The sequence below is a fragment of the Arcticibacterium sp. genome, assembly GCF_055134445.1.
On sequence record NZ_JBSRVI010000166.1, the window covers coordinates 57672 to 141699 of the forward strand.

Below are 84028 nucleotides of genomic sequence, written 5' to 3' on the forward strand. Positions count from 1 at the left end.
ACCGTAAGAAATATGATGTCTCTTTTGACGTTCCTATGAAAGAAATGGTTATTTCTAACGACGTTGAGTTAGACATCAACTTGGTAGTGGCTAAGTAATTTAGGCACATCCTTCTAAGAAATATAAAAAAGCCACTTCCAAAAGGAGGTGGCTTTTGGTTTTATTAGGGTCTTAAAAACTATCCCGTTATTTTTGAACAAATAATTCTGAATGTACAAAATCATAATAGCGATAGACGGCTATTCCAGCTGTGGAAAATCATCAACTGCAAAAGGTGCAGCCGCCCATTTAGGCTATGCCTATATAGACACGGGAGCCATGTATAGAGCCGTAACACTCTATTTCCACGAAAAACACATCTCTCTGTCGGATAGCAAACAAATCAATAAAGCTTTAGACGAAATCTCTATAGAGTTTAGAAGGAATAAGTTTGGAGAAAACCAGACCTACCTCAACGGCCTAAACGTGGAGAATGAAATTAGAAAGCTCTATGTGGCCAATAAAGTAAGTGAAGTAAGTGCCATAGCCGAAGTAAGACATGCTTTAGTGGCTCAACAACGTAAAATCGGAGAAAAGAAAGGAGTGGTTATGGATGGAAGAGACATTTCCTCTGTTGTTTTTCCAGATGCAGAACTAAAAATTTTCATGACCGCAGATCCATTGATAAGAGCCCAAAGGAGGCAAATTGAATTAATGGAGAAAAAAGAAATTCAAAGCATAGAGGATATACTTTCTAACATTGAAAAAAGAGATCAAATAGACACGACCAGGAAAGAAAGTCCACTAACCCAAGTACCTGATGCCCAAGTAATAGACACTTCTTATATGACACTTGACGAGCAAATTGAAATGGTGTGTATTATGGCAGACGAAGCTCTTTCAATAAAAATAAGAAACGATGAAGGCTGAGTTCCTAATTATAGGTCAAGGTATAGCTGGAACATGCCTGGCACATCAACTTCTTGCAAAAGGAAAGACGGTCAAAATACTTCATAACAGCAATTTAGCCAGTAGCTCTAAAGTAGCTGGAGGAATGTTTAATCCAGTTACTGGAAAAAGACTGGCGAAAACATGGATGCAGGAGGAAATATTTGCTTTCATGGATCAGTTTTATTCCAATCTGGAAGTGTTAATGGAGGAAACATTCCTTCATAAAATGCAAATATATAGGCCCTTTAAAAACGAGAATCAGAAGTCACAATTCCTCAGAGCTATTGAGCACAAAGAGCTTGGAAACCTTATAGAATATGTAGCTCACAATGAGTCCTTAAAAGGCATTATAAATGAACCATTAGGAGGAATAAGTACCTCAGAAAGTGGCAGGTTAGATGTACCCTTATTTTTGGAAAAGTCGGCTCAATACTTTCATTCAAAACAAATTCTGGAAGAAGGGGATTTTAATATTGATGGTCTAATTAGACATACGGAACACATTGAATATAAGGGAGAACAGTATAAATATATTATTTTCTGCGAGGGCGTGCATGTTAAAAGCAACCCTTATTTCAATTGGCTTCCATTTAATCCCGTAAAAGGAGAAACACTGGATATAACATTAGAAGGCTCACAATTTGATTTTATTGTAAACCAAGGCTCTTGGATAATGCCCATTGGCCAAGGGAAATATAAAATGGGTTCTACCTATGATTGGGATAATTTGGATTTTGAAACAACGGCCGACGCAAGAGCATCCATCTTAGAAAAATCTAAAAGCTTTCTGATTCCAGAAATCAAAGTAATAGCTCAGCACGCTGGGATAAGACCTGCTGTAGAAGACCGAAGACCCATCCTAGGAGACCATCCTATTCACAAAAATATTCTCATTTTTAATGGTCTAGGTACAAAGGGCGTTTCGTTGGCTCCTTTCTTTGCAAACCAACTTGTAGAATACATTATTGAAGGAAAAGAAATTGACCGGGAATCAACTATTGAGCGTTATTATCCGTTATATTCGTAAGCATTATTTTTAAGTCTGTACTATGAAAAAAGTTTTTACGCTACTTCTTATTTTAGGGAGTATGACGGCATTCTCGCAAGGGTATTACTCCGTTTCACAAGAAACCTTTGGTAGAAATAGAATTCAGCTTCGGAAGCTAGATTGGAAAACTATAAATAGTAACAACTTTGAATTCAACTATTATAGAGGTGGGCAAGAGATTGCCATGAAAGCCGCCAAAATAGCTGAAGGTGAATACAGGAAAATAACCGAGATACTTGGTTATACCCCTTTCACTTCCATGAAAATATTCCTTTATAATACTCCTAAGCAAATGGAGCAGAGTAATATTGGGCTTACCACCCCTATAGAATATGATGGCGGAATATTAAACCTTTCAAGGGCTAGAATAGAAATTCCGTATACTGGAAACGACAGTATTTTTAAGACAGAATTAGTTAATCAAATTTCTGGACTTTTTGTTTACGACATGCTTTTTGGTGGCTCTTTAAAGGAAGTTCTCCAGAGTTCTTTATTACTTACTGTACCAGAATGGTATATGAGCGGTATATCATCTTACATCTCTAAAGACGGTATGTCTGAGCAAGATCTGGCTGAGATAAAAGAGGCTTTGCTTAGGAATGACAACAAAAAACTTAACAATCTTAGCTCCGCAGATGCCAAAATCCTCGGTAGATCTATTTGGCATTATATAGCCGAAAAATATGGAAGGGATAACATTTCAAACATTCTCAACCTCACTAGAATAATTAGAGCCGAGCAGAGTAGCATCACCAGTACTTTAGGAATTTCCTTTGGAAGATTTATCCAAGAATGGAAAGCCTACTACCTATCAAATGGCTCTGTGATCTCTAAAAAAGATATTCCAATTGAGGAGAAACGTCCTAACTTTAGCAGTACAGGAAATCAAATCCCCAAACTCATCAACTTAAAGGATGATGAGATAGATACAGAATACTACGAGTTTGAAGAGGTTAACGTTCTTAAAGCTACGGAGCTTGTCAGTCAAGTTCTTCCTGAACAAACCAGTACTTTTAATAGAAATAGATTAATAAGAGGCAACGAAGAGTTTAAAATATCAACGCCAAAAGCATATCAAAATCTACTCCTCACGCAAGACCTTAAAACAGACTTTTATAATGACCCTGTTAGAAAGCTAGGAATGAATAATTCCTTATCTCTAAACGACTTACTGGAGAATCATGTTATAAAATTCGACTTATTCATTACACCAACTGTCAAAAATCATGACATTAAGGCGAGCTACACCAATTACAAAAAAAGAGTAGATTGGGGAATTGCTTTTGAAAGAAGATCTATTATTGTGGATCCTAGAACAGAAAAACAGTTCTATATTCTGAACCCTTTGAATATTGCACTGAGAAGAGAAACCCTTAATAGAAGAATATACCTCCACAATATTATAGGAACCATTTCTTATCCGCTTAGTCCTAACCTTAAGGTGAATGTAATGCCTTCTTTGTTTTTCAATAATGATATAGATTATTATGAAGTAGCCAGAGACGTGCAAAAAAATTCCTACGGTGGAGTAAAAACGGAAATCGTTTACGACAACACAAAGAAACTACTAGGAGATGGCTTTTTGTCTGGTACAAGAGCCAAAATCTCTTATCAAAAGAACCTGGCTTTTGGAGATCCTAATGAAAGCTTTAATGGCCTTTATATTGACGCCAGGCATTATCAGAATATCACTTCTGGACTTCAATTTGCCGCCAGGTTTAACTACGGTAGCTCGACAGGGAATAGTCCCAAATACACCTTCTTAGGAGGAATGGAGAATACATTAAATAGAGATATTTACAGTACTAACAACCAAATAGGAGGAACACCAGGTAATTTAAAAGATATTGTTTTTTATAATTATGCAGGGAATTTAAGAGGCTTTGATTTTGCCAAACTTTACGGTACCAAACACATCTTGGTTAACCTTGAATTAAGATTATCTCTTGCGGGGTATTTTTCTAAAAATACTGTTACTTCTAGCATGATTAGAAACCTACAGCTGGTAGTATTTAATGATATAGGTACGGCATGGATGGGAGATAAAGGCCCGTGGAGTCGCGAAAATAGCCTTAATACCCAAGTCATAGGAGGTTCTAAAATTGAGGGCATCAACAACCCCTTTTATGCCGTGGTTACTAATTTCAAGAACCCTTTCTTATCTGGATACGGAGGTGGTATAAGAACCACCATTTTAGGCTTTTTCGTAAAGGCTGACTATGCCTTTGGGCTTGAAAATAAGGAGTTCAGCAAGGGTAAATTCTACTTATCATTGGGTCATGAATTCTAGAAAATTCACCAATTAATCATACTTAATATTTACTTATTCAAAGTAATAAAGAACCTCAATAAATCTGTAAATCAAGATCATAGATTCTTTTTGGCACAATTTTAGTGCAAGCCATATATAGTGATTCCAAGCTAAATTTGGTAAATTCATGCAATATTCCGTGTTAATTCAAGCACAGGAGTGGTATGTATTAATTCACTAGCAATCAGGAGCTTAAATTATTATTCATCGTAAGAAACATGAAAAGACCAGGACAATCGCCCTTTGGCATAATTTTCGTTTCAATTAATGTGATTCAAGAAAGATCTGTGCCGACTATTGACCAAAATCAATTTTCACATTATTTTCTTGACGAAAAATCTGACATCAGATGCTTACAATGTTTACTTTAAAAACTAACCAAAAGAACGAAAGTTCCTCGTTGTTATCAACGAACACCAAGATCGGTGGCCCTATAGCTACGCCAGACCTTGGCTATAATAGTTTTAAGGCATACAAAGTCTCCACTTTTGACCATTCTTTTCTAACCAACAGAAAAGAAGATAATTACCTAACCAAATCTTGGACAGATAATTCAAATCTAGCATCGATTATAGCTTCACCTGCTTTAAAAAACTTAAGGACTATTGTTCCATCGTGCAAAAGCCTAAAAAATATGATATCAAATTTTACAATCGTCAATCGTCATTTAAGCTTTATCACCACTTTGGTCATGTTGCTAACAATATCCGCGATGAACCTGTATGGTCAAGACACAGATCTAGCTTTGAGGCATGCTATTAATAAGTCAACGCCCAATGTTGGTGAAGATATCATATACACGCTTTATGTAAAAAATGAAGGTGCTAACCCAGCCACAGGTGTGGTGGTCAATGACCAAACCCCTTATGGAGGGATTACCAATGTCGTCCTGAACGCTCAGGAAGGTACTGCCTCATATAATGCGGCAAATGGTCTGGTGATTTGGAATATAGCAAACATTGCTGCTGGAGATTCTGCTACATTAGAAATCTCTGCGAAAACGAGTCAACAAGGCATTTACTTCAGTATCGCTGAAATAATGGCTCTTGACCAAAACGATACGGATTCAAGCCCTGGTAATAATTCGCTATCAGAAGATGACATGAAAAATTCTTGCTTCAGTATACCAGTTACTTGGTATCCAGGAGATGAATACGAGCTTAGCATTCCCCAACCATTTAATAATGGCTTAGGAATTAAATGGTTTAAGAATGGGACAGAAATTAATAATAATACAGCTGGAACTACTTTAAACCCGAACGGGACTTTGGCTGTTTCCAGTGTTGGATCTTATACTTTTGAAGCCTCTAACAGTGTTTGCCCTTCTGGTGGATGCTGTCCTTTTGTATTGTTTGAAGGACCATATGGCTCTATTGGAGACTTTGTTTGGACCGATACAAATTCTAATGGTATTCAGGATGTAGGAGAAACGGGTTTAAATAACGTTACGGTTTATTTGCTAAATGAATTAAATGTTAAAATTGATAGTACCATATCTGGTCCGAACGGAAGTTATCTTTTCGATAGCCTGATCACTGGCACTTACCAAGTTCAATTCAAAAATGCTCCAGAATATGTTTTCTCTCCTAAAGATGTTGTAAACGACGCTGTTGATAATGACGTTGATCCTGCCACAGGAAAAACAGGCTCCATAAGTATTGATACCTCTTTACCTATTGGTAATAAAGGAAGAAATAATAATGATGTGGATGCTGGTTTACACCTGCAAACCGAATGTCCAGAAATTGTAACTATATCTGTAGTGGCTGATAACCTTTGTGTAGGAGATTCCACTTATTTGGAAGCTAGTTCTACAAATACGGGGGATATTTCTTGGTACTATAGCTCGGCAGGCGGTACACCAATATTTGTTACCCAAAGTGGTCAAAAACATTTAATTTTCCCTACTACCACCACTACCTATTACGCACAATTAGCATCTGCCCCATTGGCATGTGTTAATCCAAGAGTCCCTGTGGCGGTAATTTTAAACGCAAGACCCTCTAATCCGTCTTGCTTCAATATCATAGAAGTTTGCCTAGGCGAAACCACCAACCTCAACGAATTAATCATTAACGCCATTACCACTCCCGGTGGTAAATTTGAGTGGCATACAGGCCCGCTATCCAGCTCTGCTAAAGTTTCAAATACGGCTTCGGCAACGCCTGGGAAATATTATCTATTTGAAAAATCTGGTGCAGGATGTTACAGTAATCCGGCAGTGGCTGAGATTGTGGAAAAATCTTGTGACATGTTCGTTGATCTGGATTTAATTAAATTTGCAGATTCTAGAGTGGTAGCTCAAAATGATATCGTAAACTATACCATCAGAGTTTCCAATAGCGGACCTAATGCGGCAACCAATGTTAAAGTAAGAGACGTATTACCCGCTGGCCTTGTGTTTGTTTCAAGTTCAGACTTGAGCAATACATCTGGAACGTTAGAAGCTAGTATTGCTTCTATTGCTGTAAACCAAACCATTACGCTTAGATATACAGCCCGTGTAATTGGCTCAGGAAATATAATTAACATTGCTGAAGTTATGAGTGCAGATCAAGTGGATCTGGATTCTACTCCAGGAAATGCCATAACATTAAATGAGGACGATGACGATGACGAAATTATTACGGTAATTTCTAATGACCCTGAAGCTGATTTAAGTCTACAAAAATTAGTAAGTAGTAATTCTCCTTCTTCAGGTGATGTTATCAACTATACCATTAGAGTTAATAATGCCGGCCCAGATGCCGCAACTAATGTAGAAGTTACGGATGTTTTACCAGCTGGATTAAGTTACGTTTCCTCGGTTGGAGCAAGCGGAATCACCGTAACAGACAACCTTATCAAAGCACGCTTTGACGCAATTGCTAGTGGACAAACACTACAATTCTCTATTAAAGCAAAAGTTACTGCAACAGAAGGACTTGTTACCAACAGGGCCGAAATTACTGCTGCCGACCAAAATGACCCAGATTCTAAACCGGCAAGTGGTGTAAACGAAGATGATGAGGATACTGCAGATATTACGGTAATTCCAGCTTGTAATCCATTAACGCCTATTATATCTAGCAATAAGTTAGAAATATGCCAAGGTCAAAGTACTACTTTAGTAGCCGTTGGATGTACTGGAACTGTGGAATGGTCTAATGGTTCTGTGGGAGCCTCTATTTCAGTTAGCCCGGCTGCCATCACTAATTATACTGCCGTTTGTAGAGTAAATACATGCGTTAGCCAAGAGTCTAATTTATTAACCATCATTGTAGGCTCTCCATCTGTTCCTACCGTAAAAGCAAATAACACCAATATTTGTTCTGGCGAAGTCGTAACATTAACCGCCACTTCATGCAATGGTTCCGTTAAATGGAGCAACGGCATGACTGGCACATCTATTAATGTAACACCAACCGCTACCACGACCTACTCTGCTACTTGTTCTGTAGGTACTTGTATTAGTGGAGCCTCAGGTAACATAACCATAGAAGTAGGTTCTGGTCAATCACCGATAATAACTGCCACTTCAAACAACATTTGTTCTGGAGATACAGTAACCTTAACAGTTACAAACTGCTCTGGAGCCTTTACCTGGAACACGAATGCAACCTCAGCTAGCATTAAAGTAAATCCGACAGTAACCACTACCTACTCTGTAACATGTGGCTCTAGCTCTTGTTCAGGAACTGCTTTTGAAACCGTTACCGTTGGTAGCGGAGTTAAACCAACTGTTACGGCCTCCAATAATGAGATTTGCGTGGGCGGTAGTACTACATTGACTGCTTCGAACTGTTCATCTAACTTACTATGGAGTACGGGTGCTAGTACAACTTCTATTTCTGTAAGCCCTGCAGCTACTACGACATACACAGTAACATGTGGTTCTGGAAATTGTACTGGAACAGCCTCTGTGAGTATAAAAGTAACCAACGGAACCCCTCCAGTTATTGCTGCTTCGTCTAATCAATTATGTGAAGCCGGTGATGTAACACTTACTGCCACGGGTTGTAATGGAACAGTAAAATGGTCAAATGGTAAAACGGGAGCATCAATTACAGCCAATATCGCAGCAAACACTTCTTTCACGGCAACATGTTCTAACGCCTCGTGTACAAGTGGAAACTCAAATACAGTGAATATCACTATAGGCACTTTGGAATCTCCAAATGTGACTACAAGCGGAAATACAGTTTGTTCAAGTTCAAAAGTGACATTAACCGCCACGGGTTGCTCAGGAACAGTGCTTTGGTCTGGAGGTCAAACCGGAAATATAATCGAGGTCTCTCCATCTTTTAAAACCACTTATACTGCAAATTGTAAAATTGGAACATGTACTTCTGGAGCATCTAACCCTGTAGTTATAAATGTTATTACAGCTCCTACTTCTCCAGTAATCAGCTGTAGTGCATCAAGAATATGTCCTGGTGAGTCTATCACCTTAAATGGTCTTGGTTGTGAAGGAACAGTGAGCTGGAGTAATGGTTCTGTAGGAAATTCTATAACGGTATCTCCTACCCAAACCACAGTTTATACGGCATCTTGTTGGATAGGAACTTGTGAAAGTCAAGTTTCTGCACCTGCTACCATCAATGTAGGCAACCCGTTCCCGCCACAAGTCAAATGTCAAAATACACAGATTTGTTTGGGAGCATCTACCACTTTAGAAGCTGCAGGATGTGTAGGGACTATTGTATGGAACACTGGTGAAACAGGACCAGTTATAAATGTATCTCCTACCACCATGACTAGCTACTCCGCTATATGCAAGGGTTCCACTTGTCAAAGTGAAGAATCTAACACCGTTACGGTAGGTGTTACCAATAACAGTATTGTAGCTCCAACGGTAAGCACACTGACAAATGATTGTCCAGTGGAAACCGTAAATCTTAATAATGCGGTTACAAGTTCCGTCAAAACTGTAGGTGGAAGTTTTGTATTCCGCACCGCAAACTCTCCTAATTCTCCTGCTGTATCGAATATTACGAGCATAGCCACTTCTGGTACATTCTATGTATTTGAAGACGGAGGAAATGGATGTTATAGTACAGGCTCTAAAATTGAAGTCGGAATAATAGCCTGTGAATCTCCCGTTGATTGTATCATAAATCCTGCTACCGCTTCGGCTGGGAAGGACTCCACAGTATGTTTAGCTGGAGATACTTTCCCACTAAATGGTAAAATTGGAGGCTCCGCCCAAACGGGAACATGGACTACTTCTGGTACGGGTACTTTTGCAAATGCACTAAACCCAATTACGACTTATAAGTATAGCTTGGCAGATGTTACAAATGGTTCGGTAACATTAACACTAACCACCAACGACCCAGATAACGAAGGTTCTTGTGTGGCTGCTAAAGCTTCTCTGGTATTAACAATAAATGGAGTTAAGACGAAACCAACCATAACAAGTAGCAAATCACCTGTTATTTGTTTAGGAGATTCTGTAACTCTTGAAGCCAACGAAACCGCTGCATCATACCTTTGGAGCAACGGCCAAACGACAAAGAGCATTAAAGTAGGTCTTGCAGGAGAGTTTTCTGTTAAACTTATCAATGCAAATGGCTGTGCCTCTATAAGCTCAGAGAAAATAGAAGTAACCAATATGTCCGGTATTGCTGGACCATCAGTCAACTCTCAAGCTAAAAACGTTTGTCCAGCGACTACGGTTAACTTAAATGCTAATGTAACAAGCACTCCAGCGTCTGAAAACGGTACATTTGAATTCCATACGGGCTCTACCCCTACATCTCCAATGCTAGGAAATGTGTCGGCCATGCCATCCGGTGATTACTATGTATTTGAAAGAAGTGAGTTAGGTTGCTATAGCAACGCCTCTAAGATATCAGTGGTCATCGATGATTGTAATATTAACGCATCCGATGCTGAGGTAGGAATATTGATAGTTGGAAACAAAACTTCAGTTTCGCTTGGAGACCAAGTGGTTTACACCATTACAGTAAAAAACAACGGACCTGATACTGCAACAAATATTGATATCGAAAATATACTTCCTGCCGGATTAGAAATAGTTAGCTCTACACCAGGCCTAACCAATCTTAATGGAAAGTTGACAACCACCATTCCAGAATTAGCCAAAGGTGCTTCAAGAACATTCATCTATACGGCTAAAATCAATAAGTCGGGTATCGTGTCTAATGTGGTTAAAATAACAGACCTTGACCAGACAGACCCAATTAAGAGTAACAACTCGAGCAAGTTTGACCTAGAGTGTGCTACTTGTCAGGAGTCTTGTATTGCTACGGCACTAAAAGCTGATTCCACGAGACAAGGAGATGGTACCTACAACATCAAGTTCACTGCTCTAATTCAGAACTGTGGAAACGCAAATCTGACGGGACTTAGTCTTGTAGCTAATATGAAAAGCATGTTTGGTAACACAGCTACCTATGCACTCATTCAGCAGCCAACTGCCAATTCTGGTAGCTCTTTAGTTCCAAATGAAAATTACGATGGAAACGGCGTCACTGAATTGCTTAAGATTACGACAAGTTCTTTAGGAACAGGAATAACGGATACGGTAACATGGGTTGTAAACCTAGTACCGAACGGAACCGAAGGCCCATATAGTGTTAACGCCGTGGCCTCTGGTGTTGCTCAGACCATATTCAATATCCCTCAAGATATATCAGATGTCTCTAATGATGGAATATTTATCGACGCTCCTAGCGGAACTCCAACGGTGGTTAAACTTTACAAAACACCAAGTATTGGCTTATCGCTTGCCATCATAGATACCTTGACAGAAGTGGACGGTTCACTAAACGTAACATTCCAAGCTTTGGTTAAAAACAACGGTTCGTTGGCACTATCCAATGTAATTGTAAGTGATACTTTGAGTAATACATTTAAGTTACCATCCACATATTCAATACTAGGTTTGCCAATTATTAATGCAGGAAGTGGCTTAGTAGTGAACACAAACTTTGATGGAAAAGCAAATCCTGAATTAACACTTCCAAGCAGTACTTTAGCTTTAGGCGTTACAGATACTATAATTTTCAAAGTAAACGTGAACGCCAACGAGGTTAAGAAATTCTTAAACCAAGCCATAGCCCAGGGTACTGGCACATTGACTGGAGGTGGAAGCTCTACCGTAGTAGATGTATCAAATACAGGATACAATCCTGACGAACCAGGTGCTAAGCCTACGGAGCTTAACCTAGAGAAAGAAGAAGATTCTAACTCTATTCAGGACGTTTGTTTAGGTGTAGCTCTTTATGTCTCAGATTCAACGAAGTTGGTAGATGGTTCATTTGACATTACTTACACAGCCTTGATATCAAACTGTGGCAATGCCAACTTGACAGACATAAGCTTATGCGATACACTTTCTAGCTCTTTTGGTGCCCCAGCAGTGGTAACTCTTAAGGATGCTCCAAGCCTTGGTCTTAACAGTACTTTGGCTCTGAATACTACTTATGATGGAATCACCAACTTCTGCATGTTAAATACCAGCAGTAGCTCAATTGCTCCAAATAAGGTGGATACGGTGAGATGGACCATTAATCTTACATTGAATAGTAATAATGGACCGTTCAGAAAGAATATAACTGTAACAGCGGTTACGCCAAACGACAGTACCATCTCTGATAAGTCTAATGACGGAACTAACCCATCACCAGTAGGCGAAAATCCAACTGTTCTTAACTTTAATAATCTGGCTCCAGACTTAATTGGTCTGTCTAAAGAGATGGTGAGTATAGCGATGGTGAGTGAAAATATTTATGACGTTGTATTTAAGTTCAATGTTAAAAACTATGGTATTATTGATTTCACCGGTGTTCAGGTTCAAGATAACTTGGCCGAGACCTTTGGACCTAATGTAATCATAGACAGTGTCAGGATATTTGATGTGTCTGCGGGCTTAACAGTTAATCCTAACTTCACAGGAAAAGGAATATTGATAGACATGCTAGTAGATAGTACCAGTACGCTACCTGTTAAAACTACCCGAAGCCTTTCCATGCTGACAAGGTTAGACCTATCACAGTCTGATACCTCTAAGTATGAAAACATGGCCTTAGCAATAGGATATCAAAATGGAAGCTCTACAGATGATTTATCTACGGTAGGTTCTAATCCAGACCCTGATGCAGACGGTACTCCAGAAAATAACAGTAATCCTACTCCAATTGACTTTGGCGGTATGATTCAGCCAGGCGGCAATGTAACACCGCTAGGAATAGCCAAGTCTATGACAGACACCGTGGCTATAGTAGATGGTAGTTACCAAATCACTTATAAAGTCGTCGTTAAAAACTATGGTGATGTTAAATTGACCAATATCCAACTCACTGATTCACTTTCAAAGGTATTTAATGACAGTACAGACTTTGCTATGATTGGAAGCCCGTCATTGACGGCTAACAGCACTTTAATATTGAATCCAGACTTTGATGGTGTTGTCGACTTGGATTTCTTATTGTCTCAAAACAGTAGCTTGGCAGCCGGAGCCTCTGACACACTTACTTTCAAAGTAAAAGTTAGAAACAACAGAGGAAGCAATGCCACTTATAATAACACCATATACGGAACGGCAATTTCGGGTTCTGGAACGGTGACAGATAAGTCTACAGAAGGTGTTAACCCAGATACAGATGGTGATAACAACCCAGGTAATAACAATACGCCGACGGCGGTAACACTGAAAAGTGGAAAGGATAATAACCCAACCAATTTGGCAGTGTCTATACCCGGTGGTATATCTCCAAACGACGATGGACTTAACGACAAATTGGTAATATCTGGAATTACAGAAAATGACCAAGTGACCTTAAGAGTCTATAACAGATGGGGTGAATTAGTTTTTGAATCTTTAAACTACAAAAAACAATTCCCTGGAAGCAGCGACGGCTGGAACGGTACTGCTAATACAGGAATTAGACCTAGCAAAATAGAAACTAAGTTGCCTGATGGTACTTACTTCTTCAGTGCTGAAAGTAGCAATAGCGAAGTATTTAAGGGTAAAATATATTATAACTTCATAACCATAGCGGGAGGAAGTAAAAAATAAAAAATCTATCAAAGGAGGTGTATAGCCTCTTTTGACGATTTAATAAGCAAGCGAATTTAATTTTACAAAATATTGAAATTCAGAACATTGAACACTTCTGAAGAGCGAAAGTTGAATCTATAGAATAATACAAAATGAGAGGTTTAAAATTGTTAATTGGAAAAATGGCTTTACTTCTAGTTGGTGCATTATCAGCTTTACAGTCAAATGCCCAGCAGGAGGTCATGTATTCACAATACATGTTTAATACTCTGGCTATCAACCCATCTTACGCAGGTAGTAGAGATGTCTTAAGTCTAACCGCCCTTGGTAGATACCAATGGATCGGCGTGAATGGCTCCCCTACCACCTATTCATTTACACTGGATATGCCCTTTAAAAATGAAAAAATGGGGCTGGGACTTACAGCATATACCGATGCTATTGGTGTAAGTAGAACCACGGGAATAAATATACCTTATGCATACCGGGTAAAAGTAGGTGCTAAATCTACCTTGGCTTTAGGTGTGCAGCTAGGCTTAGACTATGTCAGTAACAACCTCTCTAGCGTTGCTAATGTAGGCCTTGGCGACAACGTGTTTGACGGCTCCAATGATGTCAACAAAATGTTCCCAAATGCTGGACTAGGTCTCTTCTTTAGTACAGATAGAGGTTATATCGGCCTCTCTGTGCCAAAAATCATTGAGAATCAACTTTCTTCTTATGTCTCCAATGGAGAAACTTACGAAAGTAAACAAAGAAGACACTATTTTGCTATGCTGGGCTTTGTAGTAGGTAAAGGAAATGTAAAAATCAAGCCTTCCACAATGCTGAGATATACTAAAGGTGCCCCATTAGGAATAGATGGAAATATAAATGTATGGTTTAGAGATAAAATTGCCGTTGGGTTCTCTGCTAGAAAATCTCAAGCAACATTATCTGGTCAAGATGTAATGGATGCCTTAATAGGAATTTTTGAACTTCAGTTAACACCTCAACTAAGACTAGGTTATTCTTATGATTATAATATGACTTCTTTAAATTCTGAGAATTCCAATTCAAAAGTAACCACTAGGTTAACCGGAACACCAACACATGAAGGTCTTTTACGTTATGAGTTTGGTTATACCAAAAACAAAATCCTTACACCGCGTTACTTCTAATTTAACTATTGCAAGAAAAACTGTCCATTAATTTGGGTCTATAAATTGAACAAAACATGTTAGCCATAATCAAAAAAAATATTCTTTTGGTGATGCTAGGTTTTATAGTCACATTAAGTGCCTCAGCCCAGCAGTCCTTGCTTAAAATGGCAGAACACCATTACGACAACCTATCCTATGTTAGAGCGATTGAGGCATACGAGCAAGCTTTAACAAAAAAGAACATAGAGCCTGATGATGCTAGATCGGCTAGAATCAAACTGGCAGACAGTTATACCAAACTTAAAGACAATGGTAATGCAGAAAGAGTTTTTGCAGAACTGTTCTCTTCTGGAGCAGAGCTTCCAGATACAGAATCAATGGTTTATCTGAAATATGCTCAGGTGCTTGCTAGTAATGGCAAATACCAAGAGTCTCAGACGATGTATGATACCTATACTCAGAAAGCTCAAAATGACCCAAGAGGTCAAGGTTTCTCAAAGCTCTATAATGACGTTTCCGTTTTGTCTAAAAACGCAAGCTGTTATAATGTAGATTATCTTTCTATAAATACCACTGCATCAGACTTCAGCCCTTCTTATTTCAGAAACGGTTTAGTTTTCGTTTCCAACAGAAAAAATACTTCCGGCGTAAGTAGAGTGTTTCAATGGAGTGAGACACCATTTTTAGATTTATTTTTCCTTGAAGATTTGGCCGAACTAGGAAGTAATTCCTCTGCTGGCTTGGGTGGAAGTAGTTCTGCAAATAATTCTTCAAAAAATAGTAAGAAAAAAAGAACAGGCGTGGTTGGTGATGATGAATACACCTCCCCTACCGCTAACGACTCTAAAACCATTGGTTCATTCGGTGGTACCAGTATTTCTGCTGGTCACGGATACGGAGACAGTCCAGAAACAGAATCTGAAAGATTAAGTGGTTCTATAAACTCAAAATATCATGAAGGACCTTCTGCATTCTTTAAAGATGGTCAAAGGGTCATTTTCACAAGAAATAATTTTGTTAAAGGAAAAGCGGAAAAAAGCTCTGATGGCATCAATAAACTAAAACTATATATTGCCAACGCCGACAAAAAAGGATGGGCAGATATCGCTGAATTACCATTTAACAGTGACGAATACTCCACGGGTCACCCTACATTATCTCCGAACGAAGATTATCTATTCTTTGCTTCTGACATGCCTGGTGGTTATGGAGGAACGGATATTTATGCAGCCAAAATAGACAACGGAAACTGGTCGCAGCCAATTAACTTGGGTCCAGAAATTAACACAAAAGGAAATGAAATGTTTCCATATGTAGACGAGAATGGAAACCTTTACTTTTCTTCCGAAGGTCTTCCAGGTCTTGGAGGATTGGACATTTTCTTTGTGCAATTAAACGCCACTAAAGTTCAGGGTGCTCCTATAAATTTAGGAACTCCAATTAACTCTAGCAATGACGACTTTGGTATGCTTACGGATGGTTTGAGAAAAAGTGGCTACTTCAGCTCCAATAGAAAAAGAGGAGGAGACGATGACGACATCTACAAATTTGAAAGAGAATGTGAAATTCAGGAAGGTTGCGATTTGATTTTAGCGGTGTATGATGCTGAAACAAAAATGCCCCTTGATAACGTAACCATTAAATATACGGATGCTTCCGGAAATATTCAAGAAGCAATGACAGATGAAGACGGAAGTTTAACGCTGAAGAACCTTAGTCAAAATACGGAATACACTTTCTCTGCCAGTAGAGATGGCTATAACGCAAATATCGTAAGTTTAACCACAGAAAACTGCGACAACGAACCGTCAAGACTTGAAATACCAATGACTCCTCCTGTTCCGGCTAATCAGCAAGACGGCATTGCCAAAAACAACAATGGAAAAGGCGTACAAGGCCCTACCAGTGGTCTTTCGGAAAGTGGTTTCTCCAACAATAAAACCTGTATTATAAAAGGTAGAGTGTTAATGCAAAACACGGATAAGCCTATGGCTGGTGTATTGGTTTCTTTAAAAAATGAGTGTGATGCGAGCACACAAACTGCCTACACCGACGAATCTGGCTATTACGAATTTACAGTGGCTGAAGGTTGTGATTACACATTAACGGGTGCTAAAAGCAACTTAGCCTCACAAGATAAAACCGTCAGTAAATTAAGCTGTGCTGATGGTGGAGTTACCGCAAATGTTTTCATGTTTGGTTCAGGAGATATCGTTGAAATTGAAAATATTTATTTCGACTATGGAAAACATAACATTAGAGCCGATGCTCGAGAAGGCATTGATAAGCTTGTGAAAGTAATGAGAGAACACCCAGGTATGAAGATTGCCTTGGCTTCACATACAGATAGCCGTAGCCCGAAAGACTTCAATCAGAAACTTTCAGAAGGTAGAGCTAGTGAATCTGCTGAATACCTTTTCAAAAGAGGGATTAGCAGAAGTAGAGTAACCTTTGCAGGATATGGAGAATCAAAAATACTCAATGGTTGCGTGGATGGTGTTAAATGTACCGAAGCTCAGCATCAAAAAAATAGAAGAACGGAGTTTGAAATAGTTCAAATGAACTAAGGACACAAATAGATGAATTAGAAAACCGCTTGCCACAACAAGCGGTTTTTTTTGTACCTAAAATGATTTCTTGACACATTTTTGAGTAGGTTCGCAGGAGTTATTTGAATAAACCTTTATGAAGAAAACAATCCTTCTTTTCTTATTAATCGGACACACGGCATTTAGTCAATTTGGTCTTTCAGACCAATACCAGTTTAACCTTCTAGCGGTAAATCCTGCATTTGCAGGAGAAAGAGGAAACCTAGGGGTGACCGCTATGCTCGGAAACCAATTTAGTGGCAACTTTAAACCCAACTTGATTTCTCAGATAGTTTCACTAGAAGGTAAACTGGGTACCAGTAACAGCTCTCTTGGATTTCAAGGGTTCAGAAATACTTTAACAGGCAATACAAGTAATGGATTAAACCTTTCGTACTCCTATGCTATAAAAAGAGAAGCAGTGAGAATTAATCTCGGTCTCAACGGTGGTTTTGTGGTAACTCCAAACCTCATTGGCTCTCAGAATTTCACCCAGCAGCTATCTCCTATTTTCGGATTAGGTATTTCTGCCATTACCGATGATGCTTTTTTGAGTATCTCCGCCCCTACGCTTATTTCTGAAAGTAACTTCTATACACTCGTCTATAAACCCATCTATTTAATGGCAGGCTATAGACTACCTATAGCGGAGAACATTGCCCTCAATTTGAGTGCATTAGCGGGTTTAGACATAGAATATGACAATACCAATCATCTTCATTTGAATCCTAAATTATGGTTGGCAGATAGACTCGGAATTGGAGCTAGTTTTAGATTGAGACAAAATACCGAAATGAGTATTATTACCACAGCCGAGCTGAAAATTTCAGAATCATCAAAAGTTGGCATCTCTTATGACCCTCATCCTTTGAGACTATTAACCACTTCTGGATTAATAAACCCAAACGGTTTATTTCAGCTTATGTTTAGATATGATGTTTTTGGAGTACATGAAAAAAGTCCACTTTTAAATTCATTCTAACAAAAGATAGACTTAGAAAAATCCAATAAAATCTTGTAAATCAATACTCTTCCCCATTAATAATGATTTCTTGACTTTAAATTTAAATAAAAAGACATATTTCATTGAGAAAATAGGTTTATTGTTACTTCGTTTTAAAAGCAAATTTTAACTTTGCCTTTCCTATCTTATCAGAGCATTAAGCATTATTAAAAAATCAATGGACCAGTACTCTTACTTGGCAAATGCAGACGTCTCAGCTATAGAATCAATCTATGAGCAGTTCAAAGAAAATCCAGAATCAGTAGATGAAAGCTGGCAAAACTTTTTCAAGGGTTTCGAATTTTCGGAACAATGGAAGAGTAATGGCACGGCTACTACCGCATCAGGCGATAAGTCTAATGAGCACGTACGCAAAGAAATTGAGGTAGTTCACCTCATTCGTGGTATTCGTGCCCGTGGGCACATGGCAGCCAAAATCAACCCGCTGTGGCCAGAAAGAAAACACGACCCTAGTTTAAATCTCGAAGACTTCAAATTATCAGAGGCTGATCTTGACACGGTTTTTGAAGCCGGAATTGAAGTCCTTGGTAGACCAGGCACCCTAAGAGAAATCAATGATACCCTTAGAAAGGTATATCTAGGGCCTATAGGTTTTGAATATCAATATATTAGGGACCGTAAAATCAAAGGTTGGTTTAGAAGGAAAATTGAAGGTGAATATCTTAAATTCAAACCCTCTGTAGAACAACAGAAAAGGATCCTGAAGAAGTTAAATCAAGCTGCGGCTTTTGAAAACTTTTTACATACCAAATACTTAGGAAAAAAACGTTTCTCTATAGAAGGAGGTGAATCCACAATTCCAGCTCTAGATGCAGCCATTTTGAAAGGTGCAGAACTAGGTGTGGAAGAAGTGGTCATTGGAATGGCACATAGAGGTAGGCTAAATGTTTTAACAAACATTATGCAAAAACCTTACGAGCAAATTTTCAATGAATTTGAAGAAAACATAGAAGAAGAAGAGTATAGCGATGGTGATGTAAAATATCACATGGGATATACTTCCCAGGTTTTAACACCTGCTGGCAAAAGAGTGAGTTTAAAACTAATGGCTAATCCATCTCACTTAGAGGCGGTAGACCCTGTGGTTTTAGGTTATGCCCGAGCTAGAGCAGATGCTCACTATGAGAGTAGTGGTAGAAAAATAAATGATTTCGACGACATATATGACCGTATTCTTCCTATCATTATTCATGGAGATGCTTCTCTAGCTGGTCAGGGTATCGTTTACGAAATCACCCAAATGTCTAACCTACCTGGATATTATGTAGGTGGTTCTATTCATTTTATCATTAATAATCAGGTTGGTTTTACTACTGATAATGATGACGCAAGATCTAGCTTATACTGCTCCGATGTTGCCAAAATTCTAGATACACCTATTTTCCACGTCAATGGAGACGATCCGGAAGCGGTAGTTTATGCTATGCAGCTGGCGATTGAGTTTAGACAAGAATTTAATAGAGACGTATTTATTGATATGATTTGCTATCGTAAATATGGTCATAATGAAGCTGATGAGCCAAGGTTCACGCAGCCATCTATGTATAAATTTATAAACGACCATCAAAACCCTCGTGACGTTTATTTACAAAAGTTAAAAGAACAGGGCGAAGACAATATTGGTCTAGCCAAGCAATTGAAAGCTTCTTTTGATAGTAATTTACAAGAGCTACTTTCTAAGGTTAAGCAAAGACAACTTCCTTATGAGCTTCCTAAACTGGAGCAAGAATGGCAGCTGTTAAGAAAATCAAAAAAAGAAGACTTCCTTTTCTCTCCAAAAACTGGAATTGACAAAGAAGCTATTGCCTTAATTGGAGCAGCATTATCTAACATTCCAAAAGGTTTTAATGCCATCAAACAGATAAGCAAAGTTCTTGAAGAGAGAAGTAGCATTTTTGCTGGTGAGAAAGAATTTAACTGGGCTGCGGCAGAACTAATGGCCTTCGGGTCTATTCTGAACGACGGAAAATGGTTAAGAATGACGGGACAGGATGTTCAAAGAGGGACTTTCTCTCATAGACATGCGGTTCTTCATGACATAGAGACCAATGCCAATTATAATAACTTAGAGCATATTAGAGAAGGACAAGGTAAAATTGAGCTTTATAACTCTCTTTTATCTGAATATGCCGTTATGGGTTATGAATATGGTTATGCTATGGCGAATCCAAATGCCTTAGTGATTTGGGAAGCTCAGTTTGGAGATTTTGCAAATGGTGCCCAGACCATGATTGACCAATTTATCTCCGCTGCGGAGTCTAAATGGAAAACTCAAAATGGTTTGGTATTGTTATTACCTCATGGATATGAAGGACAAGGACCAGAGCATTCTAACGCAAGACCTGAGCGATTTTTGCAACTGTCGGCAGAGTATAACATGTATGTATGTGCATGTACCACACCTGCAAACATATTCCATATGTTAAGAAGACAGCTGGCACTTCCTTTCAGAAAGCCTTGTGTGCATATGTCTCCAAAATCTATGCTACGTCATCCTGGAGCTATTTCAAAAATGGAAGAGTTCCTACCTGGCACTAGCTTTAGAGAGACCATTGGTGATGATTATGCCGATGCCAAAAAAGTAAAAAGAGTGTTGCTTTGTTCTGGAAAGGTTTTTTATGACTTACTAGAGAAACAACAAAAAGACGAGATAAAAGATATCGCAATTATTCGTGTAGAACAATTGCACCCGTTCCCAAAAGATCAAATTCAAGAACTTTTAGGTCAGTATCCTGCCAAAGCAGAAACTATTTGGGTACAGGAAGAACCTCAGAATATGGGAGCTTGGTCTTTCATATTAAGAGAATTCCCTGAGATTGGCATTTCTGATGTAATTGCGAGAAAGAAGAGTGCCTCTCCGGCCACTGGTTACACCAAATACCATCAGCAAGGCCAAACTGAAATTATTAATAAAGCATTTGATTTGACTAAAAAAGACAATAAATAGATCATGGCAGTTGAAATGAAAGTACCCTCGGTAGGTGAGTCTGTAACGGAAGTTACAATAGCCTCTTGGGTAAAGAAAGATGGTGATTTTGTAAACATGGATGAAATCATCTGTGAACTAGAGTCTGATAAGGCTACTTTTGAACTTCCAGCTGAAGCTTCAGGAATTTTAAGAATAGTGGCTCAAGAAGATGAAACTCTTGAAATAGGTGCATTAGTTTGTAGAATTGAAGAATCTGCAAAATCAACGCCTGAAGCATCAGCTCCAGCTCCAGCTACACCTGCTACTGAAGCAGCAGCTCCTGTAGCAAATACTTCTACTGGGGAAGTAATTAACGTAACCATCCCTACCGTAGGTGAATCTATTACTGAAGTTACTTTAAGCTCATGGATTAAGAAAGATGGAGACTTCGTGGAAATGGATGAAATCATCTGCGAACTAGAATCCGATAAAGCCACTTTTGAACTCCCATCTCCAAGTGCCGGAATTATCAGTATCATTGCTGAAGAAGGTGCCGTAATACCTGTAGGTGATATTGTAGCCAAGATTGCCGTAGGGGCGTCTTCTGCTCCTGCAGCCACAGCTCCTCAAGCTGCCGCTGCCCCTGTAGCAGCCGCCGCAGGAAATGACACCTATGCTTCTGGACATCCTTCTCCATCTGCCGCTAAATTACTTTCTGAAAAAGGAATAGATGCTGCATCCGTAAAAGGAACTGGTGTAGATGGAAGAGTAACGAAAGAAGATGCTCAAAATGCACAAAAATCTGCTCCAGCAAAACCTAGCCCTGCTCCTACTCCAACCAAATCTGCAGAAATACCTGAAGGAGATAGAGGCCAAAGAAGAGAGAAGATGACTTCTCTTAGAAAAACTATAGCCAAAAGATTGGTGTCGGTTAAAAATGAAACCGCCATGCTTACTACTTTTAACGAAGTAGACATGAAGCCAATTATGGACTTAAGAAAAAGCTATAAAGATAAATTTAAGGAGATTCACGGCGTAGGTCTTGGTTTCATGTCTTTCTTTACTAAGGCATGTTCTATTGCTCTTCAAGAATTCCCGACTATCAATGCATATATTGACGGTGAGGAAATTGTATTTAATGATTTCGCTGATATTTCAATTGCAGTTTCTGCCCCTAAAGGATTAGTAGTTCCCGTTATTAGAAATGCTGAGAAATTGTCTTTTGCAGGTATTGAATCTGAAGTAGTGCGTTTAGCCATAAAAGCTAGAGATGGCAAGTTAACCATCCCTGAAATGACTGGTGGAACTTTCACGATAACCAATGGTGGTATTTTTGGTTCTATGCTTTCTACACCAATTATTAATGCTCCGCAATCTGCTATTCTAGGAATGCATAATATTGTAGAAAGACCTGTAGCTATAAATGGTCAAGTAGAAATTAGACCTATCATGTATTTGGCTCTTTCTTATGACCATAGAACTATTGACGGAAAACAATCTGTTAGTTTCTTAGTAAGACTGAAACAGCTATTGGAGGATCCAATGAGAATGATGCTGGAAGTTTAAGCTTCGAGTGCATGAGCTTACAGTGAACCGAGAGCCGCAACTTACAGTAAGTCGAGTGCCTCAGCTTACATTGAGCCGAGTGTCTCAGTTAGCTTATATTTTGAAAGAAGGGGATAATATTTTAATTAAAAATTATGGGCACTGAGCCTGTAACAAATGAAAGAATTATGGATTTTGACATTATAGTTATTGGTTCTGGACCTGGCGGTTATGTTGCGGCTATTCGCTCGGCACAGCTGGGAAAAAAGGTGGCAATTGTAGAGAAATACAATGTTCTAGGAGGTACTTGCCTTAACGTTGGATGTATACCTTCAAAAGCTCTTTTAGACTCTTCAGAACATTTTCATAACGCTACACATCATTTTGCAGAACATGGAATTAAAATCAGTGCTCCAAAGGTGGATCTGAAAACCATGATAGGCAGGAAAAACGACGTGGTGACCAAAATGAATAATGGTGTTGAGTTTTTGATGAAAAAAAACAAAATTACCGTATTTAATGGATTCGGTTCTTTTGTAGACAAAAACACGGTCAAAGTAACCAAGACAGACGGGACAGAAGAGCAAATAAAAGGAACCAATGTTATCATAGCCACTGGTTCTAAACCTACTATTCTTCCGTTCATGAACTTTGACGGGAAAAGAATTATCACTTCTACAGAAGCTTTAAATCTTACAGAAGTACCTAAGAACCTGTTAGTTATTGGTGCTGGAGTAATTGGTGCAGAATTAGGTTCTGTTTATGCACGATTAGGAGCTAAAGTGACCTTTATTGAGTTTGCAGGAGGTATGATACCAACAATGGATGGTACACTTGGAAAAGAACTTCAAAAAGTGCTTAAAAAGCAGCATGATGCAGAATTCAACTTCAATACCAAAGTGACCAATATCACTAACACTGGGAAAGAAGTAGAAGTAACTGCGGAAAACAGTAAAGGTGAAACAGTAACGTTTAAAGGTGACTACTGTTTAGTGGCCATAGGTAGAAAAGCTTATACTGATAAACTTAATTTAGAAGCCATAGGAATTACGCCAGATAAGAGAGGGATGATTGAGGTCAACGATCATACTTTAGAAACATCAGTTTCTGGTATTTATGCTATTGGCGATGTCATTAAAGGAGCCATGCTGGCTCATAAAGCAGAAGAAGAAGGCGTATTAGTGGCAGAAACTATCCTTGGTCAAAAGCCCCATATTCATTACAACTTAATTCCGGGTGTAGTTTATACATGGCCAGAGGTCGCATCTGTAGGAGCCACTGAAGAAGAACTAAAGGCTTCGGGTAGAGCATACAAAAAAGGGCAATTCCCTTTCAAAGCATTAGGACGTGCCACAGCAAGTGGAGATACCGATGGTCTCGTGAAAGTATTGGCAGATAAAGATACCGATGAGGTTTTAGGAATACATATCATTGGAGCTAGAGCGGCAGATATGATAGCCGAGGGTGTAACCGCAATGGAATTTAGAGCCAGTGCAGAAGACCTTGGAAGAATATCTCATGCCCATCCTACATACATGGAGGCCATAAAAGAAGCAGCCCTAGCAGCTACAGATAATAGGTCTCTTCATTCGTAAAAAAACAATATTTACGCATAGAAAAAGGTCGGTTTTCACCGACCTTTTTCTATTTCAACGCTACAACCTTTTCGACCGTTACTTTTTGATTAACTTTTGAGTCAAAACCGTCTCATTGGCTTTATTGAAAAATAACAACACATAGTTTCCTTCCGCCACGCCATTTAAATCAATCTGGCCTTCATTACGCCTTAAAACAAATTCTCTAAGAAGTTGACCATGGATAGTATACAACTCAACCCTGTGGACATCCTGCTTTGATAAGGAATAATTTAAATTATTTAAAGTTGGGTTCGGATATATGACAGACTTATATTCTTCTTTTTGACCAAGAGTTATATCAAAAGCACTTACCCATAATGAATTCGATACTAAGCTATTACATCCATGTTTATCCCCTATAAACACAGCATACTCTGCTGAATCTCTTACGATATATAGATTATCTAATGTGGTTTCACTATAATGCCCATTGACGACCCAATGATAGGCTTTGGCAGGTATAGATGAAGAAACAAGGTTTCCGTCTTCTACTAGGAGCTCAGGTCTATCAGGGTTTATTTGGAGTAAACAATTGTCTTCTTCATCAGGTACTAAGTCTCCATCAGAATCAGGATCACAGACATCCCCAATCCCATCATTATCAAAATCGGACTGCATTAAATTTTTCCTATTTATACAATTGTCCCACGCATCAGGAATACCGTCTTGGTCGGTATCCAATATCTTCTTACCACTTAAATCAAAAGCCACAGCTTCAGACTCGGAGAGTAAACTTGTATATTTTAAAACAAGGATATCAGAGTTTGTTAAACTTTTAAACTCAATCTTCAATTTGTCATTAGCAAAAGTTTTCAAAAACACTAGACCATTATCTGTCAAATGATAAATCTCAAGTTCACAACTCCCGCACTCCTTTGCCCTAGATTCATTCATAAATAAGTTAAATGAACTTGAACTAAAAGACGAGCTATCAACAATTGGCCTTAACAGCTCTTTCTGAATCTCTACATCGTAAAACGTAAGGGCAGGAACTTCATCCTTATTTTTAATAAAAGGTCCTCCAAAAGGCTTCCCCTGAGGATCATTAAAAAAGCCTGGTAGGTAAGTGAGTTTATTTGATGGCAGTTGATCATAATTTAGGAATAGGTTTTTACCCTCCCTTTCTATAGATTTTATAAATCCGGAAATTCTATCAGCGAAGAATTGGTCCTTTATATAGCTAAAGTAATAGCCGAAATTTAGACTATCTTTTACAACAACCTCTTGATTAAAAACCAATTTGAGTCTTTTTTGTTCTTTCTGATCTATTAGTTTTTGTAGATCAGGGGTTTCATAGTTCTTTTCCCCTTTTTCAAAGGCCCAAAAACTTCTAAAAAGCCAATCCGCAAGAATACCATAACCTTCCAGACTATAATGAAGTCCATCAAAATACCAATAACTTATCCCAGTAGCAGGTACTACAGAAACGTCAGGATATATTCTGGTTAGCTGTCGTTTAAACTCTCTAAGTTTTCCTGCTTCCCAAAGAGCATGCGTATTCATCACGCCTAACTGATAAACATAAAATCTTTCTATTGCGGGCATGTCTAGTCCCAAATTTATTTTGAACTCATCAAATAAACCTGGATAGCTATTAACATCATCAAGACTGGTATTTGACTCTGATTCTCCCTGAAGAAAAACAAAACCCTTGATAGTCTTCACTTTGCTATCCAAAACTCTTTTTAACATTAAGCCATAAGGGGTGTGAACATCATATAGAAGTTCTGGATTTCTTTTGATAAGATATTTAAGGTCTACACCACCCAATGACGCATTAATCATCAAAATAGGCACTTCCATTTTCTCCGTATAGTTTTTAATAAACCATTTACCAAGACTTCCAACCTCAGGAAAAGTAGCATCATGCCAACCATCATCCTTATGACTCTTCAAAAAATAATGCGTATAATTTCTAGTATATTTCTTAGATATACTGTCATTCAAAACCCAATAGTTTGCATAAGAAACGGCGTTAGATTGACCATAAATAATAAAGGCATCTCCACATAATACCTTTTTCGCAGATTTTACCAACAAGGAGTCTTTTGCATTTTTAAGCCAAAACTCAAAGGAATACTCTGATAATTGAGCTTTTATAGGAATCTTAATCTGTATGTTAGAACCTGCCTTTAATTCCCCAACAACGGTACTTGAAGAAAAAACATTATCAATAAATAACTTCACTTCGGCTCTTTGATAATCTGTACTCAACATTTTACCAGAAATCTCTACGAGTGCCATATCTTTTTCATCGCGGGAATAGAGCTGCATGTTTTCGGGAAACGCTGTAAAGCTTACTTGTGCGAAGAGCAGACTACTTTCAAAAAACAAAAATAAAGTAGCGATTGTCCGGATAGATTTCATGGTTATGCGAATAGTTAAATTCAAAACTAATCAATCCATTATACATTAAAATCAACACCGCCTGTCCTGTAAAGAAATATTATTATACGGTAACAACAAGACGAAATTCCTTTATAGAAAACTATCCGTTAAAACACCTTTAGAAAGGTTCCATTATTCAAACAATTGTTCAATTAAGTGTTGAATTATCCCTAAAACGATAGAATCAAGCAATTTGTAAACCGTTAAAGAACTATCTCAGAATCTCTTGGGTTGGTCTTTAATTATATGCTTATATTCATCCTTTCAACCCTAGACTTAATGATAAATGAGGCTTAAAATTCCGCCGCTTTTACAAAAATTATGTGTAGTCGTCTTACTTTTCAGTATTGCCTGCGTAGACCCCTATTCAAAAAATTTCATAGTTGGTAAAACCATTTTTATAGTTGATGGAAAATTGACAAATAACGCGTCAAGCAATTACGTAAAACTTACCGAATCTACTCCAAACTCAGGGCTAAGCATTAGCTACTTACCCGTGGAAGGGGCTACCGTAAAAGTTATAGAAAATGGCACTAGAGATATAAACCTTACCGAAATCAAGGCTGGATATTACACTTATCCGAATGATTTTACCGGAAAAATTGGAAATACGTATAAGCTTGAATTCAGCACAAAAAATGGCAAGTACTTTGAATCTATGGAAGAAACGATGATTTCATCTGCCTCCATTGATAAAATTTATCATGCCTTTGATCAAAATGCTGTTCAAACCGCTACTGAGACCTTCCCTGGTCAAAAAGTATATATAGATACATCAGACCCCGCTTCTAGCATAGATTATTATATGTGGGATTGGGTTCTTTATGAATCTCAAGCCTATTGTAAAAGTTGCACAGATGCTTTATACTATAACGACGAAAGCACCGGCCCTTTAGGAGAATGTAGGGCTACCAGATTCTCAAGAGATGTAACTTACGACTATAATTGTTCTGGGGATTGCTGGGATAAGATAACATCAGAAAAAATCAATGTGATGAGCGATGAGTTTTCAAATGGGAAACCCATTAAAGCTCGATTAGTTGCCGAAATTCCTGTTTATCAGAAGGTTGGAGCCTTATTAGAGGTTAGACAATACGGAATTCCCAAAAGAGTTTATGACTATTTAAAATTAGTGGCTTCTCAAGGGCAAAATACTGGTGGACTGGCAGACACCCCTCCAGCGACTTTATCTGGTAATATTTCCAGTCCTGGAGATTTAGACCAGGCAGTTGCGGGATATTTCATTGTGTCTTCCGTGTCTCGAACCTTATATTGGTTGGATAAAAGCGATATCCCAGATAAGGTAATTGCCACGGGACTTTTTAACGGCAGAAAAGTAAATCCAGAACCGGCTGGAAACGATACAACCAGACCTCCTATGGCACCTTGTTTAGAAAGTGATACTAGAACACCATTTCAACCAGAAGGCTGGAGCAGCAAAGGACAAATTTAAGTTATGAAATATATTTTAATCCTACTCATAAGTCTAGGCTCTTTTGGTATTGCACTATCACAGCAGCGTTATATTCTTAAAGGTTCGGTACTAGACAGTGCCAATAAAGAACCACTGATAGGAGCTACAGTAACCATAGATTACGGAGACCAAACTGATTTTGTCAAAGAAGATGGTAGCTTCACTTTTGTTTTACCACGCAAAGATGTTGTTATTATTGTTAGGTATATCGGTTACATCCCTTTTAGAAAGAACCTAACACTTCCTGTAAGTGACTTGGTCGTTGAACTAAAGCTCGTAGAAAATACACTAGAAGAGGTGATTGTAAGTGGCACAGGTAATGAAAACGTTAAAAGGCCTATGATGGGCGTAAGTTCTTTGAACATGAAAACGGTAGAGAAACTCCCTTCGGCCTTAGGAGAAGTGGATCTCCTTAAAGGACTCCAAATGTTACCCGGGGTGTCCAGCGTAGGTGAAGCCTCTAACGGAGTGAATGTAAGAGGCGGAACTACAGACCAAAACCTCTTTTTATTGGATGATGCTCCTATCTTTAATCCAACCCATATGTTCGGTCTCTTTTCTGCATTCCCAGCCGAGGCCATATCGAAATTTGACCTTTATAAAGGAAATATACCCGCTCGTTTTGGTGGGAGAGCGGCCGCCGTTTTAGATGTAAAGCTACTTAATCCTTCCATGGACAAGTTTAAGATGTCTGGTGGTATTAGTTTAGTCTCCAATAAACTGATGGCTGAAATTCCCATTATCAAAAACAAAATGGCCTTAATGGTATCTGGACGAGGTTCATTTAATGATTTCCTCTTTCCTATAGTATCAGACAGACTTAAGGATTTAAAAGCAAAATTTGCAGACGGTGCCGCTAAACTCTTTTACCAAGTCAATGAAAAAAATACGATTTCTCTTTCTGCCTATTACAGTTATGACTTTTTCCAAACAGAAATGTTAGGCACCATAGCCAACATCAATGCCTCTGCTTCTCAGTTTCAATATGAAACTACCAATTTCTCAGGAAAATGGTTTTATAATATCAGCAATACTGCCAACATCCAAACCACAATAGTAAGTTCTTATTATCAGCCAAACACATTATTACCAGAAGTTAATAGTGATAACACTGTAAAAATCAAACAAAGTGTTGACTATAAACAGATAAAATCTAACCTTAATCTATATAAAGGCAAGCATAATTTTGAAATCGGGGTTGATGCTGTAAAATATGTTATTAACCCGGGAAATATTGAGCCAGGAAAAAGCGAAAGCGTACTGCCTATTAACACTCCTATAGAACATGGGCTGGAATTAGGAGCGAGCTTTGAGGATGTTATTACCATTAATGCTAAGACAAATCTTTCTTTAGGTCTCAGATACTCCCAATTTTTATCACTGGGTCCATCAAGTGTCAATGTATACAAAGAAAATGAACCCCGAGATGTGGTATCATTGATGGAAACGTTAACATACAATAAAGGCCAAGTGGCCCAAACCTATGGTGGTTTTGAGCCAAGAATTGGGTTCAGTTTCTTGATAGATGATAAGAATAGCATTAAAGCCGGTTATAATGTGGCTAGGCAGTATTTGCAGATTGTATCAAACACCACCACTCCCATTCCTACATCAAGGTGGAAATTATCTGATTTGAATATTTCGCCACAAGTAAGTCAACTGGCTTCTTTAGGCTATTTCAGAAACTCTCAAGGTAATGTGTTTGAGTACGCTGTAGAAGGTTACTTTAGAAAAACCAATAATATAATTGATTATAAACCTGGTGCAGACTTTCTATTAAATCAAACGCCTGAAACGGAAATTTTACAAGGTATAAATTCCTCGTACGGTGCAGAATTAATGGTTTCTAAGAAAAAAGGTGAAGTTACCGGCTGGGTAAATTACACTTATGCTCGCTCTATAAATCAAGTGGATGAAGGTCCTTTACTAGACCAACGGGTGAATTATGGACAAAAATATGCAGCTAATTATGACCGCCCACATACTTTAAATGCTGCAGTGGTCATAAATCAAGGTTCGCATCATGACTTCTCCTTTAACTTTACTTATTCCACCGGCAGACCCTTTACCTCACCTCAAGGTTATATTAAATACAGTGGTCAGGTATTACCTTTCTATTTCTTAAGAAACGACAGCAGATTACCTGATTATCATCGCTTAGACTTTGCTTGGAACATATATAACCCAAAACTTAGGAATAGAGAGTTCAAAGGTAATTTCGCCTTTTCCGTGTATAACCTTTATGGTCGAAAAAATGCCTATTCCATATTTTTCAGGTCCGAAGGAAACCTATTAAAACCCTATAAGTTGACTATTTTTGGGGCTCCAATACTTTCTTTATCCTACAAATTCACTTTTAATCATTAGAGAATACTAGAATAAGCTAGTTTATCCAAAAGCTCATAATCAACATTTTCCAAAAAATGATTTTGAAAAGTATTTAAGAAGAGTTTCCATTTATGTTTTTAATGAATATCTCGTTCATTATTCCAAGGATGATTTTTTACGTATAAAGCCCAAACCATTATATTTTCATTTCTTTGTCAAATTAACGATGCACTTCCCAAAAAATGAATTTTAAACTTATCCAAGCCTCTTTTTTATTTTTAGTTTTCGTCCAATTTTCATGCACCCAAAAGCAGAAAGGAGAAAAGTTAGCAGAAAGGAGTTGTGGAAGTTGTCACCAATTTCCCAAGCCCGAATTATTAGATAAAGCTACATGGCAAGAGCACGTTTTGCCAAGAATGGGGGCTTGGCTAGGAATGCCAGATAAAAGTCTCCTTCTAAAAGACATGAAAGGCGAGTCTTTATATACTGATGGTATATCGGAAAATCTAATTCCGCATGAGCCTCAAATATCAGAAAATGACTGGCAATTGATCCAGAACTACTATCTAGAAAATGCCCCGTCCAGTATAAATTTCGAAACTGAGCCTGCTTCTTTTGCTAATCTGGAAGATAAATTTGATTTCACTACCAAAAAGCTAAACACACTTAAAAGACCTGCGTCAAACACTTTAATTCATTTTGACAAAAACAGCAACCAATTTTATATCTCAGACCAAGCAGGCCTATTGAGCATATACGATAAAAATTTACGCCTCATAGATTCTATCCAATACGCTAGCACAATGTCCTCTATTGTGTTAAACCAGAATGGCGGGTTTGAGCCCTTGTTAATGGGGAAAATCAGGCCTAATAATGAACCTATCGGCACCTTGGTTAACAAGGATAAAAAGGAAATTATTACTGGATTGTTTAGACCCGTAAGTGTAGAAAAACTTGACCTCAACCAAGATAACCAAGACGACTATCTCATCTGTAGTTTTGGTTATCATATCGGAAGATTGTCATGGTATGAAAAGCTTGACAACAGTTTTGAAGAACATATTTTAATGCCAGTAGCTGGTTCCATTAAGACCATTACAGAGGATATCAATAAAGATGGATTAATTGATATTCTAGTTCTCATGACGCAAGGTAATGAAGCCGTATATTACTTTGAAAACCTTGGAAAGGGAGAATTTAAATTAAAGCCATGGCTAACCTTACCTCCGGTTTATGGTTCTTCGGATTTTGAATGGACAGACGTCAATAATGATGGATTCAAGGACATTGTTATTGCTTCAGGAGATAATGGCGACTTCACTTTAATCAGAAAAGCTTACCATGGTGTCCGTATTTTTATTAATAACGGAAAGAATCAATTCACTGAAAAACTGTTTTTACCACTCCAGGGTGCCACAGGACTAGAAATTAACGACTTTGACGGCGATGGCGATATGGATATTGCAGTCATTGCCAACTTTGCAGACTTTTCAAAGAAACCGCATAGAGGCTTTGTGCTTTATGACAACTTAGGCGATTTAAAGTTCAAACCATATATTTCCGATAAAACTGACGTAGGAAGATGGCTCATTATGGAAAAAGGTGATTTTGATTCAGACGGTGATACCGACATTATTCTGGGTTCACATCTTATTAACCTCATGGTTGACAGAACAGAACTCATTAAATGGAAAGACGCCCAAACAGACCTTTTAATTCTGAAGAACAAAAGCAAATAGGTCTATTCGCAATTTGATTGCGAACAGACCTACTTTCGGAATACTTTTGCTTTTATTTAATAACAATATTGGTGGCTCCTTTTGGAATAATCAGCTTTCTGGAAGACTGAGAAAGGAACGATGAACCAAAGTACGTTTCCATAAAAACTTTATGTCCGTTTAGCTCATATCTTATTTGTGAATCACTATCCTTTAAGTTATACAGCTCCCCTCTTTTTGGTATTTTGTATAACCTGGCTTTTGACTTATTTTGTGAAGCCAGAACCAGCTCCTCCTTATTGGCACTCATTAACTTCACCAAACTCCTAGCATCACCAGAGATATTCAATCCGCTGTTTTTGGCAACCTTAAACCCTCCTTTACCATCTCCTAATAACAAAATCCCATTAGAGGCATCAAGCTCTCCAACCAACAATTCATTGCCAAAATTATTTCCAATCATAAGGACGTCTAGGAAACCATCGCTATTATAATCATCTGTTAACAATCCATTTATTGGAGCAAATTGGACCTCTCTAGGTAAATCCTTGAGAGAAAACTTCCCGCCTCCCAAGTTCTCAATATAAGAGCTGGAGTTATGATTTAAGTAATGCGTCTTTGCCATATCCATTTCCTCTTTGGTTAAGGTATTTTCAAAGGTGGCAGAAGAAAACTCTTTATAAGTTGTAAAACGTGTCCGGAATGCATTGTACTGACGACTAATATCCCCTTTACCATTATATGGAGCCAATATTTGTCCGCCCTTCCCATCTGGAAAATATCTAAAAGGCAAAACGTCATATCTGTCGTTTTTATCGAAGTCTCCGGAAAGCAGCATGGCTGGATATTTTTGAGAACCTTTAAACAGGACATTTTCTCCAATATTACCGACGATGTAATCTATATCACCGTCTTGATCAAAATCTCCACTCGTTATGCTATTCCAAACACCGCTAAAATCTTCTAAACCAGAGTTTTCAAGCTTCTTTAACTTTCCATCAATATTTTCAAAAAATGTAATGACCGAAAAATCACCCGCTACCAATAAATCTCTGTCCCCATCATTATCATAATCTGTCCAAAGGGCATCGCAAACCATACCAAAATCTATCAGCTCGGGAGCCATTAGTTCAGTGACATTAGTGAATTTAGGTGCTCCTGATTTAGAATCATTCCTCAGAATTAAACTAGATGTGGCTTTAGGATATTCCATGGGCGAATTTCTCCCGGAAACAAATAGATCTAGATCTCCATCCATATCCATATCGGCAGCTCTAACACATGCCCCGCTAATGGTAAAGTTTGGTAGAGCAGATTTTACTTCCACAAAAGTCCCATTTCTGTTTTCATAGAATCTATCTTGGAAAGATGCTGCATTGGGAAAATCTTCATTTCCCCCACTAACCACATAGAGATCATTATCACCGTCTCCGTCGGCATCAAAAAGTAACACCCCTGTATCTTCCGAACGCTTCTGCGTAGTGTCTATCGCAGGTAATAAATCTTGCTCCTCAAAACCTCCAGATTGGTTCTGCATCAGAAACACACCCTTTTTAAATTTCGCACCGCCTATAAAAACATCATCTAAACCATCTCCATTAATATCGCCCACGGCCATTCCAGGTCCCATTTGTGCTACACTGAAAGGCATTGAACTTTGAATATTAAAGTCTAAGAAAGGAAACTCCTTATGTACGAAATTAAAGCTCTCCACTTCTTCAAAAACAGTATCTACTTTCTTTTTTGACCAGTCAAAGTCCTCCTTTGCATCTGCTATATCGAGGCTTAGAAACTGATTGGCTGCAATATTATCTAAAACCTGAAATTTACCATTAGGCCATACCACCTTTAATTGCTTTAGATGGGTGAGCTTACCTAAACCTATGTGGCATTCTGATGAGATAGTGGATTTATAGCCTCTATAAGGGTTTAATTCAAAGAAATAATCATTCTCTTCATTTATTGTTCCAATTAAAATCACACCTGTTCCGCCAGGATTCCGATTTTCCCCCTTAAAACTAAAATTCAAGAAATTGCTATGCTCCGGAGACTGCTCTCTAGTCCTATTTTCATAGATAAAAGCTAAGTCGTTGGTGTTATTGACCACGTAATCTAAATCGCCGTCATTATCCAAATCCGCGTAAGAAGCTCCGCTAGAAAAGCTTGGCATTTTCATTCCCCAGCTATTTGTCACATCCTCAAATCTTAAGCCATCCACATTTCTGTAAGCATAGTTACTAATTCGAACTTCTGGAATTTGACTCAACAGAAAATCCTTACTTGCTATTTTTGAAGCTTCTGATCGGTAAGTCACAAAATCTTTATCCGTTACATCTTTAGGAAAGCCATTGGTTATGAATAAATCTCTAAATCCGTCATTATCAAAATCTGCCAAGGACGGCGTCCAGCTCCAATCCGTTTCTGCAACTCCAGAAAAAAGTCCTATTTCCAAGAAATCCTTATCCAAACCGCTGTTCAGCTGTAAGGTATTTCTCATATACTGATTGGTATAATCAAACTGTTCAGAAGCTCTAAATTTGTCTGGATTAGTTTCTGATACAAACATCTTCTTTCTATAATTATCTTCGGGCATCATGTCCAAGGACACCATATCTGCCAGTCCGTCATTATTAATATCTGCTACGTCGTTTCCCATAGCATTATTACTGGTATGCTTAAAATAGGCTTTGGCATTATCCGTGAAAGTACCATTCTTGTTATTGATATATAGAATGTCATCTGCAGCATAATCATTGGTCACATAGATATCTTTCCAACCGTCTCTATTAATATCTGTTATGTTTACTCCAAGCCCAAACCCCTCTATTAAAATACCCGCCTCATTACTCACATCCGTAAAAACTGAATGACCCTTTTCTTCATCCCAATCGTTTCTAAACAATTGGTCATTATTAGGATAAGAACCATCTACTACCTTTTTTCGATAATAATTAGGGGTATGGTCTATGACGTTATTAAGAACATATAAATCTAAGTCGCCATCATTATCGTAATCAAAAAATGCTGCACCTTCTGTAAAACTATTACTGTTGACCCCATAAGCAGCTCCAGCCTCTTCAAATCTAAATTCTCCTTCTGCACCTTTATTAATGTATAATAAATTTTCTCTATCTGAGGCCAAACTATTATTGGTAGAACTCGCAGGAACATAAATATCCATCCAACCATCATTATTAATATCGACGGCCACCGCGGCGGTACACCATCTTTTAGTAGCAGCTATTCCGACAGCTTCCGTAACATTATCAAACTTCAGTTCTCCTTTATTTAAATAAAGCTTGTTTCCAGTCATGTTCGCACTGAAAAAGATGTCCTTCAAACCATCATTATTAAAATCAGCAATGGCTACTCCGCCCCCATTATAGGTATAATCATAGGTTAGGATATTAATAGAATCATTCTCTATGATTTGATTGTTAAAATCAACTCCCGTATGCTCACTGCTTAGTAATTTAAAACGAGAATTATTCCCTGAACAGGCCGTCAATAATATGCCTGTAAAAAGAAATATGAGAGGTTTGATATACATATTAAATGCGTTAATGATGAGTATAAAAAATAATTATGGCAATAAAAATCAACAAAATGACATGTATGTTGTATAAGGTTATGTAGTTAAATTGACATAAAAAAAGTGGCTAAACAAGTTTAGCCACTTTAATAAAATCAACTACTTAAATTTAATATCCAGGATTCTGCGTTAAAGCAGGCTGAATATCAATCTGTGATTGAGGTATTGGTAAATACTCATTTTTCCCAGCAGTAAATTTAGCACCACCAAATTTGGTAATTAATAACTTGCTATCATATGGTAAATACACTGTATTCAAGAACGTAGCCGCGTCTCCCCATCTAACCAAGTCAGGATAACGGTGTCCTTCTTGAGCTAGCTCAAGCAATCTCTCAAATTTCAAAGCTTTCATAGCCTCTTCCTTACCACTGAAAGAAGTATAAAGAGCTATTTCATACTTTGCAGCTGGACCACTTCCATCATATTCCATCACCCATCCTGCAGGATTTGCAGCACGAGCTCTAACTTTATTGATATGCTCTACAGCTTTAGCAAGACTACCTGCTTGAATTTCTGCTTCAGCAGCCATAAGTAAAACATCCGCGAAACGAATAATTGGAACGTTCATAGTGGCATATCCACGAGTCCAAGAGCTACCATCTGTAAAAGTATTTTCTTGAGTCTTGTAATAAACAAATTTCTTAGGAGAATATGGCCCTGCATAAGTTTGATCACGAATCCAAGCTTTACCTGGATGCTCTTGCCAATCTAAATAAGGTATACCTCTACGACCTACAGTGTGGTCTAAGCGAGGATCCACTGGACCTGCGTCTTCCGTAAAAGAAGCACTGGCTTCAATTTTGAAATCATTCTTAATCGGATTAGTACCCGAGTTATAAGAACCGTCTAGTAATGGTAAACCATTTTTAGTACGGAACTGATTCACCATTGTAAAAGTAGGTTGGTTAAATCCACAGCAGTTACCTGGTCCGTTTGTTCCAGTGTTATAAGGATAATTCAAATCATCAAACCAGTTAGCATTATTAACACTACCTGTGTTGTTTGAAGATTGAACAGCCCAAACAGCCTCTTCGTGGTTATCATTCTCTGCATTGAAAATTTGAGAGAAATCCGGCACTAAACCATATTTCTTACCATTAGTCGTTTGACCGTTAGCAATTACTTGATCAAATATCGCTTTCGCCTCAGCATACTTACCATCATAGATATAAGCCTTACCTAAATAAGCCGCAGCTGCCCATTTGTTCACTCTACCAGCATCTCCTTGAGTTTCTGGTAAATTGTTCATTCCAAATAAGAAATCCGCTTCAATAGGTCCTAGAAGTGCCGTGGTATTAGGAACATCTGGCAAATCTGAATCCGCAACGGTTTCATCAAAATATGGTGCTGAATTAAACATTCTTTTAAGATCAAAGTAATAGTGACCTCTAAGAACTCTAGCTTCTGCTATAATTCTGGTACGCACAGCGTCAGAAATTTGCGTAGATGCCGTTGCCAATCTAATCGTAGAATTGGCTCTTGCGATCCCTTCAAATTTAGAACCCCATAGTCCACCAATTTCACCACTGTTAGAGTTTACTTCATATCGCTGGATAGAATTCATTTGAGAGTAATCACCCGCATCTGTACCCTTATTGGATTCACCACCAAGTATGGAACCCATCCAGTTATTTGGACCAGCCGAACGGCCAAATCCTTTACCATTCAGCATCGAGTAAGCTCCAATCAAAGCTCCCTCAACACCAGCTTGGCTGTATAGTTGGGCTTCTCCTAAAGAACCCGTTGGAAGAACTTCTAGAAAGGAGTCTTTACAAGAAAACGTAAGCATAGTAACAGCCATTGCTGTTAATGCACCTTTCTTTATATTTTTTATATTCATCATTTTTATATTAAAATCAATAATGATCTGTTAATTAAAATCCAAGATTTAACACAACGTTAAAACTTCTTGTAACTGGAAAGTTACCTACATCGATACCAAAGTTAGTATCTGCATCTCCACCTACTCCTGGATCAAGTCCTGAGTAACCTGTAAGCGTAAATAAGTTATTTCCAGATACCGCGATTCTAGCTCTAGTCAAACCTAATTTGCTAGCAATTGTTTGGTCAAGCGTATATCCTACTGAAAGGTTTTGCATTCTGAAATAAGAACCATCTTCAATGTACCAAGAGTTCTCAGCACCAGAAGTACTAAGATTAGTAGCTGATTCCCATATAGGAGCCAATGCATCATTTCCTAATTCTGGCGTCCAAGATTGTTTAGCTCTTACACCTTTACCAGCACCTTCGAAAGTACCGTGGAAATCAGTAAACCATTTAGACTGGTTCCAAATATCGTTTCCAATAAAAGTGTTGAAATAAGAGTTCACATCCCAGTTTCCGAATTCAATACCGAAGTTAATACCTCCCGTAAAGTCAGGTACTGGAGATCCTAGGAATGTTCTATCATCTGGCGTAATTTTACCATCACCATTCACATCTTCGTACTTAAATCTACCCACAGCAGCTCCATCTTGAGCTGGATGGCTATCCACTTCACCCTGTGTATTAAAGTAACCAATCATCTTGTATCCAAAGAAAGATGAAATTGGTTGACCTGGCTGATTTCTAATTGGGCTAATTCCACGATATGCATTACCACCAAAGTAAGGAATACCAGGAGCTAATTTAACAATCTCATTTTTCAAGAAAGAACCGTTAACCGTTAAGTTATACTTTATAGCGTTAGTAAGGTTACCTCTATTGATTAATTGAATATCAATACCTTGATTTAACATTTCACCTACATTCACAGATGGTGCAGCAGAATTAGGTCCTACAACAGCTGGAAGAGGTACTGCATAAAGTAAATCACGCGTAACTTTTTTCCAAACATCTAAAACTGCTTCAAATTTACCGTTAGCAAAAGTTGCATCGAAACCTATATTAGAAGTTTCTGATGTCTCCCACTTAGCATTTGGATTACCAATTCTTGACTTATAGTATCCAGGATCAGCACCTGAGCTTTGACCCGCAATCGGATATAAAGAAGTTCCAGTTCCTTGAGCATAAAGAGAATACTGATTATTTGGATCAACATTATTAGAGTTACCCATAAGTCCCCATCCTCCACGGATTTTCAAGTCTGTGATGAAAGAAAGATCTTTCATGAATTCTTCATCAGAAAGTCTCCAACCTGCAGAGAAGGCAGGGAACACTCCGTATCTATTATTAGCACCAAATCTAGAAGCACCATCACGACGAACCAACGCAGTAACGAAGTACTTGTCTAATAACTTATAATCCAATTTACCGAAGTAAGAAGAGAAGTTAACACCACTGTATAGGTTTGAGTTTACTACTGGGCTCTGTACTAAAGTAAGGTTTACATAGTCCAAATCCATCGTAAATGGATTGATACCAGAACCATTAATACTTCTACCTCTACCCGTGTTAAGTGCCTCTTGACCTACTAAAAGGTTGATTTTATTAACACCTAAATCCATTTTATAATTGGCGGTATTTGTCAATACCCACTGAATATTGAAGTTAGAACCTTCATTGAAAGAGTTTGATGCTTGTGGCTCAGAATCTCCTAAGTATCTGTAATTGTATCCATAATAATAGCCATTAGAAATACTTCCTCCTAAACTACTACGAAGAGTTAAGTTTTTGATAGGATCTATTTCTAAATAAACATTACCAAAACCGCTGAAACCAAATCCTTGATCATTTTCAACATCATTCACTAATGATCTTACTGGGTTTCTTGGATTGTTAAAACCTGCAGCCTTAGTAGAAGCAAAGCTACCAAATTCATCATATACAGGTATTACTGTCGGCATACGATAAGCTGCCAACAACTGAGACTCATCATCTGCAGAACCTTGACCATTGCTACCACCTTGCTGTCCTTTAATACTTACATAAGTAAACTGGATGTTTTCTCCAAAGCGAACTCTTTTTCCTAAGTCAAACTCGGAGTTAACACGCATACCATAACGTTTGAAATCATTATTAATAATAATTCCCTTTTGGTCTTGAAGGTTTAAACCGATGTAGTAACGGCCATTTTCTGTACCTCCATTAAAACCTAAGCTATGTCTGTTAAGCTGAGCCACTCTAGTAATAGCATCATACCAGTTTGTACCAGCTAAATTTGGCTTAATCAAGAAAACGTTTTCTGGATTAGCATCATAAGCCGCCTGAATAGCAGCTAAATCTACAGAACCTCTTACACCGTTAGCTCCATTAGCATGAAGATAATCAGGTAAAGTGGCTTGAGCAGAACTACCATACTGAGGATGGGTATACTGAACAGTTGTTCCGTTTGCTGCCGCATTATTTCTATAGGCAACGTGTGTCCAATCTGCCTGCTCTTGAGGAGTAAGCATCTGAGGTGCTCCACTAACGTTAGGGTCAGTTGCACCATATAAACCATCATAAGAAATATCTAAGGCTCTTTTACCTTTAGCACCTTTCTTAGTAGTATATACAATTACACCGTTGGCTGCACGAGCACCATAAATAGAAGCCGCCGCTGCATCTTTCAATACAGTAGTAGTTTCGATATCATCTGGTGACAAGAAATTAGAAGAACCTGTAGGAACTCCATCAACAATGATTAAAGGCTCATTACCTCCAAAAGCACCAAAACCACGAACACGAATGGTCGAGTTAGTACCAGGTTGACCGTTAGTAATAACTGTTACACCAGCAACACGACCAGCCAATTGCTGCTCAACGTTTCCTGATGGTACCGCTCTTAAATCTTTAGCTTTAACGATTGAAACTGCAGCTGTTGATTCCTTTTTATTCGTTGTAGAATAACCGGTCACAATAATCTCGTCAAGAGAAGCAGCATCTGGTGCTAAAGAAACATTAATAACTGATTGACCTCCTACTTTAATCTGCTGGGAAGAATAACCAACGAAACTGAAAATCAAAACATCATCAGAGTTCCTAGTTTGAATAGCATAGTTCCCGTCCATGTCTGTGGTTACACCAGTGGTTGTTCCTTGAATAACTACTGAGGCTCCCGGAACACCAAGGCCGTCATCCGCTCCGATGACTTTACCACTCACTCTCTGGTTTTGTGCAAAAGCTCCACTGAATGTCAGTGTTAGCCCTAGCATAACCATAAGTAAGTATCTTGAGTAAAGGTTTACTTTCATAAAAAAAAATGGTTAATGGTTTAATTAATTAAAGCCAATTAAAAATTGACTAAGTGCAATATTAAACATTCGTACCGTTAGAATCCAATTTTATGATTGGAAAATCTTTTTTAACGGTTAAAAAAGTGCAAATGTTTGCACATTCATCTCTGAACCAGTAAAAACTTCTGCTTATTTTCATACAAATGGTCCGATGTTCGGAGCTCAGAGTACAAGATATAGTACCCAGAAGGTAAGTACTCCATAGTACCATTATAACCCTTCCAGCTAATTTTGACAGCATTTTTCATGTATTGGTTGCTGGCCAAACTGGTAATTAACTTACCATTAATGTCATAGATTTTGGAACTTAAACTACCACTTTCAATCGATGAATAATTAACAATTATTTCATCTTTATGACCCAATAAACTTGATAAATTTAAGTCATTCTGCACAATAACTTTAAAATTGGTTCTCTGAGTATCATTCGAAATTTCATATCCCGGAGTAGCATAGTTTTCAGATGACGATGCAGACAACCATAAAGACGTTATTTTTTGATAAGAAGCTCGCTCTAATGAAATGCCATCTCGAATATCTAAAGACGAATGATGCATCTTTTCATCGTATTCAAAACTATCCAAAATTTCTTGATTGGCACTTAACAAAAAAACATGCCCTTTATCATTATTGAAGGCTGGCAACCTGTTCACTTCTATAATATTTTCAGATACCGCATTTGGGTAAATCTTTATGAGAGAGGTCTTATCTGTAGTGAAACAAAGAAATTGATTAGGCTTAATTGTTTGACTTTTATCAAAAAGCACGTCCACCTCCTCCAAATCACCGGTACTACCCAATCTAGAAAGGCCAAGGCCTTTTAGATTAAGTAATTTTCCCGAGTGATTATAAATTTCCACAAAATCTTTCCCTCCAGACTTTGGGTTAAACAAAATCTCAGATAACCATAAATCACCAAGTGCTGGATAAGCAATATTTCCTATGGAAACCTTAATGGGCTCCGCAACATTTTTTGAACAATCTGAAACGGTATTGAAAATCAAGTCGTAGGATGTGTCTTCTTCCATACCCTTTTCCAATTCCAGAAAGATGGAAGATTTATCATTTGCAGAAAAATAAATCCTTTTAATTGCTAAATCGGTAGCTTCTACCGAAAGGCTTTCTTCCGAATTATCAAGTTTTTCCGAAAATACGAACTGAAAAATTTTAGGCCCCACTTCGTTATAGCTTATTAAACTAGGTGGTGTAAGGTCTGGCAAATTTGACGAAGATGCATTACTTTTTCCTGGGGTCCCTCCTATTACCGCAAAAGATGAGGTCCAATTCGCTTTTTCTCTACAAGGATAATTAATGTCAATCATTTCTAAGGAATAGCCCTGTTCCTTACCGTCTGCATACCATTCTGGGCTATAATTAACTTCATACACCAGTATCCCTGTGGCATCAACCAAACTTAAAGCCGTGCCAGAATTTAAAAGAGAAAACTTACTTAGCCCTATCGTTTTTCCATAAGGCTGAAAGAGCGATACATTGTTTTCTCTACAAACAATAACATACTCACCCGACGAAATCACAAATTCAGGAAAACTAACGTTACTGGAATTATAAAAAAGCTGATATCCCTCTAAATTTATCTCTTTGCCAGTATTATTATAAATCTCTATAAACTCTTTATCTGGGAGGCCGTGGCTGGGTGTTGGGTCAGCAAAAATCTCAGTTATAATTATTCCATTAGTAGCTTGGGCATTAACACCAAAATATTGAAAGAGGAAAATGGAATATATAAATAATTGCTTCAAATCACTTTAAATGGTTCATGAAAAATATCTAAATCTGGTAAACTCAGACTTCTAAACATCGCATATATGGACACCCTGTTTTAAGGAATCTAGTTTATCTGGCCTTTTGGGAAGAAATTCTTGACCGACAAAACCTTTATAGCCCGTTTCTAAAACGGCTTTCATTATAGCAGGATAATTCAATTCTTGAGAATCATCAATTTCATTTCTACCAGGAACACCACCCGTATGGTAGTGGGCAATGTATGAATGGTTTTCCTTTATTGTCCTTATCACATCCCCTTCCATTATCTGCATGTGGTAGATATCATAAAGGAGTTTAAAGTTATCAGAACCTATTTGCTTGCATAATTCCACACCCCAGTCGGTATGATCACACATATAATTTGGGTGATTCACTTTTGAATTAAGCAACTCCATTACCAGTGTAACCTTCTTCTTTTCAGCATAACTCATAATCTGTTTAAGACCTGTAGCACACACTTCTAGACCTTGCTCGTCTCCTAGATTAGTTTCTCTATTACCAGAAAAAACAATAATGTTTTTCAAACCAGCAGCTGCCGCGTCATCTATTTCCATTTTGTAAACTTCTAGCATTCCAGCATGGTTTTCCTTTTTATTCCAACCGTTACCTATCCCATAATTACCTCTAGACGCCGATACCATAGCACAAGATAAACCATACTTCTGAATCTTCTTAAATTCGCTGATTTTCAACAACTCAATAGAACTTAAACCTATCTCCACAGCGGCTTTAGCCAAATCTTCGAGCTCAATGTCTTTATAACACCATCTGCATACCGAGTGATTCACCAAACCCTTGGTTCCAGATAGCAAAACCTTATCAGCCGCAGAAATTCTCTGGCTAAGACCAGAGGCCAATGATAAGCCCGCTGTACCCACAATAGCAGTTAAAGCTTTTCTCCGAGAAGATTTTTTTTCGTTCATTTGTCTTTTACTTATATATATGTAAGCTAAAAAATATTATTTAAAATATTGAATAAATGAAAAAAACAATCCTTATTCTTCTTCCTCTTTTTGGATTTATTCTAACGCTTTGCTCTTCATCAAAAACACCCGAACCAAAAAGACTTGTACCAGAATCTGAGACGCCAGCAACCAAATCTTACACTTTTGCTAAGGAAGCCAAATGGGTAGATGAGTTCGACGTTGATGGCAAACCTGACTCCAATATTTGGGGCTACGACCTAGGTGGGCATGGATGGGGAAATAACGAATCTCAAAACTATACGGACAACCTAGAGAACGCCAGAATAGAAAATGGAAATTTGATCATTGAAGCTATAAAAAAGAACTCTTCTTACACTTCTGCTAGATTAGTTACTAAAAATAAAAAGGATTTTTTATATGGTAGAATGGAGGTGAAAGCTCTACTCCCAACTGGAAGGGGTACATGGCCAGCCATATGGACTTTAGCCACAAAACATACCTATGGAGAAAATTACTGGCCAGATAATGGCGAATTAGACATTATGGAGCATGTAGGAATGGACCAAAACAGAATTCATGCTAACATCCATACCAAGGCCTTCAATCATTCTATTGGTACAAATAAAGGAGCCAATAAAATTCTGCTTAAAGCTTCAGAAGAATATCATTTATATAGATTAGACTGGTACCCTGATAAGATTCAGTTTTATATAGACGATCTACTTTTGTTTGAATTTAAGAAAGAGAAAAGTTACACCTATGCAGAATGGCCTTTTGATAAAGCCCAACATCTTTTACTCAATATTGCAGTAGGTGGAGACTGGGGTGGCCAAAAAGGTGTTGACGATACCATTTTTCCTCAAAAAATGTTAATTGACTATGTAAGATATTATGAGTTAATCGAAAGTTAATTTATTGATGGTCGTTTCACTTTTACTATCACTCTATCATTGATGGTATTTCCATGATAAGTTTTAGCAGCAAACTGATAATCACCATCTGGCAAGTATCCCAAATCAAACACATTCCCAAACTGTTCAATGTTATTATAACTTTGACCAGTATTCACATTTACCAAGATTTGGTTTGTGTCCCAGTTTATACCTTGTACAGATACGGTTACTCTTCCATCATGCCTAGTCATAGTGGTTACGGTACTCCAGTGACCACCTTGATAATTTCTATATACGGTATATCTAGAGGCAGACTGGTAACCGTCATCGGAAATATCCATTATAAAATCTTTGGCCACATAAATAGACGGCGTCACCATCATATCTCTATTGGGTCTTACCTGAAATAATGGGTAAGTGTAAATCTCAAAACCAAAAAACTGTGAACCATTTATTCTAACATTTAGATTTGGTATATTTCTATCCGCATAAAGGTTATAGATAGGAATGTCACCCCATACATTTTGACGACCTTCTAACTCGGAGTTAACCATTATATAGTAATCTTTAACAGCTGGATTATTAAGAGGTCCTACCGTTGGCAAATCTATCCAAGGCTCTAAAGTATTGGTATATACCTTCTGGCTCCTTACGTCTCTATACTCTGGACAGCCCGCTTTTGTTCTTAATATGGTATTTCTTTCCCAACCATCGAAAGGCTCCTGATAATAATGATATTTAATATTCGAACCTGGAATTACAGGGCCGGCTGTTGTCATCAATTTCCAATCTGTTAAACCCTCTACCTTGTATTCTGGAGTATATTTTGCAATTAAATTGCCCACAAAAGAATTTGAAGAGTAATTGGCATATAAATGAGGGTTAGTAGCTCCATGATTAGAAAAGTCTTCGCATTGCTTCTCCTCTGTTGGATCTGGCGTAGGTGTTGGTGTTGGATCTGGAGTAGGCGTTGGATCTGGCGTTGGTGTCGGATCTGGCGTTGGTGTCGGATCTGGCGTTGGCTCCGGTTCTGGATTTCCTCCTGGGATTTGAGAAACTATTTGAGCATCAAAGTTACTGCCATATTCAGAGTCAAAAAACTCATCTAAGTCTATATAGTCTGTTGCTTTAATTTCTAAACAACCAGCCGTCCAACCTGTGATAACAGTATTTGAAACCTTTACTTCATTTCCATAATCCGTTTGACAATTAGGGTCAGACACGGTCTTTGAAACCTGAACCTGTTGATTGGTTACCGTATTATTTAGAGCATCATTATTTTGTGCATACGGTTCTGTTGAGGTACTTTGCGACCTTGCGTTGAAACCGAGAGAAATGAAAATTGAAACTATTATTAAAACACGCATATTTATTCTTTCCTGTTAAAGAAAACAACTCAATTATTATGCCATCAACAGAAATTAGAAAAACAAGTATGGACGAACTGGGCAGAATAAGCCCTGAAGAATTCAAAAAAAGTTCTAAATCTCCTATATGTCTCGTTTTAGATAATATCAGAAGTTTACAAAATGTAGGCTCCATATTTAGAACCGCAGATGCCTTTAGAGTAAATAAGATCTACTTATGTGGAATAACAGGTCAACCGCCAAATAAAGAAATGGAAAAGACCGCATTAGGTGCTACGGATACCGTAGAATTTAAGTATTTCGGAAACACTATGGATGCTATAAAAGAACTTAAAGATGATGGTTATCAAATAGCTTCTATAGAACAAACAAATAATAGTATTGGACTCGATCTTTTCAAAACCGAACCAAGCACCAAATACGCATTTGTATTTGGAAACGAAGTTTTTGGTGTTTCCGACGAAGTAATTCTTGCCTCAGATTGTGTTATTGAAATTCCACAATTTGGAACCAAACATTCCCTAAACGTTAGTATAACAGCAGGGATAGTAATATGGGACTATTATTCAAAAAATAGTTTAAACCTTTTTCCTAGCCCATCATAGTCTACCGTTAAGATATATGTTCCAGCTGGCAATGTAGAAGACATTTTCAGTGCTCTAGGTAGCTCTAAATCTTTCACGACAAACGGTGGAATAATAGTTCTTCCTTTGATATCTTTCAGCGAAAGAACGGCTGACAAAGGAACATCAGAAGCTACAAAAAAAGTTTTATCAACAACGGGATTAGGATAAGCCACAATACCCGTATCATTTTCTTTTCTCTCAAACAAGAATAGTCCCGAGGCATTTGATAAACAAGATGCCACATATGGCTGCTCATGAACTTCTAAACCTTTAACGGTATAAAAGCCATTTTGACTCGCTAAAATTTCTGCCCCAGAATACAAATCCAGTTTTTGACCTTCATATGACCATTCATAACCTTCGTATGTTTCTTCATTTAAAACTCCTATACTATAAGGTCCAGACTTTATAATAGTTGGAGGTACTGGTTTACTAAATATTTTGATTGCTACTGGTTCTGAGAAATCAGATTCGCAACCATTATCAGTTATCGTCAAAGCTTGATACTCTCTTTCACCCACTCCACCAATAATAATCTGCTGAGAAGTTTCACCCGTACTCCATCTAAATCTTTTATTATCTGATTTGGCAATTAATGTGATTAGGTCTCCTTCACATGCACCATAACTATTAAAAAGGCTGGTTATTACTGGAGGTTGTGGCGTAGGCGTAAAACTCGCCCTTAACGCTGAAGATCGCTCTGATCTACATCCATACTGATCTATCTGAACAGCATAAACAGCCTCTGTTGTTGAGGTATAAAAGTTATAACCAGAAGAGCCGTCTGCCCATTCCACGTTATTCGCAGTAGAGTTTATATAAAATCTAGCCGATTTCCCAATACAAGCTATTCCGTCATTCTCCGCTAAAACTTTCGGAGCTGGCGGTAGCAAACCGTTAACACTAAGTTTTTCTGTCAGGTGATAATTACCATTCTGGTCTCTCAGAACTCCAGAAACAGTTCCACTAAATATTTGAGCAGAGCTAGTTGTGGAGCCTGTACTCCACACAAACTCTTTAAAATTATTTTTTATAGGGGAAACTTTAACAAGGCTCCCCGAAACGCATCCATATGTCAATGGTTCAATTTCAGCACCAAGAGATGGTACCATTGAATTAAGAACCGATGTCGTTAAGTCCCTGTTAAAGGCATGGGCCAATTCCGTTATGCCATCATAAGACAAATGAACACCATCTGTCCTCGGGTTTTGAATTCTATCTGTAAAAGGACCTGAAAAAACATTATTATTATCTGCAATAACTTGATCTTGAGCTGAAATGATTTGCCCATAAACCCTGTCAAAAATATAAGAAGTCCTTGCCACCATCCAATTCACATTTTTGCCAACATCTTGAGAAACTTTATTTACCAAAAAGTTTAAATCTCTTCTATAATCCGACTGAGAAGTATCAAAATCATTCTCCCCTTGCATCCATAAAATACTCCTTAATCCATATACGGAACCATGATTTTGAAGAATAATCCTTAACGGAGAGTATGGTGTTTGATTGGTATAAGGTGTCCCTAAACCGGCATTAGTGGTAGGAAGTCCTTTAGAACTACTCACCCAATTTTCTATGGTTGTTCCTTCATAAGCCGCATTAAAAAAAAGAACTGGAACATTCAATTTAGCAACAAGTAAGTCTCCTAGAATTCCCCAAGCCCAAGAACTTTGACCATGCGGCCCTAAATTTAACTCACGATATAATGGCAATATATTAGTTAAGGATGGGTTTTCTGGAATGGAAACGGAATTATAATATCCATAACCATTTACCCTATCGTCACTGGCTCCAGTGGGAGGATTAAAGCTCAAAAAGCCTTGTGCATTAGATTGACCGGCCACAATGAACACCTCTCCTATGCCCACTTTATTAACTGCATAATTAGAAACCACAACACCATTTACCTTTGCCCTTACCTCAACGGTATACCATCCACCCTTTCCTGATATTTTACCAGAATAGGCTCCATTTAATAAATTGGTATCTATAACCTGCCAATCTGTAGCAGTACCTTGACCGTTAACAAACGGGGTTAATCGACCTTCAATAACATCCGCATTCACTGGTCCAATACCATAAACGGGAATAAAACCGTTATTACTGTTATCTCGCTGAAACACCGCCCTCTCAGAAGGGAATTCAATATTTAATTGCGAAAATGCTGGAATTTGAAAGCCCAGAAAAACCAGTAATAAAAAAACAGACTTTTTAATAATCATTATCAACTTACTATAACAACCTTAGAATTATGCCCCTTGAAACTGTCTAAGAAACCTTACGTCGTTATCGAAGAACAATCTGATATCGTTTACGTCATATTTTAACATCGCGATTCTTTCTATTCCCATACCGAAAGCAAATCCAGTATACTCTTCCGGGTCAATATTTGCACTAATTAAAACATTAGGGTCTACCATTCCAGAGCCACCAATTTCAACCCAACCCGTCTTTTTACAAATATTACAACCCTCACCTTTACAGATAAAGCATGAAATATCAATCTCTGCACTTGGTTCAGTAAAAGGAAAATAACTAGGACGAAGCCTTATTTTAGTATCTTTTCCAAACATTTCCTTAGCGAAATGGAGTAAGGTATTTTTCAAATCTAAAAAACTTACATTCTTATCTACATATAAACCTTCAGCCTGATGAAACTGGCAATGTGCTCTTGCAGAAATAGCTTCATTTCTATAAACTCTCCCAATCATTATCGAACGAATAGGTGGTTTATTATTTTCCATTAATCTCACCTGAACATTTGAAGTGTGCGTTCTTAAAAGCACATCATCCTTCTGTTCTTTTCCTTTAGAAATGAAAAAAGTATCTTGCATTTCTCTGGCAGGATGATTTTCCGCAAAATTAAGTGCCGTAAAATTATATCTATCTGTTTCTATTTCTGGACCATCCTCACTGCTAAAACCCATTCTAGCAAAAATCTCCGTGATTCTTCTTTTAACAAGCGTTAAAGGATGCAGTGCACCCAGCCCATTTGGCAGTTCAGGTAAAAATAAATCTGGCCTGTCTTCAATATCCTCAACCTGAACAATACCCTCTTGAAGATCCTTAAATTTATTATCTAAGAAAGATTTTAACTTATTCAGTTCTTGGCCAAATTCCCTTTTCTGGTCACGAGAAACAGATTTAAATTCCTCGAAGAGTTCATTTAATTCTCCCTTCTTACTTAAATACTTTAATCTAAACTTTTCAAGATCTTCAGAATTTTTCACATTCCATTCCTCTGCCCCTTTTAATATCCTATTTATAGATTCTAACACTAAAATTTTATTTAAATAAAAAAGTTCACAAAGATAAACATAAACTTAAAAGGATGTCAACCTATTTCTTATTCAAATATGCACCCCACACTCCCTAATGTATAAACCTGATTTAAAATGCACAACTATACGTACCTAATTTATAGTTTACCGAACAATAAATTTCCCTTGCATCCTCCGCAAATAAAACCTAAAATTGTATAGTTGATAAAATATTGAATTCTAAAAGGCACTTTAAAGCTTTTATTTTCAACTAAATAGGTCAACATATTTACTATATAAACTTCGATACATGAATGAGATCTGATGGTGGCAAAAGAGGTTAAATAGCAGATATAAAATATTAAGAAACTTTAGTGGTTAGGTGATTTGAAAGCAGTTGTTCATTTGAATGACTGTTTTTTATTTTATCAAGGCATAATCCCTTTTTGCTCTAGCTAAAGAAGTACTGTTAAAATGCCACCATTCACTTGTTATTGGAAGAAAACCAGCTCCAATCATCACTTTCCTTAATATATCTCTGTTTTGAACCTGAGTTTTTGTGAGTTGACCCGTCTCCAACATTTCTTTTTCTTTTCTTGGATACGCCAAATATCCAAAGAAATCATATGCAGTACCCATATCTAGAAGCGAATCCGTTTTTAAATCATATATACTTAAATCTATTGCACAGCCATAATTATGTAAAGATCCTTCAGCAGGATCTGCCACATATGCTTTTCTCACACCTGGAGGTATACTATCCAATGCCTCCCAAAGAACTTCCTGAACCGAATGCGGTCTAACGGCATCAAACACCATTAACCTAAAATCAGGATAATTGCTCATCAGCGAGTCGCTAGCTACAAATAATTTTTCAGCGGTAATCACAGGAAGAAAGGCCTTCGTCAACGTACCATATACGTCGCGTTTAAAAAAATTATCTGTGGTAGAATATTTTAAATCTACCAATACATTTGGCGACACATCTTGAATATTAACAAGTCCTTGAGCAATAAGGCTTTCTTCCAGTTCTCCAACTTCTGTTTTTTCAATTTTGGGCAAAACCTCTAAGTCCTTTATTGGTGTATAAGCCACATTCTTTTTCCTAGATTCCGAGCTACATGAACAGACAAAAATTATCAAAAATAAAATAAATGATTTTTCTCTCAAAAAAGTCCTGCAAAGCATCAATATCCGTGTTTTATAAAGTAATTTGCTCTAAATTTCGTCAAATAATTCTAAAGACTAATCTCTTTCAATGGTTTTAAATTACGTCTGGTCTGGGTTCTTCATCGTTGCCATGATAGTGGCTTTAATTAAATATTTTTTCTTTGGCGATCAATTGATTTTTGAAACACTGGTCGCAGGAATTTTCGATTCTGCCAAAGTAGGTTTTGAAATATCATTAGCCCTAACAGGCATCATGACTTTATTTCTAGGGATTTTAAAAATAGGAGAAGAAGCTGGAGCCATCAGATTTATGTCTAGAATTGTTGGTCCTTTTTTTAATAAATTATTCCCAGAGGTTCCGAAAGACCACCCGGCTCATGGTCAAATGATTATGAACTTCTCTGCCAACATGCTAAACTTAGACAATGCCGCTACACCTTTTGGTTTAAAAGCTATGGAAAGTTTGCAAGAGCTAAACCCAAATAAAGACACCGCTTCCAATTCTCAAATAATGTTTCTAGTTCTTCAAACCTCAGGTTTGACCCTAATTCCTATTAACATTATGACTTACAGAGCCTCCATGGGAGCCGCCGACCCTTCAGATGTCTTTATTCCCTTATTAATAAGTACCTACTTTGCCACTGTCATTAGTTTAATATTTCTAATGTTCAAGCAAAAGATAAAGATTTGGGATAAAACCATACTTGGCTGGATAGGAGGAATCTCCGCAGTTATTCTCCTTTTGCTTTGGTATCTATCAAAGCTTAGCCAAGGAGAAATAGAAGGGTTTTCGAAAGTCTACAGTAATCTCATTTTATTCTCCGTCATAGTGGTTTTCATCTTAGGAGGTCTAAGAAAAAAGATTGACATTTTTGATACCTTCATACAGGGAGCAAAAGAAGGTTTTCAAGTGGCCGTAAAAATTATTCCTTACCTTGTAGGGATGCTAGTTGCCATTAGTGTTTTAAGAAATTCTGGTGTACTGAGTGCTTTCACAGACGCTCTGGGTTTCGTAATAGCCAGTATTGGATTGGACACACGTTTCGTAGAAGCTCTTCCTGTAGCCATTATGAGACCTCTTTCTGGAAGTGGTGCTAGAGGTTTAATGCTAGAAGCTATGGCTCCAGAAAATGGAGGTCCAGATTCTTTTGTCGGAAGATTGGTTTGTATATTTCAAGGAACCACTGATACTACATTTTATATCGTAGCTTTATATTTTGGCTCCGTCGGCGTTACCAAGGTAAGATATGCCATACAATATGGCCTTCTTGCAGATTTCATTGGTATCGTTGCTGCTATTCTTATTGGCTATATGTTTTTCGCTTAATGCCTTCTTCTATAATTAAAAGTATTGGGTTTACGGCATTCTCCACTACTACAACCTACATTTAAAAGTGTTTGAGCCAAAAAGCCAACACCCAAAATGTAGAGAAAAATACTGTGCCCGTAATTAAATGCTAGGCCAATTAAAACTATTGACACTATTAAATACGTAAATCGAGTAACTGTCCAATTTTTAAATAGATTATTCATTTTTTTACCTGTTCTATATTTTTATATACGATATTTCTTAAATCTAAGTTCTCCTGCTTTATGAAAAATCCTTTATACATCCTTATTTTTCTCATCACAATAGTATTTTCTGGCTGCACTAAAATGGATATTAATCCACCCATGGTGATTTCTGAAGAACAACCGTTATTGAATGATGAAGGGGCAACTGTATTATACCTAGGAGATTTCAAAAGAGATGCTCATGCCACCTCAGGAATGGTGCAAATTTTTGAAGACAATGGCGTAAAAAAATTAAAATTCACTAATTTCAAAACGGACTCTGGGCCAGACCTACGTGTTTATTTGGCGGAAAATACGAATGCCAAGAATTTTATCCAGATTAGCAACAAAGTAGAAAACGGGAATTTAATTTATAACCTTCCGGCAGAAGTTGATTTAACTAAACAGAAATACGTTTTAATCTGGTGCAAACTCTTCAAAGTTAATTTCGGGAGTGCCGAACTAATGATGAAATAGGTCTTAAACGACTATATTCTACCGTTTTATAAATTCCATTGAAGTTTATAATGATTTGTTAAGTCGTTTCTTAACTTTGAAAATCTCCCTTAATGTCACCTAAATTGTTTGAGATTTCAATTTTAACCTTATTCAAATCATGAGAATTAAACTAAAACATCTACTATTAACCATCCCATTTCTAGTGTCGTCCGCCTGCAGTAAAAGTGGAACTAAGGCTTTAGACAAGGGAGATTACTATAATGCTGTACTACAATCTGTTGAAAAGCTAAAAAAAGATATTGACAACGATAAATCATTAGCTGTTCTTCCAGAAGCCTATAACAATGCCGCAAAAGAGCTTCTCTCAGATATTTCAATTGCAAAAAATGCCGACCAACAGTTTAAATGGGAAAGAGTTTTGGAGGACTATTCCAAGCTTAACAAAATGCATGATCTCATTGCCAAGTGCACCGCCTGTAGAAGAGTGGTGAGTCCTAAATCCTTCTTTAAAGAAACAGAGCAAGCCAGAGATTTAGCGGCCACTGAAAGATACATATATGCTTCTGAAATGCTAAAGAAAGGGACAATTGAAAGCGGAAGAGCATCATTTGACGCTTTTGAGAAATTATTCCTATTTGCTCCAAACTACAAAGATACTAGGGAAAAGATGGACGAGGCTCTTCATCTTGGCTCCTATCATGTTGTGGTAGAACAGCCCTCTGTAAATTCTAGAACTTATGCATTAAGCCATCAATACTTTCAAGATAGAATTGATGAATTTCTCAAAGAAAACAAAAGAATAAATAAGTTTATAAGATTTTACTCCCCCTCTGAAGCAGGATCACTCCACCTTAAACCGGACCATGTGATCAGATTAGAGTTTGTTGATTTTGTGGTAGGAGAAACTTATCTAGAAAGAAAAGAAAGTACTTTAACCAGTGTGGATAGTGTAAAAACTGGCACCGCCAAAATCAAGGGCGAAACTGTAGATGTTTATGGTAAAGTAAATGCCAAATACTCCTTTAATAAAAAAATTGTAAGCTCTAAAGGTTTACTTCTCATGGAAATAACGGACTTCAATAATAAGACTATTCTAAAAAAAGAAGAGTTCCCTGGCGAGTTTATATGGGTCAATGAATGGTCTAGCTATAATGGAGATCATAGAGCACTGACAGAAAAGGAACTGGCACTCACCAAAAATAGAGAAGAACTCCCTCCTGCCCCTCAGCAGTTATTCATTGAATTCTCTAAACCTATTTATGAACAATTTACTAGAAGAGTAAAAATGTTTTATGACAATTATTAATGCAAAAGTCCCTTTGAATAAATACTCAAAGGGACTTCAAATTTCTTTAATTAACTTCTTAAGCTAATTCTATTTCTTCTCCGTGTGAATTAATAAAGTGAAAATCTGTAACTCCTAAAGATGAATCTTTAGTAAGCTTAATCCATTTCTTATATTTTATAAACCATTTCATTTGCCTAGATAGGAATCCCTCTCTATAATATGCATATATAAATGGATGTAAAATAATACTAAGACCAGGTTCATTCTGCTTTTCCATAAGATGCTCTAAATGATTCTGTATGGTATCTGTTACAGCAATACTAGCCTGAATATTACCTGTACCACTACATGTAGGGCACTTTTCTTTGGTAATGATATTCATCTCTGGCCTTACTCTCTGACGCGTAATCTGAGCTAATCCAAATTTTGTAATAGGCAAAATAGTATACTTAGACCTATCTCCTTTCATTTCAGCTTTCAGAACGTCGTTAATCTCACGTCTGTTCTGTGCCTTTTTCATGTCAATGAAATCAACCACCACTATACCACCCATGTCTCTAAGACGTAGCTGGCGAGCTATTTCTTTGGCTGCTTCTGTATTAACATTTATTGCAGTAGCTTCTTGGTCTTCCTCTTTGGTAGATTTATTACCGCTATTTACATCAATAACGTGTAAAGCCTCTGTATGCTCAATAATCAAATAGCCACCGCTAGGCAAACTAACAGATTTACCAAAACAAGATTTCAACTGTTTTTCAATACCGTAGTGCTCATAAAGCTTGGTTTTGCCATTATGCAGCTTTAATATCTTGGCCTTTTCAGGTGCAATATTTTGCAAAAATGAACTGATTTTGTCGTAATTGCCACTATCGTCAACTACAATATTGTCAAAATCATCATTAAGCATATCTCTTAAAAGAGATGCTGCTCTGTCCATTTCGGTTACTATCCTGTCTCTAGCTTTAGCTCCTTTTAGAGCTGCTATACCTGCTTCCCATTTCTCTACGCACTCTTCTAAATCACGCTGTAGCTCTTGTATATCCTTATTTTCTGCAACAGTTCTTACTATAACTCCAAAATTATCCGGCTTAACAGAATACAATAACTTGTGAAGTCTTTGTCTTTCTTGTTTACTGGTAATTTTCTTGGAAATATTAACTGCATTAGCGAAGGGCACCAAAACCACATATCTTCCAGCAATGGAGATATCGCATGATAATCTAGGTCCTTTAGAAGAAATCGGTTCCTTAACCACCTGAACCAAAATAGGTTGCCCTTTGGTTAAGACATCCGAAATTTTTCCTAATTTATCTATCTGAGGCTGTAGTTTAAAACCTTTTAACCTAGGACTAAATGGCTTCTTATTAAGAATACCTTTAGTGTAGGCGTTTAAGGATTTAATATTGGGGCTGAGATCATGATAATGCAAGAAAGCATCTTTCTCATAACCAATATCTATGAAAGCGGCATTTAAGCCCGAAACTACTTTTTTGACCGTCCCTAAATATATATCCCCAACAGCAAAATGGCTTTCTGCATTGTCAAAGTGATATTCAATAAGACGTTTATCCTGCAAAAGAGCTATTCGCTCACCTTTTTGCGTGGAACTTATAAATAATTCGTTGCTCAAATTTGAGTTAGAATTAAGGGTGATAAAATCATAATGTAATTTAAATAAAAAAGCAGTAAACAGATCAGATCTATATAAAAAATAGCTCCTCTGCTAACTGCTAATTTATTTAGAAGAATTAAATATATGGTAGCAAAAGAAGATTATTTCTTCTTGTGTCTATTTTTTCTTAAACGCTTCTTTCTTTTGTGAGTAGACATTTTATGTCTTTTTCTTTTCTTTCCGCAAGGCATATTTTATAAGCTAAACACCCAATCCCACTGGGTTGATTTTAAAATAATTTCTTTGAAATAACACCTTATGGGAAAAGGCTAGTTATTATCGAACCGCAAAAGTAAAAATTAGTTTAAACTTTTCAAAGTGTTGTTGATTTCATTTTGCAGAACATCACCAACATTTTGTTTTGACAAGTCTAATAAAAGAGCTTTTGCTTTCTCTTTCTCTCCTACTTCTATCCAGCTGTAAGCAAGTCCCAATTGGGCGTTTAAATTCCCTGGAGCTATACCCAAAACTTGTTGAAATCTCGAAACCGCTTTATCATATTGACCAGACTGCATAGAAAGTGCCCCTAGGCTCATTAAGGCAGGAACAAATCTTGGCTCTTGATCCAAAACTTGTCTTAACAAAAGCACCGCCTGCATAGGAGAGCTAGATGTACTATAGGTCATCGCCATATTTGTCTTGGCTTGCAACTGATTTGGATTAAGCGTCAAAACTTTCTGATAAACCGATCTGGTTTTCTCAGCCAATTCTTCCCTTTTAACAGGATTTAAACTTAATGAATAAGCTTGATAGTAATAATCACCAGCTTTTAGCCAGCTTTCTTCAGAATTAGTAGCTTCTGCTATTATACCCGTATAATAACCTGCACTATCAAAAACATTTTGCTCGCTAAAAAAATCAACCAAAGATTGATTCATTTCTTCCCCTGACAAATTTGAGGCTTTTATAGTCTTAAGTTTTTGTTCTTGCTCTGCATTAAGAACTGCGTGGTCACTTCCCTTCCCTTCTGGAGAAGTAGAGCTGGCGGAGTTTCCATCCGTAGCAACTTCGTTTTTAACAACCGTTTTTGGCAAGAAATATAACCCTAAAGAGAGTAAAACTCCTACTAATAAAACAATCCCAAAGTGACTTATAGGTTTCAATCCGCCAGACATTTAATGTTACTTAATATTTTCCTTAATCATATCAACAAATTCCTTAGCAGGTTTAAAACTAGGGATATGGTGCTCAGGTACAGTAACTGTAGTTTTCTTTGAGATGTTTCTGGCCTTTTTAGCGGCTCTTTTCTTATTTACAAAACTTCCAAACCCTCTTACATAAAGAGCTTCACCACTACCTAAGGTGTCTTTTACGGTTACAAAAAAGGCTTCTAATGTTGTAGAAACGCTGGCTTTATCGATGCCAGTCTTGTCAGATATTGCTGCTATTGCTTCTGCTTTAGTCACTTTATTAAATTATTTTAGTTATACTTAAGAGATTATTAAGATGCTTTAGCATCTTAAATACTTTAATGGGTTTGCAAAGATAGCCTAATTGATTTTACACACACAAATTAATACAAATATTTTAACCTAGTTAATTTACTACAAGACAGTTACCATGGGGGCTACATTTAAGTAAATTTTATTAAACTTCATCATGCTTTCGAAACAAATTATCAAATGGTATCAATTAAATAAAAGGGACTTACCATGGCGAAATACCAACGATCCTTATAAAATCTGGCTTTCAGAGATTATTTTACAACAGACAAGAGTTGATCAAGGTTTACCTTATTACTTGACATTCATTACCAAGTTTGAAACGGTAAACGAATTGGCAGAAGCAGAAGAATCTGAGGTGCTTAGAACTTGGCAAGGTTTGGGCTATTATTCTAGGGCTAGGAACCTACATTCTGCGGCAAAATTTGTAGTGGAAGAGTGCCAAGGAGTGTTCCCAAAAAGCTATAAAGATTTGTTAAAACTCAAAGGAGTTGGAGCCTACACGGCGGCGGCAATCTCCTCTATTTCATACGGAGAAGCTAAAGCCGTCGTTGACGGAAATGTCTACAGAGTACTATCAAGGATATACGAAATTCATACTCCTGTCAACTCATCAAATGGCATAAGAGAATTTTCAGAGCTTGCTCAAAGTTTAATTGACCATGACAATCCTGCTGATTTTAATCAAGGAATGATGGAATTAGGAGCCACTGTTTGCTCGCCTAAAAACCCTTCATGTGAGGTTTGCCCAGTACAAATTCATTGTGGATCTTTTAAGGCAAAAAGCCAGAAAGCTTACCCAGTAAAACTAAAAAAGACTTCAATTAAAAATAGATTTTTCAACTATCTCGTACTCAAAAATGAAGGTAAATATTTCTTGGAAAAGCGTGAAAAGCAGGATATTTGGAAAGGGTTATATGAATTTTATCTCATTGAAACAGAGAATAAAACAGAAGTAATTGATGATTTAAAGTCATTATTCCCTGAGTGGATGTCCACTACAATGAGTATTGGAACACCCATTTTCAGTAAACAAATCTTAACTCACCAAAGGATACATACCTTTTTCTGGCCCATTGAACTAAAAAATATTCCACAAGAACTCCGTTCTTTTTTCTATAAACTTGAGGATATTGAACAATTGCCCAAGCATAAATTGATAGAAAAGTATATATTGGACATTACTATAGAGTGATGTATCTTTATCAATTATCAATAACTGAAGTAAATAAACACCATGGCGGGATTAAACAAGGTAATATTAATAGGCAATGTAGGTGGTGATCCAGAAATAAGAACGCTACCAAGTGGCTCCAAAGTGGCTAACTTTTCGCTAGCCACCACAGAGACTTATACTGACAGAACTGGCCAAAAACAAAGTCAAACCGAATGGCATAGAATAGAAATCTGGGAAGGTTTAGCCAGTGTGGTGGAGCAGTATGTAAAAAAAGGTGACCCCTTATATATAGAAGGAAAAATAAGAACCGAAAAATGGACAGACCAGAATGGCCAAGAAAAAACGGGCGTGAGAATAAGAGCTAATAATATGCAGATGCTAGGCGGGAGACCTGGGGGCGAAAGCAGTTCTGGAAGCAACTCCTCAAGTAATTATGGCAATCAAACGTCTCAAAGCTCTTCAGAACCTTCTCCTGAGCAAATACCAAATGGAAGCGATGAAGACGACTTACCTTTTTAAATCCTTTCAATCTGTAAAATCTTAAACTCTGTTCTTCTATTGCGTCGGTATTCGGCCTCTGTGCACTGAATACCGTCGCCACATTTATTTATAGGCGACTCCTCTCCCATCCCAACGGCTTTTATCCTAGAAGAGTCTACTCCTCTACCTGTAAGGTATCCTTTAACTGCGTCTGCTCTTTTCTGGGATAAAATGAGATTGGCACCAGCTTCTCCTCTTGAATCTGTATGTGAGAAAACCTCAATTACCATGGCTGGATAAGCCCTCATCACTAAAACCAATTGGTCTAAATCATTTTTAGAATTAGAAGCAAGTTCATAGTCTTTGGTTTCATAATAAATATTATCCAACTTCACAAAATCGCCAACCTTAAAAACCTTTGGGTCAAAGAATGACTCCGATTCTTTTTTTGATTTCACAGCGACTTTACTACCAATAGCTACTGCATCAGACTTAACACCGGCTTTTAAAGTGCTTGGTACAAATTCATAATTAGTGGCATAGCCCGCTTTTATTGCTGTAAATTCATAGTCACAGCTTGGGTCTCTTATAAAATCATACTGACCGTTTTTCGCAGTCAATAGTTCGATTGTTTCATCTGTGCATTTATTAATAAACCGCACTCTAATCCCAGCCAATGGTTGTGTTACATCTCCCAAGAAAACAATACCCCTATATCTCCTTTCGTCACTCAAGTCTCTCTGACGAGCCATAACTTGCGGCTGAAGAATATTAGGTTTAATCGGCTCTATCCTTTCACTTAAGATAATTTCAAAAGGTGTTTCTCTAAAGTCCGAAATCCCTTTGGTGTGAAAATGTACTTTGGGACTTTTAAAATCTTTATCGGAAAACTCGAAGTAATAATTAGACTCCGCATTTAGACATAATTTAACATTACCGTAGTTATCTGTCTTTGCTTTCTTCTTTTCATTAGGACTCAAAGACTCATAATAGACGAAATCTAGACCTGCGATTGTTTTCCCATTATTGTCATTTTTAACGGTTACCAAGACATCCTTACAACCAAACTTTTCTCCTATTCTGGTAAAACTGTAAATGTCATCATCGCCTCCGCCACGCTTTCTATTACTACTAAAATAACCTTTTTTCAAATCGGAGTCTGTAAGTATACCGAAATCGTCTGCAGCCGAATTTAAAGGTGCCCCTAAATTATGCATTCCAGATATTGGAATTCCCTCACTATTCAAAGAAACCGTAAAAATATCTAAGCCGCCAAGACCCGGATGACCATCTGAAGAGAAGTAAAGATTGTTTTGTTCATCAATATAAGGAAACATTTCATTTCCCTCCGTATTAACGGTTATGCCAGCATTTTGTGGCTCCAACCACTCGCCATTATGAAATTTAGAAAAATAAATATCTACCCCACCAAAACCGCCGGGCATATCTGATGCAAAAAACAAAATATTTTCGTCTGGCATAAACGCTGGATGTCCAGTAGAATAATTGCCGTCGTTATACGGAAAGCCTTCTAAATTCCCCCACTGATCCCCTATCTTTTTAGCCATATAAAGATGAATCCTATTGACACCATCTTCTGAAACATAATCTAAATTTCTAATGCCATTTCTTGTAAAAATGACGCTTTCCCCATTATTATAAAATTGACAAGGTCCGTCATGATAACTTGAGTTTATTGCACCATTCATCCTATCCGACTCTAGCTTAGGTTTTGTTAAAAAACCTAAAGCACTTTTCAAACCTAAAGTTGGACCATCGTTGGCCGTTTGCGTAGTAAAATAATCAGCTCTTAAATCAGGTTCTGCTATTGAAGCCGTTGGACTAGAGCTTAAACCTGCAGAGGAACTGGAATTTAGTTGACTTTCGTCATCCAAATAAAACAAATCAAGGAAAGACGAATTATCCCAAGCAAATACACGCTTAATGGGGGTGTTTTTCCCTCTACCTGAAACAAAAACAAGCCCACCGGCATATCTTGTAGGGCTAAAATCTGCATGATTGGTATTTATTGGAAGTAGATATGTTTCATAACTTGCTGCATTCCTTATGAGCGGTTCAGTATTTGACTGTAGTGCGGTAAAATCACCTGCTCTTAAATCTTTAGGATTTTGCTCACCGTACTTGCTCCAAACCTTGGAAGACTGAGCATGTTTTCCATTCCCTGCTAAAACTTTTGCATATTTCAAAAGAATGTCATTGTCTTCCTTTGTATTATCTTGTGCCAAACTTGCCAAACTCTGAAAATATTCTTCCGCTTGCTTGTAATCATTGATATTATAAAGCGAATACGAAAGCTTACTTAGCACCTCTTTTCTTTGAGCATCTGTCAAAGAATTATCTCTTTTTAAAATGGTTTTAGCGTCCGTAATAACTCTCTGGTAGGATAATTTCGCATAATCCTGACCCAATTTGTCCACCTGCCAATTACCACTTTGGGCAAAAGACGAAATAGTCAAGAGCATTAATCCGACGATAAGTAAGCGATTCAACAGTGCGTTTTTAAATGTAAGACTTTAACGCTAAACTAAGCAAAAATCGTGCCCCTGATAAACATATATCAAAAAAAATCTGTCGTTAAAATTAACGACAGATTCCTATAAAATCCCGAAATAAGCTATTTTGGGTCTAAAGCTAACTCCACTCTTTCTAACAAATCTTTGTAATGAAAAGCGGACAATTTATCACTAACCCTTTGAGCAACAATAAGTTTACTTTTTATTGCAACTAAATGCCCTCTAGCAATTGAAGGAAGGTCTGTTTCGTTCAAGTTCACTGTTTGACTTTCAAAACCATAAGTCACCCCTACCGGAATAGATCTCATTACAGCTTTACCTGGCTCCAAAAGACCTATTAACTCTGTAACATATACTTTATGTAAATTTCTTCTGTATTGATCTGCCTTACTTGCCAATTTCAGCTCGCCTAAAATGCCAGTTTCTAAATCCGTTAGTAGTTCATCCACTGAATAGTTGTTGGTAGACAATGCACTATATTCTAATATTCTGGCAAGCCTTTCCCCCTCCAACACTTGACCTAAAGTAGCCGACTGTAAACTCTTTATCGCTTCCACACCTGTTTCTACTTTGGTTTTGCTATAAATTCCTGATGGGTATAACCAGTTTGGTGTTTTAAACAACTGCTCGTTAAGAAAACTTACAGCTTCTTTTTGTGTACTTTTTGGTACCACAGTAAATTGCTCACCTTCCATATCGTAAGTTTTTGGTGAATCATAAACTCCGCCAATATTCTTGGTGACATGCCCCATATATCTTTTAAACTGAGTGGTTACTTGCACATGTAATTCTCTTAATTCTTTGTATGATTCAGCGTCCTTTTTGCTCCAGTTTTCTAAATTCGGCACGATTCTCTTCATGTTTTTAATTCCATAAGAAGAGGCCAGCATGGCATTATCTCCCAAATCTTCTGTTTGATATCTAGGGTCATAAGGACTAATTTCTGTACCAAACCTTAATCTAGGTGTTTTATTAGCCTCCTTCGTCCATTCATTTAACAGTAACTTTTCTTGCTCTTCATCAGCAGCATCTACAAAGTAACTATAACCCCACTTAATAGCCCATTTGTCATAAACACCTATTCCAGCAAACAAATGCGTAACGCTATCTTCTGGCTGGGCTACATAATTAAATCTAGCATAATCCATTATAGAAGAGGTGTGACCATTTTGAGCTAACCACTCGTCATCTCTTAGCTTTTCTACTGGTGTAGCAGAAGAAGCTCCCATGTTATGTCTCAAACCCAAAGTATGGCCTACCTCGTGAGAAGAAACGAAGCGAATTAATTCTCCCATTAAATCATCATCAAACTCCATTTCTCTCGCCCTAGGGTCTACTGCTGCGGTCTGAACAAAGTACCAATTTCTGAGTAACCTCATGACGTTATGATACCAGCCAATATGGCTTTCTAATATCTCGCCACTTCGAGGGTCATGAACATTTGGTCCATAGGCATTTGAAATAGGTGAAGCAAAGTATCTGACCACCGAAAAACGAGCATCTTCCAAACTCATGGTAGTATCTTCTTCTGGCCAATATTCCCCGCTAATTGCATTCTTCCAGCCCGCCTCTTCAAAAGCCACATTCCAGTCATCAATTCCAGCTTTGATATACGACTTCCATTTTACAGGGGTCGCAGGGTCTACATAATACAAAATGGGCTTAGCTGGTTCTATCAATTCTCCGTTCTTCTGTCTTTCAGCATCTTCTGCATTTTTGGGCTCTAACCTCCACCTCACCGCAAAAACATCGGCATCAGACTTTTGGGACTCTTCTTTAAAAACTCCGTATTGATTAGCAAAATATCCTACCCTTGCGTCAAAAAGTCGCTTTCTCATAGGTGTCTTTGGTAGCACCAAAAATGAAGTGTTAAACTCCATGGTCACCACCCCGGCATCTTTAGAAGCGGGCAAATAACTACCAACAGAAGGTGTTGGCCTTAATTCAACACGTTCTGGCGAAACGCCAAAAGTTTTAACCGTTCTAATTTCCGTATTAATAGGATACGTTTTAATGCTCTTAATGAAAGATCTATCCTTTTTAATGCTGGTAATATTTAATCTTTGCTTATCAACAGAGCCCAAAGAAAAAATCTGCTCGTCCCCATCAAAAGTAGATGTCATGTCAATCACATAGGATTTAAAACCCGTTAAAGTATCATTCTTTATCGCCTTAATTTCAAAAGCTGCAATGATAGGGTCGGCACTTGAATTTCGCACCGCTGTGGCGATAGGCTTAGTGCTATCTGGACTCATGATGATATATGAAATAGACTTAAGAAAAAGTTGGTCTTTAGGCCCTTTTTCAAATTTTACTACCTGCCTATTGACCAATTCTCCTCCATAAATGGACCCTCCTGCTGCCGTTTGAGAATATCTAGAAACGGTCATAATTTCTCTACCCAACAAGGTATCAGCAACCTCAAAATACCACTTGTCATCTTTCAAATGAACGTTAAAAAGACCTACTTGGCTAATGGCTGTGCTATCAATAAAGTCTGAGAATTTTTTGGGACCCTTTTTCTCTTCTTTTTTCTTTTCAGGCTCCTTTGCTTTTGATAAGCTATCGGAAAGGGCTTGAGCGGCTTGCTCTTTTTTCTTTTTCCTTTGGGCGTCAGCCGCAAAAAATACAAAGAAGCACATGACAAAGAGCACTACTTTTTTAATTTTCATTATTATCTGGTTCTAGATTTGTTAGATTTTTTATTGACACATTATCCATACCTTTTGCTGCGTCATTCATTAATTTTCGCAATATAATTTACTGCCTTCACGCTTTCAATATTCTCATAATTTTATAACGCATTATTTATCAAGAAAACGGAATATGAGAATTAATCGTTATCTAATATCAAGCTTCAGGTTTGGTTTTTTTAATTTTTTTAAAGCATATTGCTTTTTCAATTAATCGACCCTATACAATCTCGTTTTCTATGAATGATCTTTTAGCCAAAAGTAAAACAAGTGCCCTTTCTCTGATTGACAAAAATCGTATTCATTCTGAGCAGACATTGAGCTATCTGGATAAATACAATTTAAATACTTTTGGAGATCTGGATTGCGTCAATTCTAAATGCTACTTTGAAGGAATCGACAAAGACTTTTATTTACACTCAAAAGCTTATGAACTGGATTACGATCTAGAAAAAACATGGAATGGATACCTTAGTATTCCTCCAAACAAATCTTGGTGCGGAAGCAATCTCACCTTCTCTTTCGCCTACGACAATGACCCCAGAAAAGTATCTTATGCCGATGATAAGTATTCTGGCATGAAAGATAATCAACTGATTTTTATTGTAATAAGATTAGTATTTGGATTATTTAAACTTGCTGTCACCCATTACGTGAGTAAAGTTTCCCATGAGAATAAAACCGTAAAACTGTGTTATGTAGATGGCGGAAAATCATCGGGCTCGCAGATCATAAAGTTTGAAAAGATATCTGAAAACAAAACACGTGTGACGCATAATACGCACTATAAAAGCGACTCAAAGTTTAGGGATGAAAAGCTTTACCCATTTCTTCACGAAATGATCATTAATCAGTTTCATAAAAACGTGAAAAAATATTTAGATTCTAAATAACGGAGCCGAGCTGGTCAGCAAGTTTTTGAACCAGCTTTTTCACTTTCATAGCATCCAAAATAAGAGACTCCTGTTCATCGGCATCATCTGAATTTATCATTTTCTCTGTGATGGCCATGTACTCACCCTCAAAACGTTCCTTTTTAATTCTCAGAATATTCTTATAGCTGAGTTCATCAAGACGTTCTACATAGGGTGGCACAAAAATCTCGAACTTTTGCCAGCTCTCACTTAATTCGTATAAGGGAGAGAGCCAGTTTACGACTTGTTGCTGTATCTGCTCGTCGGGATGAGAGGTAAAAAAAGACGTCGATGGAAGTCTTCCAGCATCATATTCCGCTCTATATAATTCTAATATTTTATTGAGTTTGGCAGACTGAAACTTAGTATCACCAATCTCATGCAGCACGTAATCTGCCAAACAAACCTCCTCGCCCGATTCTAAATCCTTTTCAATCACCTCTGTACCATGACATACCAAATCTTTAACAAATAACTCTTCTTTAAAAGAAATAGCGGTGAGTATATTGGCTTGCTCGGCAACAGCGGTAGATGGGGACTCGTCTGGAGAGCCCATGAAAAAATCTGGAGGAGGAAAATCGTTCTCATCAATTGGAGGCGGAAGGCTGTTATTCCTACTTTTCTGAGCGTCATTACTCCTTTTCCTGCCGATTTTATTTCCTTCCGTAATAAGAATTTCTTCGTCAATCTGAAGTAATGCAGCCACCTCCTGATAAAAAACTGCCCTTTTTATGGCATCAGGAATCTTGGTGATAGTACCTACCAAATCGCTTATTAAACCTGCCTTAAGAACGGGGTCATTCCCTACTTTATCTAGACTTAATTCTGTCTTAAACCTGATAAAGTCTTTAGATGTTGTCTCTACATATTTCTTAAATTCCTCGTAGCCGACTTTTTGAACAAAGCTATCGGGATCTTCTCCATCTGGGAAAACCACAACCCTTACATTCATATCTTCCTCTAAAATGAGGTCTGTCCCTCTTAAAGAAGCGTTTATTCCAGCAGCATCTCCATCATAAAGTACGGTAATATTATTACTAAACCTCCTAATCAGCTGAATTTGCTCTTTGGTAAGAGATGTACCAGAAGAAGCTACCACATTCTCAATACCCGCCTGATTCAAGGAAACGACATCTGTATAACCCTCCACCAAATAACAGTTATCCTCCTGTCGAATGCTATTCTTTGCCGTATAAATACCATATACTATTCGGCTTTTATGATAGATATCAGTCTCTGGAGAATTGAGGTATTTAGGAGACTTGGGATTAACTTTTAAGATTCTAGCCCCAAAAGCTATCGGCTTGCCTGCTACATTATTAATAGGAAAAATTACACGTCCTCTAAACCTATCTATGGGGTCTTTATCTTCTCTAACAATGGTAAGACCAGCCTTTTCTAAAATAGAAAGTGTAAATCCATGCTTTATCGCATGATTTGTAAAACCATCCCAAGCTTCTAAACTGTAGCCCAGATTAAATTTGGCAATGGTGGCGTCATTATATCCACGCTCCTTAAAATAACTGTATCCTATGCTTTTTCCTTCAGAAGCGCTTAATTGATCCACATAATATTTCTGGGCGAACTCAGAAACTATAAAAAGACTATCTCGCTCGTTTTGAGCTAAAAGGTCTTCATCAGTATATTCTTTTTCCTGAATTTCAATACCATATCTTTTCGCCAACCACTTTAAAGCTTCTGGATAACTAAGCCCTTCTAAGTCCATTATAAAACGGACTGCGTCACCTCCTTTACCACATCCAAAACACTTATAAATCTGTTTTGTAGCAGATACAGAAAAAGAAGGGGTTTTCTCATTATGAAAAGGACAGCATGCTATCATATTGGCACCACGTTTCTTTAACGAAACGAAATCTCCAACGACATCCACCACATCTGTGGCTTGAAGAATCTGCTGTATAGTCTCCTGAGGAATCATACCCAAAATTAATGCTTCCAAAACTATTTAGACCATATCAAATCTATAAAGTTATTCGTATAGCACCAATTGAAGTCAGCTTTAGCTCAATTTGGCAAGGTTATTGAATTATTATAGGTGAATTAAAACGGTAGTCTAATGACTAAAATATTATCAATCCTTATCATAGGGCTGACAGCAGTGCTTACAATCTCCTGTAGCAAAGGCACAGACGAAGTAAACCCTACACAGGAAGAACTATCCACAGCGGTTTCTAAATATACAGCAGGAATCTTAAACGATTACGCAGGTTTACAATTAGAACTTATTAAAGCGACTCCAGGCTACGAAGGTCCTGTAGCCGCCAGGTCCATGGCATATTTAGCCCTAGCGGCATACGAAACCGCCGTATCTGGCATGCCAACAAACCAGAGCTTAAAGGCAAGCATTGAGGGCTTGGACAACTTACCAGAAATAGATAAAAGTCTGGAATACAACTGGCCACTTGCCATTAATTCCTCTCAACATACATTGATGAAAAACCTTTACGGAACCACCAGTGATGTTTATAAAACAAAAATGGATACGCTTAAAAAGAAATATGAGCAAATCTATAAAGTCGGTGTAGGAAGCGATGCCGTAGAAAGATCTATCAGATATGGAGCAGAGGTGGCTCAAGTCATTTGGACGCTATCTCAAAAAGACGGCGGCCATAAAGCATACGATAATAATTATCCTTTAAGTAATTCTGTTTTTAATTCGGCGGCATCTTGGAAACCTACAGGTGAGAAAACGAGACCGCTATTACCCAAATGGGGAGAAGTGAAAACCTTTACTTCGGCCAATAAATCACTCAAAGCCGCCGCACCAGAACCCTTTTCTTTTAAAGAACATTCTACCTTTTTTGATGAAGCTTATGAAGTTTATTTAACGTCTTCAAACTTAAATGATGCTCAAAAAGAAATAATGAATTTCTGGGAAATGCCTCCAAGCTCTGTAACGCAGGCTGGTAACCAGCTGGCCTTGGTGTCGAATCTTATTACAAAAGAGAACTACAAACTGGACCAAGCTCTCAAATTATACCTTAAGGTTACATTTGCCATGCACGAATCATACATCAGTTCTTGGAAAAGTAAGTTCAGCAATAATCTTATGAGACCTGTAACCTATATTAATCAGGCGATAGATCCACATTGGGTCGCTAGGCAAATAGAGAATGCGGTCCCAGACTATACCTCAGAACAGGCCGCCGTAGTATCGGCCGTGGCTACTATTCTTGCGAACGAATTTGGCGAAGTGTATACTTTTGAAATTACTTCTCAGCACAATAAAGCCTTAAAAAGAGCCTATAAAAACTTTACCAACTACGCAAAAGAAGCAGAAGTGTCACCTGTATATGCGGGTATACATTATAGAATGTCTGTTAAAAATGGTGCTAGCACTGGCAAGGAGATTGCTAATAATGTTTTAAAATTAGATTTAAAAGCCCCAATTTCTGACAGTACCACTGTTTCTATAATGCGGTACTAAGCTTTCTCTGTAAATCAAAAACCTTTGGAAGCAAGACTTCATCTTCAATGATGGCGTGCTTCTTTAGTTCAGTTTCAAACTGAGATATTTGATTTAGAAAAATACGGAACGGCATCGGTAATTCGCTTTGGCTTGAATGTTTAAAAAGGATCTCATTCACCTCTGAAAGTTCATCTTCAATGGCATCATGATTTTCTTCAAAATGCTGAAGCGTATTTTTAGCTAATACTTGTTTAATTTTTTCTTCCGAATTTTCTGGTTCTATCAGCTCCTCTATATAAGGAAAGAGTATGTCATCTTCCATCCTCATGTGTTTAACGAGCTTATTTTTATACCCACTAAAAAAGTAGGCTAGACTGGATAATACAACATGAGATTCGCTATATCTAGAAGTGATATGAAGTAGAGATTGCTCAATTTCCGGCAATTTCTTCTTCAAATAATATTGATGAGAAACTTTCAAGAAACTGAGCAATTCTTTTATGGAAAAGCCCTCCATCTGGGCTATGATATCCGATTTTTCAAAATACTCGTGGAGTACTTCCTTTTTTTGAACACCCGTTTTATAGAAAGAAAGCTGGTCTGAATAAAAACTTTGTGAAATCATAACGCTGTTATTTTTTTACAAATATCCCCAGCCTTTCAAACTATAAATATGACGGTGAATAGGTTTTAGTTATAATTTACCCCAAACCTAAAAGCAGCAGGTCTGGAATTGTAACCATATATCTCCGTATACTTTTTATTAAAAACGTTTGTTGCAGATGCAAAAACACTCCATTTTTTTGTAAACTGGTATCTAGCGTTAATATCAATTAAAGAATAAGAATCTAGCGTAACATCCACTGTTTGATAAAGCTCAGAATCAAAGAACCCATCAGTTCTTTCTCCTATAAACTGATAATCTACCCCAAGAGTCAATTTCTTAGTTACCGCTACACCTGCACCTAAATTTATGGCGTGTTTCGGAATCCTGTTCAAATTATACTTTTGCTCTTCTTTGGATAACATGCTGTTATAACCATCTAAATAGGTATAGTTGCCCGTAATATTCACTATACTTATTTTCTGACCAATAGACACTTCCAAACCACTCGTTTGCTGCTCGTCAATGTTGTTATATTGACCATAAGGTGGTTCCTGTAGACTTAAATAGGTGACCTTATTTTTGTTCTTTCGATCAAACCAAGCCAACTGTGCAGACGATCCTGTGCTGGTATTATTGACTTTTAAACCTATCTCCAAATTTCTTGAAGTTTCTGGCTTTAAATCTAAATTTCCGTATGGTGAGTAAAGCTGATAAAGTGTTGGATTTTTATAACTTGTAGCTAAAACTCCATAGACAGTCATTACTTCATTAGGCCTATAAAATGGATTCAGTGAGTATGAAAAATTGCTTTTATACTCCGAGTGAATGTTTAGTCTTCCACCAATCTCAATACCAAGTTTATCGTTTGCCGCAAGTTCCACCGCTGAATAAGCACTGAAATTATTAATGCTAGCGTCGTCATGTAATAAAGGGACGTCCTCAAACGGCCCATAAGAACTTACAGAATAGTAAGTCTGAGCAATACTTTGGGCTCGGTAGTCTATTCCTAGCAATACCTTAATATTGTCAGATGGAAATAACTGAGAATACAGATCAAAAAAGGAAGATTTACTTTCGTAAGTGGAAAAAGAGTATTTAGCAAAAGCGGAGGCAGGAACATCTGTGGAGTCATCTTCAAACTCTCGTTTAACATTAGAAGCGTTGATATTTAAATGAACTTGAAATTTCTCTTTAATCCAGTCTGCTCCAGTTCCTAATTGAAAGTTTTTTGAATCAAAAACATAATCCTTATCATCTACAAAGGCTCCTGCATCTAAATCGGCCGTGTAATTTGTTTGTCTAGCAAAGGCTCTAATATTAAAATCTCCAAACTTTTTAGACAGCTGAGCGTCAAAATTAGTTTTGTCAAAACCATCATTTTCGGGATCTGGCGAATCCGAATTAGCTGAAGAAAAACCGTCGCTTTTTATTTTAGTAAGGCCGATATTGTATCCAATGCCAGCCAACTCTCCTCTAGCTCCTACCCCCAAGTCTAGGGTATTGAAACTACTATAACTAAGTTTACCATAAAGAGATACTTTCTCTGTAGATTGTTTTTTGGATATGAAATTTATGACACCAGCCACAGCATCTGACCCATAAAGTGTGGACTGTCCGCCCTTTAAAATTTCTATCCTTTCAATATTTTGAAGATTGATAAGGTTTAGATCAAAGTTTCCTTCTGTAGATGAAGGGTCATAAAGCGGTGCTCCATCCATTAGAATAAGTGTTTTACCTGAACTGGCCCCTCTTAAAAAGATACTCTGAATACTTCCGAGCGTTTGGCCTGCACCTACTACATTTAGTCCCACTTGTTTTTGTAGTAAATCTGAAACAGACCAGCCAGCATGAGCTTTTATGAGAGAATCGTTTATTATGACCATTGACTTGGTCAATTGGGAGGTTTTCTGCGGCAACTTTGTAGTAGTCACAGTGATTTGTTCCAGCGTTTCCTGTGCCATCACAGAGCTAGAAATTAAGCATACGATAAGTACGCTTTTCTTTAAGAATTTAAACATTGATAAAAGTTTTGCTCAATCTATCGATTGAAATAAAAAATTGACTTCCGCTCATCAACAGCTATCTACCGTAGCAGTATTGAAAAGAATAATTTCAGGCAGGTCTCCTGGCTCGGGGTCACTTGATTTTTCCTTCCCAATACGCCATTTTGGTATCAGTGGATAGTGGTCTCAAGTATTGACTCCTTACAGTTGCGGTAACAGCTCATGCATTGAACATGATTCCCTATTAAGCGTCTTGAACTTTGGATTCAAAAGCACCAAAAACTGCCGCAAAACTACGCTAATTAATATCAATGCTCTCAATAAATTCTAAATGTTTTGTAATAGCAAAAACCCTTGTATATCTTGTTCATTATTTTCATTAAAACGCCAATTAGAAATGCTCGAAGAACTAAGTTTAGACAAAACCGCAGAAAAAAACATCAAAAAGTGGCTGAAAGGAAAGTATGACGACGAAACTAAGGCCACTATTCAAAAATGGATTGAAGAGAAAAACATCAATCAACTGACAGATTCTTTTTATAAGAATTTAGAATTTGGAACAGGTGGAATGCGAGGCGAAATTGGCGTAGGATCAAACAGGATGAATAAATATACTGTAGGTGCTGCCACTCAAGGATTAGCAAATTACCTCAACCAATGCTATCCTGAAGGTGATATTAAAGCCGCGATTGCTTTTGACAGTAGAAACTTTTCGCCTGAGTTTGCTCAAATAGCCGCCGACATATTTTCTGCAAACGGCATCACGGCATATCTCTTTCCAGAACTAAGACCTACGCCGCAGCTGTCTTTCACTGTGCGGGAGCTAGGCTGCCAAGCAGGATTGGTGATTACGGCTTCTCATAACCCAAGAGAGTATAACGGTTATAAAGTATACTGGAATGATGGCTCTCAAGTAGTGGCTCCACATGATAAGAGCATTGTGGAAGAAGTAAATAACATCACGACCGTTAGCAAAATTAAATTCCGAGGAGTAAAAAAACGCATTAAAATTATTAAACCTGCCTTAGACAAAAAATATCTTAAAGCCGTAAAAAGTATTAGCGTCTCTCCTGGCATTAACAGAAAACAATCTGACCTTAAAATTGTTTTCTCTTCTATCCATGGCACTGGAATTACCATGGTACCAGCGGCATTGAAACAACTGGGTTTTGAGAATGTCCACATTGTGGAAGAACAAGCAAAGCCTGATGGTAACTTTCCAACAGTAGTTTATCCAAACCCTGAGGAGCAAGAAGCCATGAGCCTATCCCTGAAAAAAGCGAAAGAAATAGATGCCGATTTGGTTATGGCAACTGACCCAGACGCTGATAGAGTAGGAATGGCTGTGAAAGACCCTAGCGGTGAATGGCAATTATTAAATGGTAATCAGGCAGCTAGCTTAATTATTTACTACTTACTAAAAGCATGGAAGAAAGCTAAAAAACTGACTGGAAATGAATTTGTGGCTAAAACCATAGTGACCACGGAACTAATTGATGCCATGGCTGCCAAGTCTGGCGTTAAATGCTATAACACCCTAACCGGATTTAAGTATATCGCTCAGGTTATAAGAGAGACTGAAGGTAAGGAAACGTTCATAGGCGGTGGTGAAGAGAGCTATGGTTATCTCATTGGAGACAAAGTAAGAGATAAAGACGCGGTAGCTTCTTGTGCTATTATAGCAGAGTTAACAGCTTATGCCAAACACAATGGCAACAGCTTATTTGACTTCCTTTCAGAAATGTATTTGCAATACGGGTTCTTCTACGAAGGTCTTATTTCCGTTACAAAAAAAGGTAAATCTGGAGCTGAAGAAATCCAGCAAATGATGGCTGATTTTAGAACTAATCCTCCGAAAGAATTAGCTGGTTCTCCAGTTATCAGGATGGATGATTATAAAGCTTTAACCAGAACTAATTTTGTAACCAAAGGAATTGAAAATATACAAACGGGTCTTGGAATTGAGAGCTCTAATGTACTTCAATTCTTTACAGAAGATGGCACTAAATTTACCTGTAGGCCGTCTGGAACGGAGCCCAAAATTAAATTTTATGTGGGCGTAAGAACAGAGCTAAAGCGTAAAGAACTTTATAATGAAACGCTTGAGTCCTTAAAAAAGAAAGTCAACGACATTAAAGAAGAACTTTCTCTAAACTAAAATGACTAAATGGCTTCTTAGTATTTTCTTTTTATGGCCTTGTGTAAAATTGGTCGCACAGGAATCTAAGAAGCCTCCTAGTTTTTATATTGCAAAAATAGAAATATCAGGAGAAGCAGTTTTTCTGGACTCTATCCTCAATACCGATTATTACCACAACAACCTAAAAGTTATTTTTCAGGATAACAACCTTAATTCAGACTGGAAATATCGTCTTTTTAATATGGAGGTGGTCAGTGCCCAAAGCACGGAATGGAAAGCCATCAAGGAATCTGAAGTCAACATTCTCAACCTTTATCCTGGAAAATATGAATTTCAAATATCAAAACTATCTGATGGTATCCTTAAAAAGGAAATGAGTCTTAAAATCATTGTTGACAAGCCGTGGTACAGAACTTGGTGGTTTTGGGCTTTAGGATTCTTTTGCGTTTTTGCTATTTTATATAGTCGAGAAAAAGCCATTAAGAGTCAAGAAGAGGAAGAACAGGAACAGCAAAAAAGAATTATTGAACTAGAATTAAGGACACTACAGCTACAAATGAATCCTCATTTCATATTTAACGCACTGAATTCTATTCAGAGTTATATTATGAAAAAAAACACTTTTCTAGCCAACGACTACTTGACAAAATTTGCTCTTCTTATTAGGATGTTTTTAGACTCCTCTAGAAACAAATATATAACCATTTCTGAAGAGCTTCATCTTCTCCAACTTTATATAGAAATGGAGAAACTTAGATTCGAGAATAGTTTCGAGTATCATATTTATGTAGACCCCGATTTAGATAAACTTATAGAAATACCGACCATGGTGCTTCAGCCCTTTGTAGAAAATAGTATCAATCATGGACTTAGATATAAGAAAAAAAAGGGTACCTTAGAAATACGCTTTGAAGAGTCTGAAAATATCATTACCTGTACCATAAAAGACGATGGCGTGGGAAGAAAAAGATCCAAAGAAATACAAACGACATCAAGAAAAGGCTATATTTCTCAAGGCCTAAAAATTACAGAAGAGCGTTTGGAAACCTACAACAGAATTAATGAAACGAATATTGAATTTTCATTAAACGACGTAGAAATACCAGATGGATTAACAGATATAGACCTCGGCACAATAGTTACTATAAGATTTCCTAAAACAATGGAATAATGCACACTTGCGTACTTATTGATGATGAAAACAGGAGCTTAGACACCTTAAAAACTATTATTGATAATTACCTTGAAGATAATTTAAAGATTCTAGGCACTGCCAATTCTGCAGAAGAAGGATTTAAACTCATTTCTGAAACCAATCCACAAATAGTTTTTCTAGATATAGAAATGCCTCATAATACTGGCTTTGATATGCTAGAAATGTTTAACGAAACCAATTTCGAAGTCATTTTCACAACTGGTTTTGACCAATACGCCATTACAGCCATAAAATTTAACGCACTAGACTATCTTTTAAAGCCTATAAACATCACAGAGTTACAGATGGCTGTAAAAAAAGCCATTGAAAGAATTAATACCATCTCCAGTGCCAGTCAAATTCAAAATTTACTGAGCAACATGAAAACACCTAAAGACCTTACCAATAAAATCCCTTTGCCTATAACTAACGGTCTTGAACTGGTACAGGTAGGTCACATTATACATTGCGAAGCAGCCCAGGACTACACTATAGTTTCTTTGGTTGACAAAAGAACCGTTTTAGTTTCTAAAAGCATCAAGTATTTTGAAGAATTATTAAGCGAGTATAACTTCTTTCGAATCCATCATTCCCATCTTATAAATAAAATATATATAAAGAAATACATTAGAGGAGATGGTGGGCTTATCCTTACAGATTCGGGAAAAGAACTACCGGTATCTCGAAGAAAAAAAGCCGAATTTCTGGAATGGCTTAGTACTTAAAAAAACAAAAAGGCAAATAAGTCCACCACTTATTGTTCAGACACTACCAGTTATCGAATCACCCTTGATTTAGTCGATGTTCCGCAATATATTGGAGACGTATTATAAAAACACGTCTCACAAACTTGAAGATTAAAAGTTCAGGAAATAAATTGCTACCTAATGAATAGGCTCTTACAAATAAAAAAAATTTCACCGACAACAAGCAAAAGTACTAATCCTCTAAATACTAAGGATAAAGGTACTTTATCATCACAGAATGATATGCATATAAGAGTGGCTGGTCGTAAAAAAATCGTCAATCTTAACGACATTATCTATTTGCAAAGTGCTAAAAACTATACGGTTTTTAGGCTAAAAAATGGAAATGAAATAATTAGTAGTAAAACGCTAAGAATTTTCGAAGAAGAATTAGAAAATGTGGTAAACTTTGTAAGACCACACCGATCATTTATGGTAAATTTTGATCATGTAAAAGATTTAAGATTTAACTGTCGAGGAGGAGAAATATACTTGAAAGACGAAGTCATAGAAATATCAAGAAGAAAGGCTGCGGATTTCAGAAAACAATATAGGAGATTTTTATCTGCCAGCGGTTTAAATGCAGGCTCTACTATAAGAATGAAAACGAAGAGAAAGATCTCCGTTTAAAAAATCATTAAAGACAATTTTTACTTTTTGGGTTACGAATAATGAAGTACTGTATAATTCAGTACTTTATTTTTTTATAATAGTAAAAACTTATTGAGTGGCATTACCAGCTGAAAAACAGTGATTCCACAACCATTTTTCATATCTATCAAAGCCGCTTTAATACGCTTATTTAGGGGAAATCATTGCTATATTCAATTCATTCGCTTATTTTCGTAGTCTAATTTAGAATTTAACTAATAGTTTATAAAGATTTTTTTCCTGACAAATTTAGCGAACAAATAGACCCGACAGCTTGTTGGGTTTTATTTTGTCAGAGGAAGTTTTTTTTATATTATTCCAAGAAGCTCGTTGGTCTAATTGTCTATTGCTATAGATTCCTCTAATTTTGAATATCTCAGAAAAAATATGTCAGAAGTAAGTATCATTAAATACAATGCTGGAAATGTTATGTCTGTAATGTACGCCCTTGATAGAATAGGAGTATCTTACAGATTGACAGACAACCCAGAAGAACTTTCCTCAGCAGAAAGAATTATCTTTCCTGGTGTAGGCGAAGCGTCAACGGCTATGAAAAGTTTAGTTGACAATGGATTAGACAAACTAATACCTACACTTAAACAACCATTCTTAGGAACATGCGTGGGCATGCAACTACTCTGCAACTACTCAGAAGAAGGAGACACTAACTGTCTTGGAGTTTTTGAAATAGACATTATTAAGTTCCCTAAAAAAGAGCATCATAAAATTCCCCAAACCGGCTGGAATAATATTTTTGATTTTAAATCTGAATTGCTTTCTGGCATAGAAGAGCATAAACATGTTTACTACAATCACTCTTTTTATGCTCCTTTATGTAAAGATACGGTAGCTACTACTGACTATATTTTGCCTTACTCTGCCATTTTACAAAAGGATAACTTTTATGCCTGTCAATTTCACTCTGAAATAAGTGGAGATGTAGGTGAGCAGATTTTTCGAAATTTTTTAAACATAAAGAAATAAATGTTTCAGATAATTCCTGCCATTGATATTATAGATGCCAAGTGTGTCAGACTGACCAAAGGAGATTATGGCACAAAAAAAATATATAACGAGAATCCTTTAGAAGTAGCCAAAGAATTTGAAGACAATGGCATTACCCGCTTGCATCTTGTAGACCTAGACGGAGCTAAACTAAAGAAAGTTGTTAACTATAAAGTTCTAGATCAAATAGCCACTCATACCAAGCTAACCATTGATTTTGGTGGCGGGGTGCAGTCAGACGCTGACCTAAAAATGGTTTTTGATTATGGAGCAGCTCAAGTTACTGGAGGCAGCATTGCAGTTAAAGACCCCGACTTGTTTAGCTCTTGGTTAGAAACTTATGGAGGAGATAAGATTATTCTTGGTGCTGACGCTAAAAACGAAAAAATAGCCATAAGTGGTTGGGAAGAAGACACACAGATGGATATATATAAATTTGTTAAAAGCTATATCTCTTTAGGTGCGAAATACATTATAAGTACAGATGTAGATAAGGATGGTCTTTTGGAAGGACCTTCCTACCAACTATACAAGAACCTTAAACAGCAATTTTCTGAGACTCTTATAATTGCTAGTGGTGGTGTTGCAAATTTCGATGACATTGAAAAACTAGCAGCTCAAAACCTGTATGGAGTCATCGTTGGTAAAGCCATCTATGAAAACCGTATTTCGCTCGCCCAGATTAAGTCTTTTATTCTTCGAAAACATGATACAGTTTGAAAAAAGGAAGAATGATTTATTGTTAAGTAGCCAAAAAGACTTGCTTGATATTGATTTAATTCATGACTTTCTAAGCAAATCCTACTGGTCGTCAGAAATTCCTAAAAAAACTGTTTTAAAAGGGATAGAAAACAGTCTTTCTTTAGGATTATACAAATCTGAGATGCAGATTGGATTCTGCAGAATAATAACTGATTATACAACGTTTGCATATTTAGCAGACGTATTTATACTTGAATCTGAAAGAGGGAAAAGATACGCCAGATGGATGATGGAAAGCATTTTGGAAATTCCAGAATTAAAGGGATTAAGAAGATGGTTACTGGCCACTAAAGACGCCCACAAACTTTATCATAAAGTGGGTTGGAATGAGGTTGAACATCCTGATTTCTTCATGGAAATAGTTAACAAAAACGTCTATAAAAACAAAGATTAGAAGATGCTCACCAAAAGAATAATACCTTGTTTAGATATTAAAGAAGGACGCACCGTTAAAGGAACTAACTTCGTAAACCTAAGGGATGCTGGAGACGCAGTGGAACTGGCAGATATGTATGCCAAAAGCGGTGCTGACGAACTTGTTTTTTTAGATATTACCGCCACTGTAGACGGAAGAAAAACGCTTTTAGACTTGGTAAAAAAAGTGGCACATACTATCAACATCCCATTTACTGTAGGCGGTGGTATTAGCTCAGTGGCCGATGTTTCTGCACTTCTTAATGCTGGTGCAGATAAAATTTCTATAAATTCTTCCGCTGTAAAAAACCCTACGCTTATCGGAGAATTGGCACAGGAATTTGGTTCTCAGTGTATCGTTGTGGCTATTGACACAAGACATGTAGATAAAACCAGAAATGTGGTTCACACTCATGGTGGCAGAACTCCTACAGACCTTGAAACCATTTCGTGGGCTAAAGAGGTGGAAGAAAGAGGGGCAGGAGAAATACTTTTAACCTCAATGGATGCAGATGGCACAAAAGATGGTTTTGCCATAGCACTGACTTCTACTATTTCTAGAAATGCAGGAATCCCCATAATAGCATCTGGAGGTGCGGGTAATATGGAACACTTCTACGACGTTTTTACAGCAGGATATGCGGATGCCGGCCTAGCCGCCTCCATTTTTCACTTTAAGGAAATTGGGATTCCAGAACTTAAATCATATTTAGATACTAAAGGTATATCTATGAGGCTTTAAGTATGACAAAATAGCCGATACATATAGCTTGGCATTAAGCTTGACCTTTTAAGAGTCCATAAGATATTTGAATATCAATTGCTTTTTTGTACATTAATTAATGACAGAGTGGCATGTGAGGCATAAGAAAAATTACTGAATGAATAAAGATTTTGAACTATTGGAACAATTTGCCAATCGTGATACGGATTTGGAAAACGTAGAGATGATTGAGATAGCTTCACCAGACGAAGTGATGGAAAGTGATGAAAACCTTCCAGAGAACCTGCCTTTATTACCCTTAAGAAATACCGTACTGTTTCCTGGCATTGTTATTCCAGTTACAGTTACTCGAACAAAGGCCATAAGGCTTGTAAAAAAAGCATATAGGGGGGATAGAACCCTCGGGATAGTATCTCAAGTTAAACAAACCAAAGATGAGCCTACCGGAGACGATCTTTATAAAATCGGCACAGTAGGAAATATCCTTAAAATGATAGTGTTGCCAGATGGCAATGTGACCATTATAGTACAAGGACGAAGAAGGTTTAAGATTACAGAAATCCTAAAGACCAATCCGTTCTTAACAGCCTCTGTTGAATATATAACTGACACATTTCCGAATGCTAAAAAGAAAGAGACCAAGGCATTGATCTCTACTTTGAAAGATACTGCAGCCAACATCCTAAATCTTAATCCAGAGATTCCTAGAGATGCCCAAATGGCTATTAATAATATAGAATCGCCTATCTTTTTAACTCACTTCTTATCTTCAAATCTAAATATTAGTATTGCTGAAAAGCAGCTTCTATTAGAAACATATGATGGCGGAGAGCAAGCTCATAAACTTTTAGAGCACATGCTCAAAGAAGTAGAAGTTCTTGAAATAAAGAAAGACATTCAATCAAAGGCTAGTTCAGATATAGACCAACAGCAGCGGGAGTATTATTTAAGACAACAAATAAAAGTACTTCAGGAAGAACTAGGTTCGGATTCTCCCGATCAGGAGATTGAAAGACTTAGAATGAAAGGAGCCAAGAAAAAATGGCGTCCAGAAATCAACGAGCATTTTAATAAAGAACTTAATAAAATTCAAAGGCTAAACTCCATGGCTCCAGAATATAGCATGTCTGTAGGATATGCTGAACTTCTAGCAGACTTGCCTTGGAATGAAACAAGTGGAGACAACTTTAACCTTAAAAGAGCGTCTAAAATTCTTGATGATGACCATTATGGACTAAAGAAAGTTAAAGAGCGTATTATTGAATACTTAGCTGTATTGAAGTTAAGAAATGACATGAAGGCTCCTATTCTTTGTTTTTATGGCCCTCCTGGTGTTGGAAAAACCTCTTTGGGTAAATCTATAGCAAAAGCACTTGGGAGAGAATACGTAAGAATGGCACTCGGTGGTATTCATGACGAATCAGAGATTAGAGGACATAGAAAGACTTATATCGGAGCTATGCCTGGTAAAGTCATTCAGAACATCAATAAAGCGAAAAAATCAAATCCGGTTTTTGTTTTAGATGAAATTGATAAAATTTCCAGGGACCACAGAGGTGACCCTTCCAGTGCATTATTAGAAGTATTAGATCCTGAGCAAAACAGTGCTTTCAAAGACAACTATCTAGAAGTAGATTTCGATCTTTCTAAGGTGTTATTCATTGCCACAGCCAATTCTCTTGACACCATTCAGTCTGCTTTGAGAGACCGAATGGAAATCATTGAATTAACCGGTTATACAGTCGCAGAAAAGGTAGAAATAGCTAAGAGACATTTACTTCCTAAGCAGTTAGAAGAGCATGGCTTAACGTCAAAAGATTTGAAGCTCAATAAAGATGCTTTTGTAACACTAGTAGAAGGTTATACTAGAGAGTCGGGTGTAAGAGCCTTGGAGCAGAAAGTTGGAACGGTAGTTAGAAAAATAGCTAAAGCCATAGCTCTGGATGAAGAATACAAAACCAACTTAAAAGGTGACGACATCATTGAGCTACTAGGACAGCCTATTTTTGACACAGACCTCTACGAAGGAAACGAAATGGCGGGTGTAGTAACAGGTTTGGCTTGGACTCCGGTAGGTGGAGACATTTTATTCATAGAATCCAATTTAAGCCGAGGTAAAGGAACGCTAACCCTTTCTGGTCAGCTAGGTGATGTCATGAAGGAATCTGCTATGACAGCCCTGTCTTATCTTAAGGCTAACTCTGAAGAACTTAAAATAGATTACAGAACTTTCCAACATTACGACCTGCACATACATGTCCCTCAAGGTGCAGTTCCTAAAGACGGGCCTTCTGCTGGAATTACGATTTTAACGTCAATGGCTTCCATTTTTACGCAAAGGAAAATAAAAAATAACTTAGCCATGACGGGAGAAATTACCCTTAGAGGCAAAGTGCTTCCTGTGGGTGGTATTAAGGAAAAAATCTTAGCGGCCAAAAGAGCCAATATTAAGGAGATAATACTTTGTTATAAAAACAGAAAGGATGTAGAAGAAATTGGTGAGGAATATACTACAGGTCTAACTTTCCATTATGTAGACATCGTGGATGATGTTCTAGAAATAGCTCTGTTAAAAACCAAAGTTAAAAATCCAATCCATTTTATATTACCTGCCGAAAAGCAAGACAAGTAATTTTAGCAAAAGATTAAAACAAAAAAATAGACTTCCCATTTAATGAGAAGTCTATTTTTTTTAATCGGATTAGGCTATCTTTTATTCTTGAAAAGCTATCAAATCCATTAGGATTTTTTGTGCCTCCACAAGGTATAGATCATTCGATCTGTCGTCGCCTTCTTTCGTTTTTCTTAATTTCTTGATGGCCGAAATCACTTCTTCGTTATCTGTCTTTTCTTTGAGCCTTACTTCATAATTAAGGGAATACTCTTTTATTTCTCTTTGCCTTTTATAAATCTCTATATCCTCTATAAGAAGTTTCATATCTTCATCATTTGCCAGCCTACTATTATATTTCTCCAACACCGCTGCCAAGACCTTATTCGTTATCACGTTCTGATTCATAAATGTAGAACTCGAAATCTGATCATATGGAAGAGCACTTTCCATGCTACTTTCACCCATTTCATCAGCGTTCCATGGAGTTGGTAAGGCGATGTCTGGAACAACCCCCTTGTTTTGGGTGCTATTTCCAGTAATTCTATAGAATTTCTCCGTAGTTAATTTTAACTGCCCATATCGTTCCTCTTCCTCTAGACCGTTAGTAGAAGCACCTTTTCTAGAAGCTACTTTTGGCGATAATAAAAATTGATCAAGATTTACCAATTGCTGTACAGTTCCTTTTCCGAAAGATTGCTCTCCCACAATCAAACCTCTATTATAGTCTTGAATAGCACCTGCAAAAATCTCAGATGCCGAAGCAGAGCCTCTGTTTTGGAGGACAAGTAATGGTCCAGCATAAGAGACCGCTGAATTTTTATCTTCTTCCACATCTATGCGTCCTCTACCGGTTCTTCTCTGCACTACTGGACCATTCGTGATAAAAAGTCCTGTGAGCTCAATAGCCTCTGTTAATGAACCTCCTCCATTATTTCTAAGGTCAATAATAACACCATCTAACCCTTCTTTGTTAAAGTCATGAAGAAAAGCATCTACATCCTTTGTGGTACTCTGAAAATCAGACCCGCTTCTTGCTCCATCAAAATCTCTATAAAACATAGGGATATCAATGAGTCCCATTTTAAATTTCTTGCCATTCTGTTCTAGCTCTAGAATTTCAGAAGAAGCCACAGCCTCTTCCAATTTAATTTTATCTCTTACTATTCTTACCTCTCTAGGTTCAGAGTTTACAGGAGCATTCTTGGCTTTTAAGAGCAATCTTACGACAGTTCCTTTTTTCCCTCTGATAAGATTTACGGCGTCGTCTGTTAACCAACCTACGATATCCTGAAAGTCACCATCATCTCCTTGTGCCACTGCAAGTATGTAATCATCCTTATTAGACTCTTGAGTTTTAAATAACGGTCCTCCAGGAATGATATCCATTATCATGACATAATCATCACTATTTTGAAGTCTCGCTCCAATTCCTTCTAAAGACTGGCTCATATCAATGTTAAACTGGGCAGCAGTACTTGGAATCATATAACTCGTATGAGGGTCAATAACTCTTGTAAAAGAATTCATGTAGGTCTGGAAAACGTCTTCTGACCTCCATTTACCTACTCTAGACTCATATCTTTCAAACCTCTTCTTAAGCGTACTTACTATCGCATTATCAGAACTACCACTCAATTTTAAGCTCAAAGCCTGACTTGTAATGATCTTGTCCCATTCCGCATTCAATTCCTCTTTAGAAGAGGCCCAGGTTTTGCCTTCTTCGTCTACATTATAAGTAGCGTTTGATGTAAAGTCAAAAGGTTTATCTAGGTAAGTCATCACATAGTCAAACCGCTCTTTATATACTTTCCTATAGCTATTAAATACCGTAAATGGAATATCAAGATCACCAGATAGAAGTGCATCATCAATGAGGTATCTATATTTCTCAAATTCATCAATCTCTGACTGTGTAAAGTAAGAATGTCCACCATCTATACTTTCAATCATGTTATCAAAAACCTTAGAAGACAATTCATCGTCTACCTTAAATTTCTGATAGTGGTAATTATTTAAAAATTGTGTAACAAACTGCTCTACCTTATGCTGCGTTTCAGAAGGTGTTAAATCTTCATATCCATATTTATGGGAAGTTTCTTGACCAAAAACAAAAGCACCTAAAAGAAGCACTCCGCATGTTAAAAAAATCTTTTTCATTCTTTTTCTTAATAGGTTGAATAAGAAAACATCATCTCTTATTTAATAATTTCTAATAACTCCACTTCAAAAATCAAAGCAGAATTAGGGCCAATTTTTCCTTGCCCTCTTGGACCATAAGCTAAATCCGAAGGAATAAATAGTTTCCATTTAGAGCCTTCTGGCATTAATTGTAGTCCTTCTACCCATCCTTGTATGACCTGAGTCACACCAAATGTAGCAGGAGAACCTCTCTCCACCGAACTATCAAAGACCGTACCGTCAATAAGCGTTCCGTGATAGTGTACTTTGACCTTTTCCGTACTTAAAGGTTTCATGCCTACTCCTGCAGTAATAATCTCATACTGGAGCCCGCTAGGTGTAGTAACCACTCCTGCCCTAGCTTTATTTTTTTCTAAAAAGGAATTTCCACTTGCTAAGTTTTCATTTCCAATTTTAGAAGCGGCGTTTTGAAAATAATTCTGAATAAATGCACCGCAATCTGGAGATGGTATCATTAATTCATTTGATTTCAACACATCCTCTATCGCTTTTGATAAGA

At 37.4% G+C, this 84028-nt stretch carries 53 protein-coding genes and 1 riboswitch (1 of these 54 running past the window's edge); of the genes, 32 read left to right on the forward strand and 21 right to left on the reverse strand.

Going from position 1 to position 84028, the window contains the following annotated elements; all coding sequences use genetic code 11:
• The 11 genes from ACTBZY_RS22005 to lpdA form a co-directional block, all read left to right on the forward strand.
• Nucleotides 1-98, forward strand: the 3' end of a protein-coding gene (locus ACTBZY_RS22005) for a YceI family protein (protein ID WP_463048546.1). The gene continues 523 nt to the left of window position 1, outside the view; only the last 98 of its 621 coding nucleotides appear in the window; its start codon lies off the left edge, out of view; it ends in the stop codon at nucleotides 96-98.
• Nucleotides 99-210: 112 nt separating this feature from the next.
• Complete coding sequence (gene cmk / locus ACTBZY_RS22010; RefSeq protein WP_463048547.1) at nucleotides 211-909, forward strand: (d)CMP kinase; 699 nt, start codon at nucleotides 211-213, stop codon at nucleotides 907-909.
• A complete protein-coding gene (locus ACTBZY_RS22015; RefSeq protein ID WP_463048548.1) occupies nucleotides 899-1957 on the forward strand; it encodes an NAD(P)/FAD-dependent oxidoreductase in 1059 nt (352 codons plus the stop codon). The genes cmk and ACTBZY_RS22015 overlap by 11 nt, the downstream gene beginning before the upstream one ends.
• A 22-nt stretch (nucleotides 1958-1979) precedes the next feature.
• Nucleotides 1980-4268 (forward strand): hypothetical protein, encoded by a 2289-nt coding sequence (locus tag ACTBZY_RS22020; protein ID WP_463048549.1) that lies wholly within the window; start codon nucleotides 1980-1982, stop codon nucleotides 4266-4268.
• Between the two features lie 379 nt (nucleotides 4269-4647).
• Nucleotides 4648-13314 carry an SdrD B-like domain-containing protein gene (locus ACTBZY_RS22025; RefSeq protein ID WP_463048550.1) on the forward strand — a complete coding sequence of 2889 codons (8667 nt, stop codon included), beginning with the start codon at nucleotides 4648-4650 and terminating at the stop codon, nucleotides 13312-13314.
• A gap of 134 nt (nucleotides 13315-13448) precedes the next feature.
• A complete protein-coding gene (locus ACTBZY_RS22030; RefSeq protein ID WP_463048551.1) occupies nucleotides 13449-14456 on the forward strand; it encodes a PorP/SprF family type IX secretion system membrane protein in 1008 nt (335 codons plus the stop codon).
• A gap of 56 nt (nucleotides 14457-14512) precedes the next feature.
• Entirely contained in the window at nucleotides 14513-17005 is a 2493-nt protein-coding gene (locus ACTBZY_RS22035) for a carboxypeptidase regulatory-like domain-containing protein (RefSeq protein WP_463048552.1), read from the forward strand.
• 118 nt (nucleotides 17006-17123) lie between these two features.
• Entirely contained in the window at nucleotides 17124-18008 is an 885-nt protein-coding gene (locus ACTBZY_RS22040) for a PorP/SprF family type IX secretion system membrane protein (RefSeq protein WP_463048553.1), read from the forward strand.
• A gap of 199 nt (nucleotides 18009-18207) precedes the next feature.
• On the forward strand, nucleotides 18208-20997 hold the full coding sequence (locus tag ACTBZY_RS22045; RefSeq protein WP_463048554.1) for a 2-oxoglutarate dehydrogenase E1 component: 2790 nt from the start codon (nucleotides 18208-18210) through the stop codon (nucleotides 20995-20997).
• 3 nt (nucleotides 20998-21000) lie between these two features.
• On the forward strand, nucleotides 21001-22524 hold the full coding sequence (gene odhB / locus ACTBZY_RS22050; protein WP_463048555.1) for a 2-oxoglutarate dehydrogenase complex dihydrolipoyllysine-residue succinyltransferase: 1524 nt from the start codon (nucleotides 21001-21003) through the stop codon (nucleotides 22522-22524).
• Between the two features lie 167 nt (nucleotides 22525-22691).
• Nucleotides 22692-24098 carry a dihydrolipoyl dehydrogenase gene (gene lpdA, locus ACTBZY_RS22055; protein WP_463048600.1) on the forward strand — a complete coding sequence of 469 codons (1407 nt, stop codon included), beginning with the start codon at nucleotides 22692-22694 and terminating at the stop codon, nucleotides 24096-24098.
• A 78-nt stretch (nucleotides 24099-24176) separates the two neighbouring features.
• On the opposite strand, the gene ACTBZY_RS22060 is transcribed toward lpdA, so the two are convergent.
• Entirely contained in the window at nucleotides 24177-26507 is a 2331-nt protein-coding gene (locus tag ACTBZY_RS22060; protein WP_463048556.1) for a sialate O-acetylesterase, read from the reverse strand.
• A gap of 307 nt (nucleotides 26508-26814) precedes the next feature.
• Between ACTBZY_RS22060 and ACTBZY_RS22065 the strand changes: the two genes are divergently transcribed.
• The 3 genes from ACTBZY_RS22065 (at nucleotide 26815) to ACTBZY_RS22075 (ending at nucleotide 32069) form a co-directional block, all read left to right on the forward strand.
• On the forward strand, nucleotides 26815-27981 hold the full coding sequence (locus ACTBZY_RS22065; RefSeq protein ID WP_463048557.1) for a DUF4249 domain-containing protein: 1167 nt from the start codon (nucleotides 26815-26817) through the stop codon (nucleotides 27979-27981).
• Nucleotides 27982-27984: 3 nt separating this feature from the next.
• Complete coding sequence (locus ACTBZY_RS22070) at nucleotides 27985-30369, forward strand: TonB-dependent receptor (RefSeq protein ID WP_463048558.1); 2385 nt, start codon at nucleotides 27985-27987, stop codon at nucleotides 30367-30369.
• Between the two features lie 203 nt (nucleotides 30370-30572).
• The gene (locus tag ACTBZY_RS22075) at nucleotides 30573-32069 is read left to right on the forward strand and encodes an FG-GAP repeat domain-containing protein (protein WP_463048559.1); all 1497 of its coding nucleotides are present in this window, start codon (nucleotides 30573-30575) and stop codon (nucleotides 32067-32069) included.
• Nucleotides 32070-32121: 52 nt separating this feature from the next.
• On the opposite strand, the gene ACTBZY_RS22080 is transcribed toward ACTBZY_RS22075, so the two are convergent.
• From ACTBZY_RS22080 to ACTBZY_RS22100, 5 genes are all read right to left on the reverse strand, one after another.
• Nucleotides 32122-35598: a VCBS repeat-containing protein gene (locus ACTBZY_RS22080; protein ID WP_463048560.1), complete on the reverse strand. Its 3477-nt coding sequence runs from the start codon at nucleotides 35596-35598 to the stop codon at nucleotides 32122-32124.
• 151 nt (nucleotides 35599-35749) lie between these two features.
• On the reverse strand, nucleotides 35750-37483 hold the full coding sequence (locus ACTBZY_RS22085; protein WP_463048561.1) for a RagB/SusD family nutrient uptake outer membrane protein: 1734 nt from the start codon (nucleotides 37481-37483) through the stop codon (nucleotides 35750-35752).
• A 31-nt stretch (nucleotides 37484-37514) separates the two neighbouring features.
• A complete protein-coding gene (locus ACTBZY_RS22090) occupies nucleotides 37515-40754 on the reverse strand; it encodes a SusC/RagA family TonB-linked outer membrane protein (RefSeq protein ID WP_463048562.1) in 3240 nt (1079 codons plus the stop codon).
• Between the two features lie 143 nt (nucleotides 40755-40897).
• A complete protein-coding gene (locus ACTBZY_RS22095; RefSeq protein WP_463048563.1) occupies nucleotides 40898-42556 on the reverse strand; it encodes a lamin tail domain-containing protein in 1659 nt (552 codons plus the stop codon).
• A 51-nt stretch (nucleotides 42557-42607) separates the two neighbouring features.
• Entirely contained in the window at nucleotides 42608-43504 is an 897-nt protein-coding gene (locus tag ACTBZY_RS22100) for a hydroxypyruvate isomerase family protein (protein WP_463048564.1), read from the reverse strand.
• Nucleotides 43505-43560: 56 nt separating this feature from the next.
• On the opposite strand from ACTBZY_RS22100, the gene ACTBZY_RS22105 reads away from it, so the two are divergent.
• Nucleotides 43561-44418, forward strand: a complete 858-nt coding sequence (locus ACTBZY_RS22105; RefSeq protein ID WP_463048565.1) for a glycoside hydrolase family 16 protein — start codon at nucleotides 43561-43563, stop codon at nucleotides 44416-44418.
• On the opposite strand, the gene ACTBZY_RS22110 is transcribed toward ACTBZY_RS22105, so the two are convergent.
• The gene (locus ACTBZY_RS22110) at nucleotides 44415-45767 is read right to left on the reverse strand and encodes a hypothetical protein (protein WP_463048566.1); all 1353 of its coding nucleotides are present in this window, start codon (nucleotides 45765-45767) and stop codon (nucleotides 44415-44417) included. The genes ACTBZY_RS22105 and ACTBZY_RS22110 overlap by 4 nt on opposite strands.
• 38 nt (nucleotides 45768-45805) lie before the next feature.
• Between ACTBZY_RS22110 and ACTBZY_RS22115 the strand changes: the two genes are divergently transcribed.
• A complete protein-coding gene (locus ACTBZY_RS22115; RefSeq protein ID WP_463048567.1) occupies nucleotides 45806-46372 on the forward strand; it encodes an RNA methyltransferase in 567 nt (188 codons plus the stop codon).
• On the opposite strand, the gene ACTBZY_RS22120 is transcribed toward ACTBZY_RS22115, so the two are convergent.
• From ACTBZY_RS22120 to ACTBZY_RS22130, 3 genes are all read right to left on the reverse strand, one after another.
• On the reverse strand, nucleotides 46330-48618 hold the full coding sequence (locus ACTBZY_RS22120; protein ID WP_463048568.1) for a T9SS type A sorting domain-containing protein: 2289 nt from the start codon (nucleotides 48616-48618) through the stop codon (nucleotides 46330-46332). The genes ACTBZY_RS22115 and ACTBZY_RS22120 overlap by 43 nt on opposite strands.
• Before the next feature lie 27 nt (nucleotides 48619-48645).
• Nucleotides 48646-49674 carry a phenylalanine--tRNA ligase subunit alpha gene (gene pheS / locus ACTBZY_RS22125; protein WP_463048569.1) on the reverse strand — a complete coding sequence of 343 codons (1029 nt, stop codon included), beginning with the start codon at nucleotides 49672-49674 and terminating at the stop codon, nucleotides 48646-48648.
• A gap of 402 nt (nucleotides 49675-50076) precedes the next feature.
• A complete protein-coding gene (locus ACTBZY_RS22130; RefSeq protein WP_463048570.1) occupies nucleotides 50077-50751 on the reverse strand; it encodes a M15 family metallopeptidase in 675 nt (224 codons plus the stop codon).
• Between the two features lie 163 nt (nucleotides 50752-50914).
• Between ACTBZY_RS22130 and ACTBZY_RS22135 the strand changes: the two genes are divergently transcribed.
• On the forward strand, nucleotides 50915-52153 hold the full coding sequence (locus ACTBZY_RS22135) for a nucleoside recognition domain-containing protein (RefSeq protein WP_463048571.1): 1239 nt from the start codon (nucleotides 50915-50917) through the stop codon (nucleotides 52151-52153).
• Here ACTBZY_RS22135 and ACTBZY_RS22140 read toward each other — a convergent pair.
• A complete protein-coding gene (locus ACTBZY_RS22140) occupies nucleotides 52150-52359 on the reverse strand; it encodes a hypothetical protein (protein WP_463048572.1) in 210 nt (69 codons plus the stop codon). The genes ACTBZY_RS22135 and ACTBZY_RS22140 overlap by 4 nt on opposite strands.
• A gap of 60 nt (nucleotides 52360-52419) precedes the next feature.
• Between ACTBZY_RS22140 and ACTBZY_RS22145 the strand changes: the two genes are divergently transcribed.
• On the forward strand, nucleotides 52420-52857 hold the full coding sequence (locus tag ACTBZY_RS22145) for a DM13 domain-containing protein (protein ID WP_463048573.1): 438 nt from the start codon (nucleotides 52420-52422) through the stop codon (nucleotides 52855-52857).
• Nucleotides 52858-52996: 139 nt separating this feature from the next.
• Nucleotides 52997-54145, forward strand: a complete 1149-nt coding sequence (locus ACTBZY_RS22150; protein ID WP_463048574.1) for a hypothetical protein — start codon at nucleotides 52997-52999, stop codon at nucleotides 54143-54145.
• Nucleotides 54146-54203: 58 nt separating this feature from the next.
• On the opposite strand, the gene ACTBZY_RS22155 is transcribed toward ACTBZY_RS22150, so the two are convergent.
• The 3 genes from ACTBZY_RS22155 to ACTBZY_RS22165 all read right to left on the reverse strand — a co-directional run bounded on the left by ACTBZY_RS22155 (nucleotide 54204) and on the right by ACTBZY_RS22165 (nucleotide 57205).
• A complete protein-coding gene (locus ACTBZY_RS22155) occupies nucleotides 54204-55757 on the reverse strand; it encodes an Rne/Rng family ribonuclease (RefSeq protein ID WP_463048575.1) in 1554 nt (517 codons plus the stop codon).
• Nucleotides 55758-56098: 341 nt separating this feature from the next.
• Nucleotides 56099-56914 (reverse strand): tetratricopeptide repeat protein, encoded by an 816-nt coding sequence (locus tag ACTBZY_RS22160; RefSeq protein WP_463048576.1) that lies wholly within the window; start codon nucleotides 56912-56914, stop codon nucleotides 56099-56101.
• Between the two features lie 6 nt (nucleotides 56915-56920).
• On the reverse strand, nucleotides 56921-57205 hold the full coding sequence (locus ACTBZY_RS22165) for an HU family DNA-binding protein (protein ID WP_463048577.1): 285 nt from the start codon (nucleotides 57203-57205) through the stop codon (nucleotides 56921-56923).
• 193 nt (nucleotides 57206-57398) lie between these two features.
• On the opposite strand from ACTBZY_RS22165, the gene mutY reads away from it, so the two are divergent.
• On the forward strand, nucleotides 57399-58436 hold the full coding sequence (gene mutY / locus ACTBZY_RS22170; protein WP_463048578.1) for an A/G-specific adenine glycosylase: 1038 nt from the start codon (nucleotides 57399-57401) through the stop codon (nucleotides 58434-58436).
• Between the two features lie 42 nt (nucleotides 58437-58478).
• On the forward strand, nucleotides 58479-58937 hold the full coding sequence (locus ACTBZY_RS22175) for a single-stranded DNA-binding protein (protein ID WP_463048579.1): 459 nt from the start codon (nucleotides 58479-58481) through the stop codon (nucleotides 58935-58937).
• Here ACTBZY_RS22175 and ACTBZY_RS22180 read toward each other — a convergent pair.
• Together ACTBZY_RS22180 and ACTBZY_RS22185 are read right to left on the reverse strand one after the other, a co-directional pair.
• Nucleotides 58934-61408: an OmpA family protein gene (locus tag ACTBZY_RS22180; protein WP_463048580.1), complete on the reverse strand. Its 2475-nt coding sequence runs from the start codon at nucleotides 61406-61408 to the stop codon at nucleotides 58934-58936. The genes ACTBZY_RS22175 and ACTBZY_RS22180 overlap by 4 nt on opposite strands.
• A 125-nt stretch (nucleotides 61409-61533) precedes the next feature.
• A complete protein-coding gene (locus tag ACTBZY_RS22185) occupies nucleotides 61534-64104 on the reverse strand; it encodes a zinc-dependent metalloprotease (RefSeq protein WP_463048581.1) in 2571 nt (856 codons plus the stop codon).
• Nucleotides 64105-64364: 260 nt separating this feature from the next.
• Between ACTBZY_RS22185 and ACTBZY_RS22190 the strand changes: the two genes are divergently transcribed.
• Nucleotides 64365-65018 (forward strand): hypothetical protein, encoded by a 654-nt coding sequence (locus ACTBZY_RS22190; RefSeq protein ID WP_463048582.1) that lies wholly within the window; start codon nucleotides 64365-64367, stop codon nucleotides 65016-65018.
• Here the strand turns inward: ACTBZY_RS22190 and dnaG are convergent.
• Entirely contained in the window at nucleotides 65011-66999 is a 1989-nt protein-coding gene (gene dnaG / locus ACTBZY_RS22195) for a DNA primase (RefSeq protein WP_463048583.1), read from the reverse strand. The two genes, ACTBZY_RS22190 and dnaG, sit on opposite strands and share 8 nt — an antisense overlap.
• A gap of 117 nt (nucleotides 67000-67116) precedes the next feature.
• Here dnaG and ACTBZY_RS22200 point away from each other — a divergent pair, with 117 nt between their 5' ends.
• Nucleotides 67117-68487, forward strand: a complete 1371-nt coding sequence (locus ACTBZY_RS22200; protein WP_463048584.1) for a phosphatase PAP2 family protein — start codon at nucleotides 67117-67119, stop codon at nucleotides 68485-68487.
• Here ACTBZY_RS22200 and ACTBZY_RS22205 read toward each other — a convergent pair.
• Nucleotides 68471-69094 (reverse strand): hemerythrin domain-containing protein, encoded by a 624-nt coding sequence (locus tag ACTBZY_RS22205; protein ID WP_463048585.1) that lies wholly within the window; start codon nucleotides 69092-69094, stop codon nucleotides 68471-68473. The two genes, ACTBZY_RS22200 and ACTBZY_RS22205, sit on opposite strands and share 17 nt — an antisense overlap.
• A 65-nt stretch (nucleotides 69095-69159) precedes the next feature.
• Entirely contained in the window at nucleotides 69160-71094 is a 1935-nt protein-coding gene (locus tag ACTBZY_RS22210; protein ID WP_463048586.1) for a TonB-dependent receptor plug domain-containing protein, read from the reverse strand.
• 80 nt (nucleotides 71095-71174) lie between these two features.
• A riboswitch (cobalamin riboswitch) is annotated at nucleotides 71175-71374 on the reverse strand.
• 102 nt (nucleotides 71375-71476) lie between these two features.
• On the opposite strand from ACTBZY_RS22210, the gene ACTBZY_RS22215 reads away from it, so the two are divergent.
• From ACTBZY_RS22215 to lon, 9 genes are all read left to right on the forward strand, one after another.
• Nucleotides 71477-73237 carry a phospho-sugar mutase gene (locus ACTBZY_RS22215; RefSeq protein WP_463048587.1) on the forward strand — a complete coding sequence of 587 codons (1761 nt, stop codon included), beginning with the start codon at nucleotides 71477-71479 and terminating at the stop codon, nucleotides 73235-73237.
• Between the two features lies 1 nt (nucleotide 73238).
• Nucleotides 73239-74390, forward strand: a complete 1152-nt coding sequence (locus ACTBZY_RS22220; protein ID WP_463048588.1) for a sensor histidine kinase — start codon at nucleotides 73239-73241, stop codon at nucleotides 74388-74390.
• Nucleotides 74390-75139, forward strand: a complete 750-nt coding sequence (locus tag ACTBZY_RS22225; RefSeq protein ID WP_463048589.1) for a LytR/AlgR family response regulator transcription factor — start codon at nucleotides 74390-74392, stop codon at nucleotides 75137-75139. Before ACTBZY_RS22220 ends, ACTBZY_RS22225 begins: the two co-directional genes overlap by 1 nt.
• A 162-nt stretch (nucleotides 75140-75301) precedes the next feature.
• The gene (locus ACTBZY_RS22230) at nucleotides 75302-75790 is read left to right on the forward strand and encodes a LytR/AlgR family response regulator transcription factor (RefSeq protein ID WP_463048590.1); all 489 of its coding nucleotides are present in this window, start codon (nucleotides 75302-75304) and stop codon (nucleotides 75788-75790) included.
• A 408-nt stretch (nucleotides 75791-76198) separates the two neighbouring features.
• A complete protein-coding gene (gene hisH, locus ACTBZY_RS22235; protein WP_463048591.1) occupies nucleotides 76199-76795 on the forward strand; it encodes an imidazole glycerol phosphate synthase subunit HisH in 597 nt (198 codons plus the stop codon).
• Nucleotides 76796-77536 (forward strand): 1-(5-phosphoribosyl)-5-[(5-phosphoribosylamino)methylideneamino]imidazole-4-carboxamide isomerase, encoded by a 741-nt coding sequence (gene hisA, locus ACTBZY_RS22240; RefSeq protein WP_463048592.1) that lies wholly within the window; start codon nucleotides 76796-76798, stop codon nucleotides 77534-77536.
• A complete protein-coding gene (locus ACTBZY_RS22245; RefSeq protein ID WP_463048593.1) occupies nucleotides 77523-77972 on the forward strand; it encodes a GNAT family N-acetyltransferase in 450 nt (149 codons plus the stop codon). The genes hisA and ACTBZY_RS22245 overlap by 14 nt, the downstream gene beginning before the upstream one ends.
• Before the next feature lie 3 nt (nucleotides 77973-77975).
• Nucleotides 77976-78734 (forward strand): imidazole glycerol phosphate synthase subunit HisF, encoded by a 759-nt coding sequence (gene hisF / locus ACTBZY_RS22250; RefSeq protein WP_463048594.1) that lies wholly within the window; start codon nucleotides 77976-77978, stop codon nucleotides 78732-78734.
• 139 nt (nucleotides 78735-78873) lie between these two features.
• Nucleotides 78874-81348 (forward strand): endopeptidase La, encoded by a 2475-nt coding sequence (lon, locus tag ACTBZY_RS22255; protein WP_463048595.1) that lies wholly within the window; start codon nucleotides 78874-78876, stop codon nucleotides 81346-81348.
• Nucleotides 81349-81429: 81 nt separating this feature from the next.
• Here the strand turns inward: lon and ACTBZY_RS22260 are convergent, their stop codons facing one another.
• Both ACTBZY_RS22260 and ACTBZY_RS22265 read right to left on the reverse strand, forming a co-directional pair.
• Nucleotides 81430-83487 (reverse strand): carboxy terminal-processing peptidase, encoded by a 2058-nt coding sequence (locus tag ACTBZY_RS22260; protein WP_463048596.1) that lies wholly within the window; start codon nucleotides 83485-83487, stop codon nucleotides 81430-81432.
• A 38-nt stretch (nucleotides 83488-83525) separates the two neighbouring features.
• Nucleotides 83526-84028, reverse strand: a 503-nt coding sequence (locus ACTBZY_RS22265) for an FKBP-type peptidyl-prolyl cis-trans isomerase (RefSeq protein WP_463048598.1), incomplete at its 5' end; no start/stop codon positions are given.

Coding starts and splice junctions, on each gene's coding strand:
- ACTBZY_RS22075 (WP_463048559.1), top strand. CDS start 30,573: ATGAATTTTAAACTTATCCAAGCCTCTTTTTTATTTTTAGTTTTCGTC.
- odhB (WP_463048555.1), top strand. CDS start 21,001: ATGGCAGTTGAAATGAAAGTACCCTCGGTAGGTGAGTCTGTAACGGAA.
- hisF (WP_463048594.1), top strand. CDS start 77,976: ATGCTCACCAAAAGAATAATACCTTGTTTAGATATTAAAGAAGGACGC.
- ACTBZY_RS22205 (WP_463048585.1), bottom strand. CDS start 69,094: ATGATTTCACAAAGTTTTTATTCAGACCAGCTTTCTTTCTATAAAACG.
- ACTBZY_RS22160 (WP_463048576.1), bottom strand. CDS start 56,914: ATGTCTGGCGGATTGAAACCTATAAGTCACTTTGGGATTGTTTTATTA.
- ACTBZY_RS22100 (WP_463048564.1), bottom strand. CDS start 43,504: ATGAACGAAAAAAAATCTTCTCGGAGAAAAGCTTTAACTGCTATTGTG.
- ACTBZY_RS22015 (WP_463048548.1), top strand. CDS start 899: ATGAAGGCTGAGTTCCTAATTATAGGTCAAGGTATAGCTGGAACATGC.
- ACTBZY_RS22105 (WP_463048565.1), top strand. CDS start 43,561: ATGAAAAAAACAATCCTTATTCTTCTTCCTCTTTTTGGATTTATTCTA.
- ACTBZY_RS22065 (WP_463048557.1), top strand. CDS start 26,815: ATGAGGCTTAAAATTCCGCCGCTTTTACAAAAATTATGTGTAGTCGTC.
- ACTBZY_RS22110 (WP_463048566.1), bottom strand. CDS start 45,767: ATGCGTGTTTTAATAATAGTTTCAATTTTCATTTCTCTCGGTTTCAAC.
- ACTBZY_RS22025 (WP_463048550.1), top strand. CDS start 4,648: ATGTTTACTTTAAAAACTAACCAAAAGAACGAAAGTTCCTCGTTGTTA.
- ACTBZY_RS22115 (WP_463048567.1), top strand. CDS start 45,806: ATGCCATCAACAGAAATTAGAAAAACAAGTATGGACGAACTGGGCAGA.
- ACTBZY_RS22225 (WP_463048589.1), top strand. CDS start 74,390: ATGCACACTTGCGTACTTATTGATGATGAAAACAGGAGCTTAGACACC.
- ACTBZY_RS22085 (WP_463048561.1), bottom strand. CDS start 37,483: ATGATGAATATAAAAAATATAAAGAAAGGTGCATTAACAGCAATGGCT.
- ACTBZY_RS22090 (WP_463048562.1), bottom strand. CDS start 40,754: ATGAAAGTAAACCTTTACTCAAGATACTTACTTATGGTTATGCTAGGG.
- ACTBZY_RS22200 (WP_463048584.1), top strand. CDS start 67,117: ATGACTAAAATATTATCAATCCTTATCATAGGGCTGACAGCAGTGCTT.
- ACTBZY_RS22020 (WP_463048549.1), top strand. CDS start 1,980: ATGAAAAAAGTTTTTACGCTACTTCTTATTTTAGGGAGTATGACGGCA.
- ACTBZY_RS22035 (WP_463048552.1), top strand. CDS start 14,513: ATGTTAGCCATAATCAAAAAAAATATTCTTTTGGTGATGCTAGGTTTT.
- ACTBZY_RS22140 (WP_463048572.1), bottom strand. CDS start 52,359: ATGAATAATCTATTTAAAAATTGGACAGTTACTCGATTTACGTATTTA.
- ACTBZY_RS22230 (WP_463048590.1), top strand. CDS start 75,302: ATGAATAGGCTCTTACAAATAAAAAAAATTTCACCGACAACAAGCAAA.
- ACTBZY_RS22220 (WP_463048588.1), top strand. CDS start 73,239: ATGACTAAATGGCTTCTTAGTATTTTCTTTTTATGGCCTTGTGTAAAA.
- ACTBZY_RS22190 (WP_463048582.1), top strand. CDS start 64,365: ATGAATGATCTTTTAGCCAAAAGTAAAACAAGTGCCCTTTCTCTGATT.
- ACTBZY_RS22245 (WP_463048593.1), top strand. CDS start 77,523: ATGATACAGTTTGAAAAAAGGAAGAATGATTTATTGTTAAGTAGCCAA.
- hisA (WP_463048592.1), top strand. CDS start 76,796: ATGTTTCAGATAATTCCTGCCATTGATATTATAGATGCCAAGTGTGTC.
- ACTBZY_RS22045 (WP_463048554.1), top strand. CDS start 18,208: ATGGACCAGTACTCTTACTTGGCAAATGCAGACGTCTCAGCTATAGAA.
- ACTBZY_RS22135 (WP_463048571.1), top strand. CDS start 50,915: ATGGTTTTAAATTACGTCTGGTCTGGGTTCTTCATCGTTGCCATGATA.
- cmk (WP_463048547.1), top strand. CDS start 211: ATGTACAAAATCATAATAGCGATAGACGGCTATTCCAGCTGTGGAAAA.
- ACTBZY_RS22210 (WP_463048586.1), bottom strand. CDS start 71,094: ATGTTTAAATTCTTAAAGAAAAGCGTACTTATCGTATGCTTAATTTCT.
- ACTBZY_RS22145 (WP_463048573.1), top strand. CDS start 52,420: ATGAAAAATCCTTTATACATCCTTATTTTTCTCATCACAATAGTATTT.
- ACTBZY_RS22080 (WP_463048560.1), bottom strand. CDS start 35,598: ATGTATATCAAACCTCTCATATTTCTTTTTACAGGCATATTATTGACG.
- ACTBZY_RS22175 (WP_463048579.1), top strand. CDS start 58,479: ATGGCGGGATTAAACAAGGTAATATTAATAGGCAATGTAGGTGGTGAT.
- ACTBZY_RS22060 (WP_463048556.1), bottom strand. CDS start 26,507: ATGAAATCTATCCGGACAATCGCTACTTTATTTTTGTTTTTTGAAAGT.
- ACTBZY_RS22120 (WP_463048568.1), bottom strand. CDS start 48,618: ATGATTATTAAAAAGTCTGTTTTTTTATTACTGGTTTTTCTGGGCTTT.
- ACTBZY_RS22030 (WP_463048551.1), top strand. CDS start 13,449: ATGAGAGGTTTAAAATTGTTAATTGGAAAAATGGCTTTACTTCTAGTT.
- lpdA (WP_463048600.1), top strand. CDS start 22,692: ATGGATTTTGACATTATAGTTATTGGTTCTGGACCTGGCGGTTATGTT.
- ACTBZY_RS22070 (WP_463048558.1), top strand. CDS start 27,985: ATGAAATATATTTTAATCCTACTCATAAGTCTAGGCTCTTTTGGTATT.
- lon (WP_463048595.1), top strand. CDS start 78,874: ATGAATAAAGATTTTGAACTATTGGAACAATTTGCCAATCGTGATACG.
- ACTBZY_RS22185 (WP_463048581.1), bottom strand. CDS start 64,104: ATGAAAATTAAAAAAGTAGTGCTCTTTGTCATGTGCTTCTTTGTATTT.
- ACTBZY_RS22150 (WP_463048574.1), top strand. CDS start 52,997: ATGAGAATTAAACTAAAACATCTACTATTAACCATCCCATTTCTAGTG.
- hisH (WP_463048591.1), top strand. CDS start 76,199: ATGTCAGAAGTAAGTATCATTAAATACAATGCTGGAAATGTTATGTCT.
- ACTBZY_RS22215 (WP_463048587.1), top strand. CDS start 71,477: ATGCTCGAAGAACTAAGTTTAGACAAAACCGCAGAAAAAAACATCAAA.
- ACTBZY_RS22260 (WP_463048596.1), bottom strand. CDS start 83,487: ATGAAAAAGATTTTTTTAACATGCGGAGTGCTTCTTTTAGGTGCTTTT.
- mutY (WP_463048578.1), top strand. CDS start 57,399: ATGCTTTCGAAACAAATTATCAAATGGTATCAATTAAATAAAAGGGAC.
- ACTBZY_RS22040 (WP_463048553.1), top strand. CDS start 17,124: ATGAAGAAAACAATCCTTCTTTTCTTATTAATCGGACACACGGCATTT.